General features: G+C 61.7%; 108 protein-coding genes (1 of these 108 only partly in view). 50 read left to right on the top strand and 58 right to left on the bottom strand.

The genetic code is table 11. The annotated features are described in order from the left end of the window. The 5 genes in view from O4H31_RS04455 to glpD are tightly spaced (at most 13 nt apart) and all read right to left on the bottom strand, a layout consistent with a single transcriptional unit that may run on beyond the window. A protein-coding gene (locus O4H31_RS04455; RefSeq protein ID WP_132445312.1) for a carbohydrate ABC transporter permease crosses the window boundary here: on the bottom strand, positions 1-645 show its 5' portion. It extends 243 nt beyond the left edge of the window; the window shows 645 of its 888 coding nt (coding positions 1-645); the start codon lies at positions 643-645; its stop codon lies beyond the left edge, outside the window. Then, the gene (locus O4H31_RS04450) at positions 645-1,517 is read right to left on the bottom strand and encodes a carbohydrate ABC transporter permease (RefSeq protein WP_093742444.1); all 873 of its coding nucleotides are present in this window, start codon (positions 1,515-1,517) and stop codon (positions 645-647) included. Before O4H31_RS04450 ends, O4H31_RS04455 begins: the two co-directional genes overlap by 1 nt. Next, on the bottom strand, positions 1,514-2,599 hold the full coding sequence (locus O4H31_RS04445) for an ABC transporter ATP-binding protein (protein ID WP_269343224.1): 1,086 nt from the start codon (positions 2,597-2,599) through the stop codon (positions 1,514-1,516). The genes O4H31_RS04450 and O4H31_RS04445 overlap by 4 nt, the downstream gene beginning before the upstream one ends. Continuing rightward, entirely contained in the window at positions 2,599-3,684 is a 1,086-nt protein-coding gene (locus O4H31_RS04440; protein WP_269343222.1) for an ABC transporter ATP-binding protein, read from the bottom strand. Before O4H31_RS04440 ends, O4H31_RS04445 begins: the two co-directional genes overlap by 1 nt. Before the next feature lie 13 nt (positions 3,685-3,697). Then, complete coding sequence (gene glpD, locus O4H31_RS04435; RefSeq protein WP_269343219.1) at positions 3,698-5,311, bottom strand: glycerol-3-phosphate dehydrogenase; 1,614 nt, start codon at positions 5,309-5,311, stop codon at positions 3,698-3,700. A 196-nt stretch (positions 5,312-5,507) separates the two neighbouring features. On the opposite strand from glpD, the gene O4H31_RS04430 reads away from it, so the two are divergent. Further along, positions 5,508-6,275, top strand: a complete 768-nt coding sequence (locus O4H31_RS04430) for a DeoR/GlpR family DNA-binding transcription regulator (RefSeq protein ID WP_260012990.1) — start codon at positions 5,508-5,510, stop codon at positions 6,273-6,275. Between the two features lie 9 nt (positions 6,276-6,284). Here the strand turns inward: O4H31_RS04430 and O4H31_RS04425 are convergent, their stop codons facing one another. From O4H31_RS04425 to O4H31_RS04415, 3 genes are all read right to left on the bottom strand, one after another. After that, the gene (locus O4H31_RS04425; protein ID WP_269343217.1) at positions 6,285-7,688 is read right to left on the bottom strand and encodes an alpha,alpha-trehalose-phosphate synthase (UDP-forming); all 1,404 of its coding nucleotides are present in this window, start codon (positions 7,686-7,688) and stop codon (positions 6,285-6,287) included. Between the two features lie 164 nt (positions 7,689-7,852). Further along, entirely contained in the window at positions 7,853-8,449 is a 597-nt protein-coding gene (locus tag O4H31_RS04420; RefSeq protein ID WP_269343215.1) for an exopolysaccharide biosynthesis protein, read from the bottom strand. Positions 8,450-8,542: 93 nt separating this feature from the next. Beyond that, positions 8,543-9,517: a DNA topoisomerase IB gene (locus O4H31_RS04415; RefSeq protein WP_269343213.1), complete on the bottom strand. Its 975-nt coding sequence runs from the start codon at positions 9,515-9,517 to the stop codon at positions 8,543-8,545. 221 nt (positions 9,518-9,738) lie between these two features. On the opposite strand from O4H31_RS04415, the gene otsB reads away from it, so the two are divergent. Both otsB and O4H31_RS04405 read left to right on the top strand, forming a co-directional pair. Next, entirely contained in the window at positions 9,739-10,488 is a 750-nt protein-coding gene (otsB, locus tag O4H31_RS04410; RefSeq protein WP_269343211.1) for a trehalose-phosphatase, read from the top strand. Between the two features lie 45 nt (positions 10,489-10,533). Beyond that, positions 10,534-12,309: a glycoside hydrolase family 15 protein gene (locus O4H31_RS04405; protein ID WP_269343209.1), complete on the top strand. Its 1,776-nt coding sequence runs from the start codon at positions 10,534-10,536 to the stop codon at positions 12,307-12,309. Here the strand turns inward: O4H31_RS04405 and O4H31_RS04400 are convergent. The 7 genes from O4H31_RS04400 to O4H31_RS04370 all read right to left on the bottom strand — a co-directional run bounded on the left by O4H31_RS04400 (position 12,306) and on the right by O4H31_RS04370 (position 19,979). After that, positions 12,306-12,908, bottom strand: a complete 603-nt coding sequence (locus tag O4H31_RS04400; protein WP_269343207.1) for a LysE family translocator — start codon at positions 12,906-12,908, stop codon at positions 12,306-12,308. The genes O4H31_RS04405 and O4H31_RS04400 overlap by 4 nt on opposite strands. A 127-nt stretch (positions 12,909-13,035) precedes the next feature. After that, positions 13,036-14,580: an indolepyruvate oxidoreductase subunit beta family protein gene (locus O4H31_RS04395; RefSeq protein WP_269343205.1), complete on the bottom strand. Its 1,545-nt coding sequence runs from the start codon at positions 14,578-14,580 to the stop codon at positions 13,036-13,038. Next, positions 14,577-16,727, bottom strand: a complete 2,151-nt coding sequence (locus O4H31_RS04390) for an indolepyruvate ferredoxin oxidoreductase subunit alpha (RefSeq protein WP_269343204.1) — start codon at positions 16,725-16,727, stop codon at positions 14,577-14,579. The genes O4H31_RS04395 and O4H31_RS04390 overlap by 4 nt, the downstream gene beginning before the upstream one ends. Before the next feature lie 9 nt (positions 16,728-16,736). Continuing rightward, on the bottom strand, positions 16,737-17,216 hold the full coding sequence (locus O4H31_RS04385) for a MarR family winged helix-turn-helix transcriptional regulator (RefSeq protein WP_269343203.1): 480 nt from the start codon (positions 17,214-17,216) through the stop codon (positions 16,737-16,739). A 3-nt stretch (positions 17,217-17,219) separates the two neighbouring features. After that, positions 17,220-18,011 carry a cyclase family protein gene (locus O4H31_RS04380; RefSeq protein ID WP_269344133.1) on the bottom strand — a complete coding sequence of 264 codons (792 nt, stop codon included), beginning with the start codon at positions 18,009-18,011 and terminating at the stop codon, positions 17,220-17,222. A gap of 174 nt (positions 18,012-18,185) precedes the next feature. Next, positions 18,186-19,148, bottom strand: a complete 963-nt coding sequence (locus O4H31_RS04375; protein WP_269343202.1) for a dihydrodipicolinate synthase family protein — start codon at positions 19,146-19,148, stop codon at positions 18,186-18,188. A gap of 132 nt (positions 19,149-19,280) precedes the next feature. Next, positions 19,281-19,979, bottom strand: a complete 699-nt coding sequence (locus tag O4H31_RS04370) for a GntR family transcriptional regulator (RefSeq protein WP_259950303.1) — start codon at positions 19,977-19,979, stop codon at positions 19,281-19,283. Between the two features lie 346 nt (positions 19,980-20,325). Here O4H31_RS04370 and O4H31_RS04365 point away from each other — a divergent pair, with 346 nt between their 5' ends. From O4H31_RS04365 to O4H31_RS04310, 12 genes are all read left to right on the top strand, one after another. Next, positions 20,326-21,345 carry an ABC transporter ATP-binding protein gene (locus O4H31_RS04365; protein ID WP_269343198.1) on the top strand — a complete coding sequence of 340 codons (1,020 nt, stop codon included), beginning with the start codon at positions 20,326-20,328 and terminating at the stop codon, positions 21,343-21,345. After that, positions 21,342-22,451, top strand: coding sequence for an ABC transporter ATP-binding protein (locus O4H31_RS04360; RefSeq protein ID WP_269343196.1), 1,110 nt, complete (start codon positions 21,342-21,344; stop codon positions 22,449-22,451). Before O4H31_RS04365 ends, O4H31_RS04360 begins: the two co-directional genes overlap by 4 nt. A gap of 41 nt (positions 22,452-22,492) precedes the next feature. Next, the gene (locus O4H31_RS04355; protein ID WP_269343194.1) at positions 22,493-24,007 is read left to right on the top strand and encodes an ABC transporter substrate-binding protein; all 1,515 of its coding nucleotides are present in this window, start codon (positions 22,493-22,495) and stop codon (positions 24,005-24,007) included. 66 nt (positions 24,008-24,073) lie between these two features. Further along, positions 24,074-25,018, top strand: a complete 945-nt coding sequence (locus O4H31_RS04350) for an ABC transporter permease (protein ID WP_269343192.1) — start codon at positions 24,074-24,076, stop codon at positions 25,016-25,018. Continuing rightward, positions 25,018-25,917: an ABC transporter permease gene (locus O4H31_RS04345; protein WP_259986120.1), complete on the top strand. Its 900-nt coding sequence runs from the start codon at positions 25,018-25,020 to the stop codon at positions 25,915-25,917. The genes O4H31_RS04350 and O4H31_RS04345 overlap by 1 nt, the downstream gene beginning before the upstream one ends. Before the next feature lie 11 nt (positions 25,918-25,928). Next, positions 25,929-27,722, top strand: coding sequence for a gamma-glutamyltransferase family protein (locus O4H31_RS04340; RefSeq protein ID WP_269343189.1), 1,794 nt, complete (start codon positions 25,929-25,931; stop codon positions 27,720-27,722). Positions 27,723-27,725: 3 nt separating this feature from the next. Next, positions 27,726-28,487, top strand: a complete 762-nt coding sequence (locus O4H31_RS04335) for a DUF1028 domain-containing protein (RefSeq protein WP_269343187.1) — start codon at positions 27,726-27,728, stop codon at positions 28,485-28,487. 4 nt (positions 28,488-28,491) lie between these two features. Beyond that, entirely contained in the window at positions 28,492-29,334 is an 843-nt protein-coding gene (locus O4H31_RS04330) for a sulfite exporter TauE/SafE family protein (RefSeq protein WP_269343185.1), read from the top strand. Then, positions 29,331-30,044, top strand: a complete 714-nt coding sequence (locus O4H31_RS04325) for a FadR/GntR family transcriptional regulator (RefSeq protein ID WP_067628760.1) — start codon at positions 29,331-29,333, stop codon at positions 30,042-30,044. The genes O4H31_RS04330 and O4H31_RS04325 overlap by 4 nt, the downstream gene beginning before the upstream one ends. Before the next feature lie 192 nt (positions 30,045-30,236). After that, positions 30,237-31,220, top strand: a complete 984-nt coding sequence (locus O4H31_RS04320; protein ID WP_269343181.1) for a TRAP transporter substrate-binding protein — start codon at positions 30,237-30,239, stop codon at positions 31,218-31,220. A gap of 67 nt (positions 31,221-31,287) precedes the next feature. Further along, positions 31,288-31,806 carry a TRAP transporter small permease gene (locus tag O4H31_RS04315; protein WP_269343179.1) on the top strand — a complete coding sequence of 173 codons (519 nt, stop codon included), beginning with the start codon at positions 31,288-31,290 and terminating at the stop codon, positions 31,804-31,806. Further along, positions 31,799-33,082, top strand: a complete 1,284-nt coding sequence (locus O4H31_RS04310) for a TRAP transporter large permease (protein WP_269343177.1) — start codon at positions 31,799-31,801, stop codon at positions 33,080-33,082. Before O4H31_RS04315 ends, O4H31_RS04310 begins: the two co-directional genes overlap by 8 nt. A 38-nt stretch (positions 33,083-33,120) precedes the next feature. Here O4H31_RS04310 and O4H31_RS04305 read toward each other — a convergent pair whose 3' ends face one another. Further along, on the bottom strand, positions 33,121-34,617 hold the full coding sequence (locus O4H31_RS04305) for an aldehyde dehydrogenase family protein (protein ID WP_269343175.1): 1,497 nt from the start codon (positions 34,615-34,617) through the stop codon (positions 33,121-33,123). A 180-nt stretch (positions 34,618-34,797) separates the two neighbouring features. Between O4H31_RS04305 and O4H31_RS04300 the strand changes: the two genes are divergently transcribed. Further along, positions 34,798-35,670, top strand: coding sequence for an NAD(P)-dependent oxidoreductase (locus O4H31_RS04300; protein ID WP_269343173.1), 873 nt, complete (start codon positions 34,798-34,800; stop codon positions 35,668-35,670). 9 nt (positions 35,671-35,679) lie between these two features. Here the strand turns inward: O4H31_RS04300 and O4H31_RS04295 are convergent, their stop codons facing one another. The 8 genes from O4H31_RS04295 to O4H31_RS04260 are packed head-to-tail and all read right to left on the bottom strand — an operon-like array spanning position 35,680 to position 43,985. After that, a complete protein-coding gene (locus O4H31_RS04295) occupies positions 35,680-36,405 on the bottom strand; it encodes an SDR family NAD(P)-dependent oxidoreductase (RefSeq protein ID WP_269343171.1) in 726 nt (241 codons plus the stop codon). Then, positions 36,402-37,184 carry a cyclase family protein gene (locus tag O4H31_RS04290; protein ID WP_269343169.1) on the bottom strand — a complete coding sequence of 261 codons (783 nt, stop codon included), beginning with the start codon at positions 37,182-37,184 and terminating at the stop codon, positions 36,402-36,404. Before O4H31_RS04290 ends, O4H31_RS04295 begins: the two co-directional genes overlap by 4 nt. Further along, entirely contained in the window at positions 37,181-38,428 is a 1,248-nt protein-coding gene (locus tag O4H31_RS04285) for an SDR family NAD(P)-dependent oxidoreductase (protein ID WP_269343167.1), read from the bottom strand. The genes O4H31_RS04290 and O4H31_RS04285 overlap by 4 nt, the downstream gene beginning before the upstream one ends. Next, positions 38,425-39,594: a thiolase family protein gene (locus O4H31_RS04280; protein WP_269343165.1), complete on the bottom strand. Its 1,170-nt coding sequence runs from the start codon at positions 39,592-39,594 to the stop codon at positions 38,425-38,427. Before O4H31_RS04280 ends, O4H31_RS04285 begins: the two co-directional genes overlap by 4 nt. Next, entirely contained in the window at positions 39,591-41,216 is a 1,626-nt protein-coding gene (locus O4H31_RS04275; RefSeq protein ID WP_269343163.1) for an AMP-binding protein, read from the bottom strand. Before O4H31_RS04275 ends, O4H31_RS04280 begins: the two co-directional genes overlap by 4 nt. Then, a complete protein-coding gene (locus O4H31_RS04270) occupies positions 41,213-41,692 on the bottom strand; it encodes an aromatic-ring-hydroxylating dioxygenase subunit beta (protein ID WP_269343161.1) in 480 nt (159 codons plus the stop codon). Before O4H31_RS04270 ends, O4H31_RS04275 begins: the two co-directional genes overlap by 4 nt. Beyond that, positions 41,689-43,023, bottom strand: coding sequence for an aromatic ring-hydroxylating dioxygenase subunit alpha (locus O4H31_RS04265; RefSeq protein WP_269343159.1), 1,335 nt, complete (start codon positions 43,021-43,023; stop codon positions 41,689-41,691). The genes O4H31_RS04270 and O4H31_RS04265 overlap by 4 nt, the downstream gene beginning before the upstream one ends. 11 nt (positions 43,024-43,034) lie before the next feature. After that, on the bottom strand, positions 43,035-43,985 hold the full coding sequence (locus O4H31_RS04260; RefSeq protein ID WP_269343157.1) for a PDR/VanB family oxidoreductase: 951 nt from the start codon (positions 43,983-43,985) through the stop codon (positions 43,035-43,037). 137 nt (positions 43,986-44,122) lie between these two features. Between O4H31_RS04260 and O4H31_RS04255 the strand changes: the two genes are divergently transcribed. From O4H31_RS04255 to O4H31_RS04235, 5 genes are all read left to right on the top strand, one after another. After that, the gene (locus O4H31_RS04255) at positions 44,123-44,617 is read left to right on the top strand and encodes a MarR family winged helix-turn-helix transcriptional regulator (RefSeq protein ID WP_269343155.1); all 495 of its coding nucleotides are present in this window, start codon (positions 44,123-44,125) and stop codon (positions 44,615-44,617) included. A 137-nt stretch (positions 44,618-44,754) separates the two neighbouring features. Then, positions 44,755-45,774, top strand: coding sequence for a TRAP transporter substrate-binding protein (locus O4H31_RS04250; protein ID WP_269343153.1), 1,020 nt, complete (start codon positions 44,755-44,757; stop codon positions 45,772-45,774). 57 nt (positions 45,775-45,831) lie between these two features. Beyond that, positions 45,832-46,335: a TRAP transporter small permease gene (locus tag O4H31_RS04245; protein WP_269343150.1), complete on the top strand. Its 504-nt coding sequence runs from the start codon at positions 45,832-45,834 to the stop codon at positions 46,333-46,335. Continuing rightward, positions 46,332-47,645, top strand: coding sequence for a TRAP transporter large permease (locus O4H31_RS04240; RefSeq protein WP_269343148.1), 1,314 nt, complete (start codon positions 46,332-46,334; stop codon positions 47,643-47,645). The genes O4H31_RS04245 and O4H31_RS04240 overlap by 4 nt, the downstream gene beginning before the upstream one ends. Before the next feature lie 83 nt (positions 47,646-47,728). Next, complete coding sequence (locus tag O4H31_RS04235; protein WP_269343146.1) at positions 47,729-48,781, top strand: M42 family metallopeptidase; 1,053 nt, start codon at positions 47,729-47,731, stop codon at positions 48,779-48,781. A gap of 27 nt (positions 48,782-48,808) precedes the next feature. Here the strand turns inward: O4H31_RS04235 and O4H31_RS04230 are convergent, their stop codons facing one another. The 4 genes from O4H31_RS04230 to repA all read right to left on the bottom strand — a co-directional run bounded on the left by O4H31_RS04230 (position 48,809) and on the right by repA (position 54,433). After that, the gene (locus O4H31_RS04230; RefSeq protein WP_269343144.1) at positions 48,809-50,776 is read right to left on the bottom strand and encodes a sensor histidine kinase; all 1,968 of its coding nucleotides are present in this window, start codon (positions 50,774-50,776) and stop codon (positions 48,809-48,811) included. Between the two features lie 153 nt (positions 50,777-50,929). Then, positions 50,930-52,084, bottom strand: a complete 1,155-nt coding sequence (repC, locus tag O4H31_RS04225) for a plasmid replication protein RepC (RefSeq protein ID WP_269343142.1) — start codon at positions 52,082-52,084, stop codon at positions 50,930-50,932. Positions 52,085-52,262: 178 nt separating this feature from the next. Continuing rightward, a complete protein-coding gene (gene repB / locus O4H31_RS04220) occupies positions 52,263-53,258 on the bottom strand; it encodes a plasmid partitioning protein RepB (RefSeq protein ID WP_269343140.1) in 996 nt (331 codons plus the stop codon). Then, positions 53,258-54,433 carry a plasmid partitioning protein RepA gene (gene repA / locus O4H31_RS04215; protein WP_269343138.1) on the bottom strand — a complete coding sequence of 392 codons (1,176 nt, stop codon included), beginning with the start codon at positions 54,431-54,433 and terminating at the stop codon, positions 53,258-53,260. Before repA ends, repB begins: the two co-directional genes overlap by 1 nt. Before the next feature lie 453 nt (positions 54,434-54,886). On the opposite strand from repA, the gene O4H31_RS04210 reads away from it, so the two are divergent. The 3 genes from O4H31_RS04210 to O4H31_RS04200 are packed head-to-tail and all read left to right on the top strand — an operon-like array spanning position 54,887 to position 57,110. Next, positions 54,887-55,591 carry an ABC transporter permease gene (locus O4H31_RS04210; protein WP_269343136.1) on the top strand — a complete coding sequence of 235 codons (705 nt, stop codon included), beginning with the start codon at positions 54,887-54,889 and terminating at the stop codon, positions 55,589-55,591. Next, positions 55,591-56,301 carry an ATP-binding cassette domain-containing protein gene (locus O4H31_RS04205; protein ID WP_269344131.1) on the top strand — a complete coding sequence of 237 codons (711 nt, stop codon included), beginning with the start codon at positions 55,591-55,593 and terminating at the stop codon, positions 56,299-56,301. The genes O4H31_RS04210 and O4H31_RS04205 overlap by 1 nt, the downstream gene beginning before the upstream one ends. After that, entirely contained in the window at positions 56,298-57,110 is an 813-nt protein-coding gene (locus O4H31_RS04200; protein ID WP_269343134.1) for a substrate-binding domain-containing protein, read from the top strand. Before O4H31_RS04205 ends, O4H31_RS04200 begins: the two co-directional genes overlap by 4 nt. Before the next feature lie 42 nt (positions 57,111-57,152). On the opposite strand, the gene O4H31_RS04195 is transcribed toward O4H31_RS04200, so the two are convergent. From O4H31_RS04195 to O4H31_RS04175, 5 genes are read right to left on the bottom strand one after another with little or no spacing between them, the layout of a single operon-like run. After that, positions 57,153-57,638 (bottom strand): DUF6505 family protein, encoded by a 486-nt coding sequence (locus O4H31_RS04195; RefSeq protein WP_269343131.1) that lies wholly within the window; start codon positions 57,636-57,638, stop codon positions 57,153-57,155. After that, complete coding sequence (locus tag O4H31_RS04190) at positions 57,635-58,351, bottom strand: biotin/lipoate--protein ligase family protein (RefSeq protein ID WP_269343129.1); 717 nt, start codon at positions 58,349-58,351, stop codon at positions 57,635-57,637. Before O4H31_RS04190 ends, O4H31_RS04195 begins: the two co-directional genes overlap by 4 nt. Continuing rightward, the gene (locus O4H31_RS04185) at positions 58,348-59,418 is read right to left on the bottom strand and encodes an Mrp/NBP35 family ATP-binding protein (protein ID WP_269343127.1); all 1,071 of its coding nucleotides are present in this window, start codon (positions 59,416-59,418) and stop codon (positions 58,348-58,350) included. Before O4H31_RS04185 ends, O4H31_RS04190 begins: the two co-directional genes overlap by 4 nt. 5 nt (positions 59,419-59,423) lie before the next feature. Beyond that, entirely contained in the window at positions 59,424-59,627 is a 204-nt protein-coding gene (locus O4H31_RS04180; protein WP_067628701.1) for a DUF6494 family protein, read from the bottom strand. A gap of 25 nt (positions 59,628-59,652) precedes the next feature. Continuing rightward, positions 59,653-61,617 carry a 4Fe-4S binding protein gene (locus O4H31_RS04175; RefSeq protein WP_269343124.1) on the bottom strand — a complete coding sequence of 655 codons (1,965 nt, stop codon included), beginning with the start codon at positions 61,615-61,617 and terminating at the stop codon, positions 59,653-59,655. Positions 61,618-61,997: 380 nt separating this feature from the next. Between O4H31_RS04175 and O4H31_RS04170 the strand changes: the two genes are divergently transcribed. The 13 genes from O4H31_RS04170 to parA all read left to right on the top strand — a co-directional run bounded on the left by O4H31_RS04170 (position 61,998) and on the right by parA (position 73,695). Further along, on the top strand, positions 61,998-62,537 hold the full coding sequence (locus tag O4H31_RS04170; RefSeq protein ID WP_269343123.1) for a DUF3305 domain-containing protein: 540 nt from the start codon (positions 61,998-62,000) through the stop codon (positions 62,535-62,537). Then, positions 62,534-63,175, top strand: coding sequence for a DUF3306 domain-containing protein (locus O4H31_RS04165; RefSeq protein ID WP_269343122.1), 642 nt, complete (start codon positions 62,534-62,536; stop codon positions 63,173-63,175). Before O4H31_RS04170 ends, O4H31_RS04165 begins: the two co-directional genes overlap by 4 nt. Next, positions 63,172-63,780 carry a TorD/DmsD family molecular chaperone gene (locus O4H31_RS04160; RefSeq protein ID WP_269343120.1) on the top strand — a complete coding sequence of 203 codons (609 nt, stop codon included), beginning with the start codon at positions 63,172-63,174 and terminating at the stop codon, positions 63,778-63,780. Before O4H31_RS04165 ends, O4H31_RS04160 begins: the two co-directional genes overlap by 4 nt. A 65-nt stretch (positions 63,781-63,845) precedes the next feature. Further along, positions 63,846-64,058, top strand: coding sequence for a twin-arginine translocation signal domain-containing protein (locus O4H31_RS04155; protein WP_269343119.1), 213 nt, complete (start codon positions 63,846-63,848; stop codon positions 64,056-64,058). Positions 64,059-64,160: 102 nt separating this feature from the next. Continuing rightward, entirely contained in the window at positions 64,161-67,148 is a 2,988-nt protein-coding gene (locus O4H31_RS04150; protein ID WP_269343117.1) for a formate dehydrogenase subunit alpha, read from the top strand. Between the two features lie 12 nt (positions 67,149-67,160). Then, positions 67,161-67,754 carry a formate dehydrogenase FDH3 subunit beta gene (gene fdh3B / locus O4H31_RS04145; RefSeq protein ID WP_067266580.1) on the top strand — a complete coding sequence of 198 codons (594 nt, stop codon included), beginning with the start codon at positions 67,161-67,163 and terminating at the stop codon, positions 67,752-67,754. 66 nt (positions 67,755-67,820) lie between these two features. Then, positions 67,821-69,020 (top strand): formate dehydrogenase subunit gamma, encoded by a 1,200-nt coding sequence (locus tag O4H31_RS04140; RefSeq protein ID WP_269343111.1) that lies wholly within the window; start codon positions 67,821-67,823, stop codon positions 69,018-69,020. A gap of 31 nt (positions 69,021-69,051) precedes the next feature. Then, positions 69,052-69,177 carry a hypothetical protein gene (locus O4H31_RS04135; RefSeq protein WP_269343110.1) on the top strand — a complete coding sequence of 42 codons (126 nt, stop codon included), beginning with the start codon at positions 69,052-69,054 and terminating at the stop codon, positions 69,175-69,177. A 17-nt stretch (positions 69,178-69,194) separates the two neighbouring features. Beyond that, positions 69,195-70,550, top strand: a complete 1,356-nt coding sequence (locus tag O4H31_RS04130; protein WP_269343109.1) for a sigma-54-dependent transcriptional regulator — start codon at positions 69,195-69,197, stop codon at positions 70,548-70,550. 245 nt (positions 70,551-70,795) lie between these two features. Continuing rightward, positions 70,796-71,554 (top strand): amino acid ABC transporter substrate-binding protein, encoded by a 759-nt coding sequence (locus tag O4H31_RS04125; protein ID WP_269343107.1) that lies wholly within the window; start codon positions 70,796-70,798, stop codon positions 71,552-71,554. Positions 71,555-71,557: 3 nt separating this feature from the next. Next, complete coding sequence (locus O4H31_RS04120) at positions 71,558-72,232, top strand: amino acid ABC transporter permease (protein WP_269343105.1); 675 nt, start codon at positions 71,558-71,560, stop codon at positions 72,230-72,232. Further along, the gene (locus O4H31_RS04115; RefSeq protein ID WP_269343102.1) at positions 72,229-72,963 is read left to right on the top strand and encodes an amino acid ABC transporter ATP-binding protein; all 735 of its coding nucleotides are present in this window, start codon (positions 72,229-72,231) and stop codon (positions 72,961-72,963) included. The genes O4H31_RS04120 and O4H31_RS04115 overlap by 4 nt, the downstream gene beginning before the upstream one ends. Positions 72,964-73,056: 93 nt before the next feature. After that, a complete protein-coding gene (gene parA / locus O4H31_RS04110) occupies positions 73,057-73,695 on the top strand; it encodes a ParA family partition ATPase (RefSeq protein ID WP_269343101.1) in 639 nt (212 codons plus the stop codon). Between the two features lie 106 nt (positions 73,696-73,801). On the opposite strand, the gene dctP is transcribed toward parA, so the two are convergent. The 3 genes from dctP to O4H31_RS04095 are packed head-to-tail and all read right to left on the bottom strand — an operon-like array spanning position 73,802 to position 76,724. Then, positions 73,802-74,890, bottom strand: coding sequence for a TRAP transporter substrate-binding protein DctP (gene dctP, locus O4H31_RS04105; RefSeq protein WP_269343100.1), 1,089 nt, complete (start codon positions 74,888-74,890; stop codon positions 73,802-73,804). A gap of 21 nt (positions 74,891-74,911) precedes the next feature. After that, positions 74,912-76,207 (bottom strand): TRAP transporter large permease, encoded by a 1,296-nt coding sequence (locus O4H31_RS04100; RefSeq protein ID WP_067622593.1) that lies wholly within the window; start codon positions 76,205-76,207, stop codon positions 74,912-74,914. Between the two features lie 16 nt (positions 76,208-76,223). Next, the gene (locus O4H31_RS04095; protein WP_269344129.1) at positions 76,224-76,724 is read right to left on the bottom strand and encodes a TRAP transporter small permease subunit; all 501 of its coding nucleotides are present in this window, start codon (positions 76,722-76,724) and stop codon (positions 76,224-76,226) included. A 241-nt stretch (positions 76,725-76,965) separates the two neighbouring features. Between O4H31_RS04095 and O4H31_RS04090 the strand changes: the two genes are divergently transcribed. Next, positions 76,966-78,060: a TRAP transporter substrate-binding protein gene (locus O4H31_RS04090; protein WP_067622572.1), complete on the top strand. Its 1,095-nt coding sequence runs from the start codon at positions 76,966-76,968 to the stop codon at positions 78,058-78,060. 285 nt (positions 78,061-78,345) lie between these two features. Here the strand turns inward: O4H31_RS04090 and O4H31_RS04085 are convergent, their stop codons facing one another. The 5 genes from O4H31_RS04085 to O4H31_RS04065 all read right to left on the bottom strand — a co-directional run bounded on the left by O4H31_RS04085 (position 78,346) and on the right by O4H31_RS04065 (position 85,072). Continuing rightward, entirely contained in the window at positions 78,346-79,737 is a 1,392-nt protein-coding gene (locus tag O4H31_RS04085) for a TRAP transporter large permease (RefSeq protein ID WP_269343096.1), read from the bottom strand. After that, positions 79,737-80,315 carry a TRAP transporter small permease subunit gene (locus tag O4H31_RS04080; protein ID WP_269343094.1) on the bottom strand — a complete coding sequence of 193 codons (579 nt, stop codon included), beginning with the start codon at positions 80,313-80,315 and terminating at the stop codon, positions 79,737-79,739. The genes O4H31_RS04085 and O4H31_RS04080 overlap by 1 nt, the downstream gene beginning before the upstream one ends. Positions 80,316-80,458: 143 nt before the next feature. Beyond that, a complete protein-coding gene (locus O4H31_RS04075) occupies positions 80,459-81,379 on the bottom strand; it encodes an isoaspartyl peptidase/L-asparaginase family protein (protein ID WP_269343092.1) in 921 nt (306 codons plus the stop codon). 27 nt (positions 81,380-81,406) lie between these two features. After that, positions 81,407-83,791 carry a transketolase-like TK C-terminal-containing protein gene (locus O4H31_RS04070; RefSeq protein ID WP_269343089.1) on the bottom strand — a complete coding sequence of 795 codons (2,385 nt, stop codon included), beginning with the start codon at positions 83,789-83,791 and terminating at the stop codon, positions 81,407-81,409. Between the two features lie 78 nt (positions 83,792-83,869). Further along, positions 83,870-85,072 (bottom strand): methionine gamma-lyase, encoded by a 1,203-nt coding sequence (locus O4H31_RS04065; RefSeq protein ID WP_269343087.1) that lies wholly within the window; start codon positions 85,070-85,072, stop codon positions 83,870-83,872. A 97-nt stretch (positions 85,073-85,169) separates the two neighbouring features. Here O4H31_RS04065 and O4H31_RS04060 point away from each other — a divergent pair, with 97 nt between their 5' ends. The 4 genes from O4H31_RS04060 to O4H31_RS04045 all read left to right on the top strand — a co-directional run bounded on the left by O4H31_RS04060 (position 85,170) and on the right by O4H31_RS04045 (position 89,029). Beyond that, positions 85,170-85,649 (top strand): Lrp/AsnC family transcriptional regulator, encoded by a 480-nt coding sequence (locus O4H31_RS04060; RefSeq protein WP_269343084.1) that lies wholly within the window; start codon positions 85,170-85,172, stop codon positions 85,647-85,649. Between the two features lie 91 nt (positions 85,650-85,740). Next, a complete protein-coding gene (locus O4H31_RS04055; protein ID WP_269343082.1) occupies positions 85,741-86,814 on the top strand; it encodes a serine hydrolase domain-containing protein in 1,074 nt (357 codons plus the stop codon). A gap of 19 nt (positions 86,815-86,833) precedes the next feature. Continuing rightward, positions 86,834-87,979, top strand: a complete 1,146-nt coding sequence (locus tag O4H31_RS04050) for an aminotransferase (protein WP_269343080.1) — start codon at positions 86,834-86,836, stop codon at positions 87,977-87,979. Between the two features lie 87 nt (positions 87,980-88,066). After that, positions 88,067-89,029 (top strand): pyridoxal-phosphate dependent enzyme, encoded by a 963-nt coding sequence (locus O4H31_RS04045; RefSeq protein ID WP_269343078.1) that lies wholly within the window; start codon positions 88,067-88,069, stop codon positions 89,027-89,029. Between the two features lie 46 nt (positions 89,030-89,075). Here O4H31_RS04045 and O4H31_RS04040 read toward each other — a convergent pair whose 3' ends face one another. Further along, positions 89,076-90,410, bottom strand: a complete 1,335-nt coding sequence (locus tag O4H31_RS04040; protein WP_269343077.1) for a DUF2793 domain-containing protein — start codon at positions 90,408-90,410, stop codon at positions 89,076-89,078. A gap of 235 nt (positions 90,411-90,645) precedes the next feature. Between O4H31_RS04040 and O4H31_RS04035 the strand changes: the two genes are divergently transcribed. Then, complete coding sequence (locus tag O4H31_RS04035) at positions 90,646-91,821, top strand: nucleotide sugar dehydrogenase (protein WP_269343076.1); 1,176 nt, start codon at positions 90,646-90,648, stop codon at positions 91,819-91,821. A 106-nt stretch (positions 91,822-91,927) separates the two neighbouring features. Here O4H31_RS04035 and ureG read toward each other — a convergent pair whose 3' ends face one another. The 10 genes from ureG to O4H31_RS03985 all read right to left on the bottom strand — a co-directional run bounded on the left by ureG (position 91,928) and on the right by O4H31_RS03985 (position 98,930). After that, positions 91,928-92,572 (bottom strand): urease accessory protein UreG, encoded by a 645-nt coding sequence (gene ureG, locus O4H31_RS04030; RefSeq protein WP_269343075.1) that lies wholly within the window; start codon positions 92,570-92,572, stop codon positions 91,928-91,930. Beyond that, positions 92,569-93,216: an urease accessory protein UreF gene (locus O4H31_RS04025; protein WP_269344127.1), complete on the bottom strand. Its 648-nt coding sequence runs from the start codon at positions 93,214-93,216 to the stop codon at positions 92,569-92,571. The genes ureG and O4H31_RS04025 overlap by 4 nt, the downstream gene beginning before the upstream one ends. Beyond that, positions 93,209-93,721 (bottom strand): urease accessory protein UreE, encoded by a 513-nt coding sequence (gene ureE / locus O4H31_RS04020; protein ID WP_269343073.1) that lies wholly within the window; start codon positions 93,719-93,721, stop codon positions 93,209-93,211. Before ureE ends, O4H31_RS04025 begins: the two co-directional genes overlap by 8 nt. A 10-nt stretch (positions 93,722-93,731) precedes the next feature. Next, positions 93,732-95,468, bottom strand: coding sequence for an urease subunit alpha (gene ureC, locus O4H31_RS04015; protein WP_269343070.1), 1,737 nt, complete (start codon positions 95,466-95,468; stop codon positions 93,732-93,734). Further along, on the bottom strand, positions 95,468-95,773 hold the full coding sequence (locus O4H31_RS04010) for an urease subunit beta (protein WP_067630724.1): 306 nt from the start codon (positions 95,771-95,773) through the stop codon (positions 95,468-95,470). The genes ureC and O4H31_RS04010 overlap by 1 nt, the downstream gene beginning before the upstream one ends. Further along, positions 95,770-95,967 carry a hypothetical protein gene (locus O4H31_RS04005; RefSeq protein WP_067941446.1) on the bottom strand — a complete coding sequence of 66 codons (198 nt, stop codon included), beginning with the start codon at positions 95,965-95,967 and terminating at the stop codon, positions 95,770-95,772. Before O4H31_RS04005 ends, O4H31_RS04010 begins: the two co-directional genes overlap by 4 nt. 9 nt (positions 95,968-95,976) lie before the next feature. Further along, entirely contained in the window at positions 95,977-96,279 is a 303-nt protein-coding gene (locus O4H31_RS04000) for an urease subunit gamma (protein WP_243268252.1), read from the bottom strand. 1 nt (position 96,280) lies between these two features. Continuing rightward, positions 96,281-97,078, bottom strand: coding sequence for an urease accessory protein UreD (locus O4H31_RS03995; RefSeq protein WP_419723583.1), 798 nt, complete (start codon positions 97,076-97,078; stop codon positions 96,281-96,283). A gap of 248 nt (positions 97,079-97,326) precedes the next feature. Next, positions 97,327-98,307: a zinc-binding dehydrogenase gene (locus O4H31_RS03990; RefSeq protein ID WP_269343061.1), complete on the bottom strand. Its 981-nt coding sequence runs from the start codon at positions 98,305-98,307 to the stop codon at positions 97,327-97,329. Between the two features lie 11 nt (positions 98,308-98,318). Continuing rightward, positions 98,319-98,930, bottom strand: a complete 612-nt coding sequence (locus O4H31_RS03985) for a TetR/AcrR family transcriptional regulator (RefSeq protein WP_269343059.1) — start codon at positions 98,928-98,930, stop codon at positions 98,319-98,321. Positions 98,931-99,105: 175 nt separating this feature from the next. On the opposite strand from O4H31_RS03985, the gene O4H31_RS03980 reads away from it, so the two are divergent. Next, positions 99,106-99,852, top strand: a complete 747-nt coding sequence (locus tag O4H31_RS03980) for an SDR family oxidoreductase (protein WP_269343057.1) — start codon at positions 99,106-99,108, stop codon at positions 99,850-99,852. 4 nt (positions 99,853-99,856) lie between these two features. Here O4H31_RS03980 and O4H31_RS03975 read toward each other — a convergent pair whose 3' ends face one another. The 4 genes from O4H31_RS03975 to O4H31_RS03960 all read right to left on the bottom strand — a co-directional run bounded on the left by O4H31_RS03975 (position 99,857) and on the right by O4H31_RS03960 (position 106,022). After that, positions 99,857-101,305, bottom strand: a complete 1,449-nt coding sequence (locus tag O4H31_RS03975; protein WP_269343055.1) for an FAD-binding oxidoreductase — start codon at positions 101,303-101,305, stop codon at positions 99,857-99,859. A 12-nt stretch (positions 101,306-101,317) separates the two neighbouring features. Beyond that, a complete protein-coding gene (locus tag O4H31_RS03970) occupies positions 101,318-103,024 on the bottom strand; it encodes a thiamine pyrophosphate-binding protein (RefSeq protein WP_269343053.1) in 1,707 nt (568 codons plus the stop codon). 31 nt (positions 103,025-103,055) lie between these two features. Next, positions 103,056-104,930 (bottom strand): TRAP transporter permease, encoded by a 1,875-nt coding sequence (locus O4H31_RS03965; protein WP_269343051.1) that lies wholly within the window; start codon positions 104,928-104,930, stop codon positions 103,056-103,058. A gap of 132 nt (positions 104,931-105,062) precedes the next feature. After that, complete coding sequence (locus O4H31_RS03960) at positions 105,063-106,022, bottom strand: TAXI family TRAP transporter solute-binding subunit (protein ID WP_269343049.1); 960 nt, start codon at positions 106,020-106,022, stop codon at positions 105,063-105,065. A gap of 254 nt (positions 106,023-106,276) precedes the next feature. On the opposite strand from O4H31_RS03960, the gene O4H31_RS03955 reads away from it, so the two are divergent. The 5 genes from O4H31_RS03955 to O4H31_RS03935 are packed head-to-tail and all read left to right on the top strand — an operon-like array spanning position 106,277 to position 109,562. Next, complete coding sequence (locus O4H31_RS03955; RefSeq protein WP_269343047.1) at positions 106,277-107,032, top strand: FadR/GntR family transcriptional regulator; 756 nt, start codon at positions 106,277-106,279, stop codon at positions 107,030-107,032. Further along, on the top strand, positions 107,029-107,814 hold the full coding sequence (locus O4H31_RS03950; protein WP_269343045.1) for an adenine nucleotide alpha hydrolase: 786 nt from the start codon (positions 107,029-107,031) through the stop codon (positions 107,812-107,814). Before O4H31_RS03955 ends, O4H31_RS03950 begins: the two co-directional genes overlap by 4 nt. Then, positions 107,801-108,502 carry a nickel pincer cofactor biosynthesis protein LarB gene (larB, locus tag O4H31_RS03945; protein WP_269343043.1) on the top strand — a complete coding sequence of 234 codons (702 nt, stop codon included), beginning with the start codon at positions 107,801-107,803 and terminating at the stop codon, positions 108,500-108,502. Before O4H31_RS03950 ends, larB begins: the two co-directional genes overlap by 14 nt. Before the next feature lie 3 nt (positions 108,503-108,505). Next, positions 108,506-109,222 (top strand): FadR/GntR family transcriptional regulator, encoded by a 717-nt coding sequence (locus O4H31_RS03940; RefSeq protein ID WP_243263592.1) that lies wholly within the window; start codon positions 108,506-108,508, stop codon positions 109,220-109,222. A gap of 25 nt (positions 109,223-109,247) precedes the next feature. After that, a complete protein-coding gene (locus O4H31_RS03935) occupies positions 109,248-109,562 on the top strand; it encodes an NIPSNAP family protein (protein WP_243263591.1) in 315 nt (104 codons plus the stop codon). Positions 109,563-109,604: 42 nt separating this feature from the next. Here the strand turns inward: O4H31_RS03935 and O4H31_RS03930 are convergent, their stop codons facing one another. After that, positions 109,605-110,567, bottom strand: a complete 963-nt coding sequence (locus O4H31_RS03930; protein WP_269343036.1) for a 2-hydroxyacid dehydrogenase — start codon at positions 110,565-110,567, stop codon at positions 109,605-109,607. Continuing rightward, the gene (locus O4H31_RS03925) at positions 110,564-112,105 is read right to left on the bottom strand and encodes an aldehyde dehydrogenase (NADP(+)) (protein ID WP_269343034.1); all 1,542 of its coding nucleotides are present in this window, start codon (positions 112,103-112,105) and stop codon (positions 110,564-110,566) included. The genes O4H31_RS03930 and O4H31_RS03925 overlap by 4 nt, the downstream gene beginning before the upstream one ends. Positions 112,106-112,364: 259 nt before the next feature. Between O4H31_RS03925 and O4H31_RS03920 the strand changes: the two genes are divergently transcribed. Beyond that, positions 112,365-113,597 carry an IS110 family transposase gene (locus tag O4H31_RS03920; RefSeq protein ID WP_269343033.1) on the top strand — a complete coding sequence of 411 codons (1,233 nt, stop codon included), beginning with the start codon at positions 112,365-112,367 and terminating at the stop codon, positions 113,595-113,597. Positions 113,598-113,934 lie beyond the last annotated feature (337 nt).

The raw sequence follows: 113,934 nt of genomic DNA, 5'->3' as shown, positions 1-113,934 counted from the left end.
GGAGGCAATCAGCGGGGTGAAGATACGGATGAAGAAGCGCGGGAAAGAGTAACCATCAAGGTAAGCCGTCTCGTCAATCTCCTTCGGCACGCCGCGCATGAAGCCTTCCAAAATCCAGACCGCCAGCGGCACGTTGAACAGGCAATGCGCCAGCGCCACGGCGATATGCGTGTCGAACAGCCCGACCGAGGAATAAAGCTGGAAGAACGGCAGCGCGAAGACCGCCGGAGGGGCCATGCGGTTGGTCAGCAGCCAGAAGAACAGATGCTTATCGCCCATAAAGCTGTAGCGCGAGAAAGCATAGGCCGCAGGCAGCGCCACAGCGAGCGAGATCACAGTGTTCAGCACCACGTAGATCAGGCTGTTGACATAGCCCATGTACCAGCTCGGATCGGTGAGGATCTTGGCGTAGTTCGCCAGCGTCAAATCACGCGGGTAGAGCGAGAAGCTCCCCAGGATTTCTGCGTTGGTCTTCAGGCTCATGTTGATCAGCCAATAGATCGGCAGCAGCAGGAAAAGCAGGTAGAGCGTCATCACCACCACAGACCCTTTGGGCCGAAAGCGGCTGCGCCGGGCGCGTTTGGCAGTGGTCACGTCACCCGGAATGGGCGCGGCACCGGGGGCTTGCACGGTTGTGTCGGTCATCACACACCATCCCTTTTGTCGAGGTTGACCATAACGGTGTAGAACACCCATGAAATCAACAGGATAACAAGGAAATACATCAGGCTGAAGGCCGCTGCGGGGCCGAGGTCAAACTGGCCAATGGCCATTTTCACCAAGTCGATGGACAGGAATGTCGTAGCATTGCCCGGCCCGCCTCCGGTGACGACAAACGGCTCGGTATAGATCATGAAACTGTCCATAAAGCGCAGCAGGATCGCGATCATCAGCACCCCTGCCATCTTGGGCAGTTCGATATAGCGGAACACGGCCCAACGGCTGGCCTGGTCGATCTTGGCCGCCTGATAGTAAGCGTCCGGAATGGATTGCAGACCGGCATAGGCCAAAAGCGCCACCAGAGAGGTCCAGTGCCAGACGTCCATGACCACAACGGTAATCCAAGCGGCGGTGATGTCTTGGGTGTAGTTATAGGTGATGCCCAGCTTGTCGAGCGTGTAGCCCAGAAGGCCAATGTCGACGCGGCCAAAGATTTGCCAGATGGTGCCGACCACGTTCCACGGGATCAGCAGCGGCAGCGACATCAGCACCAGACAGAAGCTGGCCCAGAACCCGCTTTTCGGCATGTTCAGCGCAACGAAGATGCCGAGGGGGATCTCAATCGCCAAAATGACGCCCGAGAAGATCAACTGACGGCCCAGAGCGTCCCACATCCGGTCGCTGTCGAGCATGTCGGAAAACCACTCAAGCCCGGCCCAGAAGAACTCGTTCCGGCCAAAGGTGTCTTGCACCGAATAGTTCACCACGGTCATCAGCGGGATCACAGCCGAGAAGGCCACGAGGATCAGAACCGGCAGGACAAGGAACCATGCCTTTTGGTTGACGGTCTTGTTCATGCGGCTTCTCCCTCTGCGCTGATGCGCCAATCATCGGCATAGACATTGATGCCCGCCGGATCGAAACTGATCGCGGTGTTTTCGCTTGGCACCTTGGCACCCTCCTCGGCGATGGCGCTGACCGGCTGGCCAGCCACATCAAGGCGGATGATTTTGTGACGGCCCACATCTTCGACGCGCGTCACCTTTGCAGGCAGGCCCAGCCCTTCGCCGTTGAGCCGGATAAACTCGGGCCGGACGCCCAGCTGGGTTTTGCCGCCCTTGGGGGCGTAGCTTTTGGTCAGGTCGATGTTTGTTCCCGCGACCTGCGCGGCATTGCCCAAGATCTGCGCGTCAAACAGGTTCATCCCCGGCGAGCCGATGAAATAGCCCACGAAAGTATGCGCGGGCCGTTCGAACAACTCTTGCGGTGTCCCGATCTGCACCACACGGCCATCGTACATCACCACTACTTTATCCGCGAAGGTCAGCGCCTCGGTCTGGTCATGGGTCACATAGATCATCGTGTGGCCAAACTCATGGTGCAGCGATTTCAGCTGCGTGCGCAGCTCCCATTTCATATGCGGGTCGATCACGGTCAGCGGCTCGTCGAACAACAGAGCGTTCACGTCTTCGCGTACCATGCCGCGGCCCAGTGAAATCTTTTGCTTGGCATCCGCCGTGAGGCCCCGCGCCTTGCGGTTCAACTCGTCTTCCATGCCGATCATTTGCGCAATCTGCTGCACGCGCTCTGCGACATAAGAGGCATCCGCGCCCCGGTTGCGCAGCGGAAAGGCGAGGTTATCGCGCACGGTCATCGTGTCGTAGACAACCGGGAACTGAAACACCTGCGCGATGTTGCGCTCTGCCGTGGGGGCGTGGGTCACGTCCACGTCGTTAAACAGAATGCGACCCTGCGAAGGCTGCAACAGCCCCGAGATGATGTTGAGGAGGGTGGATTTGCCACAGCCCGACGCGCCCAGAAGGGCGTAGGCTTCGCCGTCGATCCAGTCGTGGTTCAATTCCTTGAGGGCGAAATCATCCTCATGGCCAGGGTTCGGCAGATAGGAATGCGCAAGGTTATCAAGCGTGATCTTGGCCATTATGCCGCCTCCGCATAGGGCGCGGCAGAGACAAGGGCCCCGTTCGCGTCAAAGAGATAAATATGCGCCGGATCGAGATAGACCGGCAGCGGCTGACCCGGTTTCAGGTGCTGGATGCCATGCACCAGCCCGACCCATTTCGCGCCGTGATAGTCGAGGTGAATAAACGTCTCCGACCCCGTAATCTCGGTCACATTCAGCTTCGCGTCAAAGCCGATCGCGCCGGGAGCCTGCGCGCTTAGCGTCAGGTGGTTGGGGCGGAAACCGGCGGTATATTCACCGTCTTTCAAGCTCGCCATCGTGGCAGGCGCGGGCATTTCGCCGCCATCGAACCGGAGCGTGCCGCCAGATTTGGTCATGCTCAGGAAGTTCATCGGCGGGTCGGAGAAGACCCGCGCCGTCGTGGCATTCTCAGGCCGACGGTAGACGCTTGGCGTCAGGCCAAACTGTGTCACGCGGCCCTCCCAAAGCGTCGCGGTGTTGCCGCCCAAAAGCAGCGCCTCTTCCGGCTCTGTCGTGGCATAGACAAAGATCGACCCGGCGCGTTCGAAAATTCGCGGGATCTCGGCGCGGAGTTCTTCGCGCAGTTTATAATCAAGGTTCGCCAGCGGCTCATCCAACAGCACCAACCCGGCGTTTTTCACCAATGCCCGCGCCAAAGCGCAGCGCTGTTGCTGGCCGCCCGAAAGCTCCAGCGGTTTGCGGTCAAGCATCGGGGTCAGCTGCATCAGTTCAGCCGTCTCGCGCACCGCGCGGTCGATCTCGTCTTTGGATTTACCGACCAGCTTCATCGGCGAGGCGATGTTGTCATAGACGGTCATCGAGGGGTAGTTGATGAACTGCTGATAGACCATCGCCACTTTGCGGTCTTGAACGCGCATGCCGGTGACATCTTCGCCGTTCCAGATCACTTGGCCAGTATTGGGCACATCAAGCCCCGCCATCAGCCGCATCAGCGAGGTCTTGCCTGCAGACGTTGGCCCCAAAAGCACGTTCATCGTGCCCTTTTCCAAGGTCAGGTCGGTCGGGTGGATATGCGTTTGACCGCCCACCGTTTTCGACACGTTTTTTAGGATCAAACTCACGTTCGTCCTCCCCTCATTCCGCCGCAGAGGCGGCTTGTTTCGCCGCACGCATCTGCATCCATTCATCAAGACGCGCGATCTGCGCCTCATCCATTCGCAGGCCCAGCTTGCTGCGGCGCCAGACGACGTCCTCTGCGCTGAGAGCATATTCCTTGCTCATTAGCCACGCGACCTCACGCGCCGTGAGGGTCGCGCCGAAATGCTCGCCCATATCCGCGAGCGTCTTCGCCGCGCCCAGCATCGCCCATGCATCTGTACCATAGGCGCGGATCAGTCGTGCTGCCCAGCTTTCATCCAGAAAGTCGTAATCCGCATTCAGCCGCGCGATCAACTGCGCTACCCCATCCACCGGGAAATCACCGCCGGGCAGCGCCACGCCAGCGGTCCAATGTTCCGAAAGCCCGCCGAAATGCGGGGCGATCAGCTCCAGCGCGTCTTCGGCCAGTTTGCGGTATGTGGTGATCTTGCCGCCAAAGACATTGAGGATCGGCGCACCGCCGGTTTCGTCCACTTTAAGCGTATAGTCCCGCGTGGCCGCCGTGGCGCTGCTGGCCCCATCGTCATAAAGCGGGCGCACGCCGGAATAGGTCCAGACGACATCTTTGCGGGTAATGTCTTGCTTGAGGTAGCCATTCACGAAGTTGATCAGGTAATCCTGCTCTTCGGGGGTGCATTCCGGGGTGAGCGAAGGATCAGGGTGATCCGCGTCCGTGGTGCCGATCAGGGTGAAATCCTGTTCATAGGGGATCGTGAAAATGATCCGCCCATCGGTGCCTTGGAAGAAATAACATTTGTCATGATCGTAAAGCCGCTTGGTCACGATATGGCTGCCGCGCACCAGCCGCACCCCCTCGGAGGAGTTCAGCCGCGCGGTGTTGTGAATGATATCACCCACCCAGGGGCCGCCCGCGTTGACCAGCATTTTCGCTCGGATCACCTCGCGCTGACCATCCGCGCCATGCTCTACGGTGACCGCCCAGCCATCGGCGCTGCGGTCGGCAGAGACGACTTTGGTCCGGGTCATGATGCGTGCGCCGCGCAATTCCGCATCGCGGGCGTTCAGCACCACAAGGCGCGAATCTTCGATCCAGCAGTCGGAATACTCAAAGGCTTTCTCAAAGCGATCCTCCAGCGGTGCCCCTTCGGGCGTGCCGCGCAGTGACAGGCTGCGGGTGGCGGGCAGGATCTCGCGACCGCCGAGGTTGTCATAGAGAAACAGGCCCAAGCGGATCAGCCAAGCCGGGCGGCGGCCCCGCATCCAAGGCATAAACAGCCGTAGCAATTTGGAAGTCGGCGTGTCCCCCTCGAACCGCATGTCGCGGTGATATGGCAGCACGAAACGCATCGGCCAAGAGATATGCGGCATCGCCTTCAGCAGCACTTCGCGTTCGGTCAGCGCGTGGCGCACGAGGCCGATCTCAAAATACTCAAGGTAGCGCAGCCCGCCGTGGAACAGTTTGGTCGAGGCCGAAGAGGTCGCGGAGGCCAGATCATTCATCTCGGCCAAGGTCACGCTCAGACCCCGTCCTGCGGCGTCGCGCGCGATCCCGGCGCCGTTGATGCCCCCACCGATGACGAAAAGATCGACCGGGGCAGCGGGCACATGGCTATCGGGCTGTTGGTTCAAAATCCGGCCCTCCCCCTGCTCAGACTGTCCAATTAGGGGCAGTGTTACGAAACGACTCTCATCTGCACAAGAATTATTTTCGTTTATGTTCGTTTTGCGAGTATATCGAACATGCTAGCCACAACCCTCTGCGCGATTGCTTGCGTTAGTCAAGACACTGGAGATAATGCGCCAACAGCAGGCAGGAGCGACCCCCATTTCACAGACATTCCGCCATCCCGACATCCTTGAAATCGCCCGGCGCGAAGGCAAAGTTACCGTCGACGGGCTGGCCGAGCATTTCGGCGTGACCCATCAGACCATCCGCCGTGACCTTACGGAACTGGCCGATAGCGGTAAGCTTGAGCGGGTGCATGGCGGCGCGGTGCTGCCTTCGGGGGCCAGTAACATCGGCTATGCCGAGCGGCGCAACCTGCACGAAGAGGCCAAGAATCGCATCGCCCGCGCCTGTGCCGAACATATTCCCGACGGTTGTTCGGTCTTTTTGAATATCGGGACAAGTACCGAGGCCGTGGCCCGCGCTCTGCTGCATCACCGCGATCTGATGGTGGTGACGAACAACATGAACGTCGCCAATATTCTGGTCGACAATCCCGAATGCCGCATCGTGCTCACGGGCGGGGCGCTGCGCCGCATGGACGGTGGGCTGGTCGGCAATCTGACAATCGAAACGATCCGCCAATTCAAGTTCGACATCGCGGTGATCGGCTGTTCGGCCATGGATGCGGATGGTGATCTGCTCGACTTCGACATTGAAGAGGTGGGCGTCAGCCAATGTATCATCGCGCAGTCGCGCAAGACCTTTTTGGTGACGGATCATTCCAAATTCAAACGCTCCGCCCCGGCGCGCATCGCTTCGGCGCGGGAGGTGGATATGTTCTTTACCGATCTGCCCCTGCCCGCCGGGCTTGCAGAGAAATGCAAGGGCTGGGAGACTGAAGTGGTCTTTGCCCCGGATGCCTGACGCGCGCCGCTAGGCGTCCGTCCTTTCGCGCGCGGCGAGTTTGGTCACCAGTGTCGGCAGGCAGGCTTGCAACGCTTCGACAAAGTTCTGGCTCCAGCGATTCACATCCGTCGCCCGCACCTGCGCCATGCAACTGGCATGACGGCGTTTGCGTTCCTCCAGCGGCAGGGCAAGCGCGGTTTTGAGCGCCTCGCTCATGTCTTCAATGTCGTAAGGGTTGACCTGAATAGCATCCGTCAGGTCTTCGGCGGCGCCGGCCATATGCGACAGGATCAGCACGCCGGGGTCTTCGGGGTCTTGCGCCGCGACATATTCCTTGGCGACAAGGTTCATCCCATCGGCAAAGGGGGTGACGATACCCACCCGCGCACGGCGGTAAAGCCGCGCCAAGAGATCGCGATCAAGGTTGCGGTGAATATAGCGCAGCGGGGTCCAGTCGATCTCTCCATGTTCGCCGTTCACCCGGCCAACAAGCTCTTCCAATTCGTAGCGCAACTCGCGGTAAGCGGCGACCTCTTCGCGGCTTGGCGGGGCGATCTGGACCATGCTCACCCGCCGCTCACGCTCATCGCGGGTTTCCAGATAGCGGCCAAAGGCGCGGAAGCGGTTGGGCAGACCTTTGGAGTAGTCCAGCCGGTCCACCCCGATCACGATGTCCCCCGCCATATCATCTGCAAGCCGGTCCTGCGCGCTGCCGCCTTGGGCGGCCTGCACAAAGGTCTCCACATCGATCCCGATTGGGAATGACCGCAGCGCCACCGCCCGAGAGCCGCATTTGATCGTGCCGTTCATCAAGAATTCGGAGTCCGTTTCGGCGCGGAACATCTCAAGGCAGCGTGCCACGTCAGCGCGGGTTTGCAGGCCCACGAGGTCATAGTCCGCCAACCAATGCGCCAGATTGGCCTCCCGCGGGAGGGCGCCCATATCGCCCAGAGCGGGGAAGGGAATATGCAGGAAAAACCCGATCTTACCCGCAAAACCCAGCTTGCGCAGTTCTGTTGCCAGGGGAAAGAAGTGGTAGTCGTGCACCCAAATCATATCGTCCGGCCGGGCCACCTTTATCACCTGCCGCGCAAGCCGCGCGTTCACGGCGCTGTAGCCCCGCTCGAACCCCCGGTCCAACTCCACCAGATCGCCGCGACGGTGACAGACCGGCCAAAGCACCGAGTTCGAAAAACCGAGGTAGAAATTCTTGTAATCTTCGGGGCTGAGGCTGAAGCTCAGCCGGGTGTATTTGCCCTGATCGCCATATTCGCTCAGGCTCTCTGACGGGGTTTCGGTGGTTTCCGGGTGCGACCCGATCCAAATGCCGCCGATCTTGCGCAGGGTTTCGTGAAGCGCATAGACCAACCCACCGGAGGGGGCGGCCTCTGATGGGATGCGGTTTGAGATTACAATTAATCTGCCAGCCATTTTAAGCCTCGGGAACAATCAATTTTTGGCCGCCGAGCCTGCTAAGGCGGAACGCCGACCACCACTAACGGTTTAATGGTTAAGGTCGGTAAATGTTCCCAGCTTGGTCGGCTTTGGTCAATTCTTTTGCAGCCGCAGCATGGCAATCCGCCGCGATTATTTTTTCAGCGCCCAAGAAAGAACCATGCAACCCCCACGGGAAGCAAGGACATCAGAACCATCGAAAAAATCACGACCCTGCCGTCGCGCATCAGATAGCCCGCCGCAAAAATGGCGATCATGGCCGAGGCGATAGAGCCGGAAGTGGGCACGAGTTCCATGAACGGCATGAACATCGACAGGGCCATCACCATCAACAACGGCAAGTAAATCCACGGGCGGTGCAGGATGAAGGTCGACCGCTGATGCAAATATTGATCCACGAAATCCACCGGGCGGCGCAGCCAGCGGACCCCCGCGCGCAGTTTTTTCGCGGCGATGTCGCGGCGCATGATAAAGCCCGGCAGCCACAGGCTTTCGCGGCCAAAGATCATCTGCACCACCAAAAACAAGACCACCAACCCGATAAACGCCGTAAATCCGGGGATGCCGCTGGCCGGAGAGGTAGAGATCAGGCTGAAGGTCAGGATCGTCGAGGCAAATGAGTGTTTGCCCAGACAATCGATGATCTCTTCCACGGTAATTTGCCGATCCGCACCCCCGGACAGATGCTCCATCTGGTCAAGGACACCGCTGAGGGTCGGCCCACCTGTCTCGTTCATGAAATTTCAGTCCTTCTGAAGCTGGGCGATACCACTATTCATGTTAACAATGCCTGAGCGCGGTTAAAGTTCGCCCATTCCGTCAATTCAGGGTCACGCGGTGCTGCGCAAAAAGGCCAGAAGCCCCCGTTCGGCTTGGGTCATATCGTCAATATCAGGCGGGTCCGGCAGGTCTTGGGGGTTTTGGCAAAGGTCGATGACCTGCGGATGGATATAGCTGTTGCGCGCAATGGTGGGCGTGTTGTGCAGCCGTTGGGCTGCCGCTTCGGCCATGGCTTTGATGGTCGGTTTGTCGTCCTTTAGCGCCACGTCAAAGGCCGCGACAGACCCGGCCCAAGTGCGAAAGGTTTTGGCGGAGAACCCTTCGGTGCCTGCGGCCTCGGCGATATAATCATTCAGGGCCGAAGAGGTCAGCCCGCGCGGCTCCCCCTCTTCGTCGAGCCATGTCAGCAGGTCCGCGCCCGGCAGATCGCGGATTTTCTCCAGCGCGCGCATCAGGGTGCGGTTGGCGATCTGGCGGCGGACCCGCTTGCCGCCCTTCGCCATGAAGGAGGCCTGCAATTTCCCGTCTTTCAAAACCAGATGCCGCCGCTTCAAGGTCAGCGTGCCATAGGTGCGGTTGGTCTTGGCATAGACTTGATTGCCGACGCGCAGCGACAGACGGTCGATCATCGCCACGGCGGCGGCCAGTGCAAAGGCACGTTCGCCCAGCTCTTCTTTAAGGTCACGGCGCACGCGGCGGCGGATGCGCGGCAGGGTCTCGGCAAATTCGGGCAGGCTTGCGTATTTCTCCTGCGCCTGCGCCTCGGACCAGAGCGGATGATAGCGGTACTGTTTGCGCCCCCGCGCATCAAACCCCGTCGCCTGTAGATGGCCGTTAACATGAGGGCTGATCCAGACCTGCTCATAGGCTGGGGGCACCGCCAGTTTTACCAGTCGTTCGCGTTCGGCCTTGTCCTTGATGCAGCGGCCATCGGGCGCGTGATAGGAAAACCCCCGCCCACAGCGCCGCCGCGCGATGCCGGGTTTGCTGTCGGGGTAGTACCTAAGCGTGGACGGTGCGGTCATCTGAGGTTCCGAATGTGTGATGCGGGGTCTTGCAGAGGCGTGCAGATTGCCCGCCGTCTAGGCAAACGCCGCTGCATGGGCTGGGTTCCCGCCCCGCAGGACGCGCATCTTTGCGCAGTTGCAGCATAAATCCTTTGATTTCGCTGCGCTGGCGCATAGGTTTCGTGAGAATGCCCGCGCGCTGAAAACGCCAGTGCCCTGAAACGGATAGACCAGACACTATGGATAGCACCACCTTGTCGCACAGCAATCTGCCGCCCGTGATCCCGCTTGAGCGCCATGCGTTTTTCCTTGATCTCGACGGCACGCTGGCCCCGATCGTCGACAACCCCGAAGACGCCTGCCTGCCGGACGCCACGCGTCACCTGCTGACGCAACTCGTTGCGCAGACCGATGGGGCGGTGGCAGTGATCTCGGGCCGGGCGCTAGCGGATGTGGACCGTATCTTGGGCGCGCTGCGGCTGCCGGTCTCTGGCTCGCACGGGTTGGAGCTGCGGCTGAGCACCGCGGCTGATCACGCCCCAACGCAGAGCGCAGGCATCCCCGCCCCCGTGATCGACCGGGTGGAAGAATTTGCCGTGCTGCATGGGGTGACGTCAGAACGCAAGCCCGGCGCGATTGCGCTGCATTACCGCAAAGCTCCCGATCAGGGTGAAGCCTGCCGCGCCTTTGTCGATACGCTGGTCGGCGAAGACGCCAGCCTGCGCGGCCTGCATGGCAAGATGGTCAGCGAAGTCGCCCTGAAAGGTGTCGACAAGGGTGGCGCGGTAACGCGATTCATGGCCTCCCCCGCTTTTGCCGAGCGGCTGCCGGTGATGGTGGGCGATGACGTGACGGACGAAGATGGCTTTCGCGCGGCGCAAGCCATGGGTGGCTTTGGCATCAAGATCGGCCAAGGGCCAACCGACGCACAACATCGCATCGCAGATGTGGGCGGCTTTGCCGATTGGCTGAAAGAAATTTTGCGCTGATCCGGCCCGCCCGGCAGACGCATCGAGAATAGGAAAGAGGGACGTATGGATCTGGGTGTCATCGGGAACTGCGCAGTCGCGGCTTTGGTCAGTCGCGAAGGAGCGATCAACTGGTTTTGCCTGCCACGGTTTGACGGCGATCCCGTCTTTCACAGTCTGATGGGCCACGGCGCGGGCGAAGAGGGCGACGGGGAGTTTGCCGTCGAACTCGAAGACATGACGGAAAGCGAACAAAGCTATCTGCCCAATACCGCGATCCTGCGCACGGTCCTGCGCAGCGCCAAGGGCGCGGTTGAGATTGTCGATTTCTGTCCCCGTTTCACCGCCTATGGCCGCAGCTTTCGCCCCCAGATGCTGGTGCGGCAAGTGCGACGCATTGAGGGTTCGCCTCGCGTGAGGATGCGCCTGAAACCGCGCTTTCAATGGGGAGAGGTGGCCCCCACGCTTACCCGCGGGTCGAACCATGTGCGCTTTGTCGGGCCTGAGCAGAACATGCGCCTGACCACCGACGCGCCGATTGACCATGTGCTGGACGCGCGTTTGATAAATCTTGAAGGCGAGATGACATTCATCCTTGGCCCCGACGAGACGCTGTCAGACAGTGCCGAGCAGATCGGCACCACCTTTCGCACCAAAACCACCCGCTATTGGCAGCGATGGACCCAGCGTTTGGCGATCCCTTTCGAGTGGCAAGAGGCCGTCATTCGCGCCGCGATCACGCTGAAACTCTGCAGCTATGAGGCCACGGGCGGTGTCATCGCCGCAATCACCACCTCGCTGCCCGAAGCGCCGGATTCAGGGCGTAACTGGGATTACCGCTATTGCTGGGTCCGCGATGCGTTTTTCACCGTGCGCGCGCTCAACAGTCTCGCCGCGACCCGCACCTTGGAGCATTACTTCCAATGGCTAATGAATGCCGTGGCGGATGCCGAAGGCGGGCATATCCAGCCCGTGCTGGGACTGGGGCTTGAGACGGCGCTGACCGAACGTATCTCGCCCAGCTTGCAGGGGTTCCGTGGCATGGGGCCGGTGCGGATCGGCAATCAGGCGCATGAGCATTTCCAGCACGACACCTATGGCAATATCATCCTTGGCGCAGCGCCCGCGTTTTTCGACCACCGCCTGCCGATGAACACCGGGCGCACGGCCTTTGAACAGCTAGAGCCCTTGGGCGAGCAGGCGTGGGAGCTGCACGACGAACCTGATGCTGGGATTTGGGAGCTGCGCAGCCGCGCCCGCATTCACACATCTTCGTCGCTGATGTGCTGGGCTGCCTGCGACCGTTTGGGCAAGATCGCGCGCCATTTGAAATTGGACGACCGCGCCGCCCTTTGGGCCGAGCGCGCCGAGGTGATCCGCGACAAGATCCTCGACAACGCTTGGTCAGAAGAACGCGGCGCCTTTGTCGAAAGCTTTGGCGGCAGCACTTTGGATGCCAGTGTCTTGCTGATGGGCGAGGTCGGCTTCCTGCCGCCGAAAGACCCGCGGTTCATCGCCACGGTTGAGCGTCTTTCCGAAGTGCTGGGCCGTGGCCCCTTCATGCTGCGCTACGAAGAGGCGGATGATTTCGGGGTGCCCGAGGTCGGCTTTAACGTCTGCGCTTTCTGGCGGATTGATGCGCTGGCGCGGATTGGCCGCGAAGAGGAAGCCCGCAAACTGTTCGAAGAACTGTTGGAAGCCCGCAATCACCTTGGCCTTATGTCCGAAGACACCGCATTCGCCACCGGCGAGGGCTGGGGCAACTTTCCGCAGACCTATTCCATGGTCGGCATCATCAACGGCGCGATGCGCCTGTCGCGGCGGTGGGAGGCCGAGCTTTAACGCGCGAAGAGCAGCCGCAGCCCTAATAGCCCCAACACGGCCGAAGCGATGCGGTCGAAATAGACCTTCGCGCGCAGATAGCCTTGACTGACGGCGGGGCGGCTCATGCCGAAGGCTAATGCGGTGTAGAAGGCCAGTTCGATGATCAGGTGGTTGGCGCCGATTAAAAGGTTCTCGCTCAGCCGCATCCCCTCGGGGAAGATGACCACCAGAACCGCCGCGGCGAAAAGCACCGATTTGGGGTTCAGGATATTGATCATCAGCCCCTGCCGGAACGCATGGCGGGCGGGGGTCACCGTGCTTGTCACCGGCGCCCGCGCCCCGCGCCACATGCCATAGGCCACGTAGAGCAGGTAGGCTGCGCCCACGGTTTTCACGATAGCATAGGCCCATGGGAAGGCGAGGAAGACGGCCTCCAACCCCAAGAGCGCGGCGAGGGTCCAGAACGATGCCACGAGGCCAAGCCCAAGCCCCACGGCAACGCCCGCCTGCCGCCCTGAACTCAGCGTGGTTTTCAGCGCGATCAGAAAAGCCGGGCCGGGGCTGAGGATCGACGCGATGAGCGCGATGTTAAAGGTGATGAGATGCGACAGTTCCATGGCAGCGGCCCCCTTTGTGCGCCCCCAGCTATGCGGGGCTGTGGCACCCGGTCAACTGAGATTGAATGGCCCCGCCCGGTCGGCACGTTGATCCGTCCCCCAGCTGGCTAGAAAACGGGCACCGCCCCTAGACAAATGACCGCACTGTCGCGATAGCCCCGTCGAGCGCCTTTCCTTCGGCATCTTGCAACGCCGCCTCGCGCAGACGCGCGATCCATTGCGCCGCGTCCTTTCGCCCGCGCAGCAGCGCGGCGGCATCCATCACCTTATCGAACTTGCCCAGACCCCGCGCGTGGGTGTCGGAATAGCCTTTGATGAGCCGTCGGCATTTCACCAGTTCAACCGCCGAGTCGTAATCGGCCTCGACCTCCGCCAGACAGCGCGACAGCCAACTGTCGAGATGGGCGACTTCGATGGCATGGCGATGGGTTTTCAAACGATACCCTTTGAGACCGCCCAGAACGTGCAGCATGAGAAACGCAGGCAACCGATCCGTGCGCAGGCGGCGGCCCTTGTCGAACCAACGGTTCAGCCGGGTCATCCATTTTTCGCTCGCCTCAACCTTGGCGCCAAGACGCGCGGGCATCAGGCCTGCGATCTCCTCGGCGCGGGGGTGGAAGTATTCGGTCAACTGCATCAGGTTCGCATCGCCTGCGCGCATTTCTTGCCGGATATGGGTAAAACGCGGGGCGCGGGTTTTCAGGTCTGCAACGCGAATGATGTCATCATAGGCCATGGCGTTGGCAATATATTTCGCCGCTTCCGCCGAGAGCCGCCAGTCCTGCGCAGCGCTGTCGCGGGCCAGGACGGTATCGAGCCGATCCAGATAGAGCGTGCCATAGGTGCAGTCTTGGAAGTTTACCACTTTAGACAGGCCCGCGAATGCCAAATCATGCACCGCTTCGGGCAGCGCGTCGGCGCGGGTGACCAGGGCGTCCCATTGGCTTTGCAACGCCTCGGGTCCGGCGAGGCGGAAGGGAGTTTCCGGCTCGTCCATCGCGACGGGCGCGCTGGTCGGCAAACGGCCCTGCGCCGCGTCAAAGCCCACCGCAAAGGCGCGTAACGACGGCTCGACCCCCTTGCCGCCCGTGCGGATCGCGTCCTCATAGGCCTCCCGCCGGAACGGCAGCGCCCCGGACCCGGCCAAAGCGCCAAAGAGCGAAGCGGAAATGACAGAGCCTGCGCCGACGGCCAGCCCTTCCATATCCTCCAACACCAGTTTCTGCGCGGCGATTTCGGCAGCGGCGCGGACCTCATCCGCATCGGCAATGCCGTCACCCGGCGCCATCTTCTCGCTCACCGCAAGGGCGCGGTGGGTCGAGCCGATCAGCGTGGTGCGGTCTGGCGTCACGAAACCGCGCATCACCGCGCGGCCAACCTCCATCATCTCAGCCGCGATCAACACGTCGACATCGCCCGCCGCAGGGGCGAGGGCAAAGACCGGCTCCAACGCGCTTTTGCGCGCCATCTCAACATAATAGATCGTGGCCCCGGTGCGCTGCGCCACCCCCGCGACCGAGGTCGCCTGACAGACATAGCCTTCGGCCCGGGCCATGGATTCAATCCAGCCGGTCAAGACGCCGCCGCCCTGCCCGCCCACGGCCATGACCGCGAGCTTGATGATTTCACCGACCCGCGCGTCGGGTGTCTTTTGCGGCAGGACCAGATTCACGTCGTCACTCCTTCGCTGCGCAGCCGCTTGGCGTCGCGCCGTCTTTGTAGCCAAGAGATGATCTGGCTGGTTTTCTCGGCACGCCACCGCTCGAAACGGGTGGGGTTATGCACCACATCGGCCTGATAGAAGGACGGGCAGAGCACCGCCGTATCGGCCACTTCGCCGCAGTTGCCGCAGCCGACGCAGGTCTGATCGATATGCGCCACCGGATCATCGCGCAGCGGATCGTCGAGGCGTTTGAGCGACAGCGAGGGGCAGCCCGAGAGCCGGATACAAGCGTGATCCCCGGTACAAACATCCGCATCGACCCCAAAACGCGGCACCTCCATGCGGCGGCCTTCCTTGATCGCTTTGTTGCGCAAAGGCTTCTCGCGGCGCTGCTTGTTCAGCATACATTCTGAGGAAGCGACGATGACCTTCGGCCCTTTGTAATCCGTGGTCAGCGCCTCGCGCAGCACTTCGCGCAGCTTGCCCACGTCATAGGTCCGGTCGATCTGACGCACCCATTCGACGCCCACGCCCTTGAGCGCCTTGGAGATTGGGTTGTTCGTAGATTTCGTGTCGTTATGCGCCCGCGAGGACATCACGTCCTGCCCGCCCGTGGCAGCGGAATAGTAGTTGTCGACGATCACTGCCACGCTGTCGGACTTGTTGAACACCATGTTCCCGATCGAGGTCGAGAGCCCGTTGTGCCAAAAGCCGCCATCGCCAAGGATCGAAATCACGCGCCTGTCGCCACCCCCGTCAAAGGCCGCATTCGACGCGGGGCCGAGGCCATAGCCCATGGTCGAGCCGCCGATTTCAAAGGGCGGCAGGCAACCGAAAAGGTGGCAACCGATATCGCCGGTGATCTGGTGCTTGCCCAGCTCTTGCTCAGTCAGCTTCATCGCGGCAAAAATCGGGCGTTCGGGGCAGCCAGTGCAAAAACCCGGCGGGCGGATCGGCACGGTGTCTGACAGATCGGGGATCGCAGGCGCTTCGGCATTGGGAGCGCGTACCTTGCCGGGCAGCATCTCGGGCGCGGCGACTTTGAGGAAATCCGTCACCCCGTCGAGCAGCACCTGACCGGTGTACTCGCCTGCCATCGGGAGCACATCTTTGCCATGCAGCTTCACCTTACGTTCGAGTTTGTAGAGGTAGGAGCCGAGCTGCTGTTCGATATGATCCGGCTGGCCCTCTTCGACCACCAGCACGTGATCCTTACCTTTGCAGAAGTCGTCGAACTCATCGCGCAGCAGCGGATAGGTGACGTTCAGCACATAGAGCGGCACCTCGGTCTGGCCGTGGATATCCGCAAGGCCCAGCCGTTGCAGGGCACGGATGACGGAGTTGTACATGCCGCCTTGGACAACGATGCCCAATGGGGCTTCTTCCGGGCCGAAGAACTCGTTTAGCTTATTGTCCCGGATGAATTTCTCCGCCGCGGGCCAGCGGTTCTCGATCTTGTCCTTCTCATGCAGATAGGACATCGGCGGCAGCACCACACGGTTGAAATCCGAGCGCGGGTTGGCGGCCGCTTCGGCCACGGTGAGCGGCGGACGCTGGTTGTCACGGGTCTCGAAACTGCCGGTCACATGGCAGGACCGGATGCGCACCATGAGCATCACGGGGGTGTTGCTGGCCTCCGAAAGTTCAAACCCGTCTTTCACCGCTTTGGTAATGCAAGGCAGGTTCGGGCGCGGGTCGAGCATCCAGAACTGCGATTTCATGGCAAAGCCGTGGCTGCGTTCCTGCATGATCGACGAGCCTTCGCCGTAGTCCTCGCCCACGATCACCAGCGCGCCACCGGTGACGCCCGAAGAACTGAGGTTGGCCAGCGCATCAGAAGCCACGTTAACCCCCACCGGCCCCTTAAAAGTCACCGCCCCACGAATGGGGTAATGCACCGAAGCCGCCAGCATCGCCGCCGCTGCGGCCTCCGAAGCGTTCGCCTCGAACCGCACGCCAAGTTCGCCCATCAGCTCTTCGGCATCGGCCAACACGTCCATCAGATGCGAGATCGGCGCGCCCTGATAGCCGCCCACATAGCCGACCCCGTTCTCCAACAGCGCCTTGGTAATCGCGAGGATACCCTCACCTGTGAAGACGTCGCCATCCCCTTTGCGCAGGTGTTCCACCTCTGCCTTGAACGAACGTTCGGCCATCGGACCCTCTTAAAAATCGTGTTTTCGGATGTTGCCCAGCATGGTGCGCAGTGTGGCGACAAAGGCCTCTTTCTCGGCCGCGCCGATGCCTTTGAACATTGCGTCATAGGCCTCGGCCATATGCGGCCAAAGCCTTGCATAGGCCTCTCGGCCCTCGTCGGTCAGATAGACGCGCGTGGCACGGCTGTCGGCCGCATCGGTCTCGCGCCGCACCAACCCGTCGCGCACCAGCGCATCGAGTGCGCGGCTCAGCGTGGATTGCTGCACCACGGCATAAACGGCCAATTCGCGGATCAGGATGCCGTCGGTCACCGACAGCACGGCGAGAGAGCGCATTTGCGGCGTGGTCAGCCCAAGTGCGGCCATCTCCGCCGACAGGGCGGCGTTATACCGCCCCATGATCCGGTTCATTAAATAGGGCGCGAAATTATCGAGGCCCATCTGATCCAGCGGCGCATTCCCCGCCTCGGAAGGTGATGTATCTGCCACCGGTCAGCCCTTCGGCACCAGCGCCAGCGCCCGAATGGGGCTGCCGGTGCCGTTCTTGATCTTCAGCGGTGCCGCAATCAGGATCGCGCCCTTGGGCGGCAGCTTGTCGAGATTGGCAAGGCTGGCAAGACCGAAACAATTGTTCTTGTGCAGCAGGTTATGCGCAGGATACGGCGGCTCCATCCCGCCCGCTTGGCCCGCATCGGTGCCGATGCACTGGGTGCCCCAGCCAACGATCTTTTTGTCCATCAAGTATTCAATCGCATCGGGGGTCGGCCCGGGGCTGTGGGGGCCCGCCTCATCCGCATTGAGAAAACGCGCTTCGTCATCGACGCGGGCGTCCCAATCGGTGCGCATGACGACCCATTCGCCCTTACCGATCTCACCATATTCCGCTTCCCATTCCTTGATGCCCTTGGCGTCGAGCAGGAAGTCCGGATCTTCTTGAGATTGCTGCGAACAGTCGATCACATTCACCGGCGCAACGAGGCGCTGCACGTCAAGCGTATCGGTAAAGCCGTCGTCGTAATCCTTGCCGGTGATCCAATGGTGCGGCGCGTCGAAATGCGTGCCGGAATGCTCTCCCAGCACCATCCAGTTCCAGGCAAAGAACGGGCCATCCTCGTCATATTCGCTGATCTTGTGAATCTCGACCTTCGGTGTCGGCTTTGCAAAGTCGGCGGGCAGTTGCAGGATCGGCGTATCCGGCCCCAAAACGCCCGAACAGTCCACCACTTCGACCCCGCCAGAGGCGAGCATCGCCCCAAAATCACGCATTAAATCCGCAGCACTCATTTCAAACATTCTCCCTCAAATGGCGCACCCACTCCCGATGCGTTGGCCCCTGAAAAGATGCTAGTCAAATTTATATGCGTTTGCAATTATCTTCTTTGAAAGGGCGCAAAACAACGCAAAAGGCCCGCCGCAAATGCGACGGGCCTGCCCAGCCGGGGAAAGTTGGGAGGAGGATTAAGCGGCGTATTTCGCGACCGCGCCGCCTTGCTTGCTCCAGTCAGCATACCATGTGCGGAACAGCCGGTACTGCGCCTCGGCATAGCCGCGCTGGCTGTCGGTCAGAGCGTCGGTCTCATTAAAATGCAACGCATATTCCCCATGGCCCTCAAGCACCATCAGATGCTTATAATAAAGCACGAGGTCCGGCCCCTCATCAAAGGAAGATAGAACACCAAGCGCCGCGTCGAGTTCCTGCGCCCGCTGGCGCGCTTCGGCATCGCCCGCCGCTGCGGCTTGGCTGAGGGCCACGAGATGCAGCACTTCGCGGGGCAGCACATTGCCGATCCCGGTGATGGCCCCCGTGGCACCGCAATTGACGAAACCATGGAACACGGTGGTATCCACCCCGATCATCAGCGTGACTTCATCATCGCGGCTGGTGATGTTCTCTGCTGCATAACGCAGATCATCCGCACCGCCGAACTCTTTGAAACCCACGAGGTTCGAATGCTCGGCCCGCAGGGCAAAGAACAGATCGGCGCGGGTGGCGAAGCCGTAATAGGGGCTGTTGTAAATCACGGCAGGAAGTTCTGGCGCGGCCGACAAAACGGTTTTGAAATGATCCTTCTGCGCTACAACCGACGTGCCGCGCGACAGGATGCGGGGGATCAACATCAACCCCTTCGCGCCGACCCTTTGCGCATGGGCCGCATGTTCGGCGGCCAGCCTTGTGTTCACGGCACCTGTCCCAACAACGACCGGCACACCCGCATCAACCAAACGCTCAACGCCCTTCATCCGCTCTGCATCGGTCAGCAAAGGCCAATCGCCCATGGAGCCGCAGTAGACAACCGCGCTCATACCATCGGCGATCAGCTTTTTGCCCATGCGCACCAGCGCGTCGAAATCAGGTTTCCGGTCTGCCTTGCAGGGGGTCATCAGGGCCGGGATGCAGCCGGAAAAAATCGAAGGGGTCATTTGTCTCTCCATTCATAGAATCCGGCTGCGATATTGCCGGGGTTGGCTGCATCTTAGCTATTGTATTTTATTTGTCGACATAAAATCGCCGCAAGCTTTCTGCGCGCGAAAAAACCACTCATTTACCTATTGTTATAGTTCGATATGCTGCCGCCGATCCCGCGAAATCAGCGCCTGAATCTGCCGTACAATCTGATCCGCATGGGTCTCCGCCAAAGAATCCGCGCGCCCGATATCGCGCGCCTCGATGGCCGCGATCAAATCCTCATGCTCTTGGACATACTCACTAGGAAGCTGATCGTCGAAGGATTGGTAATACATTCGCAGCAAACGACGCCCCTCATCCAGCAGGCGCAAACAAAGCGATTCGTAATAAGGGTTGCGCCCCGCCCGCGCGATCTCGGCATGAAACTCACGGTTCGTGGCGATCATCGACAGCGCGTCCTGCGCCGATACGGCCTTGGCAAACTCTGCCTGTCGCGCGCGGATCTTGGCCATATCGGCCGGGGTATGAAACTGCGCCGCCAGCCGCGTGGTGACACGGTACATCAATGTCATCGCGTCAAAGAAGGTATGCAGGTTCATGAAGTCGATATTCGCCACCACGGTCGAACGGTTGGGCAACGTGGTCACCAATCCCTCGCTGGCCAGCCGCACCAATGCCTCACGGATCGGCGTGCGCGACATCGAAAGACGCTCGGATAGCCGAATCTCGTCAATCGGGCTGCCGGGCAGCAGGGTCAAATCAAGGATCTCATCCCGCAGGATAGAATAGACAAATTGCGCCCCGGACCCGCGCTTGCGTTCCGCCGTTTTAGGTTTGCTGGTCATGCGGGGATGCCGCCCTTTCGAAATTCTTGGCTCCCCCTCGATAAAGCAACAAATCGACCGCCCTACAATAGCGCAGCCCCACCGAATGCGCGCCCGCCCCCTTCAATTCATCCTTTCTTAAATACCGTCCGCAATCTCCCCAAACGCCATCCTCGGCGATCAAGCACCCAACAGACCTTCACAGACCGCTCAAAAATCAAGCATCGCCGTCGATCCAGCAGGCAATCTCTGTCGCAATAGATTGACCGAAAAAGGCTTTCCCAAAAATTAAAATCGCCGGATTGACAGCGAGAAACTTGCAACCGCATACTCGACCAATCTGATATTGGTTCAAGAAAGCGGTCCATTGCCCAACCCTGACATCGGCCTCAACACCGACCCAGACAAGGTTTTGCTCGAAGTGCGCGACTTCAGCCTGCGCTTTCGCGGTGCGCCGAGCGACCAGATCAACCATGTGAATTTCACGGTTCACCCGGGCAAGACGCTCTGCGTTGTCGGGGAAAGTGGATGCGGCAAAAGCGTGACCTCCTTGGCGATGATGGGGCTGCTGCCCGAAGGCGCTGCGACGATCAGATCGGGCGAGATGGTTTTCGAGGGGCAAAAGCTCGACCTTGCCGACCACACAGCCATGCGCAAACTGCGCGGCAGTCGGATGACCATGATCTTCCAAGAGCCGATGACCTCGCTTAACCCCGCGTTCCGCATTGGCGACCAGATCACCGAAGCCGTGCTTGCCCATAGCAACGCCAGCAAGTCCGAGGCCGAGGGAAAGGCGCTGGCGATCCTCGAGCGGGTCGGCATTCCGGCGGCGGAAAAGCGGATGCGCGACTATCCGCATCAGCTCTCGGGCGGGATGCGCCAGCGGGTGATGATCGCCATGGCGCTGGTGAACGACCCCGCCTTGCTGATCGCCGATGAGCCTACAACCGCGCTCGACGTGACCATTCAGGCACAAATCCTTGAGTTGATCCGCGACCTTCAGGCCGAGACTGACATGGGCACGATCATGATCACCCACGACCTCGGCGTCGTGGCCGAAATCGCCGATACCGTGGCGGTCATGTATGCCGGCACGATTGTCGAGACCGGTCCGGCAGAGCGCATATTCAACGACCCGCAGCACCCCTACACGATTGGCCTCATGTCCTCGATCCCGCAGTTGAGCGGCCCGCGCGGGCGTTTGGCCACCGTGCCGGGCATGGTGCCCACGACGCAGAACATGCCCGAAGGCTGCCGTTTTGCAACGCGCTGCCCTTTCGCCCAGCCCATCTGCGTCAAGGAACCGCCGCTTGCGCCGCTGGAAGGTGGCCACGCCGTCGCCTGCCATTTCGCCCCGCTAGAGACCCATCTGGAGCAGAGCGCATGACCGACACGATCCTGACCGCGCGCGGGCTAAAGAAACATTTCAAGACCTCGGGCGGTGGCTTGGCGAAAGGGGCCACGGTCAAGGCGGTCGATGGTGTCTCCTTCGACGTGCGCCGCGGAGAGACCTTTGCCATCGTCGGTGAATCCGGCTGCGGCAAATCCACCCTCGCGCGGCTGCTCATGCGGCTGCTGACCCCAACCGAGGGCGATGTGCAGTTTGACGGCAGCGATGTGCGCAGCCTTGCCGGGCGCGACCTGACCGCGTTGCGCCGAGACATGCAGTTCATCTTTCAGGACCCCTTTTCGTCGCTGAACCCGCGCATGAGCGTCGGCAAGCTGGTCGGCGAACCGCTGGAAACGCATTTCCCCAAGATGTCCGCCTCTGAGCGGCGCGGCAAAGTGGCGGAACTGCTGGCCAAAGTCGGCCTGCGCCCCGAGCACGCGGAACGCTACCCACATGAGTTCTCGGGCGGCCAGCGCCAACGGATCGGGATTGCCCGCGCGCTGGCCTCGGCCCCGAAACTGGTGATCGGGGATGAGCCTGTCTCGGCACTCGACGTCTCAGTGCAGGCGCAGGTGATTAACCTGCTCGGCGATCTGCGCGATGAATTGGGGCTCACACTGGTCATCATCGCCCATGACCTCGCTGTGATCCGCCATATGAGCGACCGTGTGGCGGTGATGTATCTGGGCCAGATCGTCGAACAGGGCGATGTCGATACGGTCTACAACCACCCGCGTCACCCCTATACCCGGGCGCTCCTCTCGGCCATTCCGGTGGCCGCCCATGGTGCGCGCACGCCGCAGACCGCGCTTGAGGGAGAGATGCCGAGCCCTGCGAACCCGCCCTCGGGTTGCCGGTTCCACACCCGCTGCCCCTATGCCAAAGAGCGCTGCGCGAGTGAGCCGCCTGCCTTGCGCGAAACCGATGCAGGCGACGGCCATTTCGCCGCCTGCCACTATTTCGAAGAGATCGCCGCCGCCACACCGGACCTCGGACTTGCCGACGGGCCCGAACGTGCTCCCGGCGCTGCCGCGCGCTTTGCGCTTTACGAAGACGCCATGCGGGACCGGACAACGCTCCGCCCCCGCCAAGACCAAGAATAACAGGCTAAAACAGACTTAATGAAACGACAGGAGAGTTCGATATGACACTGACCAAAATGACCCTCGCCGCCGCGCTGCTGGGGGCCACGACCCTTAGCGCGCAGGCGGCTGACTTGCGCATAGCGCTGCAATCTGACGCCGATGTGCTGGACCCCGACCAGTCGCGCACCTTTGTGGGGCGGATCGTCTATACCTCGCTTTGCGACAAGCTGGTGGACATCACGCCTGATCTGGAAATCATCCCGCAGCTGGCGACCGAATGGTCCTTTTCCGAAGACGGCAAACAGCTGACCATGAAGCTGCGCGACGATGCGGTTTTCCATGACGGCACACCGTTTAACGCCGAGGCCGTTGCCGCCAACATCGACCGCAGCCAGAACCTTGAGACCTCGCGCCGCAAGTCCGAGCTTTCCTCCATCACCGGCGTCGAGGTGTTGGGCAGCCATGAAATCCGCTTTGATCTGGCCGATGCCGACGCCACGCTGATGGCGCAGTTCGCCGACCGCGCGGGCATGATGGTTTCCCCCACCGCTGCCGAAGCGGCGGGCGATGACTTTGGCCTGAACCCGGTCTGCTCGGGCCCCTACCAGTTCAAAGAGCGTGTAGCCCAAGACCGGATCGTGCTGGAGAAATTCGCCGACTATTACAACGCCGAAGACTACCACTTTGACAGCGTGACCTACCTGCCGATCCCCGACACCACCGTGCGTCTGGCGAACCTGCAATCGGGTGACATCGACATGCTGGAGCGTTTGGCCGCGACCGATCTGGCGCAGGCCGAAGGTGACGACGGCATCAAGGTCGAAAGCGCCGTGTCGCTGGGCTATCAAGGCATCACCATCAATGTCGCCAATGGCGAAAAGGGCGACAACCCTTGGGGTAACGATAAACGTCTGCGTCAGGCGCTGAGCTATGCCATCGACCGCGAAGCAATCAATCAGGTCGTCTTCAACGGTGCCTTCGCCGCGGGCAACCAGCCCTTTCCGCCGAACTCGCCTTGGTACAGCACCGACTTCCCCGTGCCGGAGCGTGACGTGGAGAAGGCCAAGGAACTGCTGGCCGAAGCAGGCTTTGCCGATGGGATCGACCTTGAGGTACAGGTGCCCAACACCACGATCCCGCTGCAACTGATGCAGGTCGTACAGTCTATGGCGGCTGAGGCGGGGATCAACATCTCGATCACCTCCAAGGAATTCGCGACGCTGCTGGCCGACCAATCGGCGGGGGACTATCAGGCGAGCCAGATCGGCTGGTCGGGCCGTGTGGACCCCGATGGCAACATCCACCAGTTCATGACCACCGAAGGCGGGATCAACGATTCCAAATACTCCAACCCCGAAGTGGATGAACTGCTCGACAAGGCGCGCAAGTCCAACGACCAAGACGTGCGCCGCGAGAGCTATACCGCTGCCCGCGCGATCCTGAACGAAGAAATGCCGATCGTGTACCTCTACCACCAGACATGGATCTGGGCGCTGGATTCCGACATCACCGGTTTCACCCCCTATCCTGACGGCATGATCCGCCTTGCGGGCATGAAAAAAGAAGAAGGCTAACCCTTCTGCATCCGCACCGCCGGGCCGGTCCCGGCGGTGCCCCTCCCCTGAGCGAGACGTTTCAAAATGCTGTCCTTCATCCTGCGCCGTCTGGTGATCGCGATCCCGACGATCATCCTGATCTCGGTCTTTGTCTTCACCTTGCAAAAGCTGCTGCCGGGCGACCCGGTGCTGGCCATGGCCGGCGAAGAACGCGACCCGCAGGTGCTAGAGTTCCTGCGTGAAAAATACCGGCTGAACGATCCCATCCCGGTGCAGTATTTCACTTGGATCGGCAACGCGCTGACCGGAGATCTTGGTATCTCGCTGCGCACCAACCAGCCGGTGCTGGAACTGATCGGGCAGAAACTGCCCGTAACCATTCAATTGGCCACCATGGCGATGATCTTTGCCATGCTGATCGGCATTCCCGCAGGCATCTTTTCGGCGGTTAAGAAGGGCACGCTGACCGATTATATCGCGAATGTCGTAGCGCTGTCTGGCCTTTCAATCCCGAACTTCTGGCTCGGCATCATGCTGATCTTGCTGGTCTCGGTGAAATGGAAGCTGTTGCCTGCCTCGGGCTATGTGCCGCTGAGCGAAGACCCTGTGCGTTCCATCACCGTCATGCTGATGCCCGCCTTCGTGCTGGGCACCGCGCTTGCCGCGACGCTGATGCGCCACACCCGTTCCGCCATGTTGAGCGTGATGAGCAGTGACTATGTCCGCACCGCCCGCGCCAAAGGGTTGGTTGAGCGCAAAGTCATCCTTAAACACGCCTTTCGCAACGCGCTGACGCCGATCGTTACCCTGACCGCCCTGCTCTTTGGTGAGTTGATCGCGGGCGCGGTGCTGACCGAACAGATTTTCACCATCCCCGGCTTTGGCAAGCTTGTGGTCGATGCGGTGTTCAACCGGGATTACGCCGTGGTGCAGGGGATCGTGCTGGTCACCGCCGTCGGCTTCATCTTCATGAACCTGCTGGCCGATGTCGCCTATGTGCTGCTGAACCCCCGCCTGAGGAAGCAATAATGGCCCAACCTGCCACACCCATCACCATCGACGCCGAAAGTGCGGCTGATCCCGTTCTCTCGGCCCGTCCCGAGAACCGGGTCTGGAAGAAATTCCGCCACCACCGCAGCGCCATGCTGGGCGGGGTGCTGGTGGTTTTCTTCTGCTCCATCGCTTTGCTGGCACCGCTGCTGCCGATCCCCGACCCGTCTGCTACCGACTGGGGCGCGGTGCGCAAAGGGCCGTCCGCCGCGCATTGGATGGGCACCGACGAGCTGGGCCGCGATGTGCTGAGCCGTCTGATCTGGGGGGCACAGGCATCCCTTCTTGCGGGTGTCGTTTCCGTCGCCATCGCGCTAGGGCTTGGCGTGCCCCTTGGCATCGTTGCGGGTTATTTCGGTGGTTGGACGGATGCGGTGATCTCGCGCTGCACCGAGGCCCTGCTGGCTGCGCCCTTCCTTATCCTCGCTATCGCGCTGGCCGCGTTTTTGGGGCCCAGCCTGACCAACGCTATGATTGCCATCGGCATCTCTGCCACGCCGATCTTCATCCGACTGACCCGCGGTCAGGTGCTGAGCGTCGCCGCCGAGGATTACGTCGAGAGCGCGCGTGCCATTGGCCTGTCGACCCCACGCATCCTGCGCCGCTATATTTTCCCCAACGTGCTGCCGCCCGTGCTTGTGCAAGCCACGCTGACCGTCGCCACTGCGATCATCGCCGAAGCCTCCCTGTCCTTCCTTGGCCTCGGCCAGCAGCCCCCTGCGCCCTCTTGGGGCTCGATGCTGAACACGGCGAAAAACTTCCTCAATCAAGCGCCTTGGATGGCGCTCTGGCCCGGCATTGCGATCTTTATGGTCGTGCTTGGCTTTAACCTTCTCGGCGATGGTCTGCGCGATGCGCTGGACCCGCGCGAACACTGACCGGAGACGACATGACCACCTTCACCACCCGCCCCGAGATCCGCGGCTCCTTCGGTGTCACCACCTCAACTCATTGGATCGCCTCGACCGTGGGTTTTGGCATCCTCGAAAAAGGCGGCAATGCCTTTGACGCCGCCGTGGCTGCGGGTTTCGTTTTGCAGGTGGTCGAGCCGCATCTGAACGGCCCGGCGGGCGATCTGCCGATCATCTTTCACGACGCGGAAAAGAAGGCGACCAAGGTCGTCTGCGCCCAAGGGGTCAGCCCCGCCGCCGCCAAGCTGGAGCATTTCGAGGAACTCGGGCTCAAGCTGATCCCCGGCTCGGGGCTTTTGTCGACGGTGGTGCCCGGTGCCTTTGACGGCTGGATGCTGATGCTGCGCGACCATGGCACCATGGGCCTGCGCGACGTGCTGCAGCCCGCGATCGACTATGCCCGCGATGGCCATCCGGTGCTGCCGCGCGTGTCGAACACCATCAAGGGGCTCGCCGAATATTTCGCCACCGAATGGCCAAGCTCCGCCGCCGTCTGGACGCCGGGCGGCGAAGCGCCAGAGCCGAACGCCAACTTCAAAAACCCCGATCTGGCTGCCACCTATGAACGGTTGGTCAGCGAGGCCGAAGCCGCAGGTGAGGACCGCAACGCGCAGATCGAGGCCGCGCGGAAAATCTGGTCCGAAGGTTTCGTGGCAGATGCGATCTTTGACTACCTCGAAGACGCCTGCGTGCATGACGTGTCGGAACAAAAGAACAGCGCCCTGCTGGCACGTGAGGACATGGCCAAATGGCAGGCCAGCTACGAAGACACGCTCACTTACGAATACCACGGCTGGACGGTGCATAAGACCCACGCATGGTCGCAAGGGCCGGTGTTCTTGCAGACCCTCGCCATCCTCAAACATTTCGACCTTGCCGGAATGGACCCGATGGGCGCCTCCTTTACCCATACGGTGATCGAGGCGATGAAACTCGCCTATGCCGACCGCGAAGCCTATTACGGCGACCCCGAGCAGAGCATCATCCCGATGGAAGAACTGCTTTCTGATGCGTATAACGCGGAACGCGCGAAACTGGTCAACGGCAAAGCGTCCCTTGAGCAACGCCCCGGCGTGATCGCGGGGCTGGAGCATTTGGCGGAGCGCTATATCGAACGCGCAGCCCGTGATTTCGGCGTTCAGAATGCCGCCCCGCAAGAGCCCACGATGGCGCATCTGACCGAAAAACGCGGCGATACCGTACATCTTGATGTGATCGACCGCTGGGGCAATATGGTCTCGGCCACGCCTTCGGGCGGGTGGTTGCAAAGCAATCCGGTCGTGCCGGGCTTGGGCTTTCCGCTGAACTCGCGCGCGCAGATGTTCTGGCTTGAGCGGGGCCTGCCCACGTCGCTTGCCCCCGGGCGTCGGCCACGCACCACGCTGACCCCCTCTTTCGCCGAACATGCCGACGGGCGACAACTGGTCTTTGGCACGCCGGGTGGCGACCAGCAGGACCAATGGCAGCTGATCTGGTTCCTGCGTTTCGTGCATCACGGGATCGACCTGCAAGAAGGCATGGACGCGCCGCTGTTCCATACCATGCATTTTCAAAGCAGCTTCTTTCCCCGCCAAGCCCTGCCCGGTGAGATGATGATCGAACCCAATGTCGGCGCTACGGTGATCGACGCGCTGCGCGCACGCGGCCATATCGTCACCGTGGCCGAACCGTGGTCGGTGGGGCGCATGACCGCCGCGCTGCGTAATCCCGATGGCAGCCTTCAGGCCGCCGCGACCCCCCGCCTGATGCAGGCCTATGCCGTAGGACGTTGACCCATGACCTATTCCATCATCGCCCGTGATCCTGACACCCATGAGATCGGCATCGCCGTGGCGAGCCGCTTTTTCGCCTGCGGGGCTGCTGTGCCCTACATCGGTCGCCGTGTCGCCGTGGCGACGCAGGCATTCGTCAATCCGCTTTGGGGGACCGAAGGCCGGCGCATGTTGGAAAGCGGCGACCCCGCGGAAGCACTGCTGAAGGAATTTGCCGCGCGCGATGCGGGGCGCGATATCCGCCAGTGCCACATGCTCGACGCCGAGGGGAATTTCGCCGCGCACACTGGCGCGGGCTGCGTCGATTGGGCCGGGCACCGCGTTGGCACGATCCACTCCGTTGCAGGCAATATGCTGACCGGACCAGAGGTCGTAGAGGCCACGTTCGACACCTACGCCGCCCGCAGTGATCTGCCGATGGCCGAACGCCTGCTTGCCGCGATGCGCGCAGGCGAAGAGGCGGGCGGCGACAAACGCGGGCGTCAAGCGGCGGGGCTGGTGATCCACCGCGGGCAGGACCATGCCTATCTCGACCTGCGGGTCGATGACCATGGCGACCCGCTTAGCGAACTTGACCGGCTGCTTGAGGTCGCAGGAGAGCGTTACCTACATGTGGCCGATGCGATGCCAAGCCTCGACAATTTCTCGGGCACCTCTGACCGCGCGCCGATTGATGCCGCGATTGCGCGGGCCGAAGAGGCGCGCAAAGCAGCGGGCAAAGCCAGCCGGTCACTGGCGACAGATGTAGAGACAAAGAAAGTTTAACCCGATGAACGCGCTCGATTTTGGCCAGCTACTGCCCCTTCTCGCCATTGCGGTGACCGCCGGTATTTTTGGCGGTATCCTTGCGGGACTGCTGGGTGTTGGCGGCGGTATTGTGATTGTCCCTGCGCTCTATCTTGCCCTCTCGACGGCGGGGATGGACCCGGCGATTACAATGCAGGTAGCCGTTGGCACCTCGCTTGCGACCATCGTCTTTACCTCGCTGTCCTCTGGCTATGGTCATTTCAAACGCGGCGCGATTGATATGGACCTGCTAAAACTCTGGGCACCGTCGCTTTTGGTTGGCGTTGTCATCGGCGCGCTTTTGGGGGGCTATGTCTCGGGGCTGATCCTTGTCGGCGTCTTTGCCACCGTGGCCGCGCTCGTCGCGCTCGACATGATCTTTCGCAAGACCAAAGACGAGCCCACGCCGCGCGGCTTTGCCAAGCCGATCTGGGCAGTGCTGGGTGTCGTGACCGGCGGGCTGTCGGCGATGATGGGCATCGGGGGCGGGACCATCGGCGTGCCGCTGTTGAACTTTCTGGGCTATGACATCCGCCGCGCGGTCGGCACCTCTGCCGCAATCGGCTTTATCATCGGTCTGCCCGGCGCGGTGGTCTATGCGCTGACGGGCCTCGGCGCAGAAGGGCTGCCGCCCTTCTCGCTTGGCTATGTGAACCTTGCCGCTGCGGCCATCATCATTCCGCTGACCAGCAGCTTTGCCCATGTGGGCGTGAAATTGGCCCATAGCATCCCGCGCCGGGCGCTTCGGTTTGCCTTTGGAATTTTCCTGATGGTAACGTCATTGCGTATGTTCATTGATTTATTTGAAGCGTTTTCCAACTCATGACACAGCCCCCCCAGACCGCCCCAAGTGAAGATGAATTGGCCGAGCGGCTGCGCGGAGCGATCCGGCAAGGGGATATCCTGAACGATGGGCGGATGCCGCCCGAACGGGCATTGGCCGAGCATTTCGGCGTGAGCCGCGCGCGGCTGCGGCTAGCGCTTGGCCTGCTGCAAGAGGATGGCACCATTTACCGCCGCCACGGCCAAGGCACCTTTGCCACGCCGCCGCCCGCCACCAACGCCGACAGCCTGCGCCACCTCGCCCGGCAAGTGACACCAAGCGATGTCATGGAAGTCCGGCTTGAGGTCGAGCCCGCCCTTGCCGCCCTCGCCGCCGACCGCGCCCGCCCGCAAGAGATCGAGCGGCTGGATCAGTTGATGCGCGCCACGCTGAACCTCAGTGATCCCGACGCCTATGAGGCGGCGGATGACATGTTCCACTACAAGATTGCCGAGATGGCCCGGAACCCGCTGTTCCTCACGGTCTACGAATCTATCCGCGCGGTGCGCCGCGAAGTGGCTTGGACCTCGCGCCGCCGCAGCTCTCACGCGCCAGAGACGTTACAGATACTTGGCGAACAACACATGACCCTGAACGACGCCATCGCCCGGCGCGATACGCTCGGTGCGGCCGCGGCGATGGAACAGCATTTGCTGACCGTATCCAAAACCCTGCTCCGTGACCGGGTGCGCAAAATCGAGCTCGATCTCTAGCCGGGTCAGTCCTGAGCACTGTTGGCGTGGTCAAGGGTTGTAGCATCGCGTCGGATCATATCACCAAGGGAACCACCCTCAAAACGCTGTGGATTCATTGTCCACAAAGCGCCCTCAACCCCATTGCCATTTGGAGCGTCCAGCGCTAGCAGTTTTCGTGACCTTGTTAATAAGATCGCTGGAGGATACAAAATGTTCAAAATCACCAAGCCCACGGCAATTATCGCCACTTTGGCCGCGCTCACCGGAGGAGCACTGAGCGCCCAGACCGAAGTTAAGATCGGCTACGCCCTCGCCCCCGACAGCCACTACGGCGTCGCGGCGCAGAAGTGGCAGGAAGTCGTCGAAGCCGAAACCGACGGCAAGTTCAGCTTCCGCCATTTCCCCTCTTCCGGCTTGGGCGGTGAGCGTGAAGTGGTCGAAGGTCTGCAGCTTGGCACCGTCGAGGCGACCATCGTCTCCACCGGCACGCTCAGCAACTTCGTCCCCGCCACCGGTGTGACCGACATCCCCTTCCTGTTCCGCAGTCTTGACCACGCCCGCCGCGTGCTTGATGGTCCCATCGGCCAAGACATTCTGGCCGAGTTCGACGGCGCCGGCATGGTGGCGCTGGCATGGGGTGAGCAGGGTTTCCGCCACATCACCAACAACCGCAACGCGATCGAGACCCCAGAAGACATCGCGGGCATGAAACTGCGCACCATGGAAAACCCGGTGCACCTTGATGCCTTTAACGCTGCCGGTGCTGCCCCCACCCCGATGGCATGGCCCGAGGTGATCAGTTCGCTGCAGCAAGGCACCATCGACGGGCAGGAAAACCCGCTGTCAGTGATCGTGTCAGTGAAACTCGACGAGGTGCAAAAGTACCTGACGCTGTCGGGCCACGTCTATTCGCCCGCCATGCTGCTGGTCTCCAAACCCTTCTGGGAAGGCCTGTCTGACGAAGACAAAGCCGCCTTTGAGAAGGGCGCAACCGAGGCTGTCGCCGCCATGCGTGGTTTCGTTGATGATGTCGAACAGAGCGGCGTAGAGACGCTGAAAGAGCGCGGCATGGAAGTCAACGAGCTGACCGAAGAGCAAAAAGCCACCTTCCGCGCCTCGATCGAGAGCGCCTATGAAGGCTACTATGAGACCTACGGCAAAGAACTGATCGACCAGATCGCCGCGACCAAGTAATCACGTCGTTGAAAGAAAAGACGGCCGGGAGCAGCGCTTCCGGCCGTTTTTCACGGGAGGGGAAACCATGCGCAGATTGGAACAGCTATTCGTCAAGGTGAACGCCGCGGTGGTGATCGCCTGCCTGACGGGGATGGTCTTGGTCGTGGGGGCCAATGTCGCTTTGCGGTTCAGCACCAACCATTCGCTGTCATGGTCCGATGAATCCGCCCGTTACCTGATGATTTGGATGGCCTTTCTTGGGGCCGGTCTGGCGCTGCGGCAGGGCGGCCATGTGGCCATCACCAATCTGCACGACGTGATGAGCACCCGGATGCAGCGCATCCTGCGCGGGGTCATCGTATTAATCCTGTTGTTCTTTTTCGCTTTCATGGTCAAGGTCGGCTGGGACTATATGCAGCGCGCGCAGTACCAGATGACCCCCGCGATGCGGCTGTCGTTCCGCTATGTCTATGCCGCTATGCCGGTCGGGTTCTCGCTGTTGATCGTGCATTTGCTGCTGATCGCGCGGCCTTTCATCATGGCGGGCCACTACCATCAGCCCGATGGCCAGACCGAAAACATGCCGGGAGCCGCCAATGGCTGAGATCCTCTTTATCTCGCTTTTCGTGCTTATGGTGCTAGGGCTGCCCGTTGCCTTTGCCATGGCCATTTCGGTTTTTGCGGCAATTGGCTTGGGCAGTTCCTATCCGCAGATCGTCGTTGTCAAAGAGATGTTTTCCGGCCTCGACAGTTTCCCGCTTTTGGCGGTGCCCTTCTTCATCCTCGCCGCCGAGATCATGACCGGCGGCGCGATCACGCACACGTTGCTTCGCTTTGCCGCTCAGTTCGTCGGGCATCTGCGCGGGGGGCTGGGCTATGCCAATGTGATCTCCTCCACCATGTTCGCGGGCATTTCCGGCTCGGCCTTGGCCGATGCGGCGGGACCGGGGGCGATGATGATCCGCATGATGGAAAAAGGCGGCTATGACCGCTCCTACGCCGGGGCGCTGACAATTTCCTCGGCGGTGGTGGGGCCGATCATTCCGCCGTCGATCGTGATGATCATCTATGCGCTGCAGGATCAGGAAGTCTCGGTCGGGTCGCTGTTTATGGCCGGTGTCATTCCGGGGCTTTTGCTGGCCTGTGGCAGTCTTGCCGCCAACGGTTGGGTCAGTTGGAAACGCGACTATCGCAGCGCGGAAGCACGCCCCGAGCGGGCGCAGATGTGGCGCAATACATTCATGGCGCTGCCAGCGCTAGGGTTGATCGTGATGATTGTCGGCGGCATTCGGGGCGGTATATTTACCCCGACTGAGGCCTCAGTCATCGCGGTTTTCTATGCGCTCTTTTGCGGGTTCTTTGTCTACCGCGCGCTGCGGCTGCAAGATCTGCCGGGGCTGATCCTACGCGCCGCGCTGATCTCTTCGGCGGTGCTTTTGATCCTTGGCGCTGCGCGGGCTTTCGCATGGGTTCTGGTGATCGAAGGCGTGCCGCAATTTCTGGCCGAGGCGATCATCTCATGGGAGCTGTCGCCAATCCTGTTCCTTTTGGCGGTCAACGTGCTGCTGCTGCTCTTTGGCCTGTTCATGGACCCGCTGCCGGGCGTGATGATCCTCGTCCCGATCCTCGCGCCGATCAGCCACGCCCTCGGCATTGCGCCGGATCATTTCGCCATCGTGGTGATCGTGAACTTGACGCTGGGGCTGACGACGCCCCCGGTGGGGAGCCTGATCTTCGTGGTGTCTTCAGCGGTGAACCTGCGCCCGGCGGCGCTGATCCGTGAGATGCCGCCGTTCTTTCTGGCGAACTTTGTCGTGTTGATGCTGCTGACCTTCATACCAGTGCTGAGCACATGGTTGCCGAAAATCAGCGGTTTCTAAAGCGGACCGCCCGGCGGTGAGGCCGGGCGGCTTTCAAATCATTCCGTCTGTATCCAAACCGCCTTGGTATCCAAATACGCCTGCAGGTGCTCCACGCCGCCTTCCTTGCCATAGCCCGACATCTTGAGCCCGCCGAACGGCACCGCCGGGTCAATCGCATGGTACATGTTCACCCAGACCGATCCCGCCTTGAGGCGCTTCACCGTCCGATGCGCAGTGCTCAGATCGCGGGTAAAGATGCCTGCCGCCAGACCGTAGGGCGTGGCATTGGCGCGCGCGATGACCTCTTCCATCGTGTCGAAGGGCAGGACAGAGATCACAGGCCCGAAAATTTCCTCCCGCGCGATGGTCATGTCGTCGGTCACATCGGCAAAGATCACCGGCTCAAGGAAGTTACCGCCGTCATAGCTCTCCCCCTCGGGCCGTGCCCCGCCCGTGACCAGCCGCGCGCCTTCGGCCTTGCCCGCAGCAATATAGCCCTCGACCTTCTCAGTCTGCACGCGGTTGATCAGCGGGCCAAGGTCAGTGCCCTCATCCAAGCCGTGCCCGATCTTCAGCCCGCGCGCGAAGGCGGCGAGCTTCTCGATGAACTCATCCTGAATTTCTCGCGCCACGAACAGCCGCGAGCCTGCGATGCAAATCTGGCCTGAATGCGCGTAGACCGCCATTGCCGCTACCGGCACGGCCTTTTCAATATCCGCGTCCTTGCAGATGATCAGCGGAGATTTCCCGCCCAACTCCAACGTGATCCGCTTGAGGTTCTCAACGCCAGCGCGGGCAATCGTCTTGCCCGTGGCAGTCGAGCCGGTGAAGACCACTTTGTTCACGTCCTCATGTTCGGCCAGACGCGCGCCCGCTTCGCGGCCCGTGCCGGTGACCACGTTGACCACCCCATCGGGCACGCCTGCCTCTTGCATCAACTTCGCGATCATCAAGGGCGTCAGCGGCGCGTCTTCGGAGGGCTTCAACACCACGGTGCAGCCCGTCGCCAGTGCGGGCGCGATTTTCCAGATTGAGGCGGCGGTCGGGGCGTTCCAAGGGATAATCGCCCCCACCACGCCCACCGGCTCGCGCGTTGTGAAAGAGAACATTGATTGCGAGACTGAGTTCTCGATCACATCGCCATGCAACGCGACCGCCTGCCCAGCATAGAACCGCAGCATCCCGATCACCCGACGTTTGTTGCCCAAGGTCCGCGCCAGCGGCAGACCCATGTCGGCGGTGTCGGAGACGCAGAGTTTTTCCCAATCGCGCTCCATCACATCGGCAATGCGCAAGAGCACCTCTTGCCGATCATAGGGCGTGAATTTCGACCACGCCCCCTCAAAGGCCCGACGCGCGGCGGCGACGGCAGCATCGACATCTTCGGGCCCGCCACGCGGTACCGTCGCCAGCGCCCGGCCCGAGGCGGGATCGACCACGTTCAGCACCTCGCCTGACAGCGCGGGCACATCCTTGCCGTCGATGAACATCGGGCAGAACTGCCCGTGATAGAGGTCTTGGGCAATCTGGTGGGGGTCGATGGTCAAAGTCATATCAGCCTCATGCAATCAATGCGCCATTCCTATCAAGCGCCGTGTCGGTTTCAAATATACAAAGCCCTGTTTGGCCGAGAAAATCCGCCCCGCCCGCGTTGCACCGTGACGGGCCGCGCGGTAGAGCTTTCCCCAAGGGAACCGCGCGTAGAGGTGGCGGTGGCAAGCGAAGGAAAATCCATGAAAATCGGTATGATCGGTGTCGGCCTGATGGGCCACGGAATTGCACGCAACGTGATGCGGCGCGGGGGTTTTGCGCTTGGCTATTTCGACCACCCCGGCAACCAGCCGACCGATGAGTTGGACGGGCTGGGCGCAACGGCCTTCGACAGCCTCAGCGATCTGGCCGCCGCGTCGGATGTGATCATCCTCTGCGTCACCGGCTCTCCGCAGGTCGAAGGCATTCTGACCGGTGCGGGCGGCGTGATCGCCGGGCTGAAGCCCGGTGCGGTTGTGGTCGATTGCTCTACCTCCCTGCCCGCCTCGACGGTGAAGATGGCCGAGGCGGTCAAAGCGGCGGGGGGCGAATTCGTTGACGCGCCAATGACCCGGACCGCGCAATTCGCCCATGAGGGGAAGTTGAACCTGCTGGTTGGCGGTGACGCTGCCACGGTCGAAAAGGTCTCTCCGGTACTCGCAGCCTTCACCGAGGAGGTCAAACATGTGGGCGAGGTCAGCGCAGGCCACCGTTTGAAATTGCTGCACAATTACGTCTCGGTCGGGTTCATGTCGCTCCTCGCCGAGGCTGCGGCGCAATCGGCGGATGCGGGGATCGATCCGCAGAGTTTCGTCGATGTTTTGGCGGGTGGCGGCGGGGCCAGTGTAGCGCTTGATCGGCTATCGCCCTTCATCGTAAACGGCGACCGCGAGGCGCTGCCCTTTGCGATCAGCAACGCGCTGAAGGATTTCGACTATTACCGCCAGATGTCTGCGCAGGCGGGCGCGCAGGTTGAGATTGCCGATGGGGTCTATGGTGCCTTGTCCAAGGTCGTCGAGAAGGGCGCGGGCGATGCCTATGTCCCTGAATTGGTGCAGCATTTCCGAAAGGGGTAAGCCCTAGGGTCAGAGCGTCAGCGTCCCGATGCTCGACCCGCCACAGACGAAAAGCGTCTGGCCAGTGACGAAACTATTGGCCGGATCGCAGAAGAACAGGAAGGCATTGGTCACGTCCTCCACCTGCCCCAAACGTCCCACCGGGATGCGTTTGGCCAATTCCGCCTCGCGTTCGCTTTTTTTGGGGATGATGCCCCAAAAGTTGTCCGTTTGCACCGGGCCGGGGGCCACGACGTTGACGGTGATCCCATGCGGCGCGAGCTCCAGCGCCCATGTGCGCGCCATGCCGATCATCCCCGCTTTCGACGCCGAATAGGCGGTGCGCGTGGGCGCGCCCAAGGCGGCGCGCGAGGCGTTGAACATCACCCGGCCAAAGCCGCGTTCTTTCATGGCGGGCATGAAGGCTTGCAGCAGCGTCAGGGCCGAACCGAGGTGCAGTTGCGCAAGGCGGGTTATGTCTTCGGGTTTCGCCTCTTCGATCAGGTTGGGCCAGATCAGCCCGGCGTTATGCACCAGATGGGTCACCTCATGGCGCGCGGCGATATCGGCGGCAACGGCGGCGACGGAGGCGGGATCGAGCAGGTCGGCTTCGATATGCTCACATCCTTCCGCCTCCCATTCCGGCTTGCCCCGCGCGATTGAGATCACCCGATAGCCGCGCTCCAGCAGCCGCTGCGCCAGATCGGCACCGATGCCCTTGCTGCCCCCGGTGATGACGGCGGTGTAACTGGTCATGGTCTCTCTCCCGGTATTAGCGCCAGCACCCGCAATGGGCTGCCGGTCCCGCCTTTGATCTTGAGCGGCGGTGCGATCAGCATGGCCCCCGTGGGCGGCAATTGGTCGAGGTTGCACAGACATTGCAGCCCGTATTTGCCCGCCCCATGCAGCAGGTAATGCGCCGGAAAGGGCGGGTCGTAATGCATCCCCTGCCCCGCGTCGGTGCCGACGGTCTCGGTGCCAAAGCCGCGAATGCTGCGCTCTAGCAGCAGTTCGATAGCGGCGGGTGTGGGGCCGGGCGAATGGGCGCCATCCTCGCGCATGTTGAGGTAATCCGCGCCGCTACGCTTTGACCAGTCGGTGCGCATCAACACCCAAACGTTTGCCGGGATCGTGCCATGCTTGGCTTCCCAATCGCGGATGATCTCGGGCGTCAGTTCAAAGTCGTCGTCCTGTCCTGCGCCGTCGGAGCAGTCGATCACCACGACCGGACCGATGAAGGCCTCTGCCGGGATTTCGTCCACCGCGCCATGGGCCACGTCCTTGCCCGAGATCCAGTGAATCGGCGCATCGAAATGGGTGCCGGTGTGTTCGTTCAGCGTGAGGTTATGCCACTTCCACGCCGGGCCGCGATGGTCATAGGCCGAGACCTCCTCCATCCGAAACCGCGCGCATTGGCCGAACTCGGGTGGCAGCACGATGACGGGGAAATCGGGATCAAGGCGGTGGGTCAGATCGACGACCCGTGCCGCGCCGCTGGCCAGTGCTTCAGCCAGTGTCGCGATTGCATCGCTCATGCGCCGCTCCCCCGCGTTTCGCGTTCCATCAAAGCCGGATCGTCCAGCCAGCGGGCCAGCGCATCTTTGGCCACGTCACCGCAGGCGACCTCTTCCAACCCGTCGACCAACCCGCGCAGCACCGTCCGCGCCAACGTGCGGGGGGCGACTTTGGGCGGCGGCAGGGGTTGGCGCCATTCGTCATCGACGGGGCCGGTGTAGACATTCATCACCCGCAGGCCGGACCCGGCAAACTCCGCCCGCATCGTCTGGCTGAGCGAACGCGCCGCTGCCTGGGAGGCATCGAAGCCGCCAAACCCTGCCTCGGGCGTCAAGGCCCCCGCCGACAGGATGTTCACCCACGCCACTGCCGAATTCACACCATCCGCCGTGCGCGACGCCATTGCCGGGCCAAAGCCCTGCGCCAGTCGCATCAGACCCAGCACATTGGTCTCCATCCCCTCGCGGGCAAAGATCGTATCGCTGCCCAGCACCCCACCCGGGCGGATGAACTGTGCAGAGTTGATCAGAATATCGACCTTGCCGCCAATCTCTGCCGCGAGGCGCGAGACCGAGGTGGTATCGGTCACGTCGAGCGGCATGAGGCTGACGTTCTCCATCCCCTCGAAGGCCGCGCGGCCTTCCCACCGGCGCCAATGTTCCGGCTCGCCCAGAAAGACCTGCGCCGCGCCAGCTTTCAAGAGCGCTTGGGTGAGCCGCAGGGCCAAAGGGGAGCGGGCATCGGTGATTAACACCCGCCGGTGTTTAGGGTCGCTCGACATTGCGCGCAGCATCGGATCGTCTTGCATAAATTCGCTTTCCTCTCGCGGCAGGGCCACCATGACCCCCTGCCCGGCCCGGTCCAATTTAAGCGCCAGACAGACATGATCCCCACGCCCGACATCGCCGTGCAGATGGCAGACTGCAACGGGCCCCGCAGTGAGTTGCACCGTGCCGATGCGCCAAGACAGCCGCTCGCGAAAATACGGGTCGGGCGAGACGCGAATCGTCGTTTCGGCCAATACCTCGCCCGCCGGTTCTGTCTCGCGCCACTCAAGCGCCACCGACAGACATTTGCCGCAGGCATCACGCGGTGGATATTGCACCGCGCCGCAATCCACGCAGTGCTGCAGGGCGAATTGCCCCCGCCCCGCGACAATCGCGAGCCCAAGCGCCGCGCGGGATCGTTGGGCAGGCGGCAGGGTCGGCACCGTGCTGCGCTTTTGCGGGTTCTTCTTTTGAGGCGGCATCAATGGTTCGGTCATGCCCCGCCTCCTTCGATGATCGCCGCCGCCGAACAGACCCCCCGGTCATAGTTGATCATGCCAAAGCCCGAGACCAGCGCGCGCCGGGCGTTTGCCACCTGTGTGCCTTCGGCCTGCCCCGTCACCTGCCGGATCGCTTCGACCAGCCCCAGATAGCCACCCGCAGCCCCCGCTTGGCCCACCGACAATTGCCCACCCGAGGTGTTGTGCGGGAAGTCGCCGTTGATCGTGAGATCACGCTGTCGGGCAAAGGCGGCCCCCTCCCCCTTGGCGCAAAATCCGAGGTCTTCGAACTGCATCATCGAGATCACCGGGTAGTCGTCATAGGTCTGCAACAGGTCGACACCCTCGGGGCCATGACCCGCCATCTCGTAGAGCTCCCCAATATCCATGCCCCAGCCGCCGCGCAGTTGCATCGGATCTTCGGGATAGGCGTTGTGTCGTTCGATCGTGCCGCTGATCTGGGCGAAGGGCAGGTCGCGGCGCAGGGCCTCGTCCTCGCGCATGACCAAAAACGCCTCGGCCCCGGCGCAGGGCATGACGCAGTCGAACAGCGCGATGGGGTCTGAGATCATCCGGGCGTCCATATACTGCGCCAAGGTTAGCGGAGTCTTCATTAAAGCCGCAGGATAGTTCAGCGCATTTATGCGTTGCGACACCGCAATATGGCCAAAATCCTCGCGCGCGGCGCTAAATTCTTGCATGTAGCGGTCCATCAGCAGCGCAAAACTGGCGTTGGGGCCGCCGAACCCATAGGGAAAGGTTGCGTCCATCGAAAAGCGCGAAAAGCCGCTGAGCAGGGTGCGAAAACTGTCGATCCGGTTCGCGTCGCCCGCGACGCAGGCGACCACATCCACGTCGCCTGCCTGCACCGCCCGCGCGGCGCGGCGCAGGGCAATCACCCCACTGGCCCCGCCCGTGGGCACGGTATCAAGCCAACGTGGACTAAGCCCCAGATGCTGGGTCAGCCCGACCGGGGTGTCGGGCGCGAGCGAGAAGCTGGAGACTGAGAACCCGTCCAGCTCGCCCGGCGCGATCCCGGCCTTGCCCAGCATCGCGCGCAGGGCACGGGCGATCCACCAATGCGCAGTCTCGTTGCTGTAGCGCGCATAGGGCACCGAGGTGGGCACCGCGAGGACGACGCCGTCATAGCCCTGACGCCTCATGCCGCCGTCCGTTTCTTCATCCCGCGCAGGTCTTGCGTGGCAGGGTCGGCGAGCAGGTCGGCGGCCAGCGTTTTCAGCACCCCGCGTTGGAGTTTCTGCGTCGCCGTCAGCGGCAGCGCCTCTACAAAGGCGATGAAACCGGGCGCTTTGTAATAGGCAAGCTGGGTGAGGCACCATTCGGTGATTTCACGGGCCAAGACGGCAGGGTCAGCGCCCGCGTCCTTCGGCACGATACAGGCGAAAACCTCATCCCCGCGCACCGCGTCGGGCACGGCGGCGACGGCGGCGCTGGCCACGGCGGGGTGGCGCATCAGGGTCGATTCCACCTCCACCGCCGCGATGTTTTCGCCCGAGCGGCGGATCACGTTTTTCTTACGGTCGACGAAAAACATCGCGCCATCCGGCGCGCGGCGCACGATGTCGCCGGTGTGGAACCAACCCTCCGCCCAAGCCTCATCCGTGGCTTCGGCATTTTTGAAATAGCCCGCGAAGAACCCGCGCCGCGGGTCGGCACCGGCGCGGCGCACCAGCAACTCGCCTTGATTGGCCTCTTGCCCGGCTTCGTCGAGCAGCCGGACCTCCAGCCCCCCTTCGGGCGCGCCGAGGCAGCTTTCACCCACGCGCCGCGGTTCGCGGTTGGCGCAGATCACGGCCCCCGCGCCGGTTTCGGTCATGGCCCAAGCCTCGACCAGCGGAAAACCGAAACGCGCCTCGAAGGCGGCGTGCAGTTTCGGGTCCACCCCCGCGCCAAAGCCAAAGCGCACGGCATGGTCGCGGTCGGCTTTGCTTTCCTCGGCCCCCATCAGCATGGATGGCATGACACCAAGATAGTGCAGGCAGGTCGCCCCCGAGGCGCGGACCGAGGCCCACCAGCTGCGAGGATGGAAGCGGTCGAGCGCAGTCAGGCAGCCGCCCACGGCGATCATCGCCATGAAGGAATAAGCCATCGCGTTCATGTGGAAGATCGGCAAGGGCGTGATCATGCGCTCGCCGTCCTGCGACAGGGCGCAGAGTCCGCCCGTGCCTGCGTACCAGCGTCCGGCGTCGAGGAAATAGGTGTTGGTCAGAATGCAGCCTTTGGGCTGGCCCGTGGTGCCGGAGGTGTAGAGAAGTGCGGCTTCCGCGTTCTCCGCGCCGCCATTACGCGCCGCGATGGCCGTGAACGTGACAGGCGATGGGAGAGGATCGCCCGGTGCAATCACCGGCATGTCGCGCCCCGCCTGCCGCGCCGCTGCGCGCAGGTCATCGCCGCGTGCAGGGATCGCTACCGCCAAGACCGGCTCGGCGTGGTCGATCATATAGCTGAGCTCCCCCGCCCGCAGGTCGGGGTTCACCGGCACGACCGACAGGCCCAAGCCGTTCAGCGCCAGCCACCATAGGAAAAACGCCGGGCGGTTCTCCATCAGTAGCATGACCCGCTGGCCGGGAAGGTAGCCCGCCGCCGCGATGTTCTCACGCAAAGCCGCAACCTCACGCGCGGCTGCGGCATAGCTCACCTCTCCCGCCGCGATGCCGTAGATTTCCGCCGTTTCTGGCAGGACATTAAGAAAGGCGCGGTTGGGCTGCCGCACGGCGGTGTCCTGAAAGGCCGCATAGACCGTCTCAATCTCTGGCGCGATCATGGCAGCAACTGAATGTTGCGAAAGGCTGCATCGCAATTGACGATATCGACCCGTTTGTTGGCGATACGCAGACGCCCCTCGACCAGCGCCAACTCATGCCGCGCGGTAACGGCGAGCAGTTGCTGCTCATCAAGCCGCGTCTCGACGTAGTGCATGAAGGTCGTCGTGACGAAACGCCCCGCCTTCATGTCCATCTCATCCACGAAAGGCCGCTGGATCACATGATGGCAACGGCTTCTGGGCTTTTGACTGAAGGTTCGTGCGCCGTTGAGCCGTTCGACGCGCAATTTTAGCATGAACATATCCTCATACATCAACGACGTTTCGTTGATCGGATCGGTCTGTTGATAGTCCAGCGGCATCCAGTAATGCCCGTCCGCCAGCCATAGGTTCAGCCATTCGGTATAGCGCCCCTCGTCCAACATGCGCACTTCGTCATAGATGAAGTCGATCAGGGTTTCGCGCGTCACACTCATTCCGCTGGCTCCGTCTGTTGGCCCATGGTCATGAACTTGACCCAAGCGTGAAATTGGTTGCGCATCTGGCGTTCGGTGGTGCCGTTTTCGACTGCTTCGACCTCGAAATCCTCGTCCTCTTTGATCAGCCGTTGGATGTTCACCCATTCCAGCCCGTCGACCGTCAGCCCTTCCTGCGCGCGTTCGTACATTTCCAGATCGTCATGGCCGACGATGGAAGTGGGCGCGTTGATCATGCGGTTGTACATCGCGGTGCGGGCGGTCAGCTCATCCGGGGCATCAACGAGGCGGTAGATGTAGCTTTCCACCACGGTCCGATCGGCGGCGATGGGGATGAAGACCCGCAATTGCTGGATCGGCCCCTTGATCATGATGTTGGGGAAATAGACCGTGTTGTGGCGGTTCTCATCCAAGATCGCCTTGGCTTTCTCCTCGCCATAGCTGTCACAGAGCGCTTCGAAATAGCCGGGGATGGCGGAATAATCCGAGTGGATAGAGTGGTTTACGCCCGTGTGCCCGTGGCCGTTGGGCCAAGTGCGGATGCCCATGCCTTCGAAAAATTCGTAGGGCGACATGAAGGGGGCGATGATCTCCATCGCGGGGGGTTTGGGGGCACCTTCGGGGAGGCCCAGTTCTTCGTAGAGCTTCACCGCCGTCCCAGCTGAGCTTTCGTGAGCCACCATCGGGTGGCAGGTGTCGGTCTGGTTTTCGACCAGCATCTTCCAGTTGCAATGGTGCATGTAGCGCAGCGGCGGGCCGACGACTTCGAGCCGTCCGGCGGGGGAGCGATCCACCATATTGTCGAGTGACGACAGGCTCTTGCCAAAGAACTCTTCGAAACTCATGCCCTCGTCGGCGAGCCGGGCGAAGATGAAGCCACGGTAGTTCTTCACATCGCCAACGCTGCGCATGCCCTTGCCGCTGTCGGTCTCCTCCAGCCCGGTATTTTGGTAGCCTTTTTTGAGCGGGATCGCCAAAAGGCAACCGTCGGTTTTGAAGCTCCATGCATGATAGGGGCAGCGGAAGAACTTGCCGGTGTTGCCCTGCCGGTCGATCACGATCTTGGTGCCTTTGTGGGGGCAACGGTTTAGCAGAACATGGATGTCGCCCGTCGAATGGCGCACCTGAATGACGGGCTGGGTGCCGATATGGGTGCTGAAATAATCGCCCTTGTTCGGCGTCTGGCTCTCATGGCCGACAAAAACCCAAGCATTGGCGAAAAGATGTTTCATCTCCTGCTGGAACACCTCTGGATCGGTATAGATATCGCGGTGCACCTGATGTGGCTGCACGAGGGCGGCCAGTGCCGCCGGGCTGTCGTAACGTCCCATGAGTTCCTCCCTCAGATGTCGAGCACAAGGCGCGGTGATTTGGCGCGGCTGACGCAGATTTGCATGACATTGCCTGCCGCGCGTTCCGCCTCGGATAGAACCACGTCGCGGTGATCGGGCGTGCCGCTGAGCACGTCGCATTGGCAGATGCCGCAGTCGCCGCGTTGGCAGTCGTACATGACGTCGACGCCCCCCGCCTCCAGCACGTCGATGATGGATTGGCCGGGCGGGATGGTGAAAACCTCCCCGCTTGAGGCCAACTCGACCTCAAAGGCGCTGTCGCCCTGCTGCTCTTGGGGTGCGTCGAAGAGCTCGAAATGGATGCGGTCTGCTGCGATCCCCGCCGCTTCGGCCTTGGTCTTTACCGCTTCGATCAGCCCCTTAGGGCCACAGACGTAGAGATGCGCCTCGGCACCTGCAGAGGCAATCACCGCGTCAAGGTTCAACGCGCTGTCATCGTCGTCGCAATGCAGACGCATGGCATCACCAAAGGTCGCGCGCAGGGTATCGCAATAGGCCATGAGCGGTGCGCTGCGGCCAGAGTAGTGAAAGTCGAACGCCTGACCAGCCGCTTTCAGCGTCGTCGCCATTGAGATCATCGGCGTGATGCCAATCCCCCCGGCCAACAGCACAGCAGGCGCGTCCGGGGTCAGGGCAAAATCGTTCTTTGGCGCGGCGCAGGTGATCTCTGCCCCCGGTTTCAGCCCGTGCATATGGATCGAACCGCCCTTGCCTTCCGGCTCACGCTGGACCGCGATGCGATAGGTTTCGGGGGCTTCGGGGATCGGGTCGAAAGCAATTAGGGAATAGGCACGGGTGTCGCCGTCGGGCAGGTCGAAGAGTACATGCGCGCCCGCCTCCCATGCCGGCAGCGCGTTGCCGTCTGCTGCCCCAATCTGGAATTCGTTGATGCGATCGGTCAGCGCTGTGACCTCGCGCACAATGGCGTCGATCTTCGACATGTGACATCCTCCCGTGGTAAACAATATGATTTTTCATATAGTTTCGGTCAAGGGTTTTCTTGCCAAGCGCGATTTTGCCCGCCATTTAGAGGTGCCGAGGCGCAAGGAGCCCTCTTTCCATCAAAGGCTTAACAGGTGTGACGCAGCAAAAGACCGACGCAACCTCTGACAAAGACACGGGTCAGGAGGGGGGATTCGTCTCCGATTATCTGCTCTATCTGTTAGCGGCGGCCAGCGATGTGGCGAGCGCACAGTTCCACGCGCAGGTGCGCAAGGCGGGGCTGCGCGTGCCGGAATGGCGCGTATTGGCCTGTCTGTCGGACACCGATGGCGCGATGATCACACAACTGGCCCGGCAGGCGCTGGCCGAGCAATCGCGACTCACCCGGATCATCGCCCAAATGGAGGAACGCGGCCTGCTCATCCGCCGCAGTGATCCCGCCGATGGCCGCCGGGTGCGGGTCTATCTGACCGATGCGGGCCGGGCGCTGGCCGCCGAATTGGTGCCGCAAGCGCGCCGTCATGAGGCCGCTTTGATGGAAATGCTCAAGGGCAATGAGGGCGCGCAATTGAAACCGGCGCTGAAATCCCTGCTGGCCGCCTTGGACGACACCGCGGATCAACGCCGCTGATTGCAGCCTTGCCCTGCGCGCAAAAAATGGTTCCAATCGTGCTGTAAATGTGAATACATGAAAAAGCATATACTTGGCGACACGGGTTTGGGAGAACCCCGTCAAGGCATATCGAACGGTATGGGGAGGAGCCCAAAATGACCAAATTCACCAAGTTTCTCACGACCAGTGCGCTTGCGCTCTGCACCGCGACCGGCGCTTTTGCTGCCGAGACGCTGACCATTTCCACTTGGCTGCCGCCCAGCCACCCGGTCAACACCGGCATGTTCACCCAACTAACCGACATGATGTCTGAAGCCAGCGATGGGCTGATAGAGACCGAGCTGAAAAACGGCCTTGCCCCGCCGCCCGCGCAGATGGACCTGCTGCTGGACGGTGCCGCCGATATCGCGATCCTGTTTCATGGCTACACGCCCGGTCGTTTCGTCGGCACCAAACTGGTGGAGATCCCCGGGTACGAGGGCAATGCCGAAGCCGCATCGGTCGCCCATTGGCGCGTGCATGAGGCGATGCTGGCCGAGCTGGACGAGCACCGCGGCGTGAAAGTGATCGCGCTGACGACCCATGGTCCGGGGCAGATTCACTCCAACAAAGAAGTCGCCTCGCTGGAAGACCTTCAAGGCCTGAAAACCCGCCTCGGGGGCGGTGTTTCGGCGGATGTGGGGGCAGAGCTTGGCCTCGTCGGCATTCAGGTGCCCGCGCCCAAGGTTTACGAAACCCTCGATTCCGGGGCCGCCGATGCGGTGGCCATGAACATGGGCGAGCGGATCAGCTTTAAGCTGAACGAAGTCGCCAAGAACGTCTATGAAATGCCTGGCGGTTTTTACCGTGGCTCCTTCTCGGTCATCATGAGCCAAGAGACCTTTGACAGCCTGCCCGAAGACGTGCAGCAAAAGCTCGACAGCGAAGTTTTTGGTGAGACGGCGAGCCGTATGATGGGCGCCGTCTGGGATCAAAGCGATGTCGATGCGCGTGAGGCTACGGAGGCCGCGGGCGACAACAAGATCGTCACCGCCTCCGAAGAGGATCAGGCCCGCTTTGCTGAGATGGCTGCCAAGGTGCGCGACAAGGTGATCGCCGAACTCGACGCGGCAGGCGTTGATGGTCAGGCCGCCTATGAGATGATGCGTGAGGAAATGGCGAACGCCAGCCAGTAACCCCCACCGCCAAAGGGCCGGTCGCAACAGCAATCGGCCCCCAGCCAGGGAACCGCCATGCGCTCTTTGATCCGCCTCACCACCGCGCTCTCGGCCCTGCCGATGACGATGGCCTCTGTCGCGCTTTTCGCGCTGATGGTGCTGACCTTTGCCGATGTCATCATGCGCTCGGTCTTCAACGCGCCCATTGAGGCCGCGACGGAACTGATCCGGATCGGCATCGCCTTGATCGTTTTCTCTGCCCTGCCCGTCCTGTCGGGCCGCGAGGGGCATATCGCTGCTGACCTGCTGGACCGTCCCTTTGAAAATTGGGGGCTGCAACGCTGGCGCGACGGGCTGGTAACGCTGGGATGCGGGGTGATGCTGTGGTTTCCAGCGGGGCGGGTCGTGGACCTTGCCTACCGCGCGCTCAGCTATGGCGACGTAACCGAATACCTTCAAATTCCGACCTTTTACATCGGCATGTTTATAGCGGTGATGACCTATCTCACCGCTGTTGTGCTGATCCTGCGCGGGCTTCTGCGCCTCTTTGCGCCGCAACTTCTGGACTCTGCCACATGATCGCATCTGCCATCGGCTTTGCCGCCGTTTTCGTCCTCGTCTTGCTGCGCCTGCCGATTGCCTTTGCCATGGGTCTCGTCGGGATGATCGGGCTGGTCTATGAGACCAGCTACCGCGCGTCGATCTCTATGGTGTCGCGGCTGATCATCGACACCAGCCAAGACTACGGGCTGTCGGTGATCCCGCTTTTCATCCTCATGGGGCTTTTCGTCAACAAAGGCGGCATCAGCCGCGAGCTTTACCAAGTCTCCAACGCCTTTTTAGGCCACTTCCGGGGCGGCTTGGCCATGGCCACCATCGTCGCTTGCGGGGGCTTTGCGGCGATCTGTGGCTCCTCCTTGGCCACGGCGGCGACCATGTCCAAGGTCGCCATGCCAGAGATGCGCAAATACGGCTATGCTGACAGCCTCTCGACCGCGTCTATTGCGGCTGGCGGCACGCTCGGCATCCTGATCCCGCCGTCGGTGATCCTTGTGATCTATGGGCTCCTGACCGAGACCTCTATCGGCGCGCTGTTCATCGCGGGCATCGTACCCGGCGCGCTTGGCATCCTGCTCTACCTCTGCGCGGTCCGCTTTTCCGTTGCCATGAACCCCGAGGCAGGTCCCGCTGGTCCCCGCGCCACATGGGGTGAGCGGCTGCGCGCGCTGAACCACGTCTGGTCGGTGCTGGCGCTCTTCGCGCTAGTGATTGGCGGGCTCTACGGTGTGCTTGATTTCTGGCCCATTCACCTCGCCTTCTCCCCGACCGAAGCGGCGGGTATGGGGGCTGCGGGTGCTTTCCTCATCGCTTGGGCGCGTGGCGGGCTCAGCTGGGCCGGTCTGCGTGAGGTGCTGGAGGAAACCACGCTCACCTCCGCCTCGCTTTTCTCGGTGCTGATCGGCGCGTGGATTTTCTCAAACTTCGTGAACCTCGCGGGCCTGCCCGAAGGGCTGCTGGCGACCGTCACGGCGCTGGATCTCGGGCCTTGGGTGGTCATGGGGCTGATCCTTTTGATCTACATCGCGCTTGGCTGCATTTTCGAGAGCATGTCAATGCTGCTGCTGACGGTTCCGATCTTCTTCCCACTGGTCATCAGCCTTGGGTTTGATCCGGTCTGGTTTGGCATCATCGTTGTCGTGGTGACGGAGATTAGCCTGATTACGCCACCCGTGGGTCTGAACGTCTTCGTGCTTAAGGGTGTGGTTGGCGATGTCTCGACCGGCACGATCTTTCGCGGCGTCACGCCGTTCTGGCTGGTCGACATCCTGCGCCTGATCCTGCTGCTGATCTTTCCGGCGCTGGTGCTTTTCCTACCGGGGCAGATGTAGTCCCCTGCCCTACTGCCGCGCCTGTTTGCACTTTGGCAGGCGCGGCGCGATAGTGCGGCCAAATCACCAAAGATGAGGCCAGCATGAACATCGACCTACTCAAAGACCTTTGCGAAACCCCCGGCGTTCCAGGGCGCGAACACCGCGTGCGTGACCTAATCACCCGTGAGATCGAGGGACTGTTCGACCATGTAGAGACCGACGCCATGGGTTCACTCCTCTGCCGCCGGGATGCGACAGCGGGCGATGGCAAGGCGCCCAAGATCATGCTGCTGTGCCATATGGATGAGATCGGCTTTCTGGTCAGCCATATCTCGAAAGACGGGTTTTTGTACCTTCAACCCGTCGGCGGCTTTGATCCGCGCAACCTGTTCTCGCGCCGAGTGTTGGTCTGCACAGATCAGGGCGATCTGAAAGGTGTGATGAACCCCGGCGGCAAACCCATTCACATCTCCTCCCCCGAGGACCGCAAAAAGATTCCCGAGGTTTCGGAATTCTTCGTTGATCTCGGGCTGGGCGAGAAGGCCAAGGACATCGTCAAGGTCGGTGACTTCGTGGTGATGGATGAACCCTTCCTCGAAATGGGCGATCAGTTCGTGTCCAAAGCGCTCGACAACCGGGTGGCTTGCTGGCTGGGGATCGAAGCGATCCGCAAACTGGCCGACAAGGGGCGCGGGGCGGAAATTCACGTGGCCTTCACCTGTCAGGAGGAAGTCGGCCTGCGTGGCGCGCGCACGGCAGCCTATAAGGTACAGCCCGACATCGGTCTTGGCATCGACACGACGCTGGCCTGCGACACGCCCGGCGTGCCCGAGCATCTGTCCACCACACGCCTCGGCAAAGGCTTTGGCCTGCACGTGCGTGACAGTAGCTTCATCGCCGATGTGGATCTGGTGCGCGACATCGAAAAGCTGGCCGAGGCCCGCAAAATCCCCTTTCAGCGCACCATGCTTGCTGCCGGCGGCCAAGACGGCGCAGCGGCGCAGCAAGCCGCCGCTGGCGCGCGGGCCGTGGGGATCGTGGTTGGCACGCGCTACATCCACACGGTGACGGAGATGGTCTCCAAAGATGACCTACAGGCGGCGCTGGATATCCTTGTGGCCTATCTGGAAGGCTTTGACGGTAAGACCGCCTAAAGCCCCCCCCCCGAGCGCCCCGCGCGTTCAGGGGGGGCCTGCATCATCGGGCGCTTGCGGCAGCCAGACGGTAAAGGCTGCGCCCCCCTCTTCCCGGTTGCGCACCGTGATGATCCCCCCGGCGCGCTGGATCAGCGTCTGAGAGATTGACAGGCCCAGCCCCGTCCCCTCTCCGGGTTTCGTGGTAAAAAAGGGATCGAACAGCGAGCCGAGCAAAGCCTCTGGCACCCCCGGCCCGCTGTCATGGACAGAAAGCGCGACACCGGGCACAGCGTCGCGCTCCTCAGACCTAAGATACAGATCCAACCGCCCTGCCCCCCGCATCGCCTGCACGGCATTGACCACAAGGTTCACCACGACTTGCTGAATCTCGCCCGAATCCGCGCGTACGGGCGGAACCTCTTCAAAGTCGCAGTCTACCTCAATTCCGCCCCGGCTGATCAGATGATCAACGAGCACGAGACAGTCCTGCACCAAGGGCCGCAGCGCGATATTATGTTCACAGTCGGAAAACTCAGACGGCGCGGCGAACTTCAGCAATTTGCCGACGATCACCTCGATCCGCGACAGTTGTCTGTCGATCAGCCCCAGTTCCGTGGCCACGGGCGCGGCATCCTTGCCTAGAGTCTCACGGATGACATCGACATTGCCCATGATGACCGCGACCGGATTGTTGATCTCATGGGCGACCCCGGCGGTGATTTCCCCGATGGAGGCGAGTTTTTCGCTCATCACCAACTGACGGAAGGTCTGCTCCAACTTCTCATTCGCCTCGCGCAATTCACCGGTACGCTGATCCACGCGCTGGTTCAGCTCGTCATTCCAACTGCGCAACTGCCGGTCGCGTTCTTGAACCTGCTCCAGCAACCAATCGAGGTGATGCGCCACCGCGCCGATCTCGTCTCGCGCGGGCACCGGCCCGATCCGCGCCGAAAGCTCCCCCTTGCCGACGCGATGCATGACCTTTGTCATCCGTTCAAGCGGCGAAAAGATTCCCCGTGCCAGCCACAGGAACACCGGCGCCGAGAGGGCCAGCACGGCAAAGAAGGCCGCTAGCATCCACCAGAAAGCCTCGCGCTTCGCCTGCGCAAAGGGCGCCTCAAGAAAGCCCACATAGAGCATCCCTACCCGCTCCCCGAAACTGTCGGTGATGGGCTGGTAGCCAGAGATATACCAATCGTTCACCACAAATGCCCGGTCGAGCCAAGTGCGCCCTTCGATCAATACGGCCTCCCGCACTTCGGCCGAGACGCGCGTGCCAAGGGCGCGCACATCCTCGAAGAGGCGCACATTGGTCGAGATGCGCAGATCATCGAGGAACAGCGTCGCGGTCCCCTGCCGGTCGCCGCCGGTTACCGCATTCAAATAGACCAGGTCGTTGATCGTATCGATGAAGTCGAGGTTTCGGTTCAAAAGCATTCCGCCAACCAAAACACCCTGCCTGCCGTTCAGCGCCACCGGGCTTGCCGCATGGACCACCATCCCGCGGTCTTCGACTTTCCGGTTGGTGGGCACGGCGGCGGGCGTGTCGATCAGCGGCACCTGCGCGCGCACCGCGAGCGCGTCGTTCAGAGTTGTCAGCCGTGCATTGCTAAACACGTCGATCTCCGCCCCGCTGGCCCCCCGCGCCGCGCGGGCAATCACCGGCCAATCCTCGCCTTCGTCGACAGCCGTTTCGAGGGGGAGGAAGCGCAGAAAATCCAAGCCCAACCGATCCTGTATCTTGGCAAAGAAGGCCACGCGATCTGCGGTCGACATCTCAAGCACGAGGGCAAATTCGACAGAGCCAGCGACGGCATCCAGTTCATTGCCGGTCTGCGCCAACAAACGCGCGAGATACTGGTTTGCGATCCTCAACTCGCTCTCGACATTCGCGATGAGCACTTCGTCATAGTCCGCCGTCCAACGCGACATGCCCAAAACCAGTAGCAACGGCATCAACACGATAAGCGGTGTCAGCGCGAGGATCAGCAGGCGTAGGCGAACGGAGGTCATGGGCTTTCCCGGAAAACTGAGGCCAATTTAGCCGCTGCGCCTTCAAGGGTGAAGTGTGGGGGCGTATTTTGCCCTACAAACCCCACCAGTTCAGCATTTCTACCCCGATTGCCAGCCGTACATATGCCTAACCCACTGTAAAACCATAGTTTTTCAAATTGTCAGCTGACAATTGCGCTGATTTACCAGTGCCGCCACCATGGGATTAAGGGAAAACGCGCCATTACGAGCCATTTGTGTCAAACGGCGAAGATATGCGCCCGGGCTTCGAATGGTCGCGGCTTTCTCAAGCAGACAAAGGACTGTCACCGCAGCGCTCTCTGCACCCATGTCTCGTTTTGCCTCATTTAAGACCGGCGGGTCAATCCCCAGCATTGGGGCAATCTGATCTCCAATCCGTACAATATCGCTCCAACTGCGCATCGCTTCTGGGAAGAAACTTTGAACTTCTTTGCAAGCCGCGAACACTTCAGCCAAAGTGACCCCTTTCTTCGGCTCGTCGCCTTCACTGTCGATGTTGTCAGCCGAGTGAGGGAGAGCGACTTTCGGACCGGTCTGCTGTTCAGAGTCAAAATAGGGTTTAATTGAATCCTGTATGTGCCGCTCATTTTTGCCGTCACTGGCGCTCATTTGGTCTGTAGATGGGGCAGGGGAAACCGGTTTTGCTTCGGCTTCATCAGCGATGCTTGCCGTGCTCTCAAGCGCCTCACGCAACGCATTCTCGAGCAGGGTCAATGCCGCCTCATCCGGCTTGCGCCGAAGGACACGCCCCGCCTCATCTGCCACCCCTTCAGCGCCACCCTGACGGATCAGCGCGTGCCTCAGCACGAGCACCCGGTCCCTCAGCGCTTGCAGCTGTTCACGTAGCACTTCGGCTGCCTCAGCGGCGGTCTCAATCAGGTCTGACTGAACGACAAGGGGGGAGAGGTCAAAGCCAAAGGCCAGCGCAATCGCGCCGCCCCGGTTTCGTGCAAAGCGTTTGCGATTGGGGCTATCGTGCCGGGCAATAAGCCCAGCACGCACAAGCTGGGCAAGATGCCGTCGGAGCGTGCTTTCTGGCATCCCGTGCAACCGCTCAGACAGCCGAGCGTTCGAGGCAAATACAATACCTGCCGCGCCATCTGGAATATGACGGCTCGGCAGAAAACTCAGCAACGCCTTTAATACGGTGAGGGTGCGGTGCGACAGTTCAAAGTAGTCAGCCGCAGTTGTCAGCCGGTCGAGCAAAGCCCATTTGTCCGGCCTCTCGCATGACACTTGGGTAGCCGATTTCGGCCGCCCGAACGCAGTTCGGAACGTGTTTTCCATCTTAAATCACGAAAGACAACAAAATACCGGCCCTATCCCATCGGGTAGAGTTGACATCGATAAATCTTTGGGGCTATCTCGAAGGTGCAAAGTTTGAGAAGGGCCTTCCGGGATTTATCCTGGGGGGCTTTTCTTTTGTGGTCTTGGATGTGCCTCCTGTTGCTACTTCCTCAATTTCTCACGCGCGGGTCTTTTGCCAGCGGTCGTGAATCTCTTGCAAAAGCTCTTCTGCATGCGCATCGAGCCATGTATCAAACCCCTCGGCAGAACGGGCAGGGACGGTCACCGTGACTCCACGTTTGCCGCTGCGGATGTCCGCCAAAGCCTTGCCATCACGGCTCCGAAGGGTGCGGGGCTTTGACGATGGGGCAGGGAAGGTGGCAGCTTTCTCGGGCTGAGCTGAGGCTTCGGCAAAGATCGCCTCGAACCGTTCATCTGAATTGAACCCTTCCCAGTCGGCGTGCGACATCCGTTTGTCCGCCCGCGCTTTTGGCGCGGGTTGCTCAAAAAGCTTGACCAAAGCCATCCAGCGGTCTCGCCCGATGGACGGGGCAGAACCGATCTGGCGCAAGAAAGGTAGCTCGAACGCATGACCAACTTTGAGCATGCGACTGACCATAGGCAGATCGATCGACAGCGCGTCTGCGATTGTCTGCCGGTCATGCCCGCCCACGTCTAGCTGAGCAGCAAAGCTCGCCTTTTCAATAAACGACAGATCCTGTCGCGCAGTATTCTCCTGCCCCTGCGCCATCACCAGAGCATGGTCGTCCAACTGGCGAACCATCGCCTTGACGGGCATCCCAAGCGCTTTCAGTGCCTGAAGCCGCCGTCGCCCGTAGACAATTTCAAACCGTCCGGGGGTTTTGGGATGGGGTCGAACGAGCACAGGAACCTGCTGCCCGTAGGTTCTGAGGCTGTCTTGCAGCTGCTTCTGAGCCTGCGTATCAGTGCCTAAACGATCTTCGACACCAGCCATGTCGATCAGATTGCCGTCCAATTCCTGAACCGCGTTTTCTTGCATCCGGTTCAACGAAGACTGAAGCGCGCCCACCGCGCCGCGGGGCATTAAACTGGCCTTACCCCGGCTCTTATCAGGCTCTATTGCAGGGGATTTAGGCTTCTCTGACTTCTCAACATTTGCAGGTGCAGAAGATAAAATGCCTTTACGTGCCATTACCGCCCCCATGCTTTCTGGATCATATTTTCGATCTCATCATTCACAAGATTGAGTGAATCCACCGCCCGGTCATAGGTCGATCGGTGAAATTGGGACCGGTCGACCTCATAAATCGTCTGATGGGTCAGCCCGGCATCCGAAATCGCGGTTGATTTCAGCATCGGTGCGACCATGACTTCTTCGTCAAAGAGCTGGCGGAGGAAGGATAGAACCTGCTGTTGCGGGCCATCATTCGGCTCGTACCGATTGATTAGGAAACGCAGGAAATCAAATTCCATGCTCGCCCCTGCATTAGAGACTACATCAAGCAGGTCCGCGCTCATCTGTAGGAACTGCGACATTGATGCGACGTCGAGCATGTTCGGGACCACCGTGATCAGCACGCCCGTCGATGCGCAAAGCGCCGACATCGTGAGGTACCCCAGTTGCGGCGGGCAATCGAAGATGACGACGTCGTAATTCTGCTCTACGTCCTGCAGAGAGGTCGCCAGCCGGGCGAAAAATGCTGGCTGGGTGTTGTTCAGCAGAGCCTGGGGTGTCTCATGCTCAAACTCCTGAAGCATCAACCCGCCGGGAGCAAGATCAATGCCAGTAAAGAATGTTTTCTGAATGACATCGGCCAAAGAGACCGGATCGTCATATTGAATGGCATCGTAAATGGTCCCCGAGTTCAGGAAATCATACTCGGGCCGATAGCCAAAAAGCGTTGTTAGAGACGCTTGCGGGTCAATATCGACGCAGAGCACACGGTAGCCTTTCAAGGCCAATCGTTGCGCGGCATGGATTGCGCTCGTCGTCTTCCCGCTGCCGCCTTTGAAGTTCAAAAAGGACAATACTTGCAGTTTATCCCCATCACGCCGCCCACGCTGGTAGGCACCGCGTGATTTGGCAGTGGACTCAAGCGTGCGCCGGATCGAGAGCAGATCTTCAGCACTGTAATGCCGCCGCCCGCCCGGGCTTGTCTGAACATCGACGACCTTATTATCGAAATGGAGCTTGCGAAGGAAGCTGGTTGAAATTCCAAGCAATTCAGCCGCTTCCCCGGCTGAAAAGCGGCGTAGCTCCTTGCGCGCGTCGGGCGCAAAGACTTTCAACATGTGACTTTCCAACGCCTCGGAAAGCGTTTCCGCATTACGGCGGATCCGTGTATTGATGTGTACAGTGTCCGTCACATCTGCCCTCGCTCTCAGTAACGCTATTATTCGGTAGCGCTTTTGTTTCCGTTACTTAATGCCATTGAAGCGATGCGTGCAATAGATTCTTGCGCGAGGAGAGGGAAAGACGGCATCAATAGCCGCAGTTGCGATCAAAGATAGTTCGCTCTTTAACCTCTAAGTGCCTGTAACTATTTGTTAAAACTATCCTTGGAACTGGGAGCGATCTCATGATGAGCTGCGTCGCGAGAATTTCGCGGTTTTGCCGTAGTTAGAGCCACATACTCGAACTGCGAGAATCATGGGACGGGTCATCCTGACCCTGCGCGCCCGAGATCACGGTGAGCTTCAAGCCAGTCTGTCTCTTCCGGCATTTTCGGTCCCGGTGGCTCTGGCGTCTGCAGGTAAGTCCTGACACTGTGCGGGGAAAGGGGGGCTTTGAACCCCAAGTCGGGGGGAGGCCACTGCGGGATGGTCGATATCTGGAGCGGACTGACGCAGGCCTTTTGGCTTGTCTTCACGCTTGATCCCGAACTGGTGGAGATTGCCGGCCGGTCATTGCAGGTCACGGTTTCCGCCTTGGTCGTTGCTTGCCTGATTGCCCTTCCCCTCGCGGCTTTGGTCGCCGTAAAACGGTTTCGCGCACGGCGCTTGGTAATCGCGATTTTAAATGCGCTCATGGGGCTGCCGCCGGTCGTCGTGGGGCTTATCGTTTATGTGATTCTTTCCCGCTCCGGGCCCCTTGGGGTGTTGGGGCTGCTTTTTACCCCCACGGCGATGATCATAGCGCAGGTGATCATCATTGTGCCGCTCATTGCCTCGATCGCGCATCAGTCGATCCGCGAACTTTGGCAAGAATATCATGATCTGCTGATTTCGATGAATGTCACGCAAGGCCAAAAGATACGGACCCTGCTTTGGGATTCCCGCCGCGCGCTCCTCACTGCCGCGCTCGCAGGTTTTGGCCGCGCGATTGGGGAGGTGGGGGCGATCATGATTGTCGGGGGCAATATCGACCATGCGACGCGGGTGTTGACCACCGCGATCGCGCTTGAGACCGGAAAGGGTGAGTTTGCCTTGGCGCTCGCCCTCGGTTTCGTACTGATCGGGCTGGCCGTGGCGGTGAATCTCGCGATCCATTGGCTGGGCCGCACCGAACGGGAGGGCCGGTGGTGATGCAGCTTTTCCCGATGCAGGCCAGCGCGATCGAAAGCCGCAGACGCGGGCAACGGCTGGCGGGACCGATTGATCTGACTCTGGAAGGGCAGGGCGCCACGGTCGTTATCGGCCCGAACGGCGCGGGTAAGACTACGCTGTTGCAATTGCTACATGGCACCGCTCGGCTCTCTGCGGGGCGGATCGACTGGTCCTGCACGACCGAAGAGGCACGGCATCATCAGGCCTTTGTTTTTCAGCGACCCGTCATGCTGCGGCGCACGGTATTGGAAAACCTCGTCTATCCACTGCGCCTGCGTGGTGTCGTAAAGGCTCAGGCCCGACTGGCGGCGGAGGAATGGGCCGCACGCGTCGGGTTAGAGCCGCTTTTGGGCCGCGCAGCCCCTGTGCTGTCGGGCGGCGAGCAGCAGAAACTGGCCCTCGCCCGCGCCCTGATCTGCAAGCCCAAGCTGCTGTTTCTCGATGAGCCCTGTGCCGCATTGGATGGCCGTGCGACCCGAGAGATCGAGGCGATCCTGCAATCGGCGAAATCTGCGGGCACGCGGCTGATCCTCTCGACACATGACCTCGGTCAAGCCCGCCGTTTGGCAGACGATGTCTTGTTCCTACTGGGGGGCCGTCTGCATGAGGCCGGTCCCGCGACTATGTTTTTCAACCGACCTGAGACCCCTGAGGCGCAGGCATTTTTAAGAGGAGATATCGTAGAATGAAACATTGGATTGTAGGCGCAATTGCCGCGCTGGCGATGAGCGGTGCGGCGCAGGCCGCCGACGTGATGAAGATGGCGGTGACGACATCGTTCAACAACTCCGGTCTCGCGGATGTGCTCTTGCCACAGATCGCAGCGGATCTTGATCTTGATGTGCAATTGTTGGTCGTCGGGACCGGCCAGGCGATCAAGCTAGGCGAATCCGGGGACGTGGACGCGATCCTGGTCCATTCGCGCAAAGCCGAGGAGGCTTTCGTCGACGCAGGGTTCGGCAGCCACCGAACGGAAATCATGTACAACGATTTCGTCTTTATCGGTCCAAAAAGCGATCCGGCGGGCATCGCATCCTCGGGTGCGGCCACCGAAGCATTGAGCGCAATCGCCGGCAAAAAGTCTGATTTCGTGAGCCGAGGGGACGACAGCGGTACGCATAAAAAAGAACTGTCTCTCTGGGGCGAAGCGGGTCTCGATCCGGCAGAGTTCGAGGATTGGTACAACGCCGTCGGGGCAGGCATGGGCGCCGCGCTCAACACCGCCTCGGGGATGCCCGCCTATGTGATGTCGGACCGGGCAAGCTGGTTGAACTTCGGCAATAAAGGGGATCTGGCGTTGCTCTATGCCGGCGATCCGGTTCTGTTTAACCAATATGCCTATTTGCCAGTGAACCCCGAACGTCACGGCCATGTCAAAAATGATCTCGCTCTGAAGCTTGAAGACTGGCTGACCTCCGACCGGGCGAAAGCGCTGATCAACGACTATAAGATCAATGGTGAAACACTATTCGTGTTCAACGCGGAAGGTGTCGAATAACCTGAGTTAGAGACCATCCGCGCCCGACCCGGCGCGGGTGGTTCACTCGGGCAGGTCGCCGTGGATCGCGAATTGCTCTAGTCCTGCATCCTGCGGCTGGATCATGCGAAAGCTTTCACGGACGCCCGCGTCGGTCAACTCGCGCGCCACGGTGAGCAGACAGTTGGGCGCGTGATCGGCGCAGAGGTCGATCATCTGCGCCAACTCCTCTTTCGCCACGGGACGCGCGGCATCGACCGAAGGCGCGCCGTAGTAGGTGACGAAATGCTGCGCCAGCAGCGCGGCGAGGGTCTCGACCTCGGTTTCTTCGATCTGGGTCACGGCGACAAAGGTTACGCGGCCAAAGGTTTCGAGCCCGAGCCAGCCGTTGGCGAAGGCTTGGCGGGCTTTGCCGGTCAGATCGCCCTCGGTCCAGTCGGAAAACTCGAATCCGCCAGAGATGCACCATTCACCGGTCCGGGCGGGTGAGGCGAAGACGTTGCGGTCGCTCTCATCGAAATGGATCGCGCGGGCGAGTTTGAGGGTCATGGTGCGGGCTCCAATAGGGTGGTGAGCGGGATCAGGCGGGTCGTCTTTCCGGCGCGCAGTAACATGCCGAAGTCCTCGTCGACACCGATGAATGTACCGCTTGCGCCCTGCGCGGTCACCTCTTCGTCGATCCCGTAGGCCAAGCCGCGCCATTCGCCATGCAGGCTGGCAGGGCCGAGGTCTTCCCAGCGGTTGATCCAATGCAGCGTGTGCCGCGCCCAGGATTCGACAAGGGCAGGGGGCTGCACCTCGGCGCAGCCTTCGGCATAGAGCGCGGTTTGATCCGGGTTTAGACCCGTTTGCGCCATGTCAGGGTCGTTCGCGGGGTAGAGCGGTAGGGTGAAACCGACGACGAGCCAATCGGGCACCGCCGCCGGATCGGTTGTCGAGGCCATCATCCGTAGCGCGCCGCAGGCCGCGCCGTTCACGCGGATGCCGCCGTTCCATTCCAGTTGCACCGCGACTTCGGGCGGCGAGAGCGCGCCGAGGGCGTTTTGAAGGCCCACCCCGCAGAGCGGCAGCATCGCCACCGCGCGGGCCAGCGGCACCTCGGGAGCAAAGACCAAGGCCGCCTGCATCTCGGCCCCGTCGAGGCGGTAGGTGATCAGACCCGCATCGCAACCCTCGGCCGCGCGGGCGCAGGCGGCGGCAAGCGCATCGCCCGCGACCGCCTCGCCCGACATCAGCGGGGGGAAGGACAGCGGTTCGCTCATGCGGCGCCAGCGTCCACGAGTTGCTTGGCGATGGCGTGAAAGGCCGCGGCCTGTTTGCTGTCGGGCTGGCTGACGGTGATGGGCGCGCCACCATCTGAAGCAAGGCGGATCTGCAGATCGAGCGGCACTTCGGCCAGCAGGGGCACGCCCCATTTCTCGGCCTCGGAGGCGACACCGCCGTGGCCAAAGACATGCTCCTCGTGGTCGCAATTGGTGCAGATATGCGTCGACATGTTCTCGATCATGCCGAGGATCGGCACCTTGAGTTGGTTAAACATATCGATGCCCTTGCGCGCGTCGATCAGAGCCACATCCTGCGGTGTAGAGACTATGACCGCCCCATCCACATGGGCCTTCTGCGCCAGCGTCATCTGCACGTCGCCGGTGCCGGGCGGCAGGTCGACGATCAGCACGTCAAGCGCACCCCATTGCACCTGCGTCATCATCTGTTGCAGCGCGCCCATCAGCATCGGCCCGCGCCAGACCACGGCTTGGTCTTCGTTGGTCATGAGGCCAATCGACATCATGGTGACGCCGTGATTGCGCATCGGCAGGATGGTCTTGCCATCGGGCGAGGCGGGGCGGCCCGATACGCCGAGCATGCGAGGCTGGCTGGGGCCGTAGACGTCTGCATCTAGGAGCCCGACCCGGCGGCCTTGGGCAGCCAGCGCGCAGGCGAGGTTCGCGGAAACGGTGGATTTGCCGACGCCGCCCTTGCCCGAGGCCACGGCGATGATCCGGTCGACGCCGGGGATCCTCTGCGGGCCGGTTGGCTCGGCTTTGCGCTGCGGCTTGAGGTCGGGCGGCGGGGCTTTCTCGCTGTGGCCGGTCAGCACGATGGAGACTTTCGACACCCCCTCGACCTGCGCCAGCGCTGCTTCGGCCAACGCCTTGGCTTCCTCATAGGCTTTGGCCTGGGCGGGCGGGATTTCCATCACGAAACGTACCGCGCCCGCGTCATCCACATTCAGCGCGCGCATCACGCCGCTGGCCACGATATCTGTCCCCGTGGCCGGATCGGTCACGGTCTTCAAGGCGGTCAGGACCGCGTCTCTGCTGGCTGTCACGTCGCTTATGCCTCGCCCTTGTCCGCGCCGGCGATGGTGCCGTCGATCTCATGCTCAAGGCCCAGTTCGGGGATGGTGATCACGGCCTTGACCGCAAACTCTTTGCCGCTGGTGTCATGGTCGCGCATGGCCTTTTCGATGGCCTGCTGCGAGGTCACGCCGACCTGTTTGAGAAACTTTCGCATCGACATGTTGAAGTCTTCGCTCATGGGTGGCTCCTGTGCTGTGGGCGGCCTAGTGGTCGCGCCGTTTGGAGAGGTAATCGTCGGTGGTCCGAGGGCGCGGGCGTTCGTTGCCGGTCATCGGGTTGTTGGTGCTGTGATACTGCGCATTGATCCGGCAGTCATCGCACATCTGGATCATCCGCAGTTTTGCCTCATCGGCAAACATCGAATGACTGCGCAGCTTGTCGGTGATCTTCTCCACGGTGGATTTCACGCCAAAGAGGCTGCCGCATTCGACGCAGGCAAAAGGCTCTTCCTCGTTCAGCACGCGCTGGCTCAGCGCGGCTTCGGTCAGGTCGAGGCGCGGCGCGAGGGTGATGGCATCCTCGGGGCAGACATTGGCGCAGAGCCCGCATTGCAGGCAGGCGTCTTCCTGAAAGCGCAGTTGCGGCAGGTCCGGGTTGTCGCCGAGCGCGCCCGAAGGGCAGAGCGACACGCAGGACAGACACAGCGTGCAGGCATCCTTGTCGACCAGAACGGCGCCGTAGGGCGCACCCTCGGGCAGGTCCAACACCTCGGCCTCGGGGTTGAGCGCCCGCGCTGCCTGCCGGGCGATCTGGCGGCGGCTGCCCATGGGGCGCACCGGCTGGGCGACGGGGGCAGGGGCCTCGCCGTCATAAAGAATGTCGGTCAGCGCCTCGGGGTCGGGGGTGTCGATCAGCGACATCCGCGCGTCCCCCGCAATGGCGCGAGCCAGCGCGGTCTGCGCCTCAATCGCGTCGCGGTCGGCCTTGGGGCCAAGCAGAAGCGAGACATGAGCGAACCCGGCGGCCAACGCGGCCAGCGCCTCAGCATGGCCAAAGGCGGCGAGCGCATCGAGATCCATCGGCACCACATCGGCAGGCAACCCGCGCCCGTGGCGTGCGGCAAAGCGGATCATCTCAGCACCATGGGCGTCATGCACCATGAGGCGCGGCGCTTCGCCGCCCGCTTCGATATAGGCGCGCGCCAGAGTCTGCGCCCGGCGCATGGTGAAATCGACGGGCGGCGCGTCATAGCTGATCGCACCCGAGGGGCAGGCCGAGGAACAGGCACCGCAGCCCGCGCAGATCATCGGGTCGATCGCAACATGATCGCCGTCGGGCGTGATCGCGCCAGTGGGGCAAAGGTCCAGACAATTGGTGCAGCCGGTTTGCCCCGCGCGGGAATGGGCGCAGAGCAGCGGCTCGGTCCGCACATAGAGCGGCTGCTCAAATGTGCCGGTGAGATGCGAGGCCGCCAGCACGGCGGCGGCCACGGCAGGCGGGTGGCCGGGATCGGCGCGCAGGTAGCCTTCGCGTTTTTCATGCGCAGGGAACAGCGGCGTCTCGCCGCGCAGGTCGAGGATGATGTCACATTGGCTGCGCGCGCCGTCGCGCGGCGCGGTCCAGTTGAGCGGCCCCCGGCCACGCGGGTCGACCTGCCGCAGCGCGTCGATCACCACTTCGAACTGCCCAAGCGCGCCCTTGGCACGGCGCAGCTTGCCGGAAATGAGGTCGAAATCGCGCACCTCGGGCAGATTGTCCTCGGCCTGTGTCACCGCGTCGTCCATCAACAGCGTGACACTCAGGTGGTCTTTGAGCTGCGCCGCCGCCTCCAGCGCCGCCGGCCCGCGCCCCACGATCAGGCAAAGCCCTTCGGAGCCGACATCGATGGTTTTCTCTGCCGGGGCGTCTAAAAGCGCCTCGGCTGCGAGGGCGGACATTTTGGGTAGTTTGTCACGGGGGTCATCCGACCATCCGGCCCGGTCGCGCAGGTCCAAGAGGGGGGCAGGGGGCAGGCCCAATTCCTCGGCCAATTCGGTAAAGACCCGCTCTTCTTGGGTGCAGCATAAAATTGCGTCCCCGGCGGTCAGGGCTTTGGCCGCCCGGTCGATCTGGGTGGTGCAGAGGGCCGAACAGGGGGGGGAGACGGCCAAACCGCTGCGCTCGGCCAATGCATCGGAATCGATACGCTGCGACCCTGCGCAATCGCATGTTATCAATGTCTTGGCCATGAATTTTCCCTTATCTCGCACGTCAATCCGCAGCCCGTCTGGGCAGGGCAGAGGCCCCAAGCTAGACGGGATTTGCCACCCCCTACAACCGAAATTCGCGGCGCGGCGGTGCTGCTCTTGGGCGATGAAGCAGGTAGAAACAGCAGCCTGCAGGGGCGGTGATTCGAAATGAGCGATTCCCTCATTTTCCGAGCGAAACACTCAAGTTAGACAATTAGGCCGAGGCGCCATTGACGGGCCAAGTCGATGGGCCATCTTGTCTCGAAAGCCGGGTTTTTCGGGCTTTGGCGCGGATTTGCGCTTCCCCGGACCGGCCTTAGAGGCGAAGGTCGTTGAAACGGAGGAGCAATTTGATTCACAACCCGACAATGTATCGGACGATGCCCTTGGGCATTGTACTGCGGCGCGCGCCGGGGGTGACCCGTTGGGCCAAGTGGAGCTGGAAAGCGACCGCCGTGCTGCCCGGTGCGGGGGAGGCCGATTGGCGCGAGCTGCGCCGCGACGGTGAGATCGTCGAGTACCACGCCGCCACGCTCAAGCTGGACCTCCACGGAGCCGAGACCGAAGCCTATGTCCACGGGCTCGGCGCGGATGTGCCTTGTGTCTATGTTGTGATGCGCCCCATTCCCGGTGCAACCGACCGCCCCTTCAAACTCGCGCTGGTCACAGCATCGCCCTATGAGGCGCAGGATTATTGCGACAGCGCCGAAGAGGTGGTGGAAAAGGTCGCGATGACGCCGGGACTATTGGCATGGGTGCGAGAGTTCGTCGAAGAGTTCCACCAAGAGGAAGCCTTCGTCAAACGCCGCCGGGATCGTCTGCGCACTGATATTAAACAGGACGGGATCGGTGATCCGCGCATTGAAAAACCTGCGGACATTTACGCCTCGCCCGCGCTGAAACGAAAGCGTCTGGCATGAGCGGTTTTTGGCAGAAACGCCGCGCCGCCGTCGCGGCTGAGGCAGAGGCCGAAGTGCGCGTTCACGCAGCGCAGGTGGCAGAGGCTGAAGAAGCCGCGCTGGCCGAGCGCAGCGATGATGACCTGCTGGCCGAGTTCGATCTGCCCGCGCCGGAGGATCTGGTGAGCGGCGAACAGTTGCGCGCCTTTCTCAAGGTGCAACTGCCCCAACGGCTCAAGACCCGCGCGCTGCGCAGCTTTTGGAAAACCAACCCGGTGCTGGCCTGCCTTGACGGGTTGAATGATTACGACGACGATTACACAGCGGCGGCGACGGCTGGGAAACCGGTTAACACGATCTATCAAGTGGGCCGCGGCATGGTCTCGAAGGTCGAAGAGCTGCTGACCGCTGAGGCCGACGCGCCCGAAGAGACGGTTGAGAGCGCCGACAATGACGCGCCCGTTCTGGCCTCGACCCATGATGTTGTCGTGCCCGGCCCCCGCCGGACCGAAACGTCACTGGCCCCAGATGCGCCTCTTGAGGTGCATCATGCCGCCCCGGCAGAAGAAGCCGAGTCGCAGCCCGCGCCGACCCACCGCCGCATGCGGTTTCATTTCGCCAGCGATCTGGCACAGGACATGGAAGGTAGCAGCGCATGACCCAATTGGCCGCGACGCCCCTGCCCGAAGAAGACCGCCTGCGCGCGGACCTTTACAACTTCATGGGCCTGATCCTTGCCGGACCGCCGGATCAGGTGTTGCTGGATCAATGCGCGGGCCTGTCGGGGGATGACAGCGAGTTGGGGCAGGGCTTCAAGACGCTGTCGAAACTCGCCGCCAAGACCAAACCCTCGGGTGCCGAGAGTGAGTTCAACCGGCTTTTCATCGGGCTGGGCCGGGGCGAGCTTTTGCCCTATGCGAGCTTTTACCTCACCGGTTTTCTCAACGAAAAACCGCTGGCCGCCCTGCGCCAAGATATGGTTGCACGCGGGCTTGAGCGGGCGGCGAATGTGTTTGAGCCCGAAGACAACATTGCGTCGCTGATGGAGATGATGGGCGCGATGATCGCGGGCCGTTTCGCGTCCCCCGCGACACTGGCGCAGCAAAAGACCTTTTTTAATCGGCATATCGCCCCTTGGGCCGGGCACTTCTTTGCCGATCTCGAAGGCGCGAAAAACTCGGTCTTCTATGCCCCTGTGGGCAAAATCGGCCGTGCCTTCATGCAGATCGAAGCCGAAGCCTTCCGGCTCAGCAAAGACGACTAGACCCACCGCGATGAGACAGGCGGGGCCACGCGCCCCTGAACCAAAGACGTAACAGGAGAGAGAAGATGACACGCAAGCCAGAGGGTACCACCGACGCACCCGTTCGCAAGGACCGGCGCGACTTCCTGAAATTCGCGGGCTCCGCCGCGCCCTTGGCCGCCGTCGCCGTGGCCACCACAGGGAGCGAAGCCGAAGCCGCTAAAGCCCCCGACCTGTCGTCGGACCGTATCCAAGACACCGAACATACGCGCGCCTACTACGCCGCCGCGCGGTTCTAACCAGATAACAGGGGCGCGGCCCCGAAACTTGGCAAGGCGAAAACGCCCGCCGTTCAATAGCCACCTCAGGCGGGGACCAGCCCGCGCATAGGGAGTGAAGATATGTTGAGGAAAAAGACCAATGGGGTCGCGCGGTCTGCGCAGCGGACAGGCATCATGTCCGATGTGGCGCGCAGCGGTATTGACCGGCGCGCGTTCCTGCGCGGCTCGGGCCTTGCCATCGGTGGCCTTGCGGCCATCGCAGGCACCGCGGGCAGCGTGCAACAGGCATCAGCCGCCACCGCAGCCGTCAGCGGAAAGATGGAAGTCAAGAAATCCGTCTGCACCCATTGCTCGGTCGGCTGTACCGTCATCGCGGAAGTGTCGGACGGTGTTTGGCTCGGTCAAGAACCCGGTTGGGACAGCCCCTTCAACCTCGGCGCGCATTGCGCCAAGGGTGCCTCGGTCCGTGAGCATGCCCATGGTGAGCGCCGCCTGAAATACCCGATGAAGAAAGTCGGCGGCGAATGGCAGCGGATTTCTTGGGAGCAGGCGATCAACGAGATCGGCGATCAGATGCTGTCGATCCGTGACACCTCTGGCCCGGATTCGGTCTATTGGCTCGGCTCGGCGAAACACTCCAACGAACAGGCCTATCTGTTCCGCAAGTTCGCGGCTTATTGGGGCACCAACAACGTCGACCACCAAGCGCGGATTTGTCACTCCACCACCGTAGCGGGCGTGGCGAACACATGGGGCTACGGCGCCATGACCAACAGCTACAACGACATCCACAAGTCGCGCGCGATCTTCATCATCGGCGGCAACCCCGCCGAGGCGCACCCAGTCTCGCTGCAGCACGTGTTGAAGGCGAAAGAAGAAAACAACGCGCCGCTGATCGTCTGTGACCCACGCTTCACTCGCACCGCGGCCCATGCCGACGAATATGTACGCTTCCGTCCGGGGTCGGACGTGGCGCTGGTTTGGGGCATCCTCTACCACATCTTCGAGAACGGCTGGGAAGATCAGGAATTCATCCGCACTCGTGTTTGGGGCATGGATGAGATCCGCAAGGAAGTTGCCAACTGGACGCCCGAGGAAGTCGAGCGCGTTACCGGCGTGCCCGGCGAACAGCTTCAGCGCGTCGCGCGCACGCTGGCCAACCACCGCCCTGGCACCGTGATCTGGTGCATGGGTGGCACGCAGCACACTAACGGCAACAACAACACCCGCGCTTACTGCATTCTGCAGCTGGCCTTGGGCAACATGGGCACCGCCGGTGGCGGCACCAACATCTTCCGCGGCCACGACAACGTGCAGGGCGCGACCGACCTTGGCGTTCTGGCCGATACGCTGCCGGGCTACTACGGTCTGTCCGATGGCTCTTGGGCGCATTGGGCGCGGGTCTGGGGTGAGGATCTGGAATGGATTCAGAGCCGCTTCGCCTCGTGGACCGATGGCGCGGGCGAAGAGCAAAAGATGATCAACCTCACCGGCATCCCGGTGTCGCGTTGGATCGATGGTGTGCTTGAGGACCGTGAGAATCTTGAGCAGCCCGACAACACTAAAGCCATGGTGCTCTGGGGCCACGCGCCTAACTCGCAGACCCGTCAGGGTGAGATGAAAACGGCGATGGAAAAGCTCGACCTGCTGGTCGTGGTCGACCCATACCCAACCGTCTCTGCCGTTCTGCACGATCGGACCGACAACACCTACCTGCTCCCGGCCTGTACGCAGTTCGAAACTTCCGGTTCCGTGACCGCATCGAACCGCTCGCTCCAGTGGCGCGAAAAGGTCGTCGAGCCGCTGTTTGAAAGCCTGCCGGACCACACGATCCTGTATAAGTTTGCCAAGAAATTCGGCTTTGAAGATCGCATGTTCCGCAACATCGAGGTGAATGGTGAAGAGCCGCTCATCGAAGACCTGACGCGCGAGTTCAACAAAGGCATGTGGACCATCGGCTATACGGGGCAGTCTCCCGAGCGGATGAAGATGCACATGCAGAACCAGCACACCTTCGACAAAACCACTCTGCGTGCCAACGGTGGCCCGGCGGATGGCGATTACTACGGCATGCCATGGCCCTGCTGGGGCACGCCCGAGATGAACCACCCCGGTACGGCGAACCTTTACGATATGTCGCTGCCGGTGGCCCAAGGTGGTCTGACCTTCCGCGCCCGTTTCGGCGTTGAACGTGACGGTGAGAACTTGCTCGCCGAAGGCGTCTATTCCGCCGGTTCGGAAATCAAGGACGGCTATCCCGAATTCACCATGCAGATGCTGATGGATCTGGGCTGGGACGGTGATCTGACAGCCGAAGAGCGGCGCATCATCGAAGCGGTCGCAGGCTACGAAGCGCCTGAGAACGCGGATGATGGTCAGGCGGAAGTCGGCGAAACCTCGCAACAGGGTGAGATCGATTCCGATTACGTGGCCCAAGTTGGCGGCATCAACTGGAAGACCGACCTGTCGGGCGGCATCCAGCGGGTGGCGATTGAACACGGCTGCGCCCCATTTGGCAACGCCAAGGCCCGCTGCGTGGTTTGGACCTTCCCCGATCCCGTGCCAAAACACCGCGAGCCGCTCTATTCCAACCGGCGCGATCTGGTGGCGGACTATCCGACCTACGAAGACAAGACCTTCTGGCGGGTACCGACGCTTTATGCCTCGATCCAAAAGAACGACTTCTCGCAGGAATTCCCGATCATCCTCACTTCTGGCCGCTTGGTCGAATATGAGGGCGGCGGGGACGAGACCCGGTCGAACCCATGGCTTGCTGAGCTGCAACAGAACATGTTCATCGAGATTAACACCCGTGACGCCAACAACCTCGGCGTGCGCGACGGCTCAGATGTCTGGGTCGAAGGCCCGGAGGGCGGCAAGATCAAGGTGATGGCCATGGTCACCGAACGGGTGGGCGAGGGCGTGGCCTTTATGCCCTTCCACTTCGGCGGGCACATGGGCGGCGTCAGCCTGCGGGACAAATACCCTGATGGGGCCGATCCGATCGTTCTGGGCGAAAGCACCAACACGGTTCAGACCTACGGCTACGATTCAGTGACGCAAATGCAGGAGACCAAAGCGACTCTCTGCAAGATTATGCCAGCGTAAGGAGACAAGAGAATGGCAAGAGCAAAGTTTCTCTGCGATGCCGAGCGCTGCATTGAATGCAACGCATGTGTAACGGCTTGTAAGAACGAACACGAAGTCCCTTGGGGCATTAACCGCCGCCGCGTGGTAACCATTCAAGACGGCCAACCGGGCGAACGCTCGATCTCGGTCGCTTGTATGCACTGCTCGGACGCGCCCTGTATGGCGGTCTGCCCGGTGGATTGTTTCTACCAGACAGATGACGGCATCGTGCTGCACTCCAAGGACCTCTGCATTGGTTGCGGTTACTGCTTCTACGCCTGCCCCTTCGGCGCGCCGCAGTATCCGCAGGCTGGCAACTTCGGCAGCCGGGGCAAGATGGACAAATGTACCTTCTGCGCCGGTGGCCCCGAGGAAAACCACTCTCAGGCGGAGTTCCAGAAGTACGGCCGCAACCGGATCGCGGAAGGCAAACTGCCAATCTGCGCCGAGATGTGTTCGACCAAAGCGCTTCTGGCTGGTGACGGTGACATGGTCTCCGACATCTACCGCGAGCGTGTCGTCGCGCGCGGCTTTGGCTCCGGCGCTTGGGGCTGGGGCACAGCTTACGAGCAAAAGGGCCAGTAACGGCTTTCGGGGCGGCCTGACCGGGCCGTCCCTTTTCTCCATATCTGTCTAGCCGGGGGATTACCCATGCTGCGCCACCTGATGGCTCTTTTCATTCTCGCCTTGGCCGCGCTGCCGGTCAGCGCCACGGCGCAGGACGTGCGCCTGCCCGAGAACGCGACCCCCTCGGCCATTGACCGCGCCAACACCGGCGGCGCGCAGAACCTGGCCGACATCGAACGCCGCCAAAACGGGGCCGAGATTGACGACGGGTTCCGGCGCAACAATCTGGGGGGCGACGCCGTAACGGTGCCGGGGCTTGGCCCGCTTGGCGGGCGGTCAGATCCGGACCTGTGGCGTGGCATCCGCTATAACGAATTGCCCGTGCGCGTGAGCACGATGAACAAGACCGGCCGCGTCTTGGTGCAAGACAACGGCATGTGGTGGCAGCAATTCCGCGAAGGGCCGCTGGCAACCTACGGCGCTTGGCTTCTTGCCGGGACGCTGGCCGTGCTGCTGCTCTTTTACCTTCTGCGAGGCCGGATCCGCATCGAAGGCGGCAAGGTCGGGCGTACCGTCACCCGTTTCAAAGCGATCGAACGGTTTGCCCATTGGATGCTGGCCGGGTCTTTCATCCTGCTTGCCTTGACAGGGTTGGCCACGCTCTTTGGCCGCAAGGTGGTCATTCCGCTCTTGGGGCATGAGTTCAACTCGGTCCTGCTGACCGGGTCCAAGTTCATCCACAACAACGTCTCATGGGCCTTTATGATCGCGCTCGTCATGGTCTTTGTGATGTGGATTTGGCACAATATCCCGAACAAGACCGACTGGGTTTGGATCAAGCAAGGCGGCGGTTTCATCGGCGACAAACACCCGCCTGCGAAAAAGTTCAACTTCGGGCAAAAGATCGTCTTTTGGGCCGTGATCCTCTTGGGCTTCTCTGTATCACTCTCGGGCCTGTCGCTGCTGTTTCCCTTCGAGATTCAGCTTTTTGGCCATACCTTTGGCCTTATCAATGACATCGGCGTGGCTGACGCGGCGGGCCTTAGTCCCTTGCAGGACGATCTGACGCCCCATGCGGAAATGCAATATGCCCAGCTTTGGCACGCGATCATCGGCTTTCTGATGATGGCGGTAATCTTGGGGCACATTTATATCGGGACACTCGGTATGGAGGGCGCCTTTGACGCCATGGGCAACGGTGAGGTTGATGAACGTTGGGCAGAGCAGCACCATTCGCTCTGGCTTGATGAAGTCAAAGATGACAAGCGGACCCCCGCAGAATGATGGGCGGCGTTCAGGTAAAAGGATACGCGCAATGAAAGCCATGCTGGCAGGGTTTCTGGGCGTCGCGGTGATCGGCGTTGTGGCCTATTTCGGACTGCATGAGATGGGCTTTTCCTCGGCTGAGGTCTATTCAGGTGAAAACGTCCGGTTGGACTGACACCGAAGAGGCATATCATGGCGGCAGGCGATGAATACGGCGGCACGCTCGAAGGCGCGTCGGTCCTAGTGATCGACGATGAACCGGGGATGCGCCATTTCCTGACCAAGATTTTGGAGCCGCGCGTCAAGCGCGTGGCACAGGCCGCGTCGCCTGCAGAGGCCACCAAACTCTTGGACGAGGCGCATTTTGATGTGGTCGTTCTAGACAATGTCATGCCCGGCAAAACCGGGCTGGAATGGGTGGTCGAGCAACGCCGCAAAGGGTTTTACGCCGATACGGTTCTGATCACCGCCTATGCCGATCTGGAAACCGCCATCGCCGCGCTGCGCGCGGGCGTCAGTGATTTCGTGTTGAAACCCTTTCGGGCGAACCAAATCCTCGGCGCCGTTTCCCGCACGCTCGACCGCAAGAACCTGCGCCGCGACAACACGCTGTTGCGGCGTGAATTGCAGGGCGGGGCAGCGGTGCAGATGCTTGGCAAGTCCGAGGCCCTGTCGAAGGTGCGCGGGATGCTGAACCGCCTCGCCCCGGTTCCAACGCCGGTGCTTTTCACCGGAGCCAGCGGCACGGGCAAGGAGTTGGCCGCGCGGCAACTGCACCAGATGTCTGACCGCGCCGACCATCCTTTCGTTGCGGTCAACTGCGCTGCCATCACGCCAGATCGGATTGTGCCGGAGCTCTTCGGCGCGGTGGAGGGGAACGAAACCCTGCAGCCGGGGCTGTTCCTTTTGGCCGATGGCGGCACGCTGTTCCTTGATGAAGTGGCGCAGATGCCGGAGCAGTTGCAGGCGGCTTTGTTGCGGGTATTGGAAGATCAGCGCATCCGGCCCGAAGGGGCCGAGCGGGAAATTCCGCTGAACCTGCGGTTCCTTTTCGCCACAAATGCCGATCTGCCCAAAGCGGTGGAGGAGGGGCGTTTCCGCGCAGACCTTTATCACCGCATGAATGTTGTCGAAGTCGCGATGCCGCCGCTCAAGGATCGCTCGGACGATATCGTCGAATTGGCGGCGATGTACATGCAGCAGTTTTCAACCGCGCTTGGCATGCCCGCGCTGCGGTTGGATGCCGAGACATTGCTAAAGCTGCGGCGCTATGACTGGCCGGGCAATGTACGAGAATTGCGAAATCTGATCGAACGGTCGGTCATCCTCGGCAGCCTGCCCGAAGCCTTTGCGGGCCATGGCACCGTCGATGGGCCAAGGGCAATCGAGGATCTCGAACTGGTCACACAGCGCCATATGCTGCACATTCTTGATCTTTCGGGCGGCAACCGGGCCGAGGCCGCGCGGCGTTTGGGCGTCTCTCGCAAAACCGTCGACCGCAAGCTTGCCGCTTGGGCCGCTGAGGGGCTGGATATCGACGCCCTTTGAGGGGCGCAAAGCTATGTGATTTGCGCATATCCGTTCCGCGGGCGCGGAATCCATCGTGCCTTTCGGGAATTCTGTTCTGCCTGGGAAGGACTCAGCAGGAAATTCGGCCCTCGCGCATCCGACTGCCAAAGCTTCCATTCCTTCTGAACCGATCCCGCCCGTCAAACGTTCCTGTTTCAGCAACGGTGTTGAAGCGGGCGGCGCCCGGTGACATCTGATGCTCAAGCGTTACAGGAGTAAATTCAATGCTGAAACAGATCGTTACCGCCACCGCGCTCGCCGCGGTTTCTGGCACCGCAGCCTTCGCCCAAGACAATGAAACGCTCCGCGTGGGCATGTCGGGCGGCTATTTCCCCTTCACCTTCGTTAAGCAGGACGTGCTTCAGGGTTTCGAAGTCGACGTGATGAATGCTGTCGGCGAAGAGGCGGGCTTTGAGGTTGAGTTCGAAACCATGGCCTTTTCCGGCCTGATCGGCGCGCTGGACGCGGGCCGCATCGACACGATCGCCAACCAAATCACCATCACGCCAGAGCGGGAGGAAAAGTTCGCCTTTACCGCGCCCTACGTCTTTGACGGGGCGCAGGTGGTGACCAAAGAGGGCAACGAAGAGATCGGCGGCGTTGAAGACCTGCGCGGCAAGACCGTTGCGGTCAACCTCGGCTCGAACTTCGAGCAGCTTTTGAACGAACTCGACTTTGCCGATGAGATCGAGATCAAGACCTATGAGTCCAACATCGCTCAAGACACCGCGCTTGGCCGGGTGGATGCATTCGTGATGGACCGGGTTTCCTCAGCCCAGCTGATTCAGGAAAGCCCCCTGCCGCTGCAACTGGCAGGCAAGCCGTTCTCCGAAATCCGCAACGCGCTGCCGTTCCAGGACAATGACGAAGGTCGCGCCCTGCGGGACCGTGTCAACACCGCACTGGAGTCCCTGCGCGAAGACGGTACACTGACCGAAATCTCTGCCAAATGGTTCGGCACTGACATCACCAAAGCGGAGTAACCCATGCGGGCGCTAGACCTTGACTACATGCTGGGGCTGGTGCCCGTCATATTGGGCTATGTACCGTTAACTTTGTTCATGGCGGTGGCGGGGATGGTGTTCGCACTCATCCTCGCCTCGCTTTTGGCGGTTGAACGGGTTGTGAAAGTGCCCGTCCTCGACTGGTTCGTGATCGTCTTCATCAGCTTTTTCCGCGGCACGCCGCTGCTGGTGCAGTTGTTTCTGTTCTACTTTGGCCTGCCGCAGGTGCTGTCGTTCCTGACGAATATCAGCGGCGTGACTGCTGCCATCATGGGGCTGACCTTGCATTTCTCGGCCTATATGGCCGAGAGCATCCGCGCCGCGATCATGGGGGTCGACCGCAGCCAATGGGAGGCCGCGCAATCCATCGGCATGACCCAAGGCCAGATGATGTGGCGCATCATCCTGCCACAGGCCGCCCGGATCGCCGCGCCCACATTGGTCAACTATTTCATCGACATGATCAAAGGCACCTCGCTGGCCTTCACCCTCGGCGTGACCGAAATGATGGGCGCAGCCCAGAAAGAGGCGGCGGGCAGCTTCCTCTATTTCGAGGCCTATCTTGTGGTCGCCATGATCTATTGGGTCATCGTCGAAGCGCTTAGCCAGATGCAAAAGCGGCTTGAAACCTATCTGAATAAGGCGTTCGTCCGATGATCGATATCACTGGCCTGACTAAACATTTCGGCGGCGCGCCGGTTCTGAACGGCATTGATCTGCAGATTGCCGAGGGCGAGCGGGTGGTCGTGATCGGCCCCTCCGGTACGGGGAAATCGACCCTACTACGGTGTCTCAACTTCCTCGATGTGCCGCAGGCGGGGACCATTCGCATCGGCGATGTGACTGTTGACGCCGCAAAGGCGCACAAGGCCGACATTCTGGCACTGCGCCGTCGGACCGCGATGGTGTTTCAGAACTACGCCTTGTTCGCGAACAAGACGGCGAAAGAGAACATCATGGAGGCGCTTGTCACCGTGCAAAAGCGCCCCAAGGATGAGGCCGAGCAGCGCGCGCTTTCGGTCTTGGCCGAGACCGGATTGGCCGACAAGGCCGACAGTTTCCCCGCAGCACTGTCCGGCGGGCAACAGCAACGTGTCGGTATCGGCCGCGCGATGGCACTTGGGGCCGAGTTGATGCTGTTCGATGAGCCGACATCCGCGCTTGATCCTGAATGGGTCGGTGAGGTGCTGGACCTGATGCGCGCGGTGGCAGAGCGCAAGCAAACCATGCTGATCGTGACCCATGAAATGCAGTTCGCCCGCGAGATCGCGGATCGGGTGATCTTTATGGACGGGGGCAAGATTGTTGAGAGCGGCCCGCCATCCGAGATTTTTAGCGCGCCGAAGGATGCGCGATTGCAAAAGTTTCTCAAGCGCGTCGAGGGCTAAGCGGGTCCCGCGCGCCTGTCGCGAGGTATTTGTCGCTTTTACCGGCTTGGCCCGCTATGCTGCGGTGCAGAGAACCTATTGAAGGCTTGGTAAATGAGCGTCCGGATTATCTGTGTAGCCCAACAAAAGGGCGGGGCAGGCAAGACCACCCTCGTTTCGAACTTGGCGATTGCCTATTTGGCAGCGGGCAAAAGCGTGGGCCTGTTGGATACGGACCCTCAAGGCAGCCTCGGCAAGTGGCTCGACATTCGCGAAGAGATGCTTGGACTAAACCCAAAACTGAAGTTCGCCACGGCGACCCCTTATGGGATATCCCGCGCCATCCGGACGGTCGGCAACGAGGCTGATGTCATTCTCATCGATACGCCCCCCAAAGCGGATAGCGATGTGCGGTGGGTCTTGCGCGATTCGGATCTGGTGCTGGTGCCGGTATCGGCCAGTCAGGCCGACGTCTGGGCAACCCATGACGTATTGGATTTGGCCGACCGGGCGCAGAAACCGACGCATATCGTGATGAACCGCACCCGCGCCGGCACGCGGGTCGGCGATGACGTGGCCAAGTCGGTGTCCGAGCTTGGGGCCGGGCGGCTTGAAGCGTCGCTGGCCAACAGAGTGATCTACGCCGATGCCCTTGGCCGGGGTCTGGGTGTGGTCGAGGCGAAAAAGTCCGGCCCCGCCGCGGATGAAGTCCGCGCGCTGGCGCAAGAGGTCGCAGGCATTCTTGAACTGTAGTCCCGGCAGAGCGGGGTCAATTCTGCCTCGGTACAAACCAAGCCCCTGCTAACGTAGAAAGGCCCGCCATTTGGCGGGCCTTTCCGTTAGAACCGATAGGTTCAAATCACTCCGCGCAGGCGCGGATTTTTTCGATGTCCGGACCGTTGGGCGTGCGGCCCAAGTTGAACGGCGCCGAGGCGTCACGCCATTTGGCGTAGTCGTTCAGATACTCCAACTGGCTCAGGTAAACCTTTGCGGAATCGGGGTTCTCACAGGCGGTTTCTTCGATGGTTTCGTTGGCCATTTCCTGAACGGTCGCCAGCGTCTCATCGTCGTAGCGGTTGATCTCGATGCCCGCGTCGAGGAACTGCTGATAGGCTTCGGTCGCGCGCTTCTCGGTGAAGGAGAGCGACCAGACGAGGTTGGCCTGTGCCGCGATTTCAAGTGCTTCGCGGGTTTCGTCCGACAGCGCGTCCCATGCGCCTTTGTTGATCATCACGCCGAAAATCGACGCCGACTGGTGCCAGCCCGGTGTCGCCCAGTATTTGGTGACCTGCTGGAAACCGCCCGAGAAGTCGACGTTGGGGGTCGAGAATTCCGCGCCATCGATCACGCCGCGCTCAAGCGACTGGTAGATTTCGCCACCGGCCATGGAGACCTGCGAACCGCCCAGTTTTTCCAACAGACGGCCCTGCTCCAGACCCGACAGACGCAGACGCTTGCCCTTGAGGTCTTCCAGCGTGACGATCTGCTCGTTGGTGCGGAAACCGGATTCGTTGTTGGTTACGCCGTAGGGCAGGTAGACCATGCCGAACTTGCCGTAGATCTCGTTGTAGAGCTCTTTGCCGCCCCACTGCTCGATCCAGTTGACGTAGTCGACCGCGTTGAACAGGCTCGCCGTGGTCGCCAGCGGCGAGAAGGCAGAGTTGCGGCCAGCCCAGTAACCGGGCCAGTCGGCGCCAGCCTGCACCGTGTTGGATTCAACCGCGCCGAAAACTTCGCCTGCGGGCACGAGGGAGCCGCCTTCGAAGAATTCAATGGTCAGGTCGTCGCCGGTCAGCTTATTGGCCAGATCAACGAAATGCTTGTCGATCTCGATCAGTTCAAGCGAAGTGGGCCATGTGGTGGTCATGGTCCAGTTGTCCTGGGCCGCGGCCTGCGTGCCAAAGCCTGCGCAGAGTGCCAGACCGGCAAGTGTTGATTTCAATTTCATAATATTCTCTCTTCCGTTGATTTATTTTGTATAGAGCGTTTCCGGCAGCCAGGTGACAAGCTGCGGGAACAGGGCGATGGCTACGCACATCATCAGGATCAATCCGATGAAAGGCAGCACACCGATGATGATATGCGACGTCTTGACCTCGCGTGGCGCAATGGCGCGCAGGTAGAACAGCGCATATCCAAAGGGCGGGGTGAGGAAGGACGTCTGCAAGACCACCGACATTAGGACGACGAACCACAACAGGCTCACGTCCATCTCCTGCACGATGGGCAGGAAGATCGGGAAGGACAGCAGCACGATGCCGGTCCAATCGAGGAAGGCACCAAGAATGAAGACGATGAACATCATCATCGCAATCAGCATCCAAGGGGCCATATCAAGGTTGCGGATGATCTCTTGCGTGGCGCGCAGACCCCCGGTGATGTTGAACACCCCGGTAAAGGCCGTCGCACCAATGACGATAAAGAGGATCATCGCAGAGGTCCGGCCCGTCTCCAACATCGCACCATAGAAGCTCGCCCATGTGAACTTGCGGCGCATGATCACGATAAGCAGAGCCAGCGCAGCACCGATGGCCGAGGCTTCGGTTGCGGTGGCAATCCCCGCAAGCAGGGAGCCCAGGATACCGAGGATCAGCACCAGCGGCGGCACGGCCTCGATGAGCAGCATTCGCACCAGCGCGGGTTTGCTGATCTTCTCATCAGGCTCAACCGCGGGGGCCATATCCGGGCGTACCACGGCGACGATGAAAACCCACACCGCATAGAGCAGACCCAGTACCACGCCCGGCACCATCGCCCCGGCGAAAAGCTCACCCACCGAAAGCGGCGAATAGGAGGCCATGAGGATCAACATGATCGACGGCGGGATCAGGATGCCCAGACAGCCCGAAGCCGCGATGACCCCGGTAGTCAGCGTCGGGCTGTAGCCATATTGCAGCATCGGGCGCAGGGCCATCACGCCCATCACGGTGATAGACGCGCCGATGATGCCGGTGGTGGCGGCCAGTAGGATCGAGATGAAGACCACCGCCAGCGCCAGACCGCCGCGGATGTTCGACATCAAAAGCCGCAGCGATTCGAACATCTTATCGGTCACGCCCGAATCGGACAGGAACCGCGCCATCAAGATGAACAGCGGAATCGCGATCAGCGTAAAGTTGTCGAGCACATCGCCGAAAATCCGGTTGATGACGATGCCCAGCACCATGGGCTTGCCAGCGATGACAGCGCCCAAGACGGCGGTGCCGCCCAGAACGAAGGCCAGTGGGTGGCCCATGAAAAGGCCCAGCAAAAGCAGGCCAAACATGGTGAGTGCAATGAGTTCAGGCGTCACGGGGCAGTTCCTGACGGTTAAGTACGAGTTTCAAAAATTCCGACGCGCCTTGCAGCAGCAACAGACCGGCAGCGAGGGCCATGGCCATTTTCAGCGGATAGACCGGCAGCTGCACGGAGCCATATGTCGTCTCACCTTGGGCATAGGAGCGCATGGCGAATTCATAGGAACGGGTGGTGAAGATCCACGCGAAGGGGAAGAAAAAGATCACATAGCCCGCCGCTTCGACCCAGCGTCGCAGGGTAGGGGCAAGGGTTTCGGTGATTAGATCAACCCGCACATGGGCTTGATGGCGCAGCGCATAGCCGCCCAACATCACGAAATAGAAGCCATATAACTGTTTCGTAACGTCAAAAGCCCAGCGAGTCGGGTCATTCAGCGCATAGCGCATGAAAACGTCATAGATGATGATTGCGGCGAAAATGACGGCAACGACCGACACGATACGCCCGACGAATTCGTTCATCTGGTCGATGAATTTTATCAAGATCTGAGCCCTCCCTGGCAGCTCGCACATTATTGGCCTTTCTGCCAAAAACAAGGCAAAAGACCAATAATAATGCTGCTTTAAGTAGCACTACGTATGCGGCGTGGGGAGAGTTTGTCCAGATGGAGAGGTTTCAATTTGCCTAAGCCATGGACATTTTCGAAAAGCGACGATTATCTGCTGCGCAGAGCCCTCCGCATCGACGCGGGGGAGGCTTAGCAAATATCCGTTTGGGAGGAAAAACATGGATCGTCGTTCATTTATCCGCAAAGCTGGTGTGATGGGGGCAGGTGCCGCCGCCACGACACTTGCCGCGCCCGCTATTGCGCAGGGCAACATCACGTGGCGCATGGTCACCACTTGGCCCAAAAACTTCCCCGGTCTGGGTGTCGGCGCGCAGCGTCTGGCCGACCGGATCACCGCCGCCTCGGGTGGCGAGCTGACCATTCAGGTCTTCTCGGCCGGTGAGATGGTGCCGCCGCTGCAATCGCTCGACGCCGTGATCGACGGTACCGCCGAGATGAGCCACGGTGCCGCCTACTACTGGCAAAACAAATCCCCCGCACTGTCCTTCTTTACCGGCGTTCCTTACGGCATGACCACGCCCGAGCTTACCGCTTGGATGCGCTACATGGGCGGTCAGGAAATCTGGGACGAGATTTATGACCAGTTCGGCGTTCAGGGCTTCCTTTCGGGCAACACCGGCACCCAGACGGGTGGTTGGTTCCGCGACGAGCTGAAAAGCCTCGATGATGTCAAAGGCGTGCGTTTCCGGACGCCGGGACTTGGTGGCCGCGTGTGGGAGAAGCTGGGCGCGACCGTGACCAACATGGCCGCGGGCGAGATTTTCCAAGCGCTGCAGTCGGGCACACTCGATGCCGCGGAATTCGTCGGCCCCTACAACGATCTGGCGCTCGGCTTCCATCAGGTGGCCAAGAACTACTACATGCCGTCCTTCGTGGAATCGGGTCTGGCGACCGAGCTTGTCGTCGACAAGAAGAAGTATCAGGAACTGCCCGAGAACCTGCAGGCGATCATTCGCGATGTAAGCCAAGCGGAATACGACCAAGTCGCCGCCGACTTCTACGCCAACGATCCCCGTGCGCTGAAGACGCTGCAGGAAGAGCATGGCGTGACCGTGCGCAACTTCCCCGACGACATCATGGAAGCCGGTGCCAAGGCGTCGGTCGAAGTGGTCGAAGAGCTGCGCAACAGCGACGATCCGCTGGTCAAGAAGACCGCCGACAGCTTTGTCGAAGCGCTGAACCTCGTCCGCACCCGGACCGAGAACATCGACAGCCCCTACGTTCAGGCGCGTCAGAAGTTCTTGAAGTACTAAGCTTCGCAGTAAGAGATGAGGAAAGGCCCGGTGAAGACACCGGGCCTTTTTTATTGAGGTAGGGGCCTAGTCTCTGTCCCGCCCGGTGGCACACCGGGCATCGCCCTCCCTCCCCCCGGAGGGCGATTTTGCAACCTCTCGCCGGCCGGATGGGTAGAGAGTGTCGCACCGCACCGGCCACTTTCGTAGGTTCCGATCGCCCCCCAGGGAGGGCGAAGCCCTTCGCGTACAAACGCAAAAGGCCCAGCGTTTCCACCGGGCCTTTGCTCTAGAAAAAGCGCCGTCTTACCCGGCGATCAACTTCGGCAACCATGTCACGATCTGTGGGAAGGCGAAAAGGATCGCAATCGCCACCACCTGCAGCATCACAAACGGCAGGATGCCTTTGTAAATCGCACTGGTCGGCAGATCCGCCGGAGCCACCCCGCGCAAATAGAACAGCGCAAAGCCGAAGGGTGGCGTCAGGAAGGAGGTCTGCAAGTTCACCCCCACCAGCACGCCCAGCCAGATCGGATCAATGTCCAGCATCAAAAGCACGGGCGCGGTGATCGGAATCACGATGAAGATGATCTCAAAGGTATCAAGGATGAACCCGAGGAAGAACATGATGATCATCACCACCGCCACCGCCGCCAAGGGGCCGCCGGGCAGGTTGCTCAGGAACTCATGCACCAGATTGTCGCCGCCCATCATGCGGAACACGATGGAAAAGACCGAGGCGCCCAGCAGAATGATGAAGACCATACTGGTGATCGTGGCCGTGGCGATCATCGTCTCCCGCAGAATGCGGAAGGACAGGCGCCAACGCAGGGCCGCCAGCACCATCGCCCCCACCGCCCCGACAGAGGCCGCCTCGGTCGGGGTGGCAATGCCCCCGAGGATCGAGCCCAGCACGGCGAGGATCAGCAAAAGCGGCGGCACGAGGGCCACAAAGAAATCCCGCACCAACTGGCTTTTCTCATCCGCAGGAACCGGCGTCGCGGGGCAAGAGGCCGGCGCGGTCGCGGCTTTGAACAAGACATAGCTGAGGTAAAGCGAGACCAGCAAAATGCCCGGCAGCAGGGCCCCGGCAAAAAGGTCCCCCACCGAGACCGGCGTCGGGGCAAAGTTGCCCTTGGCCATCTGCACCTGAGAGTTGATGCCCGACAGCATGTCGCCCATGAAGATCAGCACGGTGGACGGCGGAATGATCTGACCCAATGTCCCGCTGGCACAGATCACCCCGGTGGCAAGTTTCGGGTCATAGCCCGCCCGCAGCATCGCGGGCAGTGAGATCAGCCCCATGGTGACCACCGTGGCCCCCACAACCCCGGTAGAGGCCGCAAGCATCGCGCCCACCAGCACCACGGAAACCCCAAGACCACCGCGCATATTGCCAAAGAGTTTGCCCATGGTCAGCAGCAGTTGCTCGGCGATCTGGCTGCGTTCCAGCATCACCCCCATGAAGATGAAAAGCGGCACCGCGACCAGCACTTCGTTGGTCATAAAGCCGATGTAGCGGTTCGGCAGCGAGCCGAAGTTCGATGGGTCAAAAACCCCGAAGCCAATGCCAACGGCCCCGAAAAGCAGTGATACGCCAGCGAGGGTGAAGGCGACCGGAAAGCCCAATAACAAAAAGCCGATTACGCCAAAAAACATAAGCGCGGCGAGCATCTCGCCAATCAAAATCGGATCCATCAAACGGCTCCCTGCGGATGGTCTGCGGGGATTTGGTCCCGGCTGTATTGCATGGATTTGGGCACCAGTTCAGCATTGCCGCTGAGCACGAGGATGGAGCGGATGATCCATGCAATCCCTTGAATTGCGAGTAGAAATGCAAAGCCGATGATAAAGCCCTTGAGGATATAAAGCCCCGGCATGCCGCCCACATTGGCGGACCCTTCTTGATAGCCCCAAGCGCGTGTCACGAAGGGCATCGAATAGGTGTAAACGATCCAGCAGAAGGGTAGCAGAAAAACGACCACGCCGATTAGGTCGATCAGCGCGCGGCGTGCCATCGTGGCGGGGCGGTAAAAGATATCGACCCGTACATGGTCGTCGCGCAGCAGGGCAAAGCCTGCAACGGCGGTGAACATCGCGCCGTTTAGCCAAATATAAAGATCTTGCATCCAAACGAAGCTGATCGCGAAAAGATAGCGCTGCACGACCACGGTGAAACAGACCAACACGATGCCGAGTGCGAGCCATGAGAAGAGATTGCCGATGAATAAGTTCACCGCGCAGATAACTCTGGCAATTGCTGCTAAAAAACGCACCTTGTCCTCTCTCCCGTCAAGTTCGTTTGACCGTCAATCAAAGGGAGGGGGCTAAATGTCAAGATTTAGATGGCGGGTGGCCCGCGACGGGCCGCATTTGTCCCGCCTGCAGTGGCAGGAGGGCAACCGAAGGGCGGGGCCGCTCAGTAGATGCTGGTCTCAGGCGCGTTACCTTGCCGCACTGAGCCGCGGTACATCCCTTGGGAATTGAACGGCATGGCGATATTGCCCGCACCGTCGACGGCGATGACCCCGCCCGACCCGTCGTTAGGGGCCAGATCCTGCATCACCACATGTTCGGCGGCGGTGGCAAGGTCTTCGCCCGCGTGGCGCATGCGTGCGGCGATCTCTCCGGCGGCGCTCCAGCGGATAAAGACCTCTCCATGTCCGGTGGCCGAGACCGCGCAGGTCGCGTTATCGGCGAATGTCCCCGCGCCGATCATCGGCGTGTCGCCCACGCGGCCCGGGGCCTTGGCGGTCATGCCCCCCGTTGAGGTGGCGGCGGCTATATTTCCTGCAACATCGCGGGCCACGGCGCCCACGGTGCCATGCCGCACCGCCGGATCGTCCGAGACCTCGCCGCGCGCCCGCATCGCAAGCGTCTGATGCAGCGCGTCCCAGCGGGACTGGGTGAAAAAGTAGTCGCGGTCGCCGAATTCAAGCCCGGCCTGCCGCGCGATCTCGAGCGCGTTGGGGCCAATGAGCGTGACATGCTCGGTCTGCTCCATCACCGCGCGGGCCAGTTTCACCGGGTTCTTCGGGCCAAAGACACCGGCGACCGATCCCGCCCTGCGGTCGCGCCCATCCATCACGGCGGCGTCCATCTCCTGCGCGCCTTCCGAGGTATAGACCGCGCCGCGCCCTGCGTTGAACAGGGGCTCATCCTCCAGCGCGCAGACTGCCGCTTCGACCGCGTCCATCGCGCTGCCGCCTTCGCGCAGGATGGCTTCGCCGGCTTCCAGTGCGCGGGCGAGGGCGTCGTGATAGGCGGCCTCCTGCTCGGGCGTCATGTTTTCCTTCAGGAGGGTTCCGGCACCGCCGTGGATGGCAAGGGAATAGGTCATGTCGGTCCTTTCGTTCCGGGGGGGCGTCTAGCCCGCCACCCGGTGCAGCATCTGGCGGCCCGGGGTCAGCCCCTGCACCTTTTCCACGATCGATCGCGCGTCGATCCCGAAGTGGCGATAAAGGTCGGCAATGGTGCCGGTTTGGCCGAAGTGCTCAACCCCAAGCGGCACAGTCTGATGCCCCACCACCGAGCCCAACCACGAAAGCGTCGCCGGATGCCCGTCGATCACCGTGACCAGTTTGCAGTCGCGCGGAAGCTGCCCCAACAGCGTCTCAATATGGCTCTGCGCCGCGTGGTTGCCCCGCGCGCGGGCGCGTTGCGCGGCGGTCCAGCCCGCGTTGAGACGGTCGGCAGAGGTCACTGCCAGCACGCCCACGTCGCGGCGGCCTTCGGCGATGTTGCCCGCCGCTTTGATCGCTTCGGGGGCCACCGCACCTTGATAGGCGATCACCACGTCGCAGTTCGGCCCCGGCTTGCGCAGCCAATAGGCCCCGTCGATGGCGCCTTGGCGGAAGTCCTCGTCGACCCGTTTGCCGGGCTGTTCGATGGGATTGGTGGTGAGCCGCAGATAGACCGAACCGCCGGTCTCATCGCGCAACCACGTGCGCTCGTCCGGGTCGCCCTCGCCGTCCTTTTGCAGATAATCGAAGGCCCATTGCATGATCACCGCGAGCTCATCGGCAAAGGCAGGCTCGAAGCTCGCCAATCCGTCTTGGCTCATCCCAATAAGCGGCGTGCCGATGGACTGATGCGCTCCGCCCTCGGGCGCCAGTGTCACACCCGACGGCGTACCGACGATCATGAAACGCGCATCTTGATAGCAGGCATAGTTCAGCGCATCCAAGCCGCGGGCGACGAAGGGGTCGTAGACCGTGCCGATGGGAATGACCCGTTTTCCAAAGAGCGAATGCGATAGACCCGCCGCACCCAAGAGCAGAAAGAGGTTCATCTCGGCGATGCCAAGCTCGATATGCTGGCCCTCGGGGGTGAACTCCCATTTCGCGGTGGAAGGGATTTTCTCGTTGATGAAAGTGTCGGCCTGTTCCTTGCGCGCAAAGAGCTTGCGGCGGTTCACCCAAGGGCCGAGGTTCGTGGTTCCTGTCACATCCGGCGACATGGTGACGATACGCTGCGCCAGATCGCTGTCGCCCTTCGACAGATCGTCGAGGATCTTGCCGAAGGCCATCTGCGTGGAGATCTCACGGTCGCTCGACAGTTCGATCTGCGGGACGGGTAGCGTGGCGTCGCCATAGCGGCGGCGGCCCTTGGCGAAGAAGGGCACCCGGTCGAGCGCCGCTTGCAGCGCTTGCGGGTCCGCGACGGTGGCGAAGGGCTCCCATTCGTCGCCCTCATTCACGCCCATGTGTTTCTGCCAATCGGCCATCTGACTTTTGGTCATCAGCCCGCCGTGGTTGTCCTTGTGCCCCGCGATCGGCGTGCCCCAGCCCTTGATCGTGTAGGCCAGAAAACAGACCGGGCGGTCGTGGTCGATGGCGGCAAAGGTCTCGGCCATGGTTTCCACGCAATTGCCGCCGAGGTTTTCCATCAGCTCGGCCAGTTCGTCATCGCTGCGCGCGTCGATCAGTGCTGTGACATCGCCCTGATCGCCAAGCGCCTCCATCAGCCGCTCACGCCAGACCGCGCCGCCCTGATAGGTCAGCGCCGAGTAAAGTTGGTTCGGGCAATTGTCGATCCAGTCGCGCAGCTTGTCGCCGCCCGGCTCATCAAACGCCGCACGTTGCAGGGCGCCGTATTTCACCTTGACCACATCCCAGCCGAAGGCGTCGAAAATCTGCTCGATCCGTTTGAACAGCCCCTCGCGCACCACCCCGTCGAGCGATTGGCGGTTGTAGTCGATGATCCACCATGTGTTGCGCAGGTCGTTCTTCCAGCCCTCCTGCAGGGCCTCATAGATATTTCCCTCGTCGAGTTCCGCGTCGCCCACCAGCGCCACCATGCGGCCCAGATCGACATCCGCGCCCCAAACCTTCGCGGTGATGTAGTCCTGCACCAATGAGGCGAAGGAAGTCACCGCCACGCCAAGGCCGACCGAGCCGGTGGAGAAGTCCACATCGTCGATGTCCTTAGTCCGGCTGGGGTAGCTCTGCACGCCCTGAAATCCGCGGAAGTTTTCCATCTTTTCGCGGGTCTGATTGCCCATCAGATATTGCATCGCGTGGAAGATCGGGGAGGCATGTGGTTTGACCGCCACCCGGTCCTCAGGCCGCAGGGCGCTGAAATAAAGCGCCGTCATGATCGACACCATGGAGGCCGAAGACGCCTGATGCCCGCCCACCTTGATCCCGTCCACCTTGGGCCGGATGTGGTTGGCGTTGTGGATCATCCAATGCGACAGCCACAGCAGACGTTGTTCGATGGTCTTGAGCTGGGCAGGGGCGAGAGCGGTCATGGCAGGTCTTTCATTCTGAGGATCCCTCGGGCGGTGCCCTCCTCGACACCGCCCGCGACTGGTCCGGTCTCTGCCGGATCAGGCCGCTTGCATGTTATGCGCGCCAAGCGCGGCGTAAAGGTCATCAATGATGTCTTCCGCAGATTCCAGCCCAACCGAGAGCCGCACCAGCCCTTCGGCGATGCCATGCTCGGCGCGTTCCTCGGGGGAATAGGTGGAATGGGTCATGCTCGCCGGATGCTGGATCAGGCTTTCCGCATCGCCAAGGCTCACCGCGCGCTGAATGAGGTGCAGACGGTTCATAAAGGCGATGCCGCCCGGTTTGCCGCCCTTGACCTCAAAGGGGATCATGCCGCCGAAATTGCCCATCTGCCGCCGCGCCAGTTCGGCTTGCGGAAAGCTCTCCAGCCCCGGATAGGCGACATGCAGCACCGCCGGATGCGCTTCCAGCGCTTCGGCCACTTTGCGCGCGGTGGCGCAATGGCGCTCCATCCGCAGTTCCAGCGTCTTGATCCCGCGCAGTAGCAGCATGGCGGTCAAGGGCGACATTACGGCACCGGTCATGTCTTTCAGGCCAACGAGCCGCACCTGTGTCATATCCTCCAAACTGCCGACAACGAGACCCGCAACCACATCACCGTGACCGGAAAGGAACTTCGTCGCCGAATGGACGACGATATCCGCGCCATGTTCGATGGGCCGGGTGATCACCGGCGTGGCATAGGTGTTGTCGACCACCACCTTGGCCCCGGCGCGACGCGCGATGGCCGAGATCGCGGCGATGTCCACCAGACGGTTGTTCGGGTTCGCGGGGGTTTCGAAATAGACGATCTTGGTCTGGGCGCTGATTACCTCGGAGAGGTTTTCAGGCTCGGTCATATCGACCAGCGTCACCTTGACGCCAAAGCGCGGCAGACCGTGGGTCATGAAGGCGAAGGTGCAGCCATAGAGCGTCTTGTCGATGATGATCTCGTCGCCCGCCTGCAGGAACGTCCAGAGCGTGGAGGTGATCGCCCCCATGCCCGAGGCGGTGGCGAGGCCCGCTTCGGCCCCCTCAAGATTGGCGATGCGCTTTTCCAGATGGTCCAGCGTCGGATTGGAAATGCGGGTATAAAAATGCCCCGCGCGTTCGCCTGCGAACATGTCGCCACCGGCCTCGGCGGTCTCGAAGGTGAAGGTCGAGCTCATGTAGATCGGCGGGTTCAGCGCGCCCTGTTCGCTTTGCGCGTCATACCCGTGGTGGATGGCGCGGGTGGAAAAGGATTTTTGGTGCTCGGTCATGGCTGGCCCCCCTGTGTGAATTTGAGGGCATGATCCGATGGCACAAGAGGCATTTGGTTGCTAATATATGCGCAGATTTCAGAGGATTTGGCATATCATGCCCCAAACACCCCGATTGGACGCGACTGACCGCCGCATCATCCGCGCGCTACAGCGCAATGGCCGGATGACGAACCTTGATCTGGCCGAGGAAGTTGGCCTGTCGCCTTCCCCCTGTCTCCGCCGCCTGCGCGCGCTTGAGAAAAACGGCGCGATTCGTGGCTATAGTGTGGAGGTCGACGCCAAGGCCTACGGCCTGCCGGTTACGGTTATGGTGCGGGTAACGCTCGATGGCCATGACGAGGGCACGGTGAAACGTTTTGAAAATCAGATTCGCGCGATCCCGGAGGTGCTGGAATGTTTCGTGATGAGCGGATTGTCCGACTACCTGCTGCGCGTGGTGGTGGGTGATCTGGAAGACTACGAGCGTTTCGTGCGCGCCCGGTTGCACCCCATCGGTGGCATTGGGTCGATCGACACCAGTTTTGTCTACGGGGTGGTCAAACGCTCTCAGGTCTATCCTGATATCAGGGGCTGAGCGGGCGCGATTGAGGACGCCGAAACCATTTAACCGGTTTACAATTCCGCCCCCCTTGGGAAAGGTTCGCCCCAAGCCCCGAGGAGTCCCCATGACATTCGCAGCCACCCCCGCCCTGCAAGCCGTCGTCGATCACGCGCTGGCGCATGAGACCGACTGGCCCCGCTCGATGTATCACCCCGATGGGGCCTATGTCGGCAACCGCGAGTGGAACGAAGGCGGCCCTTGGACCGAGATCGTGGGCCCCGTCAAGCCGCGCGGCGGCCCCGCTGGGGTGATCCTGCACCGGGGGCAGCGGGTCGCCGATTGGGGCGATACGACGCGGACCGACATGACCTTTTCCATCGCCAAGAGCTACCTGTCGGTGCTGGCGGGGCTGGCGGTGAAGGATGGGCTGATCACCGACCTCGACGCTCCAGTGGGCGACAGCGTGCCGGGGCCGCATTTTGCGGGCGACCACAACGGGCGCATCACTTGGCGGCATATGTTGCAGATGAATAGTGAATGGCGCGGCGAGATTTTCGGCAAGGACGATCAGGTCGACCACTACCGCCAGATCGGGCCGGGAGCAGACAACAGCCGCAAGGGGCAACTGCGCAAAGTCGGCCCACCGGGAAGCCATTACGAATACAATGACGTGCGGGTGAACGCGCTGGCCTATGCGCTGCTGATGCGCTTTGGTCGCCCGCTGCCAGAGGTGCTGCGCGCGCGGATCATGGACCCGATTGGTGCCTCAGACGACTGGCGGTGGGAGGGCTATTCAACGTCGTGGATCGAGATGGCGGGCAGGCGCGTTCAATCGGTCACCGGCGGTGGCCATTGGGGCGGCGGACTGTTCATCAGCGCTGACGATCACGCGCGCTTCGGCCAATTCATCTGCCAAAACGGCCAGTGGAACGGCGGGCAGATCTTGCCCGAAGGTTGGATGCAGCAAGCGCTGACGCCCACGCCGACGCTGGATAAATACGGCTTCCTGTGGTGGCTGAACCGCGGGGCGGAGGCTGACCCCAAGCTGCCCGAAACCGCCTTTAGCGCGCAGGGCGCGGGTGGGCACACGATCTGGATCGCGCCGAAGCATGACATCGTGGCGGTGATGCGCTGGCTCGCCCCAACCGCCACGCCGCACTTTCTGCGCCAGCTTTTTGCCGCGCTGGCAGGCCACTGAGATACGAAAGGAAAACCCCATGAAGATCGCGACCTTCGGCGTCGAAATGTGGATGAACGAGTTCGAAAACCACTGCCGCTACAACCTCGCCGAGACCTGCGTCGACTCGATCACATTGGGAGAGTTGATCGACATGGCGGGCGTCGACAATTCGGTGCTGAGCGATCTGCGCGGGATGCGCATGGGCTACGGCGCGATCGAAGGCTCGGACCGTCTGCGCGACGCAGTGGCGGGGCTTTATGAGACCCAGAGCCGCGAGAACATCCTGACCACCCATGGCACAATCGGGGCCAATGCCTTGGTGCATCAGACTCTGATCTCGCGCGGCGACCATGTTATCGCCATCGTGCCGACCTACCAGCAGCACTATTCCATCCCCGAAAGCATCGGCGCAGAGGTCGAACTTCTGCACCTGCGCCCCGAGAACGGGTTTCTGCCCGATCTGAACGAATTGCGCGCCATGATGCGCCCCGACACACGGATGATCGCCACCAACAATCCCAACAACCCGACCGGCGCGCTGATGGACCGCGCGATGCTGGCAGAGATCGCCGAGATCGCGCGCGGCAGCGAGGCTTGGGTGCTCTGCGATGAGGTCTATCGCGGCACCGATCAGACGGGTGATGGCTATACCGCCTCGATCTGCGATCTCTACGACCGCGGCATCAGCACGGCGGGCATGTCCAAGGCCTATTCGCTGGCCGGGCTGCGCGTGGGCTGGGTGGTGGGGCCGCAGGCGCTGCTTGAGAAGGTTATGATCCACCGTGACTACAATACGATTTCCGTCGGGGGGATCGACGAGTATTTCTCGGCTCTCGCGCTTGAGAGCCGCGCGCAGCTCCTTGACCGCGCACATCGGATCACCCGGGGGAACCTCGAAATTTTAGCAGATTGGGTCGAGGCGGAGCCGCTGATCTCATGGGTGAAACCCCAGTCGGGCACCACGGCGCTGGTGAAATACGACCTACCGCTGCGCAGCCGCGATTTCTGCACCCAGTTGCTGGAGGAAGAGGGCGTGCTTTTCACCCCCGGCAGCGCCATGGATATGGAGGGTTGGCTACGCATCGGTTTCGCCAATTCGACCGCCGACTTGCAGGCCGGGCTGGCACGTGTCTCGACCTTCCTCGCGCGGCAGAGCGTGGCCCAGACCACCACGCAGCCTTAACCCATGACCGCCCTCCGCCGTGGTCATCGGTTCTGACGGACTTACATGCCGCAGCGGCGCATCTCAGCCAACCTGATGGAGCCTATCATGCCGCCAGCCTCTGATCTGATCGCCCAATCCGCCGCGCGTTCCTGCGTGGTTCACCGCAAGATCGCAGGCGCGATTTCACGCACCCCGGTGATTGCCTCGCGCCTACCGATGGCAGAGGGCACGCGCCTTTTCTACAAGACCGAGAACTTCCAACACACCGGGTCGTTCAAACTCCGCGGGGCCAATGCGAAACTGACCACGGTGCCGCTGGAGCGACCGGTCATCACCGCATCCTCTGGCAACCACGGCATCGCCTGTTCACGTGCCGCCCAGACCACGGGGCATGAATTGATCGTCGTGCTGCCCGAGACCGTCGTCGCCAAGAAACGCAAAACTATCGAAGGTTTTGGCACCAAGGTCGTGATCCATGGGTCGGATGCGTCGTTTTCGGAACGGCATGCGCAGGCCTTGGCCGAGGCCGAAGGCTACACCTACATCTCACCCTACAACGACGCTGAGGTGATCGCGGGCCAAGGCACCGCCGCACTGGAACTGCTTGACCAGATCGAAGGGGTCGACACTGTCTTTATCTCGATGGGCGGGGGCGGGTTGATCTCGGGCATGGGGGCGGTGATCAAAGAGTTCTCGCCGCAAACCCGTGTGATCGGCGTGAGTGCTGCCAACAGTTGCGCTCTGGCCGCGTCGATCAAGGCGGGCAAGATCGTCGAGACGGACCATCTTGACACGCTGGCTGATGGCGTGGCGGGCGGGGTCGATGAGGGGTCGCTCACCCTGCCGATGGCAAGCGCGGTGATCGACGAGATCGTATATTGCGACGAAGAACAAATCACCGCCGCGCTAAAGGTGCTGGCGTGGGAAGAAAATATGTTGGTCGAAGGGGCCGCCGCTTTGGCGCTGGCGGCCTATCTGGCAGAACCGCAGAAATACGCAGGCCAAACCTCTGCCGTTTTGCTTTGCGGGGGCAACTATGAGGTCGCGCAGTTGCGCAGCATTCTCTGATTGCAGCCCGGCCCGCTGTGGCGTCAGCGGGCCGGGGCTCTTTGCCTCAGGGCATGTCGAACCGCAGATCAACCCAACGGCCCACGGGGATGTCACAGGGCGCACCCCCGGCCCAGCCATCCTGCCAGCTCACCTCGCGGGTGCGCACATCAAGCGCCGCCATCCCCGCGTCATAGCTGCAATCCACATAGACCAACCGGTTGCCATTCGCATCCTGCGGCACTTCGATCTGCCACCCTTTGGACGCAAGCGGCGGGACATCCCTCAATCTATAGTGGCCCAGCCCAATCCGTTCGAACCGCGCCGCTAGGGGCACCGCGGGCTCTTCGCTGCTGTCGTGGAACAGCCGGACAATCGGGCTCGCTTCTTTGATGAAACCATTGGCATCCACGGTCGTGTTCGCCCCGGTCCACAGGGATTGCCACGCGCCCCACGCCCCGGTTGCCCGCACGCGAAAGGCCAGACCCGGCGTGTCGATCCCCACTGCGATCTGCCACAAGTTCGCGCTCGGCCCGCCCAAGGTGCTGTTGCCGCAAAGCAGGCCAAAAACCCCATCCAGCGCCGAAAACGGATTGGCCCCGGCGGGTGCCTGTGCATGGGCGCCGCCATAGGCTGAGAAACTGCCCGAAAGCTCATGCGCGTCAAGGTCCGCCACAAGCGGCCCCGCATCCGCACCGATGCCGAAATCCCCCACGCGCAGCAGCCGTCCCACCGTCGCGTCACTCACGCTCTGCGTCAGCGCCGCGCCCGAGGCCATGCCGCTGGCGGCGTCAAAGGCCAGCGCGGTGGTCCACCCGCTGCCATCAGCGCTGACCTTGATGGCGAAATCATCCTGCCCCGCCGTGCCCATCTCGGCCCGTCCGGAGAAATCGGTCTGGAACAGCAGGCTCGCGGTATCGGCGGCGCTGGCTTTATTGAGCTTCACCTGATGCCCCGCGCCTTCGTGGGTGAACAGGCTCGCCGGGGAAGAAACCGACAAACGGTTGCCGCTGTCGTGAGCCGTGTTGATCCCCACCCCAGACAGGTTCGCCAGATCGGGGGGCGAGACCTCGGCCCAAGCGCCGGCCACCCATCGGCGCAGGATCCCAGTGGATTTATCCAAGGCAAGCCAGCCGTCCTGTGGCGTGGTGAATTGCCAAGTCTCTCCAATCCAGACGGCCAGTTCGCCGACATGACCCGCCCAAGCCGCCGTGGGGGCGGTGCCGAGGGCATGAACCTCTCCCGCCTGCGGCAGGGCTGGCGGCGTGTTGGCGTCGAAACCTTCGACCGCAAGCTGCACCAGAAGGTCCAGCCGTTGCAGCGCTTCGTTGTGGGTCACATGTTTCTGCGCCTGTGCCGGCATCAGATAGGGAAGGGACAGGCGCGCTGAGGTGTCGGGCATCGGGGCTCTCCGGGTTATGGATCACCTGAGACTGTGTGAAAGAAGTCTTTCCAGCCTGACAACCCACCGCTCGGGCGGCGCGCAACGGGGTGGGGGCTTGCCGCGCCGCCGATTGCTGAACCGGGCTGCATTCACATTTACCAATCCGCCCTAACTCCCTGTCAGGCGGCACCTTTTCAATCCGAAAGCCGCAGTCTAACATCTCGCCACCGGCACGCAGGAAAGGCCCACGCTTATGTCTATGACCAAGATCGCCGTTGTTGGCATCGGCTATGTCGGGCTGTCGAACGCGGTGCTTCTGGCGCAGCACAATGACGTGACGGCGGTGGATCTGAACGCGGACAGGGTGGCGCAGGTGAATGCGCGCCACGCGCCGATCGTCGACCCCGAGATCGAGCAATACCTCGCCCAAAAACCGCTTACCCTCAAGGCCAGCACCGAGCCGGAGGCGGCATACCGTGAGGCCGACTATGTGCTGATCGCCACGCCGACGAACTATGACCCGCGCACCAATGTTTTCGACACCTCCAGTGTCGAGGCCGTGGTGCGGGATGTTCTGGCGATCACGAAAACAGCCACCATTGTTATTAAATCCACGGTGCCGGTGGGCTATACCGCAGGGCTGTCTGCCGCGTTGGACACCGATCAAGTGATCTTTAGCCCGGAATTCCTGCGCGAAGGCCGCGCACTTTATGACAATCTGCACCCCTCGCGGATCGTCGTCGGCGAAGACAGCCCCCGGGCGCGACGCTTTGCGCAACTGCTGGCCGAGGGGGCAATCGACGATGATATTCCCATGCTCTTTACCGGTGCCTCCGAGGCGGAAGCGGTCAAACTCTTCGCCAATACCTTTCTCGCCATGCGGGTGGCGTATTTCAATGAATTGGACAGCTATGCGCTGACCAATGGGTTGGACACGCGCCAGATCATCGATGGTGTCTGCCTCGACCCGCGCGTGGGCGGGCATTACAACAACCCGTCTTTCGGGTATGGCGGCTATTGTTTGCCCAAGGATTCCAAGCAGTTGCTGGCGAACTATTCGGATGTGCCGCAGAACTTGATCAACGCCGTGGTCGAGGCGAACCGCACCCGCAAGGATTTTGTGTCAGAGCAGATCATGGCACTTGGCCCGCAGCGGGTGGGCATCTACCGGCTGGTGATGAAGACGGGATCAGACAACTTCCGCCAAAGCTCGGTCCAAGGGATCATGAAACGGCTCAAGGCCAAGGGCATCGAAGTGATCGTCTATGAACCTGTGTTGCAGGAGGACCGGTTCTTCGGTTCGGAGGTCACGCGCGATCTGGAAACGTTCAAGGCGCGCGCGGATGTGATCGTGGCAAACCGCAATCACCCCGATCTTGCGGATGTCCCGGACAAGGTCTTTACTCGCGACCTTTTTGGCGCGGATTAACGAACGGGCGGCACTCCTCAACGCGCTTGGCATGGCGGGCCGCAGCGGGGCGAGGATAGCAGCCGTTGTCCGCCTTCCGCGACCGGATGGCGGGTTTCACCACCGCCTAATCCGCAGTTGCCGGGGCCACGGGCGCAAGGTCCAATCCGCCCACCTGCGCCAGATGCTCCAGCAGGGCGTCGACCCCTTTGCCGGACTTCAATGCGCAAAAGACCGTTGGCAGGTCTGGGCGCATCCGCGCGCTGTCACGCTGCATGACCTCAAGCGAGGCCCCGACATGGGGCGCGAGATCGGTCTTGTTGATCACCAGAATGTCGGACTTGGTAATCGCCGGTCCGCCTTTGCGGGGGATTTCCTCTCCCGCTGCCACGTCGATCACATAAAGCGTCACATCCGCCAGTTCAGGGCTGAAAGTGGCCGACAGATTGTCGCCGCCGCTTTCGATCAAGACCACGTCCACCTCAGGGTGGCGCGCGACCATCTCTGCCACGGCGGCAAGGTTGATCGAGGCATCTTCGCGGATTGCCGTATGCGGGCAGCCGCCGGTCTCGACCCCGATGATCCGGTCTTGGGGCAACACCTGCATCCGCATCAGCGCTTCGGCATCCTCTTGGGTGTAGATGTCATTGGTGATCACGCCGATAGACAACCGATCCCGCAAGGCGCGGCACAGCGCTGCCGTCAGGGTGGTTTTGCCCGCGCCCACGGGGCCGCCGATGCCGACGCGCAAAGGGCCGTTGTTGCGTTTCATGTGCGGAAAATCCTCGAATACTGGGTTTCGTGTTTCATGGCGGCGATGTCACCTAAAAAGGCGGTGGAGGAGAGATCGTCGAGCGTGCCTGCCGCCGCTGCCTCGGCAACTTCGAGACAGACCGGCGCGAGCGCGCGGATGACGATCTGCCCCTCGGTCTGCCCCAAGGGAATAAGGCGCATGCCTGCGGTGGCAAGATTGGCGGCAAAGGCGTGCAAGAACATCGCTAGCGTTTGGCGCAGCGGCAGCCCTTGCAGACGCGCCGCGTGTCCTACGGCAACAGGATAGCAAAGCGGCGGCAGGTCGACCTGCCAGATCGCGGCACTTGCGCGGGCAAAGGCTTCGCCTTGCAGCACGGTCTCTTTCAACCGTTCGGCAGAGGCGGCAAAGGCGCGGGCCTTCACGTCGATCTCTGCCGGGTTATCCGCGCGATAGGCCGCCGCAAGAAACAGCGCATCGGCCTGACCCGCGCCGTGCCGCAGCACGCTGGACAGCCAGTCGGCCAAAGCATCCTGGTCCGCCACCGCCCCGTCCTGCACCGCCCATTCCAGCCCGTGGCTATAGGCAAATGCCCCCACCGGATAGGAGGGGGAGAGCATCTGCACCAGCGTCAGAAGCGCCTCGGCCTGCAGGGTTTCAGCCATGCGCGTGGTCGTGGTGCTGGGCCGGGTCGTGATCATGAACGGCGTGGTGAACATGGCCGTGGTCATGCCCATGGGTGCGCCCATGGCCATAGGCGCCGCCTTCCGGGCGGAAGGGGGCAGTGATCTCTCGCGTGGCGGCACCGATCTGGCCAAGCATTTTGGCGATCACATGGTCGCGCTGGATTACAAGCCGGTCGGTATCGATCTGGCAGGGGGTATGGCGGTTGCCGATGTGCCACGCGATGCGCGGCAGGTCGGGGCCGGTCACTTCCAGCAGGGCTTCGTTGGCGGCCACCACCTCAACCACGCGCCCGTCGGCCAGAACAAAAGCGTCGCCGTGGTCAAGCGAGGTGGTCTGCGCCAGATCGACCAGAAACGGCAGCCCGCCCGCCGTGGTCAGCACCTTGCGGCGCAGAAAACGCCCGTCATAGGTCAGCTCGACCCGGTCACTGGCATCGGACCACGCTTCGGCGCGGCGCATGTCTTGGCAAAGAATGGGGGTCATCTCGGTCTCTTCAAAACAGGAAATAGCGCTGCGCCATCGGCAGCACAGAGGCAGGTTCACAGGTCAGCAACTCACCGTCGGCGCGCACCTCATAGGTCTCGGGGTTGACCTCGACCTCGGGCAGCGCATCGTTCAGTTTGAGATCGCGCTTGCCGATCTCGCGGGTGTTGCGCACCGCAAGCGTCTGTTTGGCAAGGCCAAGCCTGCCGCCCACGCCCGCCGCCTCTGCCGCTTCGCTGACAAAGACCACGGCAGAGTTTTCCACCGCCCGGCCATAGGCCCCGAACATGGGCCGCGAATAGACCGGCTGTGGCGTCGGGATAGAGGCGTTTGGGTCGCCCATCTGCGCACAGACGATGCTGCCTCCCAAAAGCACCATTTCGGGCTTCACCCCGAAAAAGGCAGGGTTCCAGAGCACCAGATCGGCGCGCTTGCCCTCTTCGATGCTGCCGATATGGGTCGAGATGCCGTGGGCGATGGCGGGGTTGATGGTGTATTTCGCAATGTAACGGCGGACGCGGAAGTTGTCGTTGTCGCCCGTCTCCTCGGCCAGCCGTCCACGCTGCTTTTTCATCTTGTCGGCGGTTTGCCATGTGCGGATCAAGACTTCTCCGACCCGGCCCATGGCCTGACTGTCGCTGGCGATGATGGAAAAGGCCCCCATGTCATGCAGGATGTCTTCGGCGGCGATGGTCTCTCTCCGGATGCGGCTTTCGGCAAAGGCCACGTCCTCGGGGATGGATTTATCAAGGTGGTGACAGACCATGAGCATATCCAGATGCTCTTCCAGCGTGTTGACCGTGAAGGGCCGCGTGGGGTTGGTCGAGGAGGGCAGCACATGCGCTTCGCCGCAAATCTTGATGATATCCGGCGCATGGCCGCCGCCTGCACCTTCGGTGTGGAAAGCGTGGATCGTGCGGCCTTTCATGGCCTTTACGGTATGTTCGACAAAGCCGCTTTCGTTCAGCGTGTCGGTGTGGATCATCACCTGCACATCCATCGCGTCGGCGACGCTGAGGCAGCAGTCAATCGCGGCAGGGGTGGTGCCCCAATCCTCATGCAGTTTCAGCGCACAAGCGCCCGCGTTGATCTGCTCTTCAAGGGCGGCGGGCTGGCTGGCGTTGCCCTTGCCCGCGAAAGCGAGGTTCATCGGAAAGGCATCGGCGGCTTGCATCATGCGCCCGATATGCCAGCCGCCGGGCGTGCAGGTGGTGGCCAATGTGCCATGCGCGGGGCCAGTGCCGCCGCCGAGCATGGTGGTTAGCCCCGAATGCAGCGCGTCTTCGATCTGTTGCGGGCAGATAAAGTGGATGTGGCTGTCAAATCCGCCTGCGGTCAGGATGCGCCCCTCGCCCGCGATCACCTCGGTGCCCGGTCCGATGATGACATCGACCCCCGGTTGCGTGTCGGGGTTGCCTGCCTTGCCGATCTTGGCGATGCGCCCGTCTTTCAGCCCCACATCGGCTTTGTAGATGCCGGTATGGTCGACGATCAGCGCGTTGGTGATGACCGTATCAACGGCCCCGCCTGCGCGGGTCACCTGCGACTGACCCATGCCGTCGCGGATCACCTTGCCGCCGCCGAATTTGACCTCTTCGCCATAGGCGGGAGCGTTTTGGCCGCTGCGTTCGGTGGTCAGGTCGCGCTCAACTTCGATGATGAGGTCCGTGTCGGCCAGCCGCACCCGGTCGCCCACCGTGGGGCCGAACATGGCGGCATAGTCACCGCGTTTGATCTGTGCAGGCATCAGAGGTCTCCCATCACCGCGCTGTTAAAGCCAAAGATCCGCCGCGCCCCGCGGATCGGGATCAGCGATACCTCACGCCGTTGGCCGGGCTCGAACCGCACAGCGGTCCCCGCCGCGATATCAAGCCGGTGCCCTCGTGCCGCCGCGCGGTCAAACTCAAGCGCCGGGTTGCTCTCGGCGAAATGGTAATGGCTGCCCACCTGCACCGGGCGGTCGCCGGTATTGGCGACCATGAGCGTGATCGCCTCGCTATCGGCGTTCAGGGTCAGCAGGCCTGCCGCCGGAAAGATCTCTCCGGGGATCATGCTTTGGCTGTTTTTAGGTGGCGCATGGCAAGGATCAGACCCGACAGCACAAAGGCCAGCCCGGCGACGATATAGACCGCCAGCGATCCGTCGCTCTCTGCACCATGGCCATGGGGGAGAGGCGCTGTATGGGCAAAGGCCGCCATGGCAAGCGACATGAGCGGCAGGGCAAGAAGGGGGGCAAAACGCGGCATGAAATGTCCTTATCTGATGGGGTTGTGCACGGTGACCAATTTGGTCCCGTCGGGGAAAGTGGCTTCGACCTGCACCTCGGGGATCATCTCAGACACCCCTTCCATACAGTCTTCGCGGGTGATGACATGGGCACCGGCCTGCATCATATCGGCCACGCTGCGCCCGTCCCGTGCGCCCTCGACCACGGTGTCGGTGATGAGGGCGATGGCCTCGGGGTGGTTCAGCTTGACCCCCCGCGCTAGGCGCTTGCGGGCGACCTCGGCAGCCATGGAGATTAGCAGTTTGTCTTTTTCTCGCGGGGTCAGTTGCACGTTAGGTCATCCATGATCGGGGGAGGGTGTCACCGCTCAGTTCGCCCAAGATCGGGACGAGCGATTGGCGAAGGTCGAAACTGTCTGCCGCGAGGATCCGCGCGATCAGCAGGTCAGGGCCGATGAGACTGGCTCCGGCGCTGTCGGGCAGTTGGCCGCGGAGCGGGGCAAGCCGCGCTTCGGCATCGGGCGCGACATAGATAATCGTGGCAAGGGCGCCCGCGCCCGCCGCGATATGAGGGGCCGCCAGATGGGCGGTGACATCGCCGCTAAGCGTCATCGCGTCGTGGAACAGCGGGCGGCCCGCGCGGGTGACCTCGATCCGGTCGCGGAAATGGGCCTGTCGAAGGGTTTCACCCATGGCGGCGCGGCCAAAGACCAGCGGCTCAACCAGCAGGAGGGAGGCATTTTGCGCCAGATCGACCGACAGCCGCCGTCGCAGCGCGCACCCGTCATAAAGGATCGTCTCTTGCGGCAGCCAATGCAGCGTCGCGCCGGAGTCTACGGCGAGGGAGTTGCGCAGGTTTGCCACTTGCCCCGGTTGCGCGCGATAGGCGCGTTCGGCGGCCTGCGTGGTGAGGCTGAGCGCCGCTCGCGCCTCAGCGCAGGCGGTCAGGGCAAAACTGTCGCCGCCCGTGATGCCACCTGCTGAATTGATGACGATGGCTTGCAACAGCGCGGGGTCGGGGCGGGGGAAGAGCAGCTTCATCGCGCCCGACTGGCGCAATTCGCCGATTGTCGACTCGCCCCGCGCGGCCCTAGCCGTCACCATCGCAGCACCGATGGCGCGCGGCTGCACCGGGGTCGCTTGGGGGCTGTTTATGCTGGTGTCGACGAGAATGAGAACGGCTCCGCCCGGAAAGGTCTGATGATTTTTTAATCACCATAGAGACGGGTGAGAGTCATCGCCGAGGCGGCGTGGGGCCGCCAGCGCACTGCATTTGCCTAAATAAAGGACGCAAATTCGCGGATGTGTCGTAATCTTGGGCGGTCCAAGAATGGCGCGGCGGCCCCGCGTTGAGGGCCGCCGCAGTTGTTAAATCCCGATCAGGGGCGCAGCATGACCTTGCCGCCACGTCCGGTGGTCAGCGCGGCTTTCATTGCCTCGGTCACCTCGGCCAGCGGATAGGTGCCGCCTGTATCGAGGGGGAGCTGCCCCTTCGCGGCGAGTTGCACCAGCTCACCAATCAGACGGCCGCGCGTCTCAGCCGCCATGTCACCACTGACACGCGAGCCCCAGAAGCCTTTGACGGTGATGTGCTTCATGATCAATTCGCCCGAGGACATGGAAAGCGGCTGGCCCGTCGCCGTGCCGAAGACGATCAACTCACCATCCTTGCCCAGAAGCTCGACAAGTTGGCCGCCCAATTCGCCGCCGACGGAATCAATGGCCGAAACCGCGCCCGCTTTGCCGATCAACTCGCGCGCTTTGCTTTGCCAATCCGCATCTTCGGTGGACAGGACATGCTCCGCGCCGGTGTCGCGCATTTCTTCGGCGGCACCTTCGCGGCGAACAAGGTTCAGCAGCTTGATCCCGCGTGCCTTGGCCAGACCGACCATGATCTTACCCACGGCACCATTCGCTGCGGTTTGGATCAACCAGTCGCCTTCGCGGACCTTCAGGGTCTCCAACAGGGACAGGGCGCTGAAGGGCATGGCGATCAACTGCGCGCCGGCCTCGTCCGAGATTGCCTCGGGCAGGGGCAGCAGGCCCGCGGCGGGGGCGGTGAAATACTCGGCCCATGCGCCGTGGAATCCAGCCGCGGTGACGCGCTTGCCGATCAGCGCTTCGTCAACGCCTTCGCCCACGGCCTCGACGATACCAAGCGCTTCGGAGCCGCCGATGGCGCCGGGCAGTTCGGGCTTGTAGCCATAGTTGCCGCGTACGGTCCAAAGGTCGTGGTTGTGGATGGGCGAGAGCACCATGCGGACCAGCGCTTCGCCAGCGGCTGGCGCAGGCTTGTCGGTTTCGCGGGTGGTCAGAACCTCGGCGGGCTCGCCGAAGGTGTCGTGGATGGCAGCGAACATGCTGTTTCCTTTCAGGTTGGGAATTGGCCCCCAGTGGGGGAGAGTTGGGCAGAGGTTTCAGCGCGCGCCATGCGCAGAGGCGCATCGCTACGCGCCAGCTTGGCCAGCACCGCAGCGCCGAGCCATTTGGCATAGAGCATGCGGGCGGTGGTCTCAGGGGCTTCGAGCGCACGAACGGTCCCATCCTCTGCGCCTTGACGCAGAAGTTGGGCAATCCGGGCGACCAGAGCATCGACACCCTGATCCAGCGTTTCGCGCATCGTCTCCGATAGATCGGCGACTTCGGATCCGAGTTTCACCACCAAACAAGCGCTGGCGATCCCCGGGGCGCTGGATTGGCTGAGCCATGCGTCCCAGAAACTGTCGAGTTTGTCGCCCGCCGTTCCCGGTGCTGCAATCAGCGCATCGACGCGGTCGAGATAGGCCTCGACGTAATCGGCCAGCATCGCGGTGCCAAAAGCCTCTTTCGACGCGAAGTAATAGTAGAACGAGCCCTTGGGCACGCCGCTTTCGTTCAGAATGCGCGACAGGCCAACGCCAGAGAACCCGTACCGCAGCACGAGGCTACGTCCGCTGTCCAAGATGCGTTGCCGCGTCTGATCTGATTTCTTTGCCTCTGTCATGAGGGGCATCTATGAAATAATAGACCGGTCGTCTAGTGCGCTCGCGCGAATGTGAGGCGGGCAAGTTCGATAGTGCATCATTTTGGAAGACGGCGGAAAAACCTATTCTTGCGTATTCATATATATTAGATTCCAAGCAGCGGCCTCAGGGCGCCAAAACGAATGGAATGGTAAGATGGATCAAAAGATTGCTCTGATAACAGGGGCCGGGAGCGGCGTCGGCCTCGCCTGCGCGCATCGGTTGGCGAAAGACGGTTTCACTCTCGTTCTCACCGGGCGGCGGCAGGATAAGATCGACGCCGCCTGTGCTGCGCTTGACGGACAGGGGCATATCGCCGTGGCTGCGGATGTGGGGGTTGAGGCGGATGTTGCCGCGCTTTTCGAACGGGTGGAGACGACCTTTGGGCGGCTGGATCTGCTGTTCAACAATGCCGGGCGCAATGGTCCGGCGGTTGAGGTGGACGACTTGAGCGTCGCGGAGTGGAACGACATCGTCGCGACCAATCTAACCGGGTCATTCCTCTGCGCCCGCGCGGCCTTCGCCTTGATGAAACGCCAAAGCCCGGAAGGCGGGCGGATCATCAACAACGGCTCGATCAGCGCGCATGTGCCGCGCCCCCTCTCGGTGCCCTATACGGCGACAAAACACGCGATCACCGGGCTTACCCGCGCGCTGTCGCTCGATGGGCGAGCGCATGACATCGCTTGCGGGCAGATCGACATCGGCAATGCGGCCAGCGAGATGACGGAGCGGATGAAAGACGGCATCCTGCAGCCCAACGGCAGCCGCATGTCAGAGCCGCGGATGGACGTGAACGACGTGGCCGGAACGCTGTCCTACATGGCGAAGCTGTCGCTCGACTCCAACGCCATGTTCGTCACCGTGATGGCCACCAAGATGCCGTTTGCAGGGCGCGGCTAAGCGGTCAAAGCACCTTGCCCGGGTTCATCAAATGGCCCGGGTCGAGGGCGGCTTTGATCTGCTCCATCAATTCCAGCGCGACCGGGTCCTTGTAGCGGCGCAGCTCGGCGCGTTTGAAGGTGCCGATGCCATGCTCGGCTGAGAATGAGCCGCCCATCTGGTGCACGATATCATGCACGATCCGGTTGAAGGCACCGTATTCGGCAAGGAACGGCGCATCCGCCATATCCACCGGACGCGACAGATTGAAATGCAGGTTGCCGTCGCCGAAATGGCCGAAAGGGCAGGGCCGCAGGCCGGGCATGTGGTCCATACAGGCTTGGGTCGCCTCGCGGATGAAATCCGCCACGCGGGACACCGGGACCGATACGTCATGTTTGATCGAGGCGCCTTCGGGCTTTTGCGCCTCCGACAGGTTTTCCCGCAGCGCCCAAAGCGCGTCTTTCTGCGCCTCCGATGCGCCGATTACGGCGTCAATGATTTCTTCCGCCTCAAAGGCGGCTTCCAACGCCGCCTCCAGCCGGGCATCAAGGTCGGCCTGCGCGCCATTGCCAGTGAGTTCGATTAGGCAATAGGCCGGATGCGCCTCTGCCATCGGGTCGCTACAGCCGGGCGCGTGGTCGATCACCATTTGCAGGCCAAGCCGGTCGATATATTCAAAAGTCGAGAGCGTGTCCGCCGTTTGGCCGCGCATCCGCGCATAAAGCGCGAGTGCGGGGTCGGGGCCGGTGCAGGCCACCAGCGCGGTGGCACGGGCGGTGGGTTTGGGAAAGAGCTTGATCACCGCCGCCGTGATGATGCCAAGCGTTCCTTCGGCCCCGATAAAGAGGTGTTTAAGGTCGAAACCGGTGTTGTTTTTACGCAGCCCGCTCAGATCATTCAGCACCCGGCCATCGGGCAGCACCGCTTCGATCCCCAGCACCAGATCGCGGGTATTGCCGTAGCGCAGCACCGCCGTGCCGCCCGCGTTGGTCGAAAGGTTGCCGCCGATCTGGCAGGACCCTTCGGAGGCGAGCGACAGCGGGAAGAGCGCGTCGACCTCATCCGCCGCCGCTTGGATATTGGCGAGGATACAGCCCGCCTCGACCGTCATGGTGGCGTTGGTCGGATCGACCCCCCGAATGCGGTTCAGCCGGTCAGTCGTAAGGATGATCCCGCCGTCCGGCACGCCGCCCCCCGCCAGACCGGTGTTGCCGCCCTGTGGGGTGACCGGCACCTCGGCTGCATGGCACAGGCGCATGCAGGCGGCGACCTCCTCGGTGGAGCCGGGGCGGATGAGGGCCAGCGCCGTTCCGCGCCGGAGCCCGCGATCTTCGATCAGCCGCGCGTCGAAATCCTTGGCGTCGGTCACGACATGGGCGGCGCCGATGGCTTGGCGCAGATCGTCGAGCAGGGCGCTATGGTCTTGCCCGTCGGTTTCGGGCGCGCGGCGCGGCGCGGTCAGAGTGGTCATCTGGGTCATCCTTTAGCGCTGGTCGGCGTCAACTTTTTTCTGCGCCGCCGCGCGCAGCTTGCTGATCGTGGTGCGGGTCGAGATTTGCTCGGGGTCGGTTACAAGCTCGATCAGGGCCGGGCGGCCACTTTCGCGGGCGCGGGTGAAGGCGGCGGCGAAATCTTCCGTCTTGGTCACCCGTTCAGCATGAGCTCCCAGCCCCTCGGCCATTTTGACGAAGTCTTGGTTCTGCAGCGTAGTGCCTGAGATCCGTTCGGGGTGGTCGCGTTCTTGGTGCATGCGGATGGTGCCGTAGATGCCATTGTTGAACAGCAGCACGATGGGCCGCCCGCCATATTGCGCGGCGGTGGCCAATTCATTGCCGCTCATCATAAAGCCACCATCGCCGACGAAGGAGAGCGTCAGACGCTCCGGCTCCGCGATCGAGGCCGCGACAGCGGCGGGCACGGAATAGCCCATCGCACCACAGGTCGAGCCGACAATCCGGCCCGGACGCCCAAAACGCAGGAAGCGCTGTGCCCAGCCGGTGTGGTTGCCCGCGTCGAGCGTGACCACCACATCATCGGGCAGCTCATCGCGCAGCTGCGCAAGGGCCACCCCCATGTCGAGATCCCATTCCCCGCCATTGGGCGCTTCGGTGTCCGTCAGATAATCGGCGTGAAGTTTCTCGCACCATGCGCCCCATGCGTCTGCTCGGCCCAGATTGACACCGTCCAAGGCGGCAGCGACTGAAACGGGTGCTGCGGCAATGCCCAGATCTGGCGAATAGACCCGCCCAATCTCATCCGCATCAGGATAAAGATGTACCAGCCGGGTGTCTGGGTTGGGCGATTGCATGGTGGTGTAGGTCTTGGTCGTCATCTCCCCCAATCGTGCGCCGATCACCACGAGCAGATCCGCGTCGCGTTGATGCGCATAGAGGCTGGGCGCGGTGGAGGTGCCGAAATCGCCTGCATAGACGGGAGAGAGGTTGTTTACGATATCTTGTCGCCGGAAAGAGGTGGTGACGGGGATCTTGTTGGCCTCGGCAAAGCGCGTGATGGCCGCGGCACTTTCATCCGACCAGCCCGAGCCGCCGAGCAGCAGCAGGGGCCGTTCGGCCTGCGCGATCTCGGTTTTGAGCATGTCGAGATTGTCAGGTGACAGCCCAGCATGGGTCGCCGTATAGGGCCGCGCGTCGGCGACGGAAACCACCTCGGTTAGCATGTCCTCAGGCAGGGAGATCACGACCGGGCCGGGGCGGCCCGATGTCGCCACGCGGAAGGCGCGGGCCATATATTCCGGCACCCGCGCCGGGTCGTCGATCTGCGTGGCCCATTTGGCGATGGGGCCGAACATGGCGCGGTAGTCGACTTCCTGAAAGGCTTCGCGGTCGGTGGTGTCGCGGGCGATCTGGCCCACGAGCAGGATCATCGGCGTGCTGTCTTGTTGCGCGATATGCACGCCGATGGCCGCGTGGCAGGCGCCGGGGCCGCGGGTGACCATGCAGATGCCGGGGGTGCCGGTCAGCTTGCCATAGGTCTCAGCCATGTTGGCGGCCCCGGCTTCGTGCCGCGCGTTGATGAGGGTGAAGCGGTCCTGCACGTCATGCAGCGCATCCAGCACCTCAAGATAGCTTTCGCCGGGCACGCAATAGGCGGTGTCGGCACCGTGGATCAGCAGTTGATCCACAAGGACCTGTCCGCCGGTCCGCGCCTTGAGGGAAGTTTTTTGCAGCATGGAGAAGGCTCCGTTTCGTTCGTTCTAAGATTTAAGTATGTGTGGCGGCTTGGTTTTTCGGGCTGGGGTTCCTGGCCTTTTGGAAGGCCAGGATAACGCCCGCGATGACCAACCCCGAGGCAGTGAGCCGCAGATCGGGATAGATCAGCAGCAAGGAGGCCCCGAACAGCACCACCGACAGCACATTGGACAGTCTGCCGAAGTAGTAGCGCTGCAAGGCGGCGGCCAGCAGGATGACCCCGATTGTGGCCTGCAAAAGGACCAGCGTGATCTGCGTGACCGAACCCTGCATCAAGATCGCCGGTTCATAGACGAACATGAAGGGCACGATAAAGCCGGTGGCACCGAGTTTCACGGCAGCCCAACTCGCCTCGACAATCTTGGCATGCGACAGGGTGTTGGCCGCATAGACCGCCATGGCGACGGGAGGAGTAATGGCCGACAGGATCGCGAAGTAGAACACGAAGAGATGCGCCGCTTCGACCTGAACGCCCAGTTTCACCAGCGCCGGCACCAGCAGGGCGACCTGCACGATATAGGCGGGTGTTGTCGGCATCCCCATGCCAAGGATGATGCCCGCGATCATCGACAGGAACAGTGCGATGACCAGCGTATCTTGGGCCGCTTCGATCACAAAGTTCGAGAAGGTGAGGCCAAGGCCGGTGATGTCGATCACGCCGACCACGATGCCCGCACAGGCACAGGCCGCGGCAATCGCCAGCACGTTGCGCGCGCCGCCCTCAAGCGCTTCGAGGATGTTGTCGACGGTGACGTAATGCCGTGTCGTCTTGCGCAGGGCCGCGACCGGCACGACCGAGATGATACCGCAAAGTGCTGCATAGGGCGCTGAGTAGCCCAACATCAGCACACCCACGATAATCGCCAACGGCAAGAACAGGTGGCCACGCTCAAGAAGTACGGTTTTCAGCGGCACTTGATCCTCTTTCGGGACCGAGCCGATGCCCTTGCGCTTGGCCTCAAAATGGACCGCAGCAAAAAGAGCCACATAGAACAGGATCGCGGGGGCAAGCGCATATTTCGCGACCGTCAGGTAGCCCACGCCGAGGTATTCGGCCATGACGAAAGCCGCAGCCCCCATAACGGGAGGCATGATCTGACCGCCTGTCGAGGCAACGGCCTCTACCGCGCCCGCGAAGGCGGGTTTGAACCCCATGCGCTTCATCAGCGGGATAGAGAAGGTGCCGGTCGTCATCACATTGGCCACGGCAGAGCCGGAAACGGAACCGAAGAGGCCGGAAGTCACACAGGCCACTTTGGCCGGGCCGCCCACCTGGCGCCCCGTAAGTGCTACGGCGAAGTCCATGAAGAGTTGGCCGACGCCCATCCGTTCGACCAATGAGCCAAAGAGAATGAAGAGCACCATATAGGTCGCCGAAACCGCGATCGGGATGCCGAAGATGCCTTCGGGTGTCATGAACAACTGCTCAAGGATCACCGACGGTAGGGTGGAGGTGAAAGCCAGACCGTAGCCGAGAAACAGCAGGGCCGTGATGGGCAGCATCGGCCCAAGCATCCGTCGCGTGGCCTCAAGCAGCAGAACCACAAGAATGATCCCCACCACGATATCCATCGGCATCAGCGGATCGACGTAGAGGAACCGCTGCGTGATGTAATTAAGGTTGAACGAAGGATAGAGCGCGGCCCCCGAGGCGATCAGCCCAAGCACCACGTCATACCAGCGCGGCACATCATTGCGGAGCCCCTTGCGGTTGACGGTCAGGAAGATCAGCAAAAGCGCCAAAGCGACGTGCACGCCGCGCATGATATAGGGGTTGGGCGGGCCGACAAAGGCGACATAGAGATGCCAAGCAGCCATGCCGATCAGGATCAGCCTTGCTATACGGGTAATCAGGGGCATCTTTTCCAGAAAGATCGACAGTTGCATGGGGGTTCTCGCGTCTAGAGTGGAAGGCGGCCCTTATGTGGCATTGCGCAGGATGCGCGGGGCAGAGCCTTTAAGGGTGTAGGTCGGACGGAGCGCTTGGCCCCGGCCGACCCGTTTCTCGTCAGGGGAGGATTACATCCCCGGGACGCCACGCTCTGCGTAGAACTCTTTCGCGGCGGGGTGGAAGGGCACGCCGATGTCGGTGGCCATTTCCTCAACCGTCAGGTCTGCCATGGATTTGCTGATCGCGGCAAAGCTGTCGTTGTTGTCAGCAATCGCGCCGAGCACCGATTTGATGATCTCACCGTCATAGTCGCAGGGCGCGACCATATGGGTGTCGTAGCTGATCGCGTGCACGGTCTCATCAAAACCGGGGTAGGCGCCCGCTTTGACTTCGCGACGCTGGAAGGCGGCGTTCTTGTCTTTGAAGTAGGCAAAGGTCTCTTCGTCCACGTCGACCAGACGGATTTTGCGCGAGGACGCCAGATCCATCACCGAACCGGTCGGCAGCGACGAGCCAAGGGTGAAGAAATCGGCCTGACCGTCTTTCATCTGCGAAGCAGAGTCGGAATAGGACGTGTTGGCCACGCTATCGAGATCATCGAACGTCATGTCAGCAGTCGACAAAAGCTCGCGCGTCAGGAATTCGCCGGTATTGCCAAGCTGCTGCGTGGTCAGACGTTTGCCCTTCATGTCGGCGATGGTCTTGATGCCGGAATCCTCAAGCGCGACGATCTGGAAATACTGCGGATAGAGAATGCCAAGGTTGCAGACATTGGTGGTCGCCTTGCGGAATGGTTCTTTGCCCGACAGACTGTCCACGGTCGAGATCGAGTTGGCGAATGCGATGCCAAAGCGGCCCGCGTCCACGCCGACCACGTTGGACACGCCCGCGCCCGGCGTGACGGTGATGTCCATGCCGGGGTTCTCACGCTCAACAATCGCCTTGATCGCGCCGCCCACGGGATACCACGACCCGCCCTGCTGGCCGGTGGCCATGACAAAGCTTTGCGCATGTGCGGCGACGCCGGCGACGGTGAAAAGGATGGTGGCCGCGGCTGTGCGGCGCAGTGATTTCATCATTGGTGACATAGAAACTCCTCCCGAGTTTTAACTGTGTATCGGCAGTAACTGGATGGGTTCCGGGCTCCCCCCTGACATCCTCTTGCCGTAGGACCGCAGACTGCGGGGGAATCGTCAGCCTGTCAATTAAAAATACAAATTTAGGGGGATTTCCTCTTACTTGTAATGTTGTATTCTGCTTGTAATGCAGCGAACGGCCCTAGTTACTGATTATTGACAGCTTGTCATACAGGTGCTCCAATCGGCGAAAGGATGTTGTTATCATGACTGGAAATCTTCAGGCGACCGCGCCCCTCGTCGATGGTGCGACGCTCAGCGATCAAGTGACGGAAGTCCTGCGCCATAATGTCGTGAACGGCATCTGGGGCGTTGGGGATGTGCTGCCGTCGGAAACCACATTGGCCAGCGATTTCGATGTCAGTCGCACCGTGATCCGGGAGGCTGTCTCGCGGCTCAAGGCGGAAGGCATGCTTTCCAGCCGCCAAGGGCGTGGAGCATTCGTCGCCAGCGATCGGCCCCGGCAGGGCTTTGCGATTCCTGAGCGTGATATGGAAAGTCAGCGCAAGCTTGAGCAGATCCTAGAGTTGCGCATGGGGCTTGAGATCGAAGCCGCCGCCATCGCCGCCGCCCGTGCAACGCCCGAAGCACGCGCGGAAATCCAACGCGCCGCCGCCGCCTATGATCAAAGCAACAAGATCGGCGGTCCGGCGGTCGCCGCGGGTGTCAGTGCTGACCTTGGTTTTCACCGTGCAGTCTGCGAGGCGACCGGGAACAGCTATTACCTCAGTCTTTTCAACTACCTCGTCGCCAGCCTGCGCGAGACGATGCTGGCCGGGCGTTTGCAGGCATTGAAACGCGGGGGCGAAAGCCGGGATGCCATTCAAGAACACTATGACATTGCGGCCTCTATTGCTCAGGGCGACGCCGAACGGGCGCGTCAGCGGATGCGCGACCACCTTCAAATGTCGAGCGGGCGTCTCTTGGCGCAACTCAAGACAGAGGATGGATTGGGCGAGTGACGGTTCCTGCCGCGCTCCAAGCCGCGCTCGCGCGGCCCGCATCATTGACCATCGCGCTTAGCGGGGGGATCGATAGTCTCACCCTTTCTGCCGCCGCGGCCAAGGTGCGGGGGGCGGAGGGGGTTACGCTTTGCCACGCGGTTTCGGCTGCGGTCCCTTCGGCGGCGACGGCGCGGGTGAAAGACTTTGCAGCCGCTTGGGGTCTGCCGCTGAAACTGGTGGATGCGGGCGAGTTCGCCGATCCGTCCTACCGCGCCAACCCGGTGAACCGCTGCTATTTTTGCAAGTCGAACCTCTATGGCACATTGGCGCGGATGGGGCCGTTGGTGGCGGCGGGCACCAATACCGACGATCTGTCAGACTACCGCCCCGGTTTGCAGGCCGCGGCGGAGCATGGCGTGCTGCATCCTTTCGTCGATGCGCTGATGTCAAAAGCCGATGTGCGCGCCTTGGCGCGGGCGCTTGGGCTGGGGGATCTGGCGGAACTGCCCGCGGCCCCCTGTTTGGCCAGCCGGATTGAGACTGGTCTGCGGGTGGAGCCTGCGGATCTGGCGGTGATCGACCGGGTCGAAACCTTGCTGCGCGCAATGTTGGGCAATATCACCCTGCGCTGCCGCCTCCTGCGCGGGGGCTGGGTGGCGGAGGTTGATCCGCGTGTTTATGAAGACCTTTCCGCGCAAAAGCGCAGGTCTATCATAGCGCAGGTCCGGCGGGCCACGGATGACGGGCGCGCGGTAGATCTGCGGGCCTATTCAAGAGGAAGTGCATTTGTCCATCAATGAGAAAGGCCCCGACGGGCATCCAGACGTGACCTTTGACCGAGGCCGCGGCGGGCGTATCGGCATCGAAGAGGCCGTGCTTTGCGAGCATAAAGCGGTGGCGCAGATTGCCGCGATCATCGGCGATGCGGCAGCGGAGGGCCGTAGGTTGTTGCTGACCCGGCTAACGGCAGAACAGTTTGACGGCTTGCCTGCAGAGTTGGCCCAATCGGTTGATTACTGCACCGCCTCGCGCACCGCCATTCTGGGAGGGATCGGGCCTTTGGGCCGCGATCCCCGCATCGCCCTCGTCAGTGCAGGCACCTCTGACTACGCGCCCATGGCCGAAGCGCGGCGCACGCTCGCCTATGGCGGGATGGACGCGACCGAAGTGTCGGATGTAGGCGTGGCCGGGCTTTGGCGTTTGCTCGCGCGGGAAGAAACGCTGCGTGAAATGGATGTCGTGATTGTCTTTGCCGGGATGGACGCGGCCCTGCCGTCGGTCGTAGCCGGGCTTGTGCCGGGGGTGGTGATTGGTGTGCCGACCTCCGTGGGCTATGGTGTGGCCTGCGGCGGGAGGGTCGCGCTCGATTCGATACTCGCCAGCTGTGCGCCGGGGGTGACGGTGGTGAACATCGACAACGGCTATGGGGCTGCGACTTCGGCCTTGCGGCTGGCCAATATGATGCGCCGCGCCGCGGCGGGAGGGTAGCCGGTGACAGCACCGAAACTGAAGATCAAGAAACGGCAGACCTTGGCCGACCAGCTTTACGGGCAGGTGCTTGAACAAATCGTGTCGAACAAACTCGCCCAAGGCGAAAAGCTGCCGTCGGAAAACCAGATCGCCACGGCCTTCGGCGTGTCCCGCCCCGTGGTGCGTGAGGCGCTGCGTAAGTTGCAAGAGGACGGGCTGGTCGAGGCGCGGCGCGGCGTGGGCACTTTCGTGCGGCGGCGGCCTTCGGAAAAGCTGATCGAATACGCCACGGCGGGGTCGGTTGCCGGGCTGATGCGCGCGATGGAGGCGCGGATCACGATTGAAAAAGCCACCGCCCATATGGCCGCGCAGCGTGCCAGCCCCAAGGATATCGCCCGGATCGAGGCAGCCTTGCAGGCGCTGGAGGCATCCATGCAGGCGCGCGATCCGTCTTTTGACGCCGATTACCAATTCCACCGCGCCATCGCGGCGGCCTCGGGTAATGAGGTCTTCGTGCAGATGCTCGACTGTGCGCGCGGTTCGATCGAACAGGGGATCGATGTGGCGCAAAAGCTGACGCGCCAAGGCTCGCAGGCGCGGATCGACGTGGTGATCAGCGAACACCGCCAAATCCTCGAAGCGATCCGCGCAGGCGACAGCGAAGTCGCGGGCGTGTCGATGGCCTATCACCTTTTGCAGGCGCGGGCCCGGATCACCGACCACGCCGGTATCGCATGACGCCAACATCCCGAAAGGCCCCTTTATGATCTACGACCACCGCACCTATTGTTGCCGCCCCGGCACGATCAAGAAACACCTCGCGCTCTATGCCGAATTCGGCTTCCCGGCGCAGCGCCGCATCCTGGGCGAGCCGGTGATCTATGCGCAGGTCGAGACGGGCGACGTGAATTCCTTCGTGCATATCTGGGCCTATGAGGACGCCGCCGACCGTGCTGCGCGCCGAGCGCAGATGGCGGCAGATCCTGAGTGGCAGGCCTATCTCAAGAAAAGTGCGGAGGCGGGGTATCTGGTGAGCCAGACCAATAAGATCCTCATGCCCGTTCCGCTCGAAGCCTAAGTGGGGTGCCCTCGGCCTGAGGGTTCAGGCCGAGGGCTCGTTTCAAGTGACGATGCAGCTTTCATCGATCCCGCGCCCTTCGTGGAAAGCGCGGATGTTGCTGGCCCAATGGTTGACCATGCGTCTGAGGTTATCCTCGCTATGGCCGCCGATATGGGGCAGCGGCAGGACGTTATCGAGGCGCAGAAGCGGGTTGTCCGGCTCGACGGGCTCTTCGGTGAAGACATCCAAAGCCGCGCCCGCGATGCGTTTGTTTGTCAGCGTGTCGATCAAGGCCGCCTCATCAATCAGCCCGCCGCGCCCGGTGTTGACCAGCAGGGCATCGGATTTCATCCGCGCCAGTTCCGCCGCGCCGATGGTGTGGTGTGACGCCTCAGTCAGCGGCATGTGCAGGCTAACGATATCGCAGGTCTCAAGGATCTCGTCCCGCTCGGCAAAGCGCGCGCTGGTGCCTTCGGCCTCTCCTGAGCGGCGGTAATAATGCACCTCGCAGTCAAAGCCCGTCAGCCGTTTCGCCACGAGTTGCCCGATGGCACCAAAACCGATCAGCCCGACCTTTTGACTGCTGAGGTCCCGCGCGCCGGGGACGATCTCTGGCACGATCCACTTGCCCGCGCGGGTGTTGTTATAGTGCAGCGGAATGCGGCGCAGGGCGGCGATCATCATGCCGATGGTGAGATCCGCAATGGTGGGGGCGTTAACGCCGGGGCTGCGCGCCACGGTCACGCCCATTTCTTTCGCCAGATCCACCGGGATCTTGTCATAGCCGGTGCCCCATTGATGCACGAGGCGCACGCTATCGGCCCCGCGCAGAACCGAGGCCGGAAGCCCCCGCCCGCGCGGAACGATATAGGCGGCACCTTTCACCGTCTGGGCGAAATCCTCTTCGGAATAGGACGCCGCAAAGCGCAGGTCGAGCCCTTCGGCATAGCCGCGCACTTTGTTCTGCATATCCTCCGGCATCGCGTCGAGCACGGCGACGGGGCCGATCAGATCGCCGCTCATGTCGATGCCCCGCGCAGGTCTTCGGGCAGCAAGGCTTCGGGCAGGTTCTGGTAGGAGACCGGTCGCAGGAAGCGGCGGATCGCCATTGTGCCCACCGACGTCGCGCCAAAGTTGGTGGAGGCCGGGTAGGGGCCGCCGTGCACCATGGCGTCACACACCTCGACCCCGGTGGGGAAGCCGTTCACCAGCACCCGGCCTGCCTTGCGTTCAAGGATCGGCATCAGCGCTTTGGCGGCTTCGGTGTCACCCTCGTCCATCTGGAGTGTCGCGGTTAACTGGCCTTCGAACCCTTTGGCAAGCTCTTGCATCTCATCGCCCGACGAGACCCGCAGCACCAGACCCAAGGGGCCGAAGACCTCTTCCCCAAGCGCGTGGTCTTGCAGGTAGGTCTCGGCGTCGGTTTCAAAGAGGTTCGGCTGGGCGCTGCGCCCCTCGCTGTCATTGCTCAGCAGCGCGCGCACGGCGTTGCGTCCGGTGAAACGTTCCTTGCCATCGCGGTAGGCTTTGGCGATGCCGTCGGTCAGCATGACCTGCGGGCCGACCTGCTCCAGCGCCTCTTTTGCGGCGGCGACAAAGGCGTCGCCCTCGGCCCCCTTGGCCACGACCGCGATGCCGGGGTTGGTGCAGAACTGCCCCGCGCCCATGGTCAGCGACCCGGCCCAGCCAGCGCCGATTTCCGCGCCGCGGTTTCGAGTGGCCTCGGCCAGAACGAACATCGGATTGACCGAGCCCAACTCGCCAAAGAACGGGATCGGCTCGGGGCGTTGCGCGCAGAGATCAAACAGCGCGCGGCCACCGCCGAGGGAGCCGGTGAAGCCAACGGCTTTGATCAGCGGATGCTGCACCAGCGTCTGGCCCACCTCACGGCTGTTGGCATGGATGAGGGAGAAGACACCGGGATGAATGTCGCATTTCTTGATCGCGGCATGGATCGCTTCGGCCACAATCTCCTCCGTGCCGGGATGGGCGGAATGGCCTTTCACGACGACCGGGCAGCCCGCCGCCAGCGCCGCGGCGGTGTCACCGCCTGCGGTGGAGAATGCCAGCGGAAAATTCGACGCGCCGAATACCGCAACCGGGCCGATGGGGCGCTGGATCATGCGGATGTCGGGGCGGGGCATGGGTTGGCGCTCGGGCAGGGCACCGTCGACACGACGGTCCAGATGGGCGCCTTTGCGGATGTGATCGGCAAAGAGGCGAAGCTGGCCCATGGTCCGTCCGCGCTCGCCCTGAAGGCGGGCAGTCGGCAGGCCAGATTCGCGCGCGCCAACTTCTGTGATGATATCCGCGCGGGCCTCCATCTCGTCTGCGATGGCGTCAAGGAAATCGGCGCGGCTCTCGCGGCTTGAATAGGCGTAGGACCAAAAGGCGTCCTCGGCGGCTTCGCAAGCGCGGTCCACATGGGCCGGGGTGCCGCTTTGGAATTGGTCGCTTTCGCCGGTGGCGGGGGAATTGGCAAAGGTTTCTCCGCCGCCGACCCATTCGCCTGCGATCAAGTGCTTGCCGTGGGGGTGAAATGTCTTGCTGTCAGCGCTCATGATCAATCCTTGTCGGTTTGCTGTGTCAAAGTGGGGGAGGACTGCGCCATGGTATGAACCAACGCATCCATCTGCCGCGTGAGCAGCCAAGCGTCGCCCGCGATGGCGACGAATTCGATACCGTAACACCTTTGGAATGAAGCTGATTGAGAGGCTATGGCCGCCTGCGCAGCCTCCAGATAGCGCAGCAGGTGGTCATAGCCGGGTCTCGGGTCCCTACAGTGGTTTTGCACAAACCACACCGCAAAGGAGACCAACTATGACCAAGATTATTGTTGCACAAGATGCCCCTGTTTTGGTGGCTATCGACATCGCCAAGGCCCGGCATGAAGTTTTGATCGCTATTCCAGATAAGAAACGGCGACGTCGATTAACAGTTTTGAACGAACTCGCCGACTTCAACCGCCTCGCCACCGCACTTAAGGAATACGGACGCCCAGTTCGTGTGGCCTTTGAGGCGACTGGCAATTATCACCGTGCCTTGGCTTACCATCTGGCAACTTCTGGCTTCGAGGTAAAGCTGGTGTCCTCAGTGGCTTTGGCGCGGACGCGCGAAGCCCTCAATAACAGCTGGGATAAGAATGACCCAAAGGACGCGCAAGTGATCCTGCATATGATGGAGATCGGAAACGAGCAATATTACCACGACCCTCTGGTATGCGGCACGAATGACATTCAAGAGCTGTCCAAAACCCACGATATCGTCTCCAAGTCGAAGACTGAACTTTGGCACCGGGTGTTGACCCATTATCTGCCGCTGTACTTCCCTGAAGCGGATCGGTTTTACCGCAGCTCACGCAGTGATTGGTTCTTTGCATTCCTTGAGCGTTATCCATCACCACATTTGATCACAGCGATGGGCAAAGCCGCTTTCACCGCTGATGCTTGGGACGTCATTGGGCGCAAGGTCGCGAAAGAGCGTTTGCTTGCAGATATTTACGAGACAGCTAAGTCTTCAGTGGGATTGCCGGTTGCCCCAGATTCTGATGCGCTCAGAATGTTCCGCTTGGTCCTTGGAGAAGGCCGCAGTCTCATTGCCCAACGCAATCAAATTGAAGATCGCGCCGTCGCGCTTCTCAAGGATCTACCTGACTATCAGTTGCTGACATCAATACCTGGGATCGGCCCGATCAACGCTCTGACCATCCTCGCAGAAGCTGGCGACTTGCGCCGTTTTGGACATCATCGGCAGTTCTTGAAGTTCTGCGGCATGGACTTGGCAACCATTCAGTCGGGCACATTCCGGGGCCAAACCAAGCTGTCAAAATACGGGAATGCCCGCTTGCGCCGCACCCTATGGATGGCTGGTCAGGTTGCCATACTGCAGCGCACCAACAGCTTCCGGGATAAGTTCGAGCGCTACATCGCTAAGGACCGACAAAACACCCATTTGCGCCGAAAGGCGTATTCCGCAATCGCCGCCAAAATGGCCCGCACAGTTCACGGGATCATTAAACATGGCGAGCCCTATCGCCCCTTCTTTGAGGGGTGATCGATCGCAGAAGGACCTTTCTCTGTAGGTGCCGTGGAGGCAGGTAACTGACCTCGTAGATAATGTTCAGGCCTTCTGTGTTAGCGACCCGATGATCTCGTCTTAAGGACGGTGAGAGCCGCAAAAGCGTACTCTGTGTTTGTTATGGGAGAGACTGTCGTTGACAAAAAGCCGAACTGAGGCATTCTCTGAACGTGTCGAGGCACTCGATACGACAATGACCTGATGCCAAATCAGCCTGTTATTCCGCGCATAGGACGTTGTCGCTGACCACCATGCATGGATAGCCACGCACCTGGGCGATGTTATCGAGCTCGCGGCTAACGCGCTGCCCCGA

This window comes from Sulfitobacter dubius (assembly GCF_027214245.1).
Classification (GTDB): Bacteria; Pseudomonadota; Alphaproteobacteria; order Rhodobacterales; family Rhodobacteraceae; genus Sulfitobacter; species Sulfitobacter dubius_A.
The sequence above is the reverse complement of the archived record's forward strand: the minus strand, read 5'-3'. Positions and strand labels throughout refer to the sequence as shown.

Excerpts from the sequence above, each read along its gene's own strand:
- O4H31_RS04040 (WP_269343077.1), bottom strand. The coding sequence starts at position 90,410 with ATGCCCGACACCTCAGCGCGCCTGTCCCTTCCCTATCTGATGCCGGCA.
- dctP (WP_269343100.1), bottom strand. The coding sequence starts at position 74,890 with ATGAAATTGAAATCAACACTTGCCGGTCTGGCACTCTGCGCAGGCTTT.
- O4H31_RS03935 (WP_243263591.1), top strand. The coding sequence starts at position 109,248 with ATGATCTACGACCACCGCACCTATTGTTGCCGCCCCGGCACGATCAAG.
- O4H31_RS04350 (WP_269343192.1), top strand. The coding sequence starts at position 24,074 with ATGCTGTCCTTCATCCTGCGCCGTCTGGTGATCGCGATCCCGACGATC.
- O4H31_RS04400 (WP_269343207.1), bottom strand. The coding sequence starts at position 12,908 with ATGGAACTGTCGCATCTCATCACCTTTAACATCGCGCTCATCGCGTCG.
- O4H31_RS04280 (WP_269343165.1), bottom strand. The coding sequence starts at position 39,594 with ATGAGGCGTCAGGGCTATGACGGCGTCGTCCTCGCGGTGCCCACCTCG.
- O4H31_RS04100 (WP_067622593.1), bottom strand. The coding sequence starts at position 76,207 with ATGTTTGGCCTGCTTTTGCTGGGCCTTTTCATGGGCCACCCACTGGCC.
- O4H31_RS04370 (WP_259950303.1), bottom strand. The coding sequence starts at position 19,979 with ATGACCAGCAAACCTAAAACGGCGGAACGCAAGCGCGGGTCCGGGGCG.
- otsB (WP_269343211.1), top strand. The coding sequence starts at position 9,739 with ATGGATAGCACCACCTTGTCGCACAGCAATCTGCCGCCCGTGATCCCG.
- parA (WP_269343101.1), top strand. The coding sequence starts at position 73,057 with ATGAGCGTCCGGATTATCTGTGTAGCCCAACAAAAGGGCGGGGCAGGC.
- O4H31_RS04195 (WP_269343131.1), bottom strand. The coding sequence starts at position 57,638 with ATGACCCTCAAACTCGCCCGCGCGATCCATTTCGATGAGAGCGACCGC.
- O4H31_RS04420 (WP_269343215.1), bottom strand. The coding sequence starts at position 8,449 with ATGAACGAGACAGGTGGGCCGACCCTCAGCGGTGTCCTTGACCAGATG.
- O4H31_RS04125 (WP_269343107.1), top strand. The coding sequence starts at position 70,796 with ATGCTGAAACAGATCGTTACCGCCACCGCGCTCGCCGCGGTTTCTGGC.
- O4H31_RS03965 (WP_269343051.1), bottom strand. The coding sequence starts at position 104,930 with ATGCAACTGTCGATCTTTCTGGAAAAGATGCCCCTGATTACCCGTATA.
- O4H31_RS04375 (WP_269343202.1), bottom strand. The coding sequence starts at position 19,148 with ATGACCCCTTCGATTTTTTCCGGCTGCATCCCGGCCCTGATGACCCCC.
- O4H31_RS04335 (WP_269343187.1), top strand. The coding sequence starts at position 27,726 with ATGACCTATTCCATCATCGCCCGTGATCCTGACACCCATGAGATCGGC.
- O4H31_RS03925 (WP_269343034.1), bottom strand. The coding sequence starts at position 112,105 with ATGAGCGCTGACAGCAAGACATTTCACCCCCACGGCAAGCACTTGATC.
- O4H31_RS04325 (WP_067628760.1), top strand. The coding sequence starts at position 29,331 with ATGACACAGCCCCCCCAGACCGCCCCAAGTGAAGATGAATTGGCCGAG.
- fdh3B (WP_067266580.1), top strand. The coding sequence starts at position 67,161 with ATGGCAAGAGCAAAGTTTCTCTGCGATGCCGAGCGCTGCATTGAATGC.
- ureG (WP_269343075.1), bottom strand. The coding sequence starts at position 92,572 with ATGAAACGCAACAACGGCCCTTTGCGCGTCGGCATCGGCGGCCCCGTG.
- O4H31_RS04290 (WP_269343169.1), bottom strand. The coding sequence starts at position 37,184 with ATGAGCGATGCAATCGCGACACTGGCTGAAGCACTGGCCAGCGGCGCG.
- O4H31_RS04380 (WP_269344133.1), bottom strand. The coding sequence starts at position 18,011 with ATGAGTGCTGCGGATTTAATGCGTGATTTTGGGGCGATGCTCGCCTCT.
- O4H31_RS04260 (WP_269343157.1), bottom strand. The coding sequence starts at position 43,985 with ATGTCGAAGATCGACGCCATTGTGCGCGAGGTCACAGCGCTGACCGAT.
- O4H31_RS04230 (WP_269343144.1), bottom strand. The coding sequence starts at position 50,776 with ATGACCTCCGTTCGCCTACGCCTGCTGATCCTCGCGCTGACACCGCTT.
- O4H31_RS04005 (WP_067941446.1), bottom strand. The coding sequence starts at position 95,967 with ATGCCGCGTTTTGCCCCCCTTCTTGCCCTGCCGCTCATGTCGCTTGCC.
- O4H31_RS04415 (WP_269343213.1), bottom strand. The coding sequence starts at position 9,517 with ATGACCGCACCGTCCACGCTTAGGTACTACCCCGACAGCAAACCCGGC.
- repC (WP_269343142.1), bottom strand. The coding sequence starts at position 52,084 with ATGGAAAACACGTTCCGAACTGCGTTCGGGCGGCCGAAATCGGCTACC.
- O4H31_RS04270 (WP_269343161.1), bottom strand. The coding sequence starts at position 41,692 with ATGAGTGTGACGCGCGAAACCCTGATCGACTTCATCTATGACGAAGTG.
- O4H31_RS04355 (WP_269343194.1), top strand. The coding sequence starts at position 22,493 with ATGACACTGACCAAAATGACCCTCGCCGCCGCGCTGCTGGGGGCCACG.
- O4H31_RS04140 (WP_269343111.1), top strand. The coding sequence starts at position 67,821 with ATGCTGCGCCACCTGATGGCTCTTTTCATTCTCGCCTTGGCCGCGCTG.
- O4H31_RS04295 (WP_269343171.1), bottom strand. The coding sequence starts at position 36,405 with ATGACCAGTTACACCGCCGTCATCACCGGGGGCAGCAAGGGCATCGGT.
- O4H31_RS04025 (WP_269344127.1), bottom strand. The coding sequence starts at position 93,216 with ATGGCTGAAACCCTGCAGGCCGAGGCGCTTCTGACGCTGGTGCAGATG.
- O4H31_RS04205 (WP_269344131.1), top strand. The coding sequence starts at position 55,591 with ATGCAGCTTTTCCCGATGCAGGCCAGCGCGATCGAAAGCCGCAGACGC.
- O4H31_RS04450 (WP_093742444.1), bottom strand. The coding sequence starts at position 1,517 with ATGAACAAGACCGTCAACCAAAAGGCATGGTTCCTTGTCCTGCCGGTT.
- O4H31_RS04135 (WP_269343110.1), top strand. The coding sequence starts at position 69,052 with ATGAAAGCCATGCTGGCAGGGTTTCTGGGCGTCGCGGTGATCGGCGTT.
- O4H31_RS04160 (WP_269343120.1), top strand. The coding sequence starts at position 63,172 with ATGACCCAATTGGCCGCGACGCCCCTGCCCGAAGAAGACCGCCTGCGC.
- O4H31_RS04340 (WP_269343189.1), top strand. The coding sequence starts at position 25,929 with ATGACCACCTTCACCACCCGCCCCGAGATCCGCGGCTCCTTCGGTGTC.
- O4H31_RS04405 (WP_269343209.1), top strand. The coding sequence starts at position 10,534 with ATGGATCTGGGTGTCATCGGGAACTGCGCAGTCGCGGCTTTGGTCAGT.
- O4H31_RS04170 (WP_269343123.1), top strand. The coding sequence starts at position 61,998 with ATGCCCTTGGGCATTGTACTGCGGCGCGCGCCGGGGGTGACCCGTTGG.
- O4H31_RS04360 (WP_269343196.1), top strand. The coding sequence starts at position 21,342 with ATGACCGACACGATCCTGACCGCGCGCGGGCTAAAGAAACATTTCAAG.
- O4H31_RS04235 (WP_269343146.1), top strand. The coding sequence starts at position 47,729 with ATGAACATCGACCTACTCAAAGACCTTTGCGAAACCCCCGGCGTTCCA.
- O4H31_RS04200 (WP_269343134.1), top strand. The coding sequence starts at position 56,298 with ATGAAACATTGGATTGTAGGCGCAATTGCCGCGCTGGCGATGAGCGGT.
- O4H31_RS04035 (WP_269343076.1), top strand. The coding sequence starts at position 90,646 with ATGTCTATGACCAAGATCGCCGTTGTTGGCATCGGCTATGTCGGGCTG.
- O4H31_RS04240 (WP_269343148.1), top strand. The coding sequence starts at position 46,332 with ATGATCGCATCTGCCATCGGCTTTGCCGCCGTTTTCGTCCTCGTCTTG.
- O4H31_RS04425 (WP_269343217.1), bottom strand. The coding sequence starts at position 7,688 with ATGGCTGGCAGATTAATTGTAATCTCAAACCGCATCCCATCAGAGGCC.
- O4H31_RS04115 (WP_269343102.1), top strand. The coding sequence starts at position 72,229 with ATGATCGATATCACTGGCCTGACTAAACATTTCGGCGGCGCGCCGGTT.
- O4H31_RS04130 (WP_269343109.1), top strand. The coding sequence starts at position 69,195 with ATGGCGGCAGGCGATGAATACGGCGGCACGCTCGAAGGCGCGTCGGTC.
- ureE (WP_269343073.1), bottom strand. The coding sequence starts at position 93,721 with ATGACCCCCATTCTTTGCCAAGACATGCGCCGCGCCGAAGCGTGGTCC.
- O4H31_RS04390 (WP_269343204.1), bottom strand. The coding sequence starts at position 16,727 with ATGGCCGAACGTTCGTTCAAGGCAGAGGTGGAACACCTGCGCAAAGGG.
- O4H31_RS04070 (WP_269343089.1), bottom strand. The coding sequence starts at position 83,791 with ATGACCGCTCTCGCCCCTGCCCAGCTCAAGACCATCGAACAACGTCTG.
- O4H31_RS03920 (WP_269343033.1), top strand. The coding sequence starts at position 112,365 with ATGACCAAGATTATTGTTGCACAAGATGCCCCTGTTTTGGTGGCTATC.
- O4H31_RS03930 (WP_269343036.1), bottom strand. The coding sequence starts at position 110,567 with ATGAGCGGCGATCTGATCGGCCCCGTCGCCGTGCTCGACGCGATGCCG.
- repB (WP_269343140.1), bottom strand. The coding sequence starts at position 53,258 with ATGGCACGTAAAGGCATTTTATCTTCTGCACCTGCAAATGTTGAGAAG.
- O4H31_RS04045 (WP_269343078.1), top strand. The coding sequence starts at position 88,067 with ATGCCGCCAGCCTCTGATCTGATCGCCCAATCCGCCGCGCGTTCCTGC.
- O4H31_RS04180 (WP_067628701.1), bottom strand. The coding sequence starts at position 59,627 with ATGAGCGAAGACTTCAACATGTCGATGCGAAAGTTTCTCAAACAGGTC.
- O4H31_RS03975 (WP_269343055.1), bottom strand. The coding sequence starts at position 101,305 with ATGACCACTCTGACCGCGCCGCGCCGCGCGCCCGAAACCGACGGGCAA.
- O4H31_RS04165 (WP_269343122.1), top strand. The coding sequence starts at position 62,534 with ATGAGCGGTTTTTGGCAGAAACGCCGCGCCGCCGTCGCGGCTGAGGCA.
- O4H31_RS03955 (WP_269343047.1), top strand. The coding sequence starts at position 106,277 with ATGACTGGAAATCTTCAGGCGACCGCGCCCCTCGTCGATGGTGCGACG.
- O4H31_RS04175 (WP_269343124.1), bottom strand. The coding sequence starts at position 61,617 with ATGGCCAAGACATTGATAACATGCGATTGCGCAGGGTCGCAGCGTATC.
- O4H31_RS04285 (WP_269343167.1), bottom strand. The coding sequence starts at position 38,428 with ATGACCGAACCATTGATGCCGCCTCAAAAGAAGAACCCGCAAAAGCGC.
- O4H31_RS04065 (WP_269343087.1), bottom strand. The coding sequence starts at position 85,072 with ATGACCGAGCACCAAAAATCCTTTTCCACCCGCGCCATCCACCACGGG.
- O4H31_RS04345 (WP_259986120.1), top strand. The coding sequence starts at position 25,018 with ATGGCCCAACCTGCCACACCCATCACCATCGACGCCGAAAGTGCGGCT.
- O4H31_RS04060 (WP_269343084.1), top strand. The coding sequence starts at position 85,170 with ATGCCCCAAACACCCCGATTGGACGCGACTGACCGCCGCATCATCCGC.
- O4H31_RS04330 (WP_269343185.1), top strand. The coding sequence starts at position 28,492 with ATGAACGCGCTCGATTTTGGCCAGCTACTGCCCCTTCTCGCCATTGCG.
- O4H31_RS04155 (WP_269343119.1), top strand. The coding sequence starts at position 63,846 with ATGACACGCAAGCCAGAGGGTACCACCGACGCACCCGTTCGCAAGGAC.
- O4H31_RS03980 (WP_269343057.1), top strand. The coding sequence starts at position 99,106 with ATGGATCAAAAGATTGCTCTGATAACAGGGGCCGGGAGCGGCGTCGGC.
- O4H31_RS04250 (WP_269343153.1), top strand. The coding sequence starts at position 44,755 with ATGACCAAATTCACCAAGTTTCTCACGACCAGTGCGCTTGCGCTCTGC.
- O4H31_RS04305 (WP_269343175.1), bottom strand. The coding sequence starts at position 34,617 with ATGACTTTGACCATCGACCCCCACCAGATTGCCCAAGACCTCTATCAC.
- O4H31_RS04275 (WP_269343163.1), bottom strand. The coding sequence starts at position 41,216 with ATGATCGCGCCAGAGATTGAGACGGTCTATGCGGCCTTTCAGGACACC.
- O4H31_RS03970 (WP_269343053.1), bottom strand. The coding sequence starts at position 103,024 with ATGCTGCAAAAAACTTCCCTCAAGGCGCGGACCGGCGGACAGGTCCTT.
- O4H31_RS04310 (WP_269343177.1), top strand. The coding sequence starts at position 31,799 with ATGGCTGAGATCCTCTTTATCTCGCTTTTCGTGCTTATGGTGCTAGGG.
- O4H31_RS03960 (WP_269343049.1), bottom strand. The coding sequence starts at position 106,022 with ATGTCACCAATGATGAAATCACTGCGCCGCACAGCCGCGGCCACCATC.
- O4H31_RS03985 (WP_269343059.1), bottom strand. The coding sequence starts at position 98,930 with ATGACAGAGGCAAAGAAATCAGATCAGACGCGGCAACGCATCTTGGAC.
- O4H31_RS04050 (WP_269343080.1), top strand. The coding sequence starts at position 86,834 with ATGAAGATCGCGACCTTCGGCGTCGAAATGTGGATGAACGAGTTCGAA.
- O4H31_RS03990 (WP_269343061.1), bottom strand. The coding sequence starts at position 98,307 with ATGTTCGCTGCCATCCACGACACCTTCGGCGAGCCCGCCGAGGTTCTG.
- O4H31_RS04210 (WP_269343136.1), top strand. The coding sequence starts at position 54,887 with ATGGTCGATATCTGGAGCGGACTGACGCAGGCCTTTTGGCTTGTCTTC.
- O4H31_RS04010 (WP_067630724.1), bottom strand. The coding sequence starts at position 95,773 with ATGATCCCCGGAGAGATCTTTCCGGCGGCAGGCCTGCTGACCCTGAAC.
- O4H31_RS04055 (WP_269343082.1), top strand. The coding sequence starts at position 85,741 with ATGACATTCGCAGCCACCCCCGCCCTGCAAGCCGTCGTCGATCACGCG.
- O4H31_RS04265 (WP_269343159.1), bottom strand. The coding sequence starts at position 43,023 with ATGGGACGTTACGACAGCCCGGCGGCACTGGCCGCCCTCGTGCAGCCA.
- O4H31_RS04120 (WP_269343105.1), top strand. The coding sequence starts at position 71,558 with ATGCGGGCGCTAGACCTTGACTACATGCTGGGGCTGGTGCCCGTCATA.
- O4H31_RS04300 (WP_269343173.1), top strand. The coding sequence starts at position 34,798 with ATGAAAATCGGTATGATCGGTGTCGGCCTGATGGGCCACGGAATTGCA.
- ureC (WP_269343070.1), bottom strand. The coding sequence starts at position 95,468 with ATGCCTGCACAGATCAAACGCGGTGACTATGCCGCCATGTTCGGCCCC.
- O4H31_RS04090 (WP_067622572.1), top strand. The coding sequence starts at position 76,966 with ATGGATCGTCGTTCATTTATCCGCAAAGCTGGTGTGATGGGGGCAGGT.
- O4H31_RS04315 (WP_269343179.1), top strand. The coding sequence starts at position 31,288 with ATGCGCAGATTGGAACAGCTATTCGTCAAGGTGAACGCCGCGGTGGTG.
- O4H31_RS04190 (WP_269343129.1), bottom strand. The coding sequence starts at position 58,351 with ATGAGCGAACCGCTGTCCTTCCCCCCGCTGATGTCGGGCGAGGCGGTC.
- O4H31_RS04150 (WP_269343117.1), top strand. The coding sequence starts at position 64,161 with ATGTTGAGGAAAAAGACCAATGGGGTCGCGCGGTCTGCGCAGCGGACA.
- O4H31_RS04320 (WP_269343181.1), top strand. The coding sequence starts at position 30,237 with ATGTTCAAAATCACCAAGCCCACGGCAATTATCGCCACTTTGGCCGCG.
- O4H31_RS04075 (WP_269343092.1), bottom strand. The coding sequence starts at position 81,379 with ATGACCTATTCCCTTGCCATCCACGGCGGTGCCGGAACCCTCCTGAAG.
- O4H31_RS04085 (WP_269343096.1), bottom strand. The coding sequence starts at position 79,737 with ATGGATCCGATTTTGATTGGCGAGATGCTCGCCGCGCTTATGTTTTTT.
- O4H31_RS04245 (WP_269343150.1), top strand. The coding sequence starts at position 45,832 with ATGCGCTCTTTGATCCGCCTCACCACCGCGCTCTCGGCCCTGCCGATG.
- O4H31_RS04445 (WP_269343224.1), bottom strand. The coding sequence starts at position 2,599 with ATGGCCAAGATCACGCTTGATAACCTTGCGCATTCCTATCTGCCGAAC.